The organism is Streptomyces sp. 3330 (assembly GCF_031456635.1).
Taxonomy (GTDB): Bacteria; Actinomycetota; Actinomycetes; order Streptomycetales; family Streptomycetaceae; genus Streptomyces.
Genome location: NZ_JAVDVA010000021.1, coordinates 57,672 through 161,142, shown reverse-complemented (window position 1 = coordinate 161,142; position 103,471 = coordinate 57,672). Strand labels below are relative to the sequence as shown.

Annotated in this window: 85 protein-coding genes and 1 riboswitch (1 of these 86 running past the window's edge); of the genes, 25 read left to right on the top strand and 60 right to left on the bottom strand. The window is 71.4% G+C overall.

Features of this window, described 5'->3' with window-relative positions; genetic code table 11:
* Positions 1–544 precede the first annotated feature (544 nt).
* Both J2X68_RS30135 and J2X68_RS30130 read left to right on the top strand, forming a co-directional pair.
* Entirely contained in the window at positions 545–1,213 is a 669-nt protein-coding gene (locus J2X68_RS30135) for a TrkA family potassium uptake protein (RefSeq protein ID WP_020125146.1), read from the top strand.
* Positions 1,213–1,890: a TrkA family potassium uptake protein gene (locus J2X68_RS30130; RefSeq protein ID WP_310435753.1), complete on the top strand. Its 678-nt coding sequence runs from the start codon at positions 1,213–1,215 to the stop codon at positions 1,888–1,890. Before J2X68_RS30135 ends, J2X68_RS30130 begins: the two co-directional genes overlap by 1 nt.
* 154 nt (positions 1,891–2,044) lie before the next feature.
* Here the strand turns inward: J2X68_RS30130 and J2X68_RS30125 are convergent, their stop codons facing one another.
* From J2X68_RS30125 to J2X68_RS30090, 8 genes are all read right to left on the bottom strand, one after another.
* The gene (locus J2X68_RS30125; protein WP_310435752.1) at positions 2,045–2,806 is read right to left on the bottom strand and encodes a DUF3159 domain-containing protein; all 762 of its coding nucleotides are present in this window, start codon (positions 2,804–2,806) and stop codon (positions 2,045–2,047) included.
* Positions 2,807–2,809: 3 nt separating this feature from the next.
* Positions 2,810–3,208, bottom strand: coding sequence for an OB-fold nucleic acid binding domain-containing protein (locus tag J2X68_RS30120; RefSeq protein WP_078890401.1), 399 nt, complete (start codon positions 3,206–3,208; stop codon positions 2,810–2,812).
* Between the two features lie 57 nt (positions 3,209–3,265).
* Positions 3,266–3,982, bottom strand: coding sequence for a response regulator (locus J2X68_RS30115; protein WP_310435751.1), 717 nt, complete (start codon positions 3,980–3,982; stop codon positions 3,266–3,268).
* Positions 3,976–6,534, bottom strand: coding sequence for an ATP-binding protein (locus tag J2X68_RS30110; RefSeq protein ID WP_310435750.1), 2,559 nt, complete (start codon positions 6,532–6,534; stop codon positions 3,976–3,978). Before J2X68_RS30110 ends, J2X68_RS30115 begins: the two co-directional genes overlap by 7 nt.
* A 256-nt stretch (positions 6,535–6,790) precedes the next feature.
* Entirely contained in the window at positions 6,791–7,969 is a 1,179-nt protein-coding gene (locus J2X68_RS30105; protein WP_310435749.1) for an alginate lyase family protein, read from the bottom strand.
* Between the two features lie 195 nt (positions 7,970–8,164).
* On the bottom strand, positions 8,165–8,929 hold the full coding sequence (locus J2X68_RS30100) for a DUF3710 domain-containing protein (protein ID WP_310435748.1): 765 nt from the start codon (positions 8,927–8,929) through the stop codon (positions 8,165–8,167).
* A gap of 1 nt (position 8,930) precedes the next feature.
* Positions 8,931–9,482: a dUTP diphosphatase gene (gene dut, locus J2X68_RS30095; RefSeq protein WP_054243626.1), complete on the bottom strand. Its 552-nt coding sequence runs from the start codon at positions 9,480–9,482 to the stop codon at positions 8,931–8,933.
* A complete protein-coding gene (locus tag J2X68_RS30090; protein WP_310435747.1) occupies positions 9,479–10,063 on the bottom strand; it encodes a PaaI family thioesterase in 585 nt (194 codons plus the stop codon). Before J2X68_RS30090 ends, dut begins: the two co-directional genes overlap by 4 nt.
* 58 nt (positions 10,064–10,121) lie before the next feature.
* On the opposite strand from J2X68_RS30090, the gene J2X68_RS30085 reads away from it, so the two are divergent.
* A complete protein-coding gene (locus J2X68_RS30085) occupies positions 10,122–10,586 on the top strand; it encodes a DUF3093 domain-containing protein (protein WP_310435746.1) in 465 nt (154 codons plus the stop codon).
* Positions 10,587–10,595: 9 nt separating this feature from the next.
* Here the strand turns inward: J2X68_RS30085 and J2X68_RS30080 are convergent, their stop codons facing one another.
* From J2X68_RS30080 to J2X68_RS30065, 4 genes are all read right to left on the bottom strand, one after another.
* A complete protein-coding gene (locus J2X68_RS30080; protein ID WP_310435745.1) occupies positions 10,596–11,624 on the bottom strand; it encodes a hypothetical protein in 1,029 nt (342 codons plus the stop codon).
* Positions 11,625–11,637: 13 nt separating this feature from the next.
* A complete protein-coding gene (locus J2X68_RS30075) occupies positions 11,638–11,934 on the bottom strand; it encodes a DUF4193 domain-containing protein (protein WP_003993510.1) in 297 nt (98 codons plus the stop codon).
* 396 nt (positions 11,935–12,330) lie between these two features.
* Positions 12,331–13,575 (bottom strand): HAMP domain-containing sensor histidine kinase, encoded by a 1,245-nt coding sequence (locus J2X68_RS30070; protein WP_310435744.1) that lies wholly within the window; start codon positions 13,573–13,575, stop codon positions 12,331–12,333.
* A gap of 6 nt (positions 13,576–13,581) precedes the next feature.
* The gene (locus tag J2X68_RS30065; protein WP_020125132.1) at positions 13,582–14,235 is read right to left on the bottom strand and encodes a response regulator transcription factor; all 654 of its coding nucleotides are present in this window, start codon (positions 14,233–14,235) and stop codon (positions 13,582–13,584) included.
* A 414-nt stretch (positions 14,236–14,649) separates the two neighbouring features.
* On the opposite strand from J2X68_RS30065, the gene J2X68_RS30060 reads away from it, so the two are divergent.
* Entirely contained in the window at positions 14,650–14,826 is a 177-nt protein-coding gene (locus J2X68_RS30060; RefSeq protein WP_310435743.1) for a hypothetical protein, read from the top strand.
* Positions 14,827–14,901: 75 nt separating this feature from the next.
* Here the strand turns inward: J2X68_RS30060 and J2X68_RS30055 are convergent, their stop codons facing one another.
* Both J2X68_RS30055 and J2X68_RS30050 read right to left on the bottom strand, forming a co-directional pair.
* Positions 14,902–15,717: an inositol monophosphatase family protein gene (locus J2X68_RS30055; protein WP_310435742.1), complete on the bottom strand. Its 816-nt coding sequence runs from the start codon at positions 15,715–15,717 to the stop codon at positions 14,902–14,904.
* A gap of 8 nt (positions 15,718–15,725) precedes the next feature.
* The gene (locus J2X68_RS30050; protein ID WP_310435741.1) at positions 15,726–16,853 is read right to left on the bottom strand and encodes a ferrochelatase; all 1,128 of its coding nucleotides are present in this window, start codon (positions 16,851–16,853) and stop codon (positions 15,726–15,728) included.
* Positions 16,854–17,085: 232 nt separating this feature from the next.
* Here J2X68_RS30050 and J2X68_RS30045 point away from each other — a divergent pair, with 232 nt between their 5' ends.
* Together J2X68_RS30045 and J2X68_RS30040 are read left to right on the top strand one after the other, a co-directional pair.
* Entirely contained in the window at positions 17,086–18,324 is a 1,239-nt protein-coding gene (locus tag J2X68_RS30045) for an MFS transporter (RefSeq protein WP_310435740.1), read from the top strand.
* Positions 18,284–19,612, top strand: coding sequence for a D-arabinono-1,4-lactone oxidase (locus tag J2X68_RS30040; protein ID WP_310435739.1), 1,329 nt, complete (start codon positions 18,284–18,286; stop codon positions 19,610–19,612). Before J2X68_RS30045 ends, J2X68_RS30040 begins: the two co-directional genes overlap by 41 nt.
* On the opposite strand, the gene J2X68_RS30035 is transcribed toward J2X68_RS30040, so the two are convergent.
* Positions 19,536–20,366, bottom strand: a complete 831-nt coding sequence (locus J2X68_RS30035; RefSeq protein WP_399041178.1) for a hypothetical protein — start codon at positions 20,364–20,366, stop codon at positions 19,536–19,538. The two genes, J2X68_RS30040 and J2X68_RS30035, sit on opposite strands and share 77 nt — an antisense overlap.
* A gap of 519 nt (positions 20,367–20,885) precedes the next feature.
* On the opposite strand from J2X68_RS30035, the gene sepH reads away from it, so the two are divergent.
* Complete coding sequence (sepH, locus tag J2X68_RS30030) at positions 20,886–21,923, top strand: septation protein SepH (protein WP_310435737.1); 1,038 nt, start codon at positions 20,886–20,888, stop codon at positions 21,921–21,923.
* A 124-nt stretch (positions 21,924–22,047) separates the two neighbouring features.
* Here sepH and J2X68_RS30025 read toward each other — a convergent pair whose 3' ends face one another.
* A complete protein-coding gene (locus tag J2X68_RS30025) occupies positions 22,048–22,899 on the bottom strand; it encodes a sulfurtransferase (protein ID WP_310435736.1) in 852 nt (283 codons plus the stop codon).
* Positions 22,900–23,119: 220 nt separating this feature from the next.
* Here J2X68_RS30025 and J2X68_RS30020 point away from each other — a divergent pair, with 220 nt between their 5' ends.
* Positions 23,120–23,920, top strand: a complete 801-nt coding sequence (locus J2X68_RS30020; RefSeq protein ID WP_310435735.1) for a VOC family protein — start codon at positions 23,120–23,122, stop codon at positions 23,918–23,920.
* Positions 23,921–23,946: 26 nt separating this feature from the next.
* Here J2X68_RS30020 and J2X68_RS30015 read toward each other — a convergent pair whose 3' ends face one another.
* The 4 genes from J2X68_RS30015 to J2X68_RS30000 all read right to left on the bottom strand — a co-directional run bounded on the left by J2X68_RS30015 (position 23,947) and on the right by J2X68_RS30000 (position 29,459).
* A complete protein-coding gene (locus tag J2X68_RS30015; RefSeq protein WP_310435734.1) occupies positions 23,947–24,594 on the bottom strand; it encodes a thymidine kinase in 648 nt (215 codons plus the stop codon).
* A gap of 51 nt (positions 24,595–24,645) precedes the next feature.
* Entirely contained in the window at positions 24,646–25,836 is a 1,191-nt protein-coding gene (locus J2X68_RS30010) for an alkaline phosphatase family protein (protein ID WP_310435733.1), read from the bottom strand.
* Positions 25,836–26,432 carry a DUF5998 family protein gene (locus J2X68_RS30005; RefSeq protein ID WP_310435757.1) on the bottom strand — a complete coding sequence of 199 codons (597 nt, stop codon included), beginning with the start codon at positions 26,430–26,432 and terminating at the stop codon, positions 25,836–25,838. The genes J2X68_RS30010 and J2X68_RS30005 overlap by 1 nt, the downstream gene beginning before the upstream one ends.
* A 213-nt stretch (positions 26,433–26,645) precedes the next feature.
* Positions 26,646–29,459, bottom strand: coding sequence for a GNAT family N-acetyltransferase (locus J2X68_RS30000; RefSeq protein ID WP_310435732.1), 2,814 nt, complete (start codon positions 29,457–29,459; stop codon positions 26,646–26,648).
* A gap of 177 nt (positions 29,460–29,636) precedes the next feature.
* On the opposite strand from J2X68_RS30000, the gene J2X68_RS29995 reads away from it, so the two are divergent.
* The gene (locus J2X68_RS29995) at positions 29,637–29,918 is read left to right on the top strand and encodes an HPr family phosphocarrier protein (RefSeq protein WP_020125117.1); all 282 of its coding nucleotides are present in this window, start codon (positions 29,637–29,639) and stop codon (positions 29,916–29,918) included.
* Between the two features lie 227 nt (positions 29,919–30,145).
* Here the strand turns inward: J2X68_RS29995 and J2X68_RS29990 are convergent, their stop codons facing one another.
* The 4 genes from J2X68_RS29990 to J2X68_RS29975 all read right to left on the bottom strand — a co-directional run bounded on the left by J2X68_RS29990 (position 30,146) and on the right by J2X68_RS29975 (position 34,885).
* Complete coding sequence (locus J2X68_RS29990) at positions 30,146–30,841, bottom strand: GntR family transcriptional regulator (protein ID WP_171399953.1); 696 nt, start codon at positions 30,839–30,841, stop codon at positions 30,146–30,148.
* A gap of 188 nt (positions 30,842–31,029) precedes the next feature.
* Positions 31,030–31,773 (bottom strand): M23 family metallopeptidase, encoded by a 744-nt coding sequence (locus tag J2X68_RS29985; protein ID WP_310435731.1) that lies wholly within the window; start codon positions 31,771–31,773, stop codon positions 31,030–31,032.
* Positions 31,774–31,787: 14 nt separating this feature from the next.
* Positions 31,788–31,956, bottom strand: a riboswitch (cyclic di-AMP (ydaO/yuaA leader).
* A 194-nt stretch (positions 31,957–32,150) separates the two neighbouring features.
* Positions 32,151–33,539, bottom strand: a complete 1,389-nt coding sequence (locus J2X68_RS29980; protein WP_310435730.1) for a pitrilysin family protein — start codon at positions 33,537–33,539, stop codon at positions 32,151–32,153.
* Entirely contained in the window at positions 33,536–34,885 is a 1,350-nt protein-coding gene (locus J2X68_RS29975) for a pitrilysin family protein (protein ID WP_310435729.1), read from the bottom strand. Before J2X68_RS29975 ends, J2X68_RS29980 begins: the two co-directional genes overlap by 4 nt.
* 270 nt (positions 34,886–35,155) lie before the next feature.
* On the opposite strand from J2X68_RS29975, the gene J2X68_RS29970 reads away from it, so the two are divergent.
* Positions 35,156–37,630 (top strand): DNA topoisomerase IV subunit A, encoded by a 2,475-nt coding sequence (locus J2X68_RS29970; RefSeq protein ID WP_310435728.1) that lies wholly within the window; start codon positions 35,156–35,158, stop codon positions 37,628–37,630.
* On the opposite strand, the gene J2X68_RS29965 is transcribed toward J2X68_RS29970, so the two are convergent.
* Positions 37,627–38,691, bottom strand: a complete 1,065-nt coding sequence (locus J2X68_RS29965) for a GTP-binding protein (protein WP_310435727.1) — start codon at positions 38,689–38,691, stop codon at positions 37,627–37,629. The two genes, J2X68_RS29970 and J2X68_RS29965, sit on opposite strands and share 4 nt — an antisense overlap.
* A gap of 323 nt (positions 38,692–39,014) precedes the next feature.
* Here J2X68_RS29965 and J2X68_RS29960 point away from each other — a divergent pair, with 323 nt between their 5' ends.
* Together J2X68_RS29960 and J2X68_RS29955 are read left to right on the top strand one after the other, a co-directional pair.
* A complete protein-coding gene (locus J2X68_RS29960; protein ID WP_310435726.1) occupies positions 39,015–39,572 on the top strand; it encodes a DUF6082 family protein in 558 nt (185 codons plus the stop codon).
* Between the two features lie 265 nt (positions 39,573–39,837).
* Positions 39,838–40,077 (top strand): hypothetical protein, encoded by a 240-nt coding sequence (locus J2X68_RS29955; protein ID WP_310435725.1) that lies wholly within the window; start codon positions 39,838–39,840, stop codon positions 40,075–40,077.
* Between the two features lie 80 nt (positions 40,078–40,157).
* Here J2X68_RS29955 and J2X68_RS29950 read toward each other — a convergent pair whose 3' ends face one another.
* Complete coding sequence (locus J2X68_RS29950; protein ID WP_310435724.1) at positions 40,158–41,324, bottom strand: citrate synthase/methylcitrate synthase; 1,167 nt, start codon at positions 41,322–41,324, stop codon at positions 40,158–40,160.
* A gap of 99 nt (positions 41,325–41,423) precedes the next feature.
* Here J2X68_RS29950 and J2X68_RS29945 point away from each other — a divergent pair, with 99 nt between their 5' ends.
* The 4 genes from J2X68_RS29945 to J2X68_RS29930 all read left to right on the top strand — a co-directional run bounded on the left by J2X68_RS29945 (position 41,424) and on the right by J2X68_RS29930 (position 46,253).
* Positions 41,424–42,680, top strand: coding sequence for a citrate synthase (locus tag J2X68_RS29945; RefSeq protein ID WP_310435723.1), 1,257 nt, complete (start codon positions 41,424–41,426; stop codon positions 42,678–42,680).
* A 155-nt stretch (positions 42,681–42,835) separates the two neighbouring features.
* Positions 42,836–43,777: a sucrase ferredoxin gene (locus J2X68_RS29940; RefSeq protein ID WP_310435722.1), complete on the top strand. Its 942-nt coding sequence runs from the start codon at positions 42,836–42,838 to the stop codon at positions 43,775–43,777.
* A 128-nt stretch (positions 43,778–43,905) separates the two neighbouring features.
* Positions 43,906–45,576: a sensor histidine kinase gene (locus J2X68_RS29935; protein WP_310435721.1), complete on the top strand. Its 1,671-nt coding sequence runs from the start codon at positions 43,906–43,908 to the stop codon at positions 45,574–45,576.
* A complete protein-coding gene (locus J2X68_RS29930; RefSeq protein ID WP_310435720.1) occupies positions 45,573–46,253 on the top strand; it encodes a response regulator in 681 nt (226 codons plus the stop codon). Before J2X68_RS29935 ends, J2X68_RS29930 begins: the two co-directional genes overlap by 4 nt.
* Before the next feature lie 79 nt (positions 46,254–46,332).
* Here J2X68_RS29930 and J2X68_RS29925 read toward each other — a convergent pair whose 3' ends face one another.
* The 3 genes from J2X68_RS29925 to J2X68_RS29915 form a co-directional block, all read right to left on the bottom strand.
* Positions 46,333–47,394, bottom strand: coding sequence for an ABC transporter substrate-binding protein (locus tag J2X68_RS29925; protein ID WP_310435719.1), 1,062 nt, complete (start codon positions 47,392–47,394; stop codon positions 46,333–46,335).
* A gap of 173 nt (positions 47,395–47,567) precedes the next feature.
* A complete protein-coding gene (locus J2X68_RS29920; protein ID WP_310435718.1) occupies positions 47,568–48,431 on the bottom strand; it encodes an ABC transporter permease in 864 nt (287 codons plus the stop codon).
* Entirely contained in the window at positions 48,421–49,236 is an 816-nt protein-coding gene (locus tag J2X68_RS29915) for an ABC transporter ATP-binding protein (protein WP_310435717.1), read from the bottom strand. Before J2X68_RS29915 ends, J2X68_RS29920 begins: the two co-directional genes overlap by 11 nt.
* A gap of 161 nt (positions 49,237–49,397) precedes the next feature.
* Here J2X68_RS29915 and J2X68_RS29910 point away from each other — a divergent pair, with 161 nt between their 5' ends.
* On the top strand, positions 49,398–50,090 hold the full coding sequence (locus tag J2X68_RS29910) for a response regulator (RefSeq protein WP_310435716.1): 693 nt from the start codon (positions 49,398–49,400) through the stop codon (positions 50,088–50,090).
* A gap of 44 nt (positions 50,091–50,134) precedes the next feature.
* Here J2X68_RS29910 and J2X68_RS29905 read toward each other — a convergent pair whose 3' ends face one another.
* From J2X68_RS29905 to J2X68_RS29880, 6 genes are all read right to left on the bottom strand, one after another.
* Positions 50,135–51,727, bottom strand: coding sequence for a cation acetate symporter (locus J2X68_RS29905; protein WP_310435715.1), 1,593 nt, complete (start codon positions 51,725–51,727; stop codon positions 50,135–50,137).
* Entirely contained in the window at positions 51,724–52,299 is a 576-nt protein-coding gene (locus J2X68_RS29900) for a DUF485 domain-containing protein (protein WP_310435714.1), read from the bottom strand. Before J2X68_RS29900 ends, J2X68_RS29905 begins: the two co-directional genes overlap by 4 nt.
* Before the next feature lie 80 nt (positions 52,300–52,379).
* Positions 52,380–53,063: a response regulator transcription factor gene (locus tag J2X68_RS29895; protein WP_310435713.1), complete on the bottom strand. Its 684-nt coding sequence runs from the start codon at positions 53,061–53,063 to the stop codon at positions 52,380–52,382.
* Positions 53,060–54,211: a histidine kinase gene (locus J2X68_RS29890; protein ID WP_310435712.1), complete on the bottom strand. Its 1,152-nt coding sequence runs from the start codon at positions 54,209–54,211 to the stop codon at positions 53,060–53,062. Before J2X68_RS29890 ends, J2X68_RS29895 begins: the two co-directional genes overlap by 4 nt.
* On the bottom strand, positions 54,208–54,732 hold the full coding sequence (locus J2X68_RS29885) for a DUF1453 domain-containing protein (protein ID WP_310435711.1): 525 nt from the start codon (positions 54,730–54,732) through the stop codon (positions 54,208–54,210). The genes J2X68_RS29890 and J2X68_RS29885 overlap by 4 nt, the downstream gene beginning before the upstream one ends.
* A gap of 482 nt (positions 54,733–55,214) precedes the next feature.
* Positions 55,215–57,335 carry a DNA topoisomerase IV subunit B gene (locus J2X68_RS29880; protein WP_310435710.1) on the bottom strand — a complete coding sequence of 707 codons (2,121 nt, stop codon included), beginning with the start codon at positions 57,333–57,335 and terminating at the stop codon, positions 55,215–55,217.
* Positions 57,336–57,779: 444 nt separating this feature from the next.
* Here J2X68_RS29880 and J2X68_RS29875 point away from each other — a divergent pair, with 444 nt between their 5' ends.
* Positions 57,780–58,010 (top strand): hypothetical protein, encoded by a 231-nt coding sequence (locus J2X68_RS29875; protein ID WP_020125094.1) that lies wholly within the window; start codon positions 57,780–57,782, stop codon positions 58,008–58,010.
* Positions 58,011–58,139: 129 nt separating this feature from the next.
* Here the strand turns inward: J2X68_RS29875 and J2X68_RS29870 are convergent, their stop codons facing one another.
* From J2X68_RS29870 to J2X68_RS29840, 7 genes are all read right to left on the bottom strand, one after another.
* Positions 58,140–59,006, bottom strand: a complete 867-nt coding sequence (locus J2X68_RS29870) for a serine protease (protein ID WP_310435709.1) — start codon at positions 59,004–59,006, stop codon at positions 58,140–58,142.
* A 134-nt stretch (positions 59,007–59,140) separates the two neighbouring features.
* Entirely contained in the window at positions 59,141–60,679 is a 1,539-nt protein-coding gene (locus J2X68_RS29865) for an RNA polymerase sigma factor (RefSeq protein ID WP_310435708.1), read from the bottom strand.
* Positions 60,680–61,103: 424 nt separating this feature from the next.
* On the bottom strand, positions 61,104–61,991 hold the full coding sequence (locus J2X68_RS29860) for a FadR/GntR family transcriptional regulator (RefSeq protein WP_310435707.1): 888 nt from the start codon (positions 61,989–61,991) through the stop codon (positions 61,104–61,106).
* A gap of 162 nt (positions 61,992–62,153) precedes the next feature.
* Complete coding sequence (locus tag J2X68_RS29855) at positions 62,154–64,463, bottom strand: ATP-binding cassette domain-containing protein (RefSeq protein ID WP_310435706.1); 2,310 nt, start codon at positions 64,461–64,463, stop codon at positions 62,154–62,156.
* Positions 64,464–64,591: 128 nt separating this feature from the next.
* Positions 64,592–65,350 (bottom strand): NUDIX hydrolase, encoded by a 759-nt coding sequence (locus J2X68_RS29850; protein ID WP_310435705.1) that lies wholly within the window; start codon positions 65,348–65,350, stop codon positions 64,592–64,594.
* Between the two features lie 130 nt (positions 65,351–65,480).
* The gene (locus J2X68_RS29845; protein ID WP_310435704.1) at positions 65,481–67,400 is read right to left on the bottom strand and encodes a glycogen debranching N-terminal domain-containing protein; all 1,920 of its coding nucleotides are present in this window, start codon (positions 67,398–67,400) and stop codon (positions 65,481–65,483) included.
* 744 nt (positions 67,401–68,144) lie between these two features.
* Entirely contained in the window at positions 68,145–69,977 is a 1,833-nt protein-coding gene (locus tag J2X68_RS29840) for a DUF4192 domain-containing protein (RefSeq protein WP_310435703.1), read from the bottom strand.
* Positions 69,978–70,141: 164 nt separating this feature from the next.
* Between J2X68_RS29840 and J2X68_RS29835 the strand changes: the two genes are divergently transcribed.
* On the top strand, positions 70,142–72,307 hold the full coding sequence (locus tag J2X68_RS29835; protein ID WP_310435702.1) for a RecQ family ATP-dependent DNA helicase: 2,166 nt from the start codon (positions 70,142–70,144) through the stop codon (positions 72,305–72,307).
* A 357-nt stretch (positions 72,308–72,664) separates the two neighbouring features.
* The gene (locus J2X68_RS29830) at positions 72,665–73,285 is read left to right on the top strand and encodes a hypothetical protein (RefSeq protein ID WP_062651016.1); all 621 of its coding nucleotides are present in this window, start codon (positions 72,665–72,667) and stop codon (positions 73,283–73,285) included.
* A 198-nt stretch (positions 73,286–73,483) separates the two neighbouring features.
* On the opposite strand, the gene J2X68_RS29825 is transcribed toward J2X68_RS29830, so the two are convergent.
* From J2X68_RS29825 to J2X68_RS29815, 3 genes are all read right to left on the bottom strand, one after another.
* Positions 73,484–74,122, bottom strand: coding sequence for a hypothetical protein (locus J2X68_RS29825; protein WP_310435701.1), 639 nt, complete (start codon positions 74,120–74,122; stop codon positions 73,484–73,486).
* A 68-nt stretch (positions 74,123–74,190) separates the two neighbouring features.
* Positions 74,191–74,892 carry a ribonuclease HII gene (locus J2X68_RS29820; RefSeq protein WP_310435700.1) on the bottom strand — a complete coding sequence of 234 codons (702 nt, stop codon included), beginning with the start codon at positions 74,890–74,892 and terminating at the stop codon, positions 74,191–74,193.
* Between the two features lie 93 nt (positions 74,893–74,985).
* Positions 74,986–75,609 carry a TetR/AcrR family transcriptional regulator gene (locus J2X68_RS29815; protein WP_310435699.1) on the bottom strand — a complete coding sequence of 208 codons (624 nt, stop codon included), beginning with the start codon at positions 75,607–75,609 and terminating at the stop codon, positions 74,986–74,988.
* A gap of 187 nt (positions 75,610–75,796) precedes the next feature.
* Here J2X68_RS29815 and J2X68_RS29810 point away from each other — a divergent pair, with 187 nt between their 5' ends.
* Complete coding sequence (locus tag J2X68_RS29810; protein WP_310435698.1) at positions 75,797–77,344, top strand: MFS transporter; 1,548 nt, start codon at positions 75,797–75,799, stop codon at positions 77,342–77,344.
* A 352-nt stretch (positions 77,345–77,696) separates the two neighbouring features.
* On the opposite strand, the gene J2X68_RS29805 is transcribed toward J2X68_RS29810, so the two are convergent.
* The 3 genes from J2X68_RS29805 to J2X68_RS29795 form a co-directional block, all read right to left on the bottom strand.
* On the bottom strand, positions 77,697–78,617 hold the full coding sequence (locus J2X68_RS29805; protein WP_310435697.1) for an ADP-ribosylglycohydrolase family protein: 921 nt from the start codon (positions 78,615–78,617) through the stop codon (positions 77,697–77,699).
* A 12-nt stretch (positions 78,618–78,629) separates the two neighbouring features.
* On the bottom strand, positions 78,630–79,289 hold the full coding sequence (locus J2X68_RS29800; RefSeq protein WP_310435696.1) for a phosphoglycerate mutase family protein: 660 nt from the start codon (positions 79,287–79,289) through the stop codon (positions 78,630–78,632).
* A 130-nt stretch (positions 79,290–79,419) separates the two neighbouring features.
* A complete protein-coding gene (locus J2X68_RS29795) occupies positions 79,420–80,025 on the bottom strand; it encodes a YdbC family protein (RefSeq protein ID WP_310435695.1) in 606 nt (201 codons plus the stop codon).
* A gap of 156 nt (positions 80,026–80,181) precedes the next feature.
* Between J2X68_RS29795 and J2X68_RS29790 the strand changes: the two genes are divergently transcribed.
* Positions 80,182–80,715, top strand: coding sequence for a TerD family protein (locus tag J2X68_RS29790; RefSeq protein WP_399041154.1), 534 nt, complete (start codon positions 80,182–80,184; stop codon positions 80,713–80,715).
* Between the two features lie 128 nt (positions 80,716–80,843).
* Here J2X68_RS29790 and J2X68_RS29785 read toward each other — a convergent pair whose 3' ends face one another.
* Together J2X68_RS29785 and nrdR are read right to left on the bottom strand one after the other, a co-directional pair.
* Entirely contained in the window at positions 80,844–83,744 is a 2,901-nt protein-coding gene (locus J2X68_RS29785; protein ID WP_310435693.1) for a vitamin B12-dependent ribonucleotide reductase, read from the bottom strand.
* 166 nt (positions 83,745–83,910) lie between these two features.
* Positions 83,911–84,480, bottom strand: coding sequence for a transcriptional regulator NrdR (nrdR, locus tag J2X68_RS29780; RefSeq protein ID WP_310435692.1), 570 nt, complete (start codon positions 84,478–84,480; stop codon positions 83,911–83,913).
* A gap of 584 nt (positions 84,481–85,064) precedes the next feature.
* Between nrdR and lexA the strand changes: the two genes are divergently transcribed.
* Positions 85,065–85,844, top strand: coding sequence for a transcriptional repressor LexA (gene lexA / locus J2X68_RS29775; protein ID WP_310435691.1), 780 nt, complete (start codon positions 85,065–85,067; stop codon positions 85,842–85,844).
* A 153-nt stretch (positions 85,845–85,997) separates the two neighbouring features.
* Here lexA and J2X68_RS29770 read toward each other — a convergent pair whose 3' ends face one another.
* From J2X68_RS29770 to J2X68_RS29755, 4 genes are all read right to left on the bottom strand, one after another.
* Entirely contained in the window at positions 85,998–87,974 is a 1,977-nt protein-coding gene (locus J2X68_RS29770) for an ATP-dependent DNA helicase (protein ID WP_310435690.1), read from the bottom strand.
* Positions 87,975–88,133: 159 nt separating this feature from the next.
* Positions 88,134–88,838, bottom strand: coding sequence for a GNAT family N-acetyltransferase (locus tag J2X68_RS29765; RefSeq protein ID WP_399041189.1), 705 nt, complete (start codon positions 88,836–88,838; stop codon positions 88,134–88,136).
* An 18-nt stretch (positions 88,839–88,856) separates the two neighbouring features.
* A complete protein-coding gene (locus J2X68_RS29760) occupies positions 88,857–90,845 on the bottom strand; it encodes an IucA/IucC family protein (RefSeq protein WP_399041151.1) in 1,989 nt (662 codons plus the stop codon).
* Positions 90,846–91,002: 157 nt separating this feature from the next.
* Positions 91,003–92,745 (bottom strand): diaminobutyrate--2-oxoglutarate transaminase family protein, encoded by a 1,743-nt coding sequence (locus tag J2X68_RS29755; RefSeq protein ID WP_399041148.1) that lies wholly within the window; start codon positions 92,743–92,745, stop codon positions 91,003–91,005.
* Positions 92,746–93,104: 359 nt separating this feature from the next.
* On the opposite strand from J2X68_RS29755, the gene J2X68_RS29750 reads away from it, so the two are divergent.
* The gene (locus J2X68_RS29750) at positions 93,105–94,328 is read left to right on the top strand and encodes a hypothetical protein (RefSeq protein WP_310435687.1); all 1,224 of its coding nucleotides are present in this window, start codon (positions 93,105–93,107) and stop codon (positions 94,326–94,328) included.
* Between the two features lie 226 nt (positions 94,329–94,554).
* On the top strand, positions 94,555–95,757 hold the full coding sequence (locus tag J2X68_RS29745; protein ID WP_310435686.1) for a hypothetical protein: 1,203 nt from the start codon (positions 94,555–94,557) through the stop codon (positions 95,755–95,757).
* A gap of 86 nt (positions 95,758–95,843) precedes the next feature.
* On the opposite strand, the gene hflX is transcribed toward J2X68_RS29745, so the two are convergent.
* The 6 genes from hflX to miaA form a co-directional block, all read right to left on the bottom strand.
* The gene (gene hflX / locus J2X68_RS29740; RefSeq protein WP_310435685.1) at positions 95,844–97,337 is read right to left on the bottom strand and encodes a GTPase HflX; all 1,494 of its coding nucleotides are present in this window, start codon (positions 97,335–97,337) and stop codon (positions 95,844–95,846) included.
* Positions 97,338–97,472: 135 nt separating this feature from the next.
* Positions 97,473–98,972, bottom strand: coding sequence for a M1 family metallopeptidase (locus J2X68_RS29735; protein ID WP_310435684.1), 1,500 nt, complete (start codon positions 98,970–98,972; stop codon positions 97,473–97,475).
* 191 nt (positions 98,973–99,163) lie between these two features.
* Positions 99,164–101,350: an HD domain-containing protein gene (locus J2X68_RS29730; protein ID WP_310435683.1), complete on the bottom strand. Its 2,187-nt coding sequence runs from the start codon at positions 101,348–101,350 to the stop codon at positions 99,164–99,166.
* A gap of 300 nt (positions 101,351–101,650) precedes the next feature.
* Positions 101,651–102,520 (bottom strand): diaminopimelate epimerase, encoded by an 870-nt coding sequence (gene dapF, locus J2X68_RS29725; protein ID WP_310435682.1) that lies wholly within the window; start codon positions 102,518–102,520, stop codon positions 101,651–101,653.
* Positions 102,521–102,592: 72 nt separating this feature from the next.
* Positions 102,593–103,102: a hypothetical protein gene (locus tag J2X68_RS29720; protein ID WP_310435755.1), complete on the bottom strand. Its 510-nt coding sequence runs from the start codon at positions 103,100–103,102 to the stop codon at positions 102,593–102,595.
* Between the two features lie 108 nt (positions 103,103–103,210).
* Positions 103,211–103,471, bottom strand: partial view of a tRNA (adenosine(37)-N6)-dimethylallyltransferase MiaA gene (miaA, locus tag J2X68_RS29715; RefSeq protein ID WP_310435681.1) — the end only. 678 nt of this gene lie beyond the right edge of the window; only the last 261 of its 939 coding nucleotides appear in the window; its start codon lies off the right edge, out of view; its stop codon occupies positions 103,211–103,213.

The following is a 103,471-nucleotide window of genomic DNA, read 5'->3' as shown; positions in this document are numbered from 1 at the left end:
ACGGAGGACAGCGGGTCGGAAGCGAAGACGGGCAGGGCGATGCGCTTCGGCAGGAGCGTTTCTCCGAGCCGATCACTGCGCAGTGCGCGCCCGATCAGAATCCGTTTGGGCACGTCGGTCAGTTTGGACACAACAGAGGATCGTAGGCCTTCGAACACGGGACCGCCCACCCTCCCCCGGCCTCAGCCGGGTGATGGCGTGCCGCGTCTGCCTCACGGGTGAAATCGGCCATGCCCGCGCTGCGGATTCCGTGACGGCGCCGATCCGCATGCCTATATGACAATCCCCGCCCGCTGCCGCCCCCTTGGAGGGTCCATGCACACGACCGCGGAGATCATCGGCGCCGTCGGCACCCTCGTCGGCCTCGGAATCCTTACCTTCCTCAGTCTCTGGAGCATCAGCCGGCGCTGATCGCGCAAAGCGTGCACAGGGGTGCCCCGCGCCGACCGCACGTGTGTAGCTTGGTCGACGGTCTGAGACCCTGTTCACAGCCAAGCCAGAATTTTTATTGACTTCTTGACTTCTTGACCTCGGAAGGACGGTCGTGCACATCGTCATCATGGGCTGCGGCAGGGTGGGTTCCGCCCTCGCGCAGACCCTGGAGCAACAGGGGCACACGGTCGCCGTGATCGACCAGGACCCCACCGCCTTCCGACGACTGGGCTCCGGTTTCGGTGGCCGGCGGGTCACCGGAGTCGGCTTCGACCAGGACACCCTGCGCGAGGCGGGCATCGAGGAGGCCGGCGCGTTCGCCGCCGTGTCCAGCGGCGACAACTCCAACATCATCGCCGCCCGCGTGGCCCGTGAGATGTTCGGCATCGAGAACGTCGCCGCCCGCATCTACGACCCCCGGCGCGCCGAGGTCTACCAGCGTCTCGGCATCCCCACCGTCGCCACCGTCCGCTGGACGGCCGACCAGATGCTGCGCCGGCTGCTCCCCTCGGGCGCCGAGCCGCTGTGGCGCGACCCCACCGGGGGCGTCGAGCTCGCCGAGGTGCACGCCGCGCCGTCCTGGGTCGGCCACAAGATCAGCAAGCTCCAGGAGGAGACGGGCGTCCGCGTGGCGTTCCTCACCCGCCTCGGCGAGGCGATCCTGCCGACCTCCCAGACGGTGCTCCAGGAAGGCGACCTGGTGCACGTGATGCTGCGCAGCGACGAGGTCGAGAAGGTCGAGGCCTCGTTCGCCGAGGGCCCCAAGGAGGACGGTCACTGATGAGGGTCGCCATTGCCGGAGCCGGCGCGGTCGGCCGCTCGATCGCCGCCGAACTGCTGGAGAACGGCCACGAGGTCCTGCTCGTGGACAAGGCGCCGACGGCCATCTCGGTCGAGCGCGTCCCGCAGGCGGAGTGGCTGCTGGCCGACGCCTGCGAGATCACCTCGCTCGACGAGGCGGCCCTGCAGCGCTGCAACGTCGTGATCGCCGCGACCGGCGACGACAAGGTCAACCTGGTCGTGTCGTTGCTGGCCAAGACGGAGTACGGCGTCCCGCGCGTCGTCGCCCGGGTGAACAACCCGAAGAACGAGTGGCTGTTCAACGAGTCCTGGGGCGTGGACGTGGCCGTCTCCACCCCGCGTCTGATGTCGGCCCTGGTCGAGGAGGCGGTGAGCGTCGGCGACCTGGTCCGTCTGCTCCGCTTCAGCCACGGCGACGCGAACCTCGTCGAACTGACCCTCCCCGAGGAGTCGGCCCTGGCCGGCACCCAGGTCGGCGACGTGGAGTGGCCGGAGGACACCTCGCTGGTCACCATCATCCGCGGCACCCGGGTCCTCACCCCGACCCGTGAGGACTCCCTCGAGGCGGGCGACGAGCTGCTCTTCGTGGCCGCCCAGGCGAGGGAGGAACAGCTGGAGGACCTCCTGTCGGTCCGCAAGGCGGACACCGGCAGCTGACCTTCGGTCGATACGCGTGAGGGGCGCCCGGAGATCTCCGGGCGCCCCTCACGCGTCTGTCTCTTCAACCCGTCCGGCCTTCGACGGCGCGGCCCCGTCAGGGCCGAAGCCGGTGTCCGGGGGCGCGGCCCGCGCGGACGGTCTGCACCGGGGGCTACCCGTCCCGGCGGTGCCGCCCGCCGGCCTCCGACGAGGCCGCCTCCGCCTTCGCGGCGGCGGCCTTCTCCTCCGCCTCCATCTCCGCGAACACGTCGATCGGCGCGGGAGCCTTCGCGAGGAAGACCCACGTCAGCCAGACGGCGAGCAGGAACGGCGGGATCTTCAGCGCGATCAGCACCCAGCCCAGCTGCGCGGTGTCGGCCCACCAGTACAGCGGGAAGAGGATCGCGCACTTGGCGAGCAGGATCAGTCCCCACGCCCAGCTGGCCTTGGCGTACGCCTTCTTGCGGCCCGGGTTGCGGGTCCGCCAGGAGAGGTTCTCCTTGAAGACCGGGCCCAGGATCAGGCCGATCAGCGGCACCCCGCACAGCGTCGAGATGATGTAGGCGAGGGCCAGGCCGAGCGTGTAGAGCATGCCCGGCAGATAGAAATCCTTGGCGTTGCCGGTCATCATCGCGAAGACCACGCCGAAGGCGACCCCGAAGACGCCGCTGAAGGCGTGCTTGACCGTGTCCTTCATCGCCAGGCGGACCACGACCAGGATCAGCGACACCGCGAGCGCGGCGATCGCGGACATGTGCAGATCCTTGTTGATCGTGAAGATCGTGACGAAGAGCAGGCCGGGCACCACCGTCTCGACCATGCCCCGCACCCCGCCGAACGCCTCGAACAGCGCGGCCTCGGTCACCGCCCGGGCGTCGGCCGCGGTCGTGTCGTCCGCGGTCGTGTCTTCGGTCGGCTTGTCGAGCGACGTCACCGGCTACTCCCTACCCAGGGGTCTCAGTTCGTACTTGGGGTTGAACAGCACCCGGCGGCCCCGGCTCATGGAGACCCGCCCCGATGCGATGAGCCTGCGCCCGGGCTCTATGCCCACTATGGAGCGCCTGCCCAGCCACACCACGTCCAGCGCGGCGCTGCCGTCGAACAGCTCGGCCTCCAGGGCCGGGACTCCGGCGCGTGGCCGCAGAGTGACCGTGCGCAAGGTACCAGTAACCGTGACGATCTGACGGTCCTGGCAGTCACCGATCCGCGTGCACCCGGCCGTCTCGGCGTCCTCTCGCAGCTCCTCGGACTCCAGGTCCTCCTGCGACGAGGAGAGCCGGTCGAGCATGCGCCGGAACCGGCCCACCGGCTTTTCGGAACGAGGGACAGCACTCATGTCTGAAGGGTACCGGGGCACACCCGCCGAGCCGTAGCCGCCGCCCCAGGCGTCGCACTAGCGCTCGAACCGGTAGCCCATCCCGGGTTCCGTGACGAAGTGCTTGGGGTGCGAGGGGTCCGCCTCCAGCTTGCGTCTCAGCTGCGCCATGTACACCCGCAGGTAGTTGGTCTCCGTGCCGTACGAGGGCCCCCAGACCTCCTGGAGGAGCTGTTTCTGGCTGACCAGCCGGCCGGTGTTGCGCACCAGCACCTCCAGCAGGTGCCATTCCGTGGGGGTCAGCCGTACGTCCTTCCCGGCCCGGTTGACCTTCTTCGCGGCCAGGTCGACGGTGAACTCGTCGGTCTCCACCAGGACCTCGTCCTCACCGCTCCCGGCGGGTTCCGCCCGGCGGACCGCGGCGCGCAGCCGGGCCAGCAGCTCGTCCATGCCGAACGGCTTGGTGACGTAGTCGTCGGCGCCCGCGTCCAGCGCCTCCACCTTCTCGTCCGAGGAGTGCCGGGCGGACAGCACCAGGATCGGCACCCTGGTCCAGCCGCGCAGCCCCTTGATCACCTCGACGCCGTCCATGTCGGGCAGCCCCAGGTCGAGGACGATCACGTCCGGGTGGCGGGCGGCGGCGAGCCGGAGGGCGGTGGCGCCGTCGTGCGCCGCGTCGACCTCGTACCTGCGGGCCTTGAGGTTGATCACGAGGGCGCGGACGATCTGCGGCTCGTCGTCGATCACGAGCACTCTCGTGGGGGCCTGGGGCGTCCCCTCGGCCTGGCTCAGCATGAGGCGTGCCTTTCGGGTCGTGCGGGTCGTGCGGCCGGCTGCTCGGGGTGCGGTCCCGCCGCGCGGACGGTGAGGACCATGGTGAGGCCGCCGCCGGGGGTGTCCTCGGCGTTCAGGGTGCCGCCCATGGCCTCGGCGAAGCCGCGCGCGACCGCGAGGCCCAGCCCCACCCCGGCCCCGCGCGGAGCGTCACCGTAGCGCTGGAAAGGGGCGAATATCCGCTCCTTGGCCTCGTCGGGGACGCCCGGCCCGCGGTCCACGACGCGTACCTCGACCCGGTCGGACATCGCGCTCGCCGAGACCAGCACCGGCTCGCCGCCCGGACTGTACTTGACCGCGTTCTCCACGAGGTTGGCGACCGACCGCTCCAGCAGTCCGGCGTCCACGGCGACCATGGGCAGCGACTCGGGGATGTCCAGTTCCACGCTCGCCGCCGGGTCGGGCACCCCGCCGAGCGCCATCGGCACCACCTCGTCCAGGTCGATCTCCCGGATGATCGGCGTGACCGTACCGGTCTGGAGGCGGGACATGTCGAGCAGGTTGCCCACCAGGTGGTCGAGGCGGTCCGCGCCCTCCTCGATGCCCTCCAGCAGCTCCGCCCGGTCCTCCTCGGACCAGGCCACGTCGTCGGACCTGAGGCTCGACACGGCCGCCTTGATCCCGGCCAGCGGGGTCCGCAGGTCGTGGCTGACGGCGGCCAGCAGGGCTGTGCGGATGCGGTTGCCCTCGGCCAGCGCGCGGGCCTGGTCGGCCTCCTCCTGGAGGCGTCTGCGGTCCAGCACGACGACCGCCTGCGCGGCGAACGCGGCCAGCACCCGCCGGTCCTCCGCGGGCAGCACGCGCCCGGTGAGCGCCAGCGCCAGGTGGTCGCCGACCGGCACGTCCACGTCCGCGTCCTCCGGCCGCTCCACCGGCCGTCCGAACCCGACGTGGCCCGCGCGGGTCCACGGCGCCCTGTCGTCGGCCCGCTCCAGCAGTGCCGCCGACTCCATCCCGAAGGTCTCGCGCACCCGCTCCAGCAGCGCCTCCAGGCTGGTCTCGCCCCGCAGCACGTTGCCCGCCAGATAGGAGAGGATCTCCGACTCGGCCCGCAGCCGGGCCGCCTGATGCGTGCGCCGGGCGGCCAGGTCCACCACCGAGGCCACCGACACCCCCACCCCGACGAAGATCACGATGGCGACGATGTTCTTCGGGTCGGCGACCGTCCACCGGTGCAGGGGCGGTGTGTAGAAGTAGTTCAGCAGGAGCGAGCCCACGGCGGCCGAGGCCAGGGCCGGCAGCAGCCCGCCGAGCAGCGCCGCCGCCACCGTCACCGCCAGGAAGAGCAGCATGTCGTTGGCGAGGCCGAGGTGGACGGTGTTCAGCAGCAGGGCCAGCAGCGCCGGGCCCACCACGCCGACCAGCCAGCCCCAGACGATCCGGGCCCGTCCGAGCCGGGCGCCGCGGGCCACCGGCAGCCCGCGCCCCTTGGCGACCTCGTCGTGGGTGACGATGTGCACGTCGAGGTCGGACCGCGACTCCCGGGCGACCGTCGCGCCGACCCCGGGCCCGAAGACGTACTGCCAGGCCTTGCGGCGCGAGGAGCCGAGGACGATCTGGGTGGCGTTGACCCCGCGGGCGAAGTCGAGCAGCGCTGCCGGGATGTCGTCGCCGACCACGTGGTGGAAGGTGCCGCCCAGGTCCTCGACGAGGGTGCGCTGGACCGCCAGTTCCTTGGGCGAGGCGGAGGTCAGCCCGTCACTGCGCGCGATGTACACGGCCAGCACCTCACCGCCGGCGCCCTTCTCCGCCAGCCGGGCCGCCCGCCGGATCAGCGTGCGTCCCTCCGGGCCGCCGGTCAGCCCGACCACGATCCGCTCGCGCGAGCCCCAGATCGCCGAGACCCGGTGCTCGCTGCGGTACTGCTTCAGGTACTCGTCGACCCGGTCGGCGACCCAGAGCAGGGCCAGCTCCCGCAGGGCGGTGAGGTTCCCGGGCCGGAAGTAGTTGGACAGGGCCGCGTCGACCTTGTCCGGCTTGTAGATGTTGCCGTGGGCCATCCGCCGCCGCAGCGCCTGCGGTGACATGTCCACCAGCTCGATCTGGTCGGCGCGCCGGACGAACTCGTCGGGAACCGTCTCCTGCTGGCGCACCCCGGTGATCGACTCCACGACGTCGCCGAGGGACTCCAGGTGCTGGATGTTCACCGTCGAGACCACGTCGATGCCGGCGGCGAGCAGTTCCTGCACGTCCTGCCAGCGCTTGGCGTTGCGCGAGCCCGGGACGTTGGTGTGCGCGAGTTCGTCCACCAGGGCGACCCGCGGGGCGCGGGCGAGGACCGCGTCCACGTCCATCTCGGTGAAGAGGCCGCCCCGGTACTCCAGCTCCCGGCGCGGGACCTGTTCGAGGCCGTGCAGCATCACCTCGGTGCGCTGCCGCCCGTGGTGCTCGACGAACGCCACCACGCAGTCCGTGCCGCGCTCCACCCGGCGGTGCGCCTCGGACAGCATCGCGTAGGTCTTGCCCACGCCCGGTGCCGCACCGAGGTAGATCCGAAGGTTCCCGCGTGCCATGGCCTCATTGTCTTCCCGTGACTCCTGCGTACGCAGCGTCGACCTTACGGCCCACAATTCCGATATAAGGGACGAGCTGAAGGGTGAGGGACGCCTTTGACGCAACCCTGACGCGGCGGCACGAGCACCGGCGCCCCTCACCCCTTCATCGGACGAGCCCCCCGCATCGGTTCACGGACTGCGCGTCACGGGACTGCGCGTCACGGGACTGCGCGGCTTGGACACCGGGTCACAGCCCCGGGCCTTCGACGCCGGGTCACGCCGGGTTGTCGCCGTGGGTGAGCGTCTCCCAGGCGACGAAGAGGTTGTTGCTGCCCGCCGGGCGGTTCTGCAGGGTCAGCGTCCGGGTGTTGGTCATCGCGATGCCCAGACGGTTGTGCAGCGCGTTGTAGCCGACCTCGGTGACGGGGCCGAGGTCCTGGTTCAGGGAGCCGCCGCACAGCCAGCTCGGGACGGCCGTGCCCAGCTGGTACTTGGCCTGGAAGCCGAGGGCCTGCCGCAGCCGCTCGCCGACGTCGGTGCCGTACACATCCTGCCCCTGGATCCGGCTGGTCTCGGCGACGTGCGAGATCGCGGAGATGCCGTAGCCGGTGTGGGTGAGGTCGCGGCAGGTCTCCTGGGTCAGCCCGGTGACGAAGGTGCCCTGCCCCTGCCAGTAGGCGACGATCTTGTCCCGGGTGTTGAGGTTCTGGCTCGGCACGGTCTTCGGCAGTTCCCCGTCGGAGGCCAGGTAGACATAGGCGGCCGTACGGGTGCGGAACTTCGCCATGGCCTTGTCGTACGACGCCTTGTCCTCCAGGAAGACGGAGATGCCGATCGCGGCCTCCGTCATGGACAGCTCCCAGTTGCCGTTGGAGTTGGAGCCGTTGATGACCTCGGGCAGGTAGACGTCCCGCAGCATGGTCGCGAAGCGGCCGGAGTTCGCCCAGCCGCCGGTGTACGTGTACTTGATGATCTCGGCCGCCCTCGGCCAGGACGAGCCGGCCCAGCCGGTCTGGAGGGGCGCGTTGCTGTTGGTGTGGTCCTTGACGACGGCCGACCAGGCGTCCATCAGCTCGATGGCCTTCTTCGCGTACCGATCGTCCCGCGTGATGTACCAGGCGAGGGCGTCGGTGTACGCCGCGAGGGCGTCCTCCCGCTCGTCCGTGCAGCCGTAGTTCGGGTTGGAGTAGGACCCGCACTCGACCACGGCGCGGGGCTTGGGGGTGCGGCTCAGGCTGGCGTACTTGCTCGCCAGCAGCTGGTCGAAGGCGCCCTTCCAGGGCTGGGCGGCCGAGTCGACCTTGCCCCGGACGAAGTCCAGCTGCGCCCGGGAGACGGTGACCCCGGGGTGGGCGAAGGCGGTGGGGGCGGCTTCGGCCCGGGGGGCGTTCGGGGAGGCGAGAGCGCCCACGACCAGGGCGGTGACGGTCACAAGGAATGCGGTTCGACGCACAGCAGCTCCGTTCTTGTTCTTGTATGTGAACACAGAGCGCCCTTATGAACTCAGGCGTTGAGCGGAGACCGTAGGTCCAGACCAATGGGCCGTCAAGGGCTCCCACACGAGAACGGCGCGGGAGCGCACGCGCGACGAAGGGCCGCACCCCGTGCGGGGTGCGGCCCTGTCAGCCGTGCGGTCTGCCGTCGTGGGCTAGCGGACCTCGGTGATCTCCGGTCCGCGCTGGAGCTGGCCCATGCCGCCGGAGAACCGGGAGCTGTCGTCCTGCTGCTGGACGCCCTCGGGGACCATCTGCGCGTCGTTCGGCAGCTTGAGGACGATCGGGTCGCGGGGCGCCATCGGGCCCTCGCCCCGGACCACGACGGTGTCCCGGAAGATCTGCTCGAGCAGACCGGCCGCCTGCGGCTGCACCGCGCCCTGGCCCGAGATCACACCACGCAGGAACCAACGGGGACCGTCCACGCCGACGAACCGCACGACGTGGAAGCCACCCGTGCCGTCCGGCAGCTGCACGGGCACCTGGGCCCGCAGCTCCCAGCCCAGCGGGCCTTCGACCTCGTCGACGATGCCACCCTGCTGGGTGATGCCGGAGCCGATCTCCTCGCGCACCTCGCCCCAGATGCCCTCGCGCTTGGGAGCGGCGAAGGCCTGCAGCTGGATGGCGCTGTCGCGCAGCACGACGGTCGCCGCGACGATCGCGTCGCCGGCGACCTCGACCCGCAGCTCCATGCCGTCGACGCCGGGCACGAAAATCCCGCCGAGGTCCACGCGCCCCTCGGCCGGGTCGCGTACCTCCGAGTCGTCCCAGGGCCCGTCGGGCCGCGGCTCGGGCTCGAGCCGCACCCGCTCGCGCCCGCCCTCTGCCTCGTCCGCCTCAGCGTCGACACTGTCGACGACCTGCTCGGCCTCGCCGGCCGCGTCCTCGGCGGCACCCTTCTTCTTGCGACGTCCGAACACGTCACTGTCCTTCCCGGTCGGATACGACCGAAGCGTATCGATTCCCACCCGTCGCGCCGCCCTCGGCGGCCGAGGCGCTTGTACCGCTTTCACCGCCCACGGCGGCATGGCCGCCGGTGGACCCGAAGCCCCCTGCGGCCCGCGCCGATTCGGGAAGCTCCGCCACCTCCTGGAAGCGGACCCTCTCGACCTGCTGCACGACCAGTTGGGCAATCCGGTCGAAGCGCTCGAACCGCACGGACTCGCGCGGGTCGAGATTCACCACGATCACCTTGATCTCCCCACGGTACCCGGCATCAACCGTCCCCGGGGCATTCACGAGGGCGACGCCGCACCGGGCGGCCAGCCCGGAGCGCGGGTGCACGAAGGCCGCGTACCCCTCGGGCAGGGCGATGGACACGCCGGTGGGCAGCACGGCCCGCTCCCCCGGCGCGAGTTCATGGCTGCGCGTGGTGCGCAGATCGGCCCCGGCGTCACCCGGGTGCTCGTACGTCGGAAGCGGTACGTCGGGGTCGACGCGCCGGATCAGAACGTTCAGGGGGTCGCGGCTCACGGGTTCACCTCGAAGGCGCGGGTGCGCCTGATCTGGTCCGGGTCGCTCATGGCGGCCCGGATCTCCGCCTCACGGCCGTGGCTCACGAAGTGCTCGACCGCGACCTCGACGAAGAGCGCGTCGGCACGGACGGCGAGCGGGCCGTCGGGGCCGCCGATCCGTCCGGTGGCGGTCGAGTAGATCTTGCGCCCGGCGACCGCCGTCACCTCGGCCTCCAGGTACAGCGTGGTGCCGACGGGCACGGGACGCACGAAGTCGGTCTCCAGCCGTCCGGTCACGGCGATCGTCCGCAGCAGCCAGTTCAGCGAGCCGAGCGTCTCGTCGAGGGCGGTGGCCAGGATCCCGCCGTGCGCGAGGCCGGGCGCGCCCTGGTGGGCGGGCTGCACGGTGAACTCGGCGGTGATCGTCACGCCCTCGCCGGCCCGCGCCTCCAGACGCAGTCCGTGGGTCTGCTCGCCGCCACATCCGAAACAGTGTTCGTAGTGGGCGCCGAGAAGCTCGCCGGGCGCGGGAGCGTCGGGGTGCCGGACGGGTTTCACGGCATCGGCCGGAGGCTCAAGAGCTGCGGAAGTACCACTCACAGCCGCAGACCTTACCCGCGCGTCCGCCCTGTCAGGACACCGTGCCAAGCTTGGCTGCATGCAGCTCTCGACCACCCCGTACGAAGAACGCCTCACCGCCCCCCGCTCGTGGTGGTTCGTCTCGTTCCTCGTGGGTGTCTCCATGGCCCTGATCCTGCTGCCCTTCGGCACCCTGCCGTTGCTCGGCGGCCTGGTCGGCGGCACCGCGGCCGCGGCGGTCGTGGCGAGCTCCTACGGCTCGCTCCGCATCCGGGTCGTGGGCGGCTCGCTCATCGCGGGCGAGGCGAAGATCCCGGTCGCCGCCCTCGGGGAGGCGGAGATCCTGGACGCGGACGAGGCGCGCGCCTGGCGCACGTACAAGGCCGACACCCGCGCCTTCCTGCTGCTGCGCTCCTACATCCCGACGGCGCTGCGGGTCGAGGTCACCGACCCGGACGACCCGACCCCCTACCTGTACCTGTCGACGCGGGAGCCGGAGCGGCTGGCGGAGGCGCTGAAGGCGGCGCGGGAGGCGACGGCGTAACCGGAGCCCTCAGCGCCCGGACCCCGTGGGATTCCCGGGGCCGTCGGAGTCGCCCCGTTCGACGGGTCCCGCGGGACCCGCGGGATCCGAGGGGTGCAGGGGGTGCAGGGGGTCGCTGGGGATCTCCCCGATGGCCAGGGGATCCGCGGGCTTCTCCAGCGCCGGCAGTTCCGGCAGCTCGTCCCACGGGACCTGCATCTTCCGCAGGTCGCCCCGGACCTTGGCGGCCACCCTCCTGGTGTCCCGCCGGTTCATGAGGGCGCCGACGGCGGCGCCCACCATGAAGGGCATCAGCATCGGCAGGTCGCGGACCATGCGCTTCATGATCTGCTGGCGCAGCTCGCGCTTCATCTGGCCGCCGAGCGCGGAGTTGACCGAGGACGGCTTCATGACGTTGACGCCGCGTTCGCCGGACCACGAGCGCAGATACGCGGTGCTGCGGTCCTTGAGGCTGCCCGCCGGCCGTACGCCGTAGACCTCGTGGAGTTCGGCGATCAGTTTCAGCTCGATCGCGGCGACGCCGGTGATCTCCGCGGCCAGTTCGGTCGGCATCGCGGGCGGCACGGGAAGCATCGCGGCCGCGCCGATGCCCGCGCCCACGGTGGACGTGGCGTTCGCCGCGCCCGCCACGAGCTTGTCGGCGATCTGCTCGGGCCCGAGCCCGGGGAACTGCCTGCGCAGCGTCTGGAGGTCCCGTACGGGGACCCGTGGGGCGAGATCGATGATCCGGTCGGCGAGGTGCCCCAGCCCCGCCCTGGCGCGGCTCCCGCCCTTGCGGACGCCTTCGCGGGCAAGGTCCGTCGCCTTGTCCCGGATGACCGCCGCCCGTCGCTTGGCGACGGGGGCGGCGCTCCGCGCCGGCACCGGGTGGTCAGTCCGGTCAGTCGCGGGTTCGAGCGAGGCCGATCCCGCCGGGACCGCTCCCGTACCGGATGAGCCTCGCTCGTCGTCACGCACGCCGTGGGGGCCGCGGGAGGGCCCCTTGTCCGTTCCCCGCAGGGGGAAGCGGCGCTTCCGAGGTGGGGTCGAGCCAGTCACGGCCGACCCCTCCTCAGTCGCAGTCGCGGCAGATCGGCTGGCCGTTCTTCTCCCGGGCCAGCTGGCTGCGGTGGTGCACCAGGAAGCAGCTCATGCAGGTGAACTCGTCCTGCTGCTTCGGCAGCACGCGGACGGCCAGTTCCTCGTTCGAGAGGTCTGCGCCGGGCAGTTCGAGCCCCTCCGCGGCCTCGAATTCGTCGACGTCGACGGCCGATGCGGACTTGTCGTTCCGCCTGGCCTTCAGCTCTTCGAGACTGTCTGAGTCGACATCGTCATCGGTCTTGCGTGGGGTGTCGTAATCGGTAGCCATTTCGCCTCTCCCCCTCTGGGTGTCTGCGGTGTCTCCAGCGCACGTAACGCGTGAGAGGCCGGACTTGTGCCCGCCTCGAGGCGGAGATTTTGCCTCACATCAAGGTCTGTTACTCAATCGACACCCAACCGAACTCCTCACGAGTGATCGGCTTGGATGGCGATCGGGACCGTACACGGTCCGATTGCCGCACTTCAAAGGCGTCTCACCGTGTACTTCCCGTGATCAGGACCCCTGAAAACCCGGATTTTCCGGGCTTTACGACGGCATTCATGATCACGGAGAGTAGATGGCCGGAAATTCGCCCTTGTGATCGATCACACACGGGTAAGCCAGGTCGGGGCCCAGAAAATTCCGCGCAAAGCGAACATCCCCGCGTGTGTCGGCGACATGATCTCAGACGGGGAAGGTGACCCGCATCACGAGCCCACCCCCCTCGCGCGGCTGGGCCGCGATATGGCCGCCGTGCGCCCGGGCCACGGACCGCACGATGGACAGGCCCAACCCGACCCCCTTGTCACTGCCCGTCCGCTCCGTGCGCAGGCGCCGGAAGGGCTCGAACAGATTGTCGATCTCATAGGCGGGCACGACGGGCCCGGTGTTCGACACGACGAGGACCGCCTGCCCGTGCTGGACCTCGGTGGTCACCTCGACCCAGCCGCCCTCGGACACGTTGTACCGTACGGCGTTCTGCACGAGATTCAGCGCGATCCGCTCCAACAGGACACCGTTGCCCTGGACGACGGCGGGTTTCTGCTCCCCGCGGATCACGACCCCCTTGGCCGCCGCCTCGGCGTGCACCTGATCGATGGCCTGCCCGGCGACCTCGGCGAGGTCGACCGGTTTGCGCTCGACGATCTGGTTGTCGCTGCGGGCGAGCAGCAGCAGACCCTCGACGAGCTGCTCGCTGCGCTCGTTGGTGGCCAGCAGCGTCTTGCCGAGCTGTTGCAGTTCCACCGGAGCGTCCGGGTCGGAGAGGTGCACCTCGAGCAGCGTGCGGTTGATCGCCAGCGGCGTCCTCAGCTCGTGCGAGGCGTTGCCCACGAAGCGCTGCTGGGCCGTGAAGGCCCGCTGGAGGCGCTCCAGCATGTCGTCGAAGGTGTCGGCCAGCTCCTTCAGCTCGTCGTCCGGACCGTCCAGCTCGATACGGCGGGACAGGTCCGAGCCCGCCACCGCGCGCGCGGTGCGGGTGATCCGGCCGAGCGGGGACAGCACCCGTCCGGCCATCGCGTAGCCGAAGGCGAAGGCGATCACGGCGAGGCCCAGCAGGGCCAGCAGGGAACGGCTGAGGAGGTTGTCCAGCGCCGCCTGGCGCTGGTGGTTCATGCACTGGCTGATCGCGTCGTTGAACTCACCCAGCGTCTGGCCGCTCGCGAGCCCGGGACAGTCGGTGCTGGAGACCTTCAGGTTCCCGACGTCGATGATCTTGAACAGTGGCTGGTTGCCGGTGTGCAGGGCCTGGGCGGCCAGCAGATAGATGATCGACAGGAGCAGGATGCCGGCGATCAGGAACATGCCGCCGTACAGCAGCGTGAGCCGTATGCGGATGGTCGGCCGCAGCCACGGGAAGGGCGACTGCGGGCTCCTGGGAGCCCAGGTGGGCTTCGGGGGCGCCTGGGGAGGGGCGGGTGTCGAGGCCACGGCGGATCAGATCCGGTAGCCGGAACCGGGGACCGTGACGATCACCGGAGGTTCGCCCAACTTGCGGCGGAGCGTCATGACGGTGACGCGGACCACGTTGGTGAACGGGTCGGTGTTCTCGTCCCAGGCCTTCTCCAGGAGCTGCTCCGCGGAGACGACCGCGCCCTCGCTGCGCATCAGCACCTCCAGGACGGCGAACTCCTTGGGCGCGAGCTGGACCTCCTTGCCGTCGCGGAAGACCTCGCGGCGGTTGGGGTCGAGCTTGATGCCGGCCCGCTCCAGGACGGGCGGCAACGGCAGGCTGGTGCGCCGGCCGAGGGCGCGCACGCGTGCGATCAGCTCGCTGAAGGCGAAGGGCTTGGGGAGGTAGTCGTCGGCGCCGATCTCCAGGCCCTCGACGCGGTCGCTGACGTCACCGGAGGCCGTGAGCATGAGCACGCGTGTGGGCATGCCGAGTTCGACGATCTTGCGGCAGACGTCGTCGCCGTGGACGAGGGGGAGGTCCCGGTCGAGGACGACCACGTCGTAGTCGTTGACGCCGATGCGCTCCAGGGCGGCCGCACCGTCGTACACGACGTCGACGGCCATGGCCTCCCGGCGCAGTCCGGTGGCCACCGCATCGGCGAGCAGTTGCTCGTCCTCGACGACGAGTACGCGCACGTCGCTGTCCTTCCTGTGTCCACCCGCGTAGCGCTCCGTGCGCGCCCGCGGGCAGGGGTTTCGGTGAGTGTGGCCTCCATCCTGCCCTTTTCGGTCATAAGTCGGCGGTAAGACGGGTGCGCGGAAGATGAAGGGCGGGTGTGAAGCCCGGGAATGCGAGATTTTCTCGTGAGGTTGAGGTTTCCACGGAAGGGAGCGGGGGGAGGACGGCTTTACATCCCGCGATCACGCTCTGCATGTGCCGCACCACCATGCGGTACTCCGCGGTCCGTTTGCCGCAGAGCGGGCGTGGGTGTCCGGCACCGTCGCCGCCCGGCAGGGCAGCGCTGGGCACCTGTGGCAGACGTGATCGCCCCTTCTCAACCGGCACACCCCCGTGCCACCGACCCACGACCCAGGACGAGGGGGCGCAGCATGGACGCATTCACCGCAGGACTTCTGCACCGCATAAGGACGACCGAGTCCGACCTGACGCGGGCTCGCGACGAGGGCGACGACTTCCTCGTCGAGGTGGAACAGGCCGAGCTCGACGACCTGCGCCGCCTCGCCGCCGAGCACGGTGTGGAGGTCGGCGCGACGAGCGTCGTCTGAGCAGTTCGCAGGCAGACGGAGGGGCCCCGGCGAATCCAGCGCCGGGGCCCCTTCGCGTGTCCGCTCGGGAGCGGCTCAGTCGTGCCAGGCGCCGAAGTCCTCCAGGAGTCGCTGGAGGGGTTCGAAGACGCCGGGCGAGGCCGCCACCGCCAGGTCGCGTGCGGGGCGCTCTCCGGGCCGCCCACCGGTCAGCGCGCCCGCTTCCCGGGCGATCAGGTCGCCCGCGGCGAGGTCCCACGGGTGCAGCCCGCGTTCGTAGTAGCCGTCGAGACGGCCCGCGGCCACGTCGCACAGGTCGACAGCGGCCGAGCCGCCGCGCCGGATGTCCCGCAGCAGCGGGATCAGCCGCTGCGCGACGTCGGCCTGGTGGGCGCGCACCTCGGTGACGTAGTTGAAGCCGGTGGAGACCAGGGCCTGCTCGAGAGGGGCCGCGGGACGGCAGGACAGGGCACGCTCGCCCTCCCGGGCGCCGCTCCCCCACGCCCCGCCGCCGCGCACCGCGTGGTACGTCTCGCCGCGCATCGGGATCTCCACGACCCCGACGACGGTCTCGCCGTCCTGCTCGGCGGCGATGGAGACGGCCCAGGTGGGCAGTCCGTAGAGGTAGTTGACCGTGCCGTCGAGCGGGTCGATCACCCAGCGGATGCCGCTGCTGCCCTCGCTGGAGGCGCCCTCCTCGCCGAGGAAGCCGTCGTCGGGGCGGTGTTCGGAGATGAGGCCGGTGATCAGTTTCTCGGCCGCGATGTCCATCTCGGTGACCACGTCGATCGGGCTCGACTTGGTGGCGGCGACCGCGAGATCGGCCGGGCGGCCGTCCCGCAGCAGTTCGCCGGCGCGGCGGGCGGCCTCCTTGGCGAGCTGGAGCAGTTCGGTGTGCAGGGGGTCGGTCACGCCGTTCCTCACGCGTAGGGGCTGTCGGCGCCCGCGGCGGCGGGCTTGGGGGCGCGGGCGGGGCAGCAGCCGACCGGGCACAGGTCGTGGCTCGGGCCGAGCGCCCCGAGGGCGCACGGGGTGACGTCGAGGCCGCTCTCCGCCGCGGCGCGCTCCAGGACGAGTTCACGGATCGCGGCGGCGAAGCGCGGGTCGGCGCCGACGGTGGCCGAGCGGCGCACCGGCAGGCCCAGTTCCCCGGCCCTGGCGGTGGCCTCCGTGTCGAGGTCGTAGAGGACCTCCATGTGGTCGGAGACGAAGCCGATGGGGGCCATCACGACGGCCGGGACGCCGGCCGCGTGCCGCTCCTCCAGGTGGTCGCAGATGTCGGGCTCCAGCCAGGGGATGTGCGGGGCGCCGGAGCGGGACTGGTAGACGAGCTGCCAGGGGTGGTCCACGCCGGTGCGCTCGCGGACGGCGTCGGCGATGAGCCGTGCGGTGTCCAGGTGCTGGCGCACGTAGGCCCCGCCGTCGCCGTGCCCCTCGACCGGGCCGGAGGTGTCCGCGGACGCGGTCGGGATGGAGTGGGTCGAGAAGGCGAGGTGCGCGCCGTCCCTGACCTCGTCGGGGAGGTCGGCCAGCGACCGCAGCACCCCCTCGATCATGGGTTCCAGGAAGCCGGGGTGGTTGAAGTAGTGCCGCAGCTTGTCGACCTTCGGCAGTTCGAGCCCCTCGGCCTCCAGCGCGGCCAGCGAGTCGGCGAGATTCTCGCGGTACTGGCGGCAGCCGGAGTACGAGGCGTAGGCGCTGGTGGCGAGGACGAGGATGCGGCGGCGGCCGTCGGTGACCATCTCGCGCAGGGTGTCCGTGAGGTACGGGGCCCAGTTGCGGTTGCCCCAGTAGATCGGCAGGTCCAGGCCGTGGCCGGCGAAGTCCTTGCGCAGGGCGTCCAGCAGGGCGCGGTTCTGGTCGTTGATGGGGCTGACCCCGCCGAACAGGAAGTAGTGCTGCCCGACTTCCTTGAGGCGTTCCTTGGGGATGCCGCGCCCGCGCGTCACGTTCTCCAGGAACGGGACCACGTCGTCCGGGCCTTCCGGGCCGCCGAAGGAGAGCAGGAGCAGGGCGTCGTAGGGGGTGGCATCGAGCGCGTCTCGCATGAGTCGATCCTGCCACCCGCCTCCGACAGGCGGGAAACGGCGGGGTGCCGGACGGGCGCCACCTTCGCCCGGATGCGTTAGGGTTGCCTAACTTCGTAAGCTGTACGAGCGGCGTTCACGCCTTACCGGTTCCGCCGGGCTCACCGCACGCCTTACCGAGTCCCTGCCGAACCGCCTTCCCCCACGCCGCGCCGAGCGTCACGCGCGCGTGCCCGGACCTACCGGAGACCCCGTGTCCAGCCCCTACCACGCCCTGTTCGCCGCCCCAGGCTCCAAGGGGTTCTCCGCCGCGGGTTTCGTCGGCAGGATGCCGCTGTCGATGATGGGCATCGGCGTGGTCACGATGGTCTCCCAGCTCACCGGGCGCTACGGGCTGGCGGGCGCGCTGTCGGCGACCATCGCGCTGGCGGCCGCCGCCTTCGGGCCGCAGATCTCGCGGCTGGTGGACGTGCACGGCCAGCGCCGGGTGCTGCGCCCCGCGACCCTGGTCGCCCTCACCGCCGCGGCGGGGCTGCTGCTGGCCGCGCACTTCGAGTGGCCGGACTGGGTGCTGTTCGTGTGCGCCGCCGGGATCGGTTCCGTGCCGAGCCTCGGCGCGATGATCCGGGCCCGCTGGGCGGCCCTGTACCGCGGGACGCCTCAGCTGCACACCGCGTACTCCTTCGAGTCCGTGGTGGACGAGGTGTGCTTCATCTTCGGGCCGATCGTCTCCATCGGTCTGTCCACTGCCTGGTTCCCGGAGGCGGGGCCGCTGCTGGCGGCCGGCTTCCTCGCCGTGGGCGTCTTCTGGCTGACCGCCCAGCGGGCCACCGAGCCCGCACCGCATCCGCGCGAGCAGCGCGGCGGCGGGTCGGCCCTGCGTTCGCCCGGACTCCAGGTCCTGGTGGCCACCTTCGTGGCGACCGGAACGATCTTCGGGGCGGTCGACGTGGTCACCGTCGCCTTCGCCGACGAGCAGGGTCACAAGGGCGCGGCCAGTGTGGTCCTGGCGCTGTACGCGGCCGGTTCCTGCGTGGCCGGGCTCGTGTTCGGCCTGCTGCACCTCAAGGGGGCCCCGGAACGGCGCTGGCTGCTGGGCGTGTTCATGATGGGCGTGAGTATGATCCCCCTCCTACTGGTCGGGAACTTGCCGTTTCTGGCCGTGGCGCTGTTCCTTGCGGGTCTGGCCATCGCTCCCACGATGATCACCACGATGTCCCTCATCGAAGAGCACGTACCACGCGCACAACTGACCGAGGGCATGACCTGGATCAGCACCGGGCTCGCGGTCGGCGTCGCGCTCGGCTCCTCCATCGCCGGCTGGGTCATCGACGCGGCGGGGGCACGGGCCGGGTACGGGGTTCCGGCGGTCTCCGGAGCCGTCGCGGTCGCGGTCGGTTTCCTGGGGTACCGCCGGCTGAGCAGGCCGGCGCCGGGTCGGGGAGGCACCGTTGAGCAGGACACCGAGCGGGACGAACGGCACGTGGCGTAACTGGGGCGGCAATGTCGTCGCGCGCCCCGCGCGGGAGGTCACGCCCGCCTCCGTCGACGAACTGGCCGAGGCCGTGCGCCGGGCCGCCGAGGACGGGCTGAAGGTCAAGGCCGTCGGCACGGGCCACTCCTTCACGTCGATCGCGGCGACCGACGGCGTGATGATCCGCCCTCACCTGTTGACCGGTATCCGCCACATTGATCGCGACAACATGACCGTCACGGTCGAGGCCGGCACACCGCTCAAGAGACTCAACCTCGCGCTCGCGCGCGAGGGCCTGTCGCTCACCAACATGGGCGACATCATGGAGCAGACGGTCTCCGGGGCGACCAGTACCGGCACCCACGGCACCGGCCGCGAGTCCGCCTCGATCGCCGCCCAGATCAAGGCCCTCGAACTCGTCACGGCCGACGGCTCGGTGCTCACGTGCTCGGAGAAGGGGACCGAGGAGGAGCGCGCGCTCTTCGCCGCCGCCCGCATCGGCCTGGGCGCCCTCGGCATCGTCACCGCGATCACCTTCGCCGTGGAGCCCGTCTTCCTGCTCACCGCGCGGGAGGAACCGATGCCCTTCGACAAGGTCCTCGCCGACTTCGACGAACTGTGGGCCGAGAACGAGCACTTCGAGTTCTACTGGTTCCCGCACACCGGCAGCACCAACACCAAGCGAAACAACCGCAGCGCGGGCCCCCGCAAGCCGGTGAGCCAGGTATCGAGCTGGATCGAGGACGAGCTCCTCTCCAACGGCGTCTTCCAGGTGGCCCAGTGGGTCGGCCGGGCGGTGCCCGCGACGATCCCGGCGATCGCCCAGGTGTCGAGCAAGGCCCTGTCGGCGCGTACCTACACGGACATCCCGTACAAGGTGTTCACGTCTCCGCGCCGGGTGCGCTTCACGGAGATGGAGTACGCCGTCCCGCGCGAGGCGGTGACCGAGACCCTGCGCGAGCTGAAGGCGATGATCGACCGCTCGGGTCTGCGGATCAGCTTCCCCGTGGAGGTGCGCACCGCCCCCGCCGACGACATCACCCTGTCCACCGCCTCCGGCCGGGACAGCGCCTACATCGCCGTCCACATGGTCAAGGGCACGCCGTACCAGGGGTACTTCACCGCAGCCGAGCGCATCTTCACCGCCCACGAGGGGCGGCCGCACTGGGGCAAGGTGCACACGCGGGACGCCGAGTACTTCGCCGGCGTCTATCCGCGCTTCGGCGAGTTCACGGCGCTGCGGGACCGGCTGGATCCTGATCGTCTGTTCCAGAACGACTACTTGCGGAGGGTCCTGGGGTCGTAGCCGACTCCGTGGGCCCGGGGGTCGCCGAGCCGTCGGCCCCCGCGCCGTCCTCCGTGGCGGTGGGATCGGGCGCCGTCCCGGTCGCGGCACCGCCGCCGGTGTCGCCCGCGTCCTCCCCGCTGTCGCTCTCCGGGGAGGAGGCGCCGCCCGACGGAGCCGGCTCCTCCGTCGAGGAGGAGGAAGAGGAAGACGACGGCGATGAGGGCGATGAGGGCGACGGCGAGGTGGTGCCCGAGTCCTCGTCGGAGGGACCGGACGAGGAACCGCCGCCCGAGACCGCCCCGGTGACCGTCGTCCCCTTGTCGCCGCTGAAACTGTCGCCCGACACCAGCTCGTACGTGGTGATCCCGGCCATCGCGACCCCGAAGACGAGCGCGGCGGCCACCAACGGCCTCTTCTTACGGCGTCCGATCCGGGCGCGGTGGACGGTGCCCTCGTTGAACTCGCCCGGCGCGGGCGAGGTGCGCACCGCCGGTTTCGCGGCCCCCTCCGCGACACGGATCCGTACGTCACGGACCTGTGCGTCGCGCCGGACCTGTGCGTCACGGACCTGCGAGTCGCGGAGCTGCTCGCCGGTCCGTTTGAAGAAGTGCTGGAAGAGCGAGCCGCCGCAGGTGGCGACGACACTCACCACACCGGCGCCGAGGATCGTGCCGTAGACCCCGAAGTACGAGGCGAGCTTCGCGGCCACCACCGCGGCCACGGCGCTGCCGGCGACCTGAGGCACGCTCAGGTCGATCCGCTTGCGTTCCACCTCCTCCCCGGCACTCGACTCACCAACGACTTCGGGCCTTTCACGCATACCGGGAGCTTTCCTTCCTTTCTCGCACTTGATCAATCAACTGCACGAGAAGGGGACGTACGGGCGAAACCGATAGTTCCTTTTCGGGAGATTGCGTGAACTACGCCACGTGCAAGATCGCGAAACGCCCGCAACGGAGGGTCAAGTCCCGCCTCTCCACAGAAGTTGGATGGCGCGCCAATCCACGCACGTGGCCCAAATGGAGTACTGTTGCGAGCCCTGGGCCCGGTCTCCCTCCAGGATGTCCGGGGCCTCGCTGGACCGCTTGAGGGGGACTAGTTGCACAGGGTGACGGGGTTGGTCACTTAGCGTGGCGGACAGGTAACCGTGCCATAACGGCGGCGCAGGGCCTGTGCCCGACACGCCGGGCAACTCGGCAAGGTTGTGGCAGGCTGCACCCGGGCAGGCCACACTCGACTAGCGGAAGCAGCGACGCACGTGACGTCGGCAGGCACCACCCGGGAGGTCCCCATGCCCGAACTGCGTGTCGTGGCCGTCTCGAATGACGGCACACGGCTGGTGCTGAAGGCTGCGGACAGCACGGAGTACACGCTTCCGATCGATGAGCGTCTGCGCGCCGCCGTCCGCGGCGACCGTCCCCGCCTCGGCCAGATCGAGATCGAGGTGGAGAGCCATCTCCGCCCCCGTGACATCCAGGCGCGTATACGTGCCGGTGCCACCGCTGAAGAAGTCGCCCAGATGGCCGGCATCCCCGTCGACCGGGTACGCCGTTTCGAGGGTCCCGTGCTGGCCGAGCGCGCCTTCATGGCCGAGCGTGCCCGGAAGACCCCGGTCCGCCGGCCCGGCGAGAACGCCGGACCCCAGCTCGGCGAGGCCGTCCAGGAACGGCTGTTGCTGCGCGGCGCCGACAAGGACACCGTCCAGTGGGACTCGTGGCGTCGCGACGACGGCACCTGGGAAGTCCTGCTGGTCTACCTGGTCGCGAGCGAACCGCACTCGGCGAGCTGGACGTACGACCCGCCGCGGCGGCTCGTCCAGGCCGTCGACGACGAGGCGCGCTCGCTCATCGGCGAGTCCGACGACCTGGCCGCTCCCGAGCCCAGCTTTCCGTTCGTCCCGCGTATCGCGCGGCTGCCGCGCGACCGTCCGCTGGACCGCGCGCTCGACCGGCCCAGCCTGCCGGCCCAGCCGTCCGAGCCGGCCGAGGAGAGCACCGGCGAACGGGAACGCGACTCGCTGACCAGCCTGTTGGAGGCGGTGCCGAGCTTCCGCGGCGACATGGTCGTCCCGGAGCGCCCGGCGGAGCCCGCTCCGGAGGAGCCCGACGAGCAGGAGCCCGACGCCGAGGAGCCCCCGGCGCCCGCCGCCTCCGCCGGATCCGCCTACGCGGACGTCCTCATGCCGCGTTCCGTCGGCAGCCACCGCGACCGTCTCATCGGCGCCACCGACCGTCAGGCCGAGGCCGACGGCGTCCGTCCGGGCCGCCGGGCGGCGGTGCCGAGCTGGGACGAGATCGTGTTCGGCACCCGGCGGAAGAAGCAGGAGTAACCGGCGCTCGGGCAACTCGCCCGAGGCGTCGGCCGGTTCACGCAGTCCGGTGGGCACACCAGTAGTACGTACGGGAGGGCCGCATCCGTTCGGTGCGGCCCTCCCTCATGTGTCCGCGGCGGGACTACCGGGGGTCGGGGCCCACGGCGACGGGCCGGGCCGGGTCCGAGGACCATTCCGACCAGGAGCCGACATACAGGGCCGCCGGAATGCCCGCCACCGCCAGGGCCAGCACCTCGTGGGCGCCGGAGACGCCCGAGCCGCAGTACACGCCGACCTCGGTGCCGTCGGAGGCCCCCAGCGCCTTGAAGCGGTCCCGCAGGTCCTCGGCGGGCAGGAAGCGGCCGTCCGGGCCCACATTGTCGTTCGTGGGCGCGGAGACGGCCCCCGGAATGTGCCCGCCGACCCGGTCGATCGGCTCGACCTCACCCCGGTACCGCTCCCCCGCGCGGGCGTCGAACAACACGCCGGAGCCGGCGAGAGCGGCGGCCCCGTCGGCGTCGAGGAGACCCGTGGCGCCCGGCACCGGCGCGAAGTCGCCCTCCACGCGCGCGGGGACCTCGTCCGAGAGGTCTCCCCGCCACGACGGCAACCCGCCGTCGAGGACCCGCACGTCCGGGTGACCCGTCCAGCGCAGCAGCCACCACGCGCGGGCAGCCGCCCAGCCCTGCCCGCCGTCGTACACGACCACGGGCCGGCCCGCCGAGACACCCGCCCGGCGCATCGCGGAACCGAACAGATCGAGGTCGGGCAGCGGATGCCGGCCGCGGTCCCCGGGAGCTCCCGCGAGCTCCCGGTCCAGGTCGACGTAGACCGCGCCGGGCACGTGCCCGGCCTCGTAGGCGGCGCGCCCGTCGAACGGCGGCTCACCCGCCGCCTTCGCCACGCTGAGCTGCCAGCGGACGTCGAGGACGACGGGCGGGTTCTCCCCCGCCAGGTCGCCGGCCAGTTCCGATGCGGTGATGATGGCGTTCATGGTCACCATCCTCGCGCACGGGGTGGCCCCGTCGCTCATGTCCGGCTACTCTGCTCGGCCGGACAGGCTCGATCACGCGGCGTGCGGGATCGAGCACATGCCGTACAGGCGATCGACATACGTCGACAACCACACGTAAACCCCTGAGAAACCCCCTATCAGGCATCCTCCGAGGGCGGAAGCGACACGGCCACCGCAAGGGGCTGAGGAGAGAGTGACGATGACCGAGGCAGGTGGGTCGGCCGGCCCGATCGGCGCAGCACACGCCCGGTACGCGCCCGGTACACCCTGCTGGGTGAGTCTGATGGCGCACGGGTTGACCGCGACGCAGGAGTTCTACGGCGCGCTCTTCGGCTGGGACTTCCGGCCCGGACCGGATCAGCTGGGCCCCTACGTGCGGGCGCTGCTCGACGGCCGCGAGGTGGCCGGGATCGGCCAACTGCCCCCGGACCGCCACCTCCCGGTCGCCTGGACGCCCTACTTCGCCTCGGACGACGTGGACACGACCGCCGAAACGGTACGGCTGTGCGGCGGCACGATCGGGGTCGGCCCGCTGGACGCGTCCGAGGCCGGGCGGCTGGCCATCGGCTCCGACCCCTCCGGCGCCGTCTTCGGCGTCTGGCAGGCGGCGGCCCACGTCGGCACCACCGTCACCGGCGTGCCCGGCACCCCCGCCTGGAACGAGCTGACGACCTACGAGGCCGCGAGCGTCCGCAAGTTCTACGAGACGGTCTTCGGCTACGAGGAGACGGTGGTCTCCGCCGACGTCGACCATGTGACCCTGCAGGTCGCCGGCCACCCGGTCGCCGGCATCCACGGGGTGGGCGCGGCACTGCCCCGGGACCGCGGACCGCACTGGACGACGTACTTCGAGGTGGCCGACACGGACGCGGCGCTCGGCCTCGTCGTCGATCTCGGCGGGCGGGTCCTCGAACCGGCCCAGGACAGCGAACACGGGCGCGTGGCGAGCGTGGCCGACCCCGAGGGGGCCCTTTTCTCCCTGATCCAGGGGCCTCGCTGAGGGACGGTCCCCCGGCGCCGTGGCGACTAGACCGGCTGCACCGGCAGCACGTCCGGCGACAGGGCCGCAGCCCGCGCCGACGCCGAGGTCATCCGGCGGCGGTGGTGGCGCCTGCACAGGACCTCGTAGCCGACGGTGTCCGCCTGGTCGACGTCGCCGACGACGACCTGCGCGCCCTCCACGACCATGACACCGCCCACCGTGCGGGCGTTGTGCGTGGCGCGGGCGCCGCACCAGCACAGGGCCTCGACCTGGAGGACCTCGACGCGGTCGGCGAGTTCCACGAGCCGCTGGGAGCCGGGGAACAGCTTGGAGCGGAAGTCGGTGGTGATCCCGAAGGCGTAGACGTCGATGTCCAGGTCGTCGACCACGCGCGCGAGCTGGTCGATCTGTTCCTCGGCCAGGAACTGCGCCTCGTCCGCGATCACGTAGTCCGCGCGGCCGCCCTGCGAGAGGTGGTCGACGAGGGAGGAGTAGAGGTCCTGACCGTCCTCGACCTCGACCGCGTCGGTGACCAGGCCCAGGCGCGAGGACAGCTTGCCCTCGCCCGCGCGGTCGTCCCGCGTGAAGATCATGCCCTGGAGGCCGCGCGAGGAGCGGTTGTGCTCTATCTGGAGAGCCAGCGTCGACTTCCCGCAGTCCATGGTTCCGGAGAAGAACACCAGCTCGGGCATGGGGAGTCGAGCGCCTTTCGGTAAAGGGGGGAGAGGAAATGGTTCCGGACGTCAGGAGCGTACTTCGAGCAGCGGGACCAGCTGCTCGGCAGGGGTCATCGAGCCGTGGTTGCCGACCATCGCCGACTCCTTGGGTTCCCGTTCGGAGGCGATGATCAGGACGTCGTCCCGGGCGGCCGCGACCACGTCGCCGAGGCGGGCGTACACCCGCTCGTCGACCTGCGGGCCGAACCAGCCCGCCGCGATCGCCTCGTCGCGGGAGGCGATCCAGAACTGTTCGCCGAGCACCTCGCGCCAGCAGGTCAGGACGTCGTTCTCGGCGCCCGGTACGGCGTAGACGTGCCGGGCGCGGCCCTCGCCGCCCAGCAGGGCGACCCCGGCGCGCAGCTCCCAGTCCGCGTCGAAGTCGATGCGGTGCTCCTCGTCGAAGGGGACGTCGACCATGCCGTGGTCGGCGGTGACGTAGAGCGCGCTGCGCGGCGGGAGCTGCTCGGCGAGTCGCTGGACGAGCCGGTCGACGCACATGAGCTGGCCGCGCCAGGTGTCGGAGGCGACGCCGTAGCGGTGCCCGGCGCCGTCCAGTTCCGCGTAGTACGTGTAGACGAGGGAACGGTCGCCGGCGGCGAGCTGCTCGGCGGCGAGGTCCATGCGCTCCTCGCCGGTCAGCCGCCCGTGAAACGTTCCGCCGCTGAGCGCGACCTTGGTCAGCGGGGTGTTCTGGAACGTGGGGGACGACACCTGGGCGGCGTGCACCCCCGCCGCGTCGGCGAGCTGGAAGACGGTGGGGTACGGCTGCCAGGCGCCGGGGTCCGTCCAGGGCTGCCAGCGGAGCTGGTTCATGAGGGCGTCGGTCGCCGGGTTGCGCACGGTGTAGCCGGGCAGGCCGTGCGCGCCCGGGGGCAGGCCGGTGCCGACGGAGGCGAGGGAGGTCGCGGTGGTCGCCGGGTAGCCGGCGGTGAGCGGACGTCCGGTGCCGCCGCGCGAACTGCCGAGCAGCGCGTGGAGGTAGGGCGCCTCGTCGGGGTGATCCTTGATCTGCTCCCAGCCGAGGCCGTCGATCAGGAAGACGCAGTTGCGGTCGGCGGGGGTCAGTTCCGGGATCGCCGCGGTCATTCCGGGTACGCCCATCCCCGCGGCCAGCGTGGGCAGCAGGTCGGCGAGGGAGCCGGAGCCGTACTCGGGGACGGGGGCGGAGCCGACGGCGAGCGGTTCGGGGAAGTCCCAGGGGGCGGACTGGGCCATCAGCGGGTTACGTCCGCTGTCGCCTCGGAGAGCGACTGCGCGAAGACGAGCGTCTGGCGGACCGTCTCCGGGCCGTCGCCTGCCTCGCTCACGCGCAGGCTCAGGTCGTCCGCCGTCGAGCTGCCGGTGTAGCCGTGGTCGGCGTCGCAGTTGGGGTCGCCGCAGGCGGCCGGCTCCAGGTCGATACGGGAGACGGCGCCCCAGCCGATGGTCAGCACGACCTCGCGCGGCAGGGTGCCCGGCGTGTAGGACTCCGGGTTGGCGACCACCCGGCTGAGCACGACGGACGAGATCCGGCCGAGCTTGACGGACTCCGTGGACGTCGTGGCGTACGGCGTCGGGGAGGTGGTGTCGGCGGCCTGCTCGTCGGTGTGGCTGACGATGAAGCGGTTGCCGGTGAGGACCAGCACGGTCACATGCCGGCGCACCTCGTTCTGGTCGAACGTGGTCTCCTGGTGGACCAGGTACGACCGGATCGGCTCGCCGCCCACAGCGGCCTCCACCGCCTCGGCCACGAGGGCCGGGTAGTAGCCGCTGCGCTCGATCGCCGCGCGCAGCCCCTGGGTCGTCGTACTGGTCTTGGCCATGCCCTCCATCCTACGGGGACCCACTGACTGCGAGGCACCGCTCAGGGCCCCTGCGGTACGCCGTCGGCGGCCGGGGCGCGCTCCGTCCGTGCTCCGGGGACGCCTCCGCGGGCGGGCCCCCGTCCGGGCGGCGCGTTCTCGCGCGCGTGCCGACGGCGCGCTCCCCGGCGGTGTCGTCGCGGGCGATGGGTTCCTGGGCCGTGTGCTCCCTGATCGGCGCGCTCAGTACGTCGGCAGGGTCCTCGGGCCTAGGTCGTCGCGTGCCGGCGGAGGTGCGAGGCGCACGGAGGCGCCGAGGACGCTCAGCCCGTGCGGAGCGACGACGACCGGCTCCAGCGTGACCGCGACGACCTCGGGGTGGTCGTCGACCAGCCGGGACACCCTCAGCAGCAGCTCCTCCAGGGCGGCGGTGTCGACGGGCGTCGAGCCGCGCCAGCCGAAGAGGAGCGGGGCGGTGCGGATGGACCGGATCAGCGAGGTCGCCTCGCGGTCGGTGACCGGGACCAGCCGGTGGGCCATGTCTCCGAGCAGCTGCGAGGCGGCGCCGGCCAGCCCGAAGGACAGGACGGCTCCCGCCGCCGGGTCGATGACCGCGCGGACGACCGTGTCGACGCCGCGCGGGGCCATCGCCTGGACGACCGGGCGGATCTCCTCCGGCTTCCCGAAGAGCTCGGTCAACTCGGTGTAAGACCGGCGCAGTTGCTCCTCGTCGGCCACGTCGAGGCGTACGCCGCCCAGGTCCGCGCGGTGCCGCAGGTGGGGCGCGGTGGCCTTGAGGGCGACGGGGTAGCCGAGGGCTGCGGCGGCCCGCGCGGCCTCGTCCGGGGTGGGCGCCGGGATGGCCCGGCGGGTGCGGATGCCGTAGCGGCCGAGCAGCTCGCACGTCGCGTCGGTGCCGAGGGTCAGGCCCTGCCCGCGCGCGAGGAGCCCGCCGATCAGCTCGGCGGCGCCCTTCTCGTCGATGTCCTCGTACTCCGGCACCTTGCCGGCATCGGCCGCCTCGCGCCGCCACTGGGCGTACTTCACGGCCTCCGCGAGCGCGCGGACGGCGCGTTCCGCGGCGGGGTAGGCGGGGATGAGGTGCGTCCCCTCGGGCGGCTCGACGGCGGCGGGCGCCGGCCGCGCGCCCTCCGGGACGCCGGCGGGCGCGTGCGGGGCCGTCTCCGCGCGCGGTGCGGTGCTCGTCGCGGCGGACAGCGCCATGGCGAGACCGCCCAGTTCCACGTGCACGACGAGCACCGGTTTGGCGGCGGCGGCCGCCGCGGCCGACCGCAGGGCCTCGGCGAGTTCGGCGTCCCCGGGCGACCTCTCCCCGATCGCCGGGATCGCCGTCACGACCACCGCGTCGCACGTTTCGTCGGCCAGCGCGCGGGCCAGCGCCGCGTGGAAGTCCTGGGCCGACGCCTCGGTCGTCAGATCCAGCGGCGACAGCGGACGCAGCCCCTCCGAGAGGCAGGCGTCGTACGTCAGCAGGCCCAGCGACTCGGAGTTGCCGAGAATCGCCACCCGCGGACCCGTCGGCAGCGGCTGACGGGCGAGCAGCAGACCCGCGTCGACCAGTTCGGTGATGGTGTCCACGCGGATCACGCCGGCCTGCCGGAGCAGCGCCGACACCGTCGCGTGGGGCAGGCGCGTCGCCCGTACGGCGTGTCCCTGCGGGGCGGAGCCGGCGCCCTGGACGACGACCAGGGGCTTGGCGGCCGCCGTGCGCCGCGCGAGACGCGTGAACTTGCGCGGGTTGCCGATGGATTCCAGATACATGAGGGCGACGTCGGTGTCGGGGTCGTCGTACCAGTACTGGAGGACGTCGTTGCCCGAGACGTCCGCGCGGTTGCCGGAGGAGACGAAGGTCGACACGCCGGTGACGCCGGTGACGCCTCCGCCGCGCCGGTGGAGGCGGGACAGCAGGGCGATGCCGATGGCGCCGGACTGGGCGAACAGGCCGATCCGGCCGGGCCTCGGCATCTCCGGGGCCAGCGAGGCGTTCAGCCGCACCTCCGGGGAGGTGTTGATGACGCCGAAGGCGTTGGGGCCGATGATCCGCATGCCGTACGCGCGTGCGTGCCGGACGAGTTCGCGCTGGCGCTCCCGCCCCTCGGGGCCGCTCTCGGCGTATCCGGCGGAGAGGACCACGAGTCCCTGCACGCCGTGTTCGCCGCACTCGGTGACGGCCTCCAGGACCTGCTCCGCCGGGACGGCGACGACCGCGAGGTCGACGGGCCCGGCGATGTCGCGCACCGAGCGGTGGGCGGGCACGCCGTCCAGTTCCCCGAGGTCCTCGGGGAAGGCCTTGTTCACGGCGTACAGCCGACCGGTGAAGCCCGCGTCGCGGAGGTTGCCGAGGACGCTTCGGCCGACGCCGCCGGGGCTGCGGCCGGTGCCGACGACGGCGACGGAGCCGGGGGCCAGCAGCCGCCCCACGGAGTGCGCCTCGGCGCGCTGTTCCCGCGCGCGCTGCACGGCGACGGAGCGCTCGGTGGGTTCGAGGCCGAACTCCAGGCGGACGACGCCGTCCTCGAAGCTGCGCTTCTGGGTGTAGCCGGCGTCCGTGAACACCTTGATCATCTTGTTGTTGGCGGGGAGCACCTCGGCCGCGAAGCGGCGGATGCCGCGCTCGCGCGCCACGGCCGCGATGTGCTCGAGCAGCGCGGAGGCGACGCCCCTGCCCTGGTGGGCGTCCTGGACGAGGAACGCGACCTCGGCCTCGTCGGCCGGCGCCGGGGCGGCCATGCCGTCGGGACCAATGCGGTCATAGCGTACGGTGGCGATGAACTCGCCGCCGACCGTGGCCGCGAGTCCCACCCGGTCCACGAAGTCGTGGTGCGTGAAGCGGTGGACGTCCTTGTCGGACAGGCGCGGGTAGGGCGCGAAGAAGCGGTAGTACTTCGACTCGTCCGAAACCTGCTCGTAGAAGCTGACCAGGCGCTCGGCGTCATCAACGGTGATGGGGCGGATGCGCGCGGTGCCGCCGTCGCGCAGCACCACGTCGGCTTCCCAGTGGGCGGGGTACTCGTGCCGGTCCGACGCGCTCTGCATGGGGCCCAGAGTACGGCTCGCGTACGACAACGGCGCGAGGCAGTCTGTGGAGGACGCCCGTCGGATCGAGGCCGCGATCCGACGACCACGTCGGGAGGGGTCGCACGACCCCTCCCTCACACGCTTCACGTGTGGAACACTGGTCTAGACAACCTGAACACTGAAGGGCAGCATCACATGGCTGAGCGCCGCGTCAACGTCGGCTGGGCCGAGGGCCTTCACGCCCGCCCCGCTTCCATCTTCGTCCGGGCCGCCACGGCCGCAGGCATCCCGGTGACGATCGCCAAGGCCGACGGCAACCCCGTCAACGCGGCCTCCATGCTGGCCGTCCTCGGCCTGGGCGCCCAGGGCGGCGAGGAGATCGTGCTCGCCTCCGAGGCCGACGGCGCGGACGCCGCGCTCGACCGGCTGGCGAAGCTGGTCGCCGAGGGTCTCGAGGAGCTCCCCGAGACCGTCTGAGCGCACACGGCCCGATGCGCGCCCGAGCCGGCTCCGCCGTCGCGGAGCCGGCTGCGCGCTAAACGGGTCGCAGGATTGACGGTCGCGGTGTCCGTCGCCTCTCGGGCGCCGCACCGACAACTCTGAAGGGCTCGTCCGAATTACCGGGCGAGCCCTTCGCATTTCCCGTTCACGGGCAGCAGAAATAATCCCCGAGAATTATCCCCTCTTTGTATACGGCCCTTTTGTTAATGCCGCAGACCCGTCATGTTTACGGGAGGTTGCGAAGTCCTCACACGGTCGGCGCGTTCGGGGCCGCCGGAAAAGCGCAGCCGGTGCGCGGCCGTCGCGCGCTCGGTGTGCAGCGCCGTGATCGCCCGCGCACGCTCACCGTCGCCGCGCGCCACCGCGTCCACGATCGCGCCGTGCTCAGCCCACGACTCCGCGGGGTTGGCCGGGGCCTCCACCGCGTACATCCAGGCGATCTTGTGGCGCAGCTGGGTCAGCATCGACGTCAGGGCATGGCTGCCCGAGGACTGGGCGAGCGTCTCGTGGAACCAGCCCCCCAAGGAGCGCAGATCCTCGCTGTTGCCGCGTCTGGCCCGCTCCTGGCCCAGCCGGACGAGTCCCCGCAGGACCTTCAGATGGGCCTCGGTGCGCCGCTGGGCGGCCCGCGAGGCGCCGAGCGGCTCCAGGAGCATGCGCATCTCCAGCAGGTCCGCGGCCTCCTGCTCGGTCGGCTCCGCGACGCACGCGCCCGCGTGCCGCCGCGTGACGACGAAGCCCTCGGCCTCCAGCGTGCGCAGCGCCTCGCGGACCGGGACGCGGGAGACGCCGTAGCGGCGGGCGAGGAGTTCCTCGGTGAGGCGGCTGCCGCGCTCGTAGACACCCGCGACGATGTCGTCCCGAATGGCCGTGCACACCGAGTGCGCCGGAATACGCATGACGGACCTCCGCCTTAATCCCCGTGAAACGTCGACGATTGACGTGTGTTCCGTGACTCTATTGCAATGAGCGGGAATTTCCGATGGCGGGCCGGAATCCGGGGATATTTTTTGGACAGCAGGGCCTCGAAAACGCCGAAAGCCCCGGCCGGGAGGGCCGGGGCAAGACGATCTGTCGCCGTGGGTCGTCAGACGTTCACGCCGTGGTTGCGGAGGTAGGCGACCGGGTCGATGTCCGAGCCGTACTCCGCGGTGGTGCGGGCCTCGAAGTGCAGATGCGCGCCGGTGACGTTGCCGGTGGCGCCGGACAGGGCGATCCGCTGGCCCGGGGTGACCTGCTGGCCCACCGCCACCTCGATGGACGACAGGTGACCGTACTGGGTGTACGTCCCGTCGTTCATCTTGATGACGATCTGGTTGCCGTACGCCCCGCCCCAGCCGGCCTCGACGACGGTGCCCATGCCGACCGCGTGCACGGTGGTGCCGCTCGCCGCGTGGAAGTCGATGCCGGTGTGGCTGCCGGAGGACCACAGGGAGCTGCTGGCCTGGTAGCTGGTCGACACGTAGGAGCCGGTGATCGGCGAGACGAACGTGTTGAGGCGCTTGCGCTCGGCCTCGCGGGCCGCACGCACGCGTGCCTCGCGCTCCTCCACGGCCTTCTTGGCGGCGGCCTGCCGGGCGGCCTCCTCGAAGGCCGCGTGCTTCTGCACGGCGACCTGGTCGTCGACCTGCTCCGCGACGGCCTCGGAGGCGGTGACGACGGGGATCAGCCCGGTCTGCTCGGGGCTGGGCTCGGCGGCGAGGGCCGGGGAGGCGGCGACGGTGGCCATCACGCCGGTGGTGGTGAGCGCCGCGACGCCCGCCGCGCGAGCGGTGGTCCGCTGCATCCGGCCGGGACGACGGTGCTTGCCGGGCGCGCAGGTGAACGCCATGAAGTCGGGTGTGTCCTTTCCTTCCCTCTCGCCTACCGGGTTAGCTGACGGGTTCGGAGCAGGAAGGTCTCCTACGGACCCCCTCGCGTTCACGCGCGGGCGTCCGATTCACCCCAGGGACTTCACAAGTGGGTCCCCGGCTCCCCTGGCTCGCGCCGTACGGGGACTCGGCGATGACTGTCCGGTGCCGCGGCTGCGGCGCACTGCCTGACGAACAGTCCGGATGACGCTAAGCGGCGCGGGTTTCAATCCTCAAACGGATCCCGGTTTTTGTAGCGCATCCCACAGGGCAGACGGGCAACCTCCGCATCAATTCGGACATACGGAGGCCCTGGTGACGCTCGGTCGACCAGGGCCCCGCACGCGCGTGCCGCTGCCTACTCCGCGGACACGACCTTCACCTCGCCGATGCCGAGGGCCTCGACCGGCTCCTTGATCCGGGCCGCGTCACCGACGAGGACGGTCACCAGGCGGTCCACCGGGAAGGCGTTCACGGCCGCCGCGGTGGCCTCCACCGTGCCGGTCGCGGCGAGCTGCTGGTACAGCGTGGCCTGGAAGTCGTCGGGCAGGTGCTGCTCGACCTGGTCGGCCAGCGTGCCGGCGACGGCCGCGGCGGTCTCGAACTTCAGCGGCGCCACACCGACCAGGTTCTGCACGGCGACGTCGCGCTCCGCGTCGGTCAGCCCCTCGGCGGCGAGGGTGCGCAGCACCTTCCAGAGGTCGTCCAGCGCGGGTCCGGTGTTCGGGGTGTCGACGGAGCCGCTGATGGCGAGCATCGCGGCGCCCGAGCCGTCCGGGGCGGACCGCAGGACCTGGCCGAACGCGCGGACACCGTAGGTGTAGCCCTTCTCCTCGCGCAGGACGCGGTCCAGGCGGGAGGTGAGGGTGCCACCGAGGCAGTACGTGCCGAGCACCTGCGCGGGCCACACACGGTCGTGCCGGTCGGCGCCGATCCGGCCGATCAGCAGCTGCGTCTGGACGGCGCCGGGGCGGTCCACGATGACGACCCGGCCGGCGTCGTCGGCGGTCACCGGCGGCACGGGCCGCGGCTGGGCCGAGGAGCCCGTCCAGGCGCCCAGGGTGTCGCCGAGGAGCGCCTCCAGGTCGACACCCGTGAGGTCGCCGACGACCACGGCGGTGGCCGTGGCGGGACGCACGTGCTTCTCGTAGAAGGCGCGTACGGCGGCGGAGTCGATCTTCTCGACCGTCTCCGCGGTGCCCTGGCGGGGCCGCGACATCCGCGCGGTGGCCGGGAACAGCTCCTTGGAGAGCTCCTTGGCCGCGCGCCGGGAGGGGTTGGCCAGCTCGTGCGGGATCTCGTCCAGGCGGTTGCGGACGAGGCGCTCGACCTCGCTGTCGGCGAACGCGGGGGCCCTGAGGGCGTCGGCGAGCAGACCGAGGCCCTTGGGCAGGCGCGAGGCCGGCACTTCGAGGCTCAGCCGGACGCCGGGGTGATCGGCGTGCGCGTCCAGGGTGGCGCCGCAGCGCTCCAGTTCGGCGGCGAACTCCTCGGCGGAGTGCTTGTCGGTGCCCTCGGAGAAGGCGCGCGCCATGATCGTGGCGACGCCGTCGAGGCCGGCCGGTTCGGCGTCCAGGGGCGCGTCGAGGAGGATCTCGACGGCGACGACCTGCTGGCCGGGACGGTGGCAGTGCAGCACGGTCAGGCCGTTGGCCAGCGCGGTGCGCTCGGGCGCCGGGAACGCCCACGGCTTGGCCTCGCCCGCCCGGGGCTGGGGGTGGAAGTCCATCGTGGCGAGCTCGGTCACCGGGCCGCCTCCTCGTTCTCGTCCTGGTCGGCGGGGGCTTCGGCGGCGGTCGGCTCGTAGACGAGCACCGCGCGGTTGTCGGGGCGCAGGCGGGCCTTGGCGACCTCCTGCACCTCCTCGGGCGTCACGTCCAGCACGCGCTGGACGGCGGTGAGCGCGAGCTGCGGGTCGCCGAACAGGACGGCGTAGCGGCACAGTTCGTCGGCGCGTCCGGCGACCGTGCCGAGCCGGTCGAGCCACTCGCGTTCCAACTGCGCCTGGGCCCGCTCCATTTCCTCGGCCGTCGGGCCCTCTTCGGCGAACCGGGCGAGCTCCTCGTCGATGGCGGCCTCGATGACGGGCACCTCGACGTCGCCGGACGTCTTCACGTCCAGCCAGCCCAGCGAGGGCGCTCCGGCGAGCCGCAGCAGGCCGAAGCCGGCCGCGACGGCCGTACGGTCGCGGCGCACCAGCCGGTTGTACAGGCGCGAGGACTCGCCGCCGCCGAGGACGGTGAGCGCCAGGTCGACGGCGTCGCACGCGCGCGTGCCGTCCTCGGGCAGCCGGTAGGCGGCCATCAGCGCACGGGCCGGCACCTCCTCCTCGACGATCTCGCGCAGCTGCTCGCCGATGACGTCGGGCAGCGCGCCGTCACGGGGCGCGGGCTTGCCGTCGTGGCCGGGGATGGAGCCGAAGTACTTCTCGACCCAGGCGAGGGTCTGCTCCGGGTCGATGTCACCGACCACGGAGAGCACCGCGTTGTTGGGCGCGTAGTACGTGCGGAAGAACGCGCGCGCGTCCTCCAGGGTCGCCGCGTCCAGGTCGGCCATCGAGCCGATCGGCGTGTGGTGGTAGGGGTGGCCGTCCGGGTAGGCGAGAGCGGTCAGCTTCTCGAAGGCCGTGCCGTAGGGGACGTTGTCGTAGCGCTGGCGGCGCTCGTTCTTGACGACGTCGCGCTGGTTCTCCATGGACTCGTCGTCCAGCGCGGTGAGCAGCGAGCCCATGCGGTCGGCCTCCAGCCAGAGGGCGAGCTCCAGCTGGTGGGTGGGCATGGTCTCGAAGTAGTTCGTGCGCTCGAAGCTGGTCGTGCCGTTGAGCGAGCCGCCGGCCCCCTGGACCAGCTCGAAGTGTCCGTTGCCCTTGACCTGGCCCGAGCCCTGGAACATCAGGTGCTCGAAAAGGTGAGCCAGGCCCGTACGCCCCTTGACTTCGTGGCGTGAGCCGACGTCGTACCAGAGGCACACCGCCGCGACGGGGGTCAGGTGGTCTTCCGAGAGCACCACGCGCAGGCCGTTGGCCAGACGGTGCTCGGTCGCTGTCAGGCCCCCGGAGCCTGCCTGGGCTGTGGCCGTGTGACCCATGGGCATGTACGTCCCTTCCGATCGCGGACGCGGTCGTCGAAACCGCGGATTTCCTGCCGGTCCTGCCACTGTATGCAAGCGTGCGCACGGTCCGCGAAGTTCCCGGGCGACATACGCCGAGAGCGAGATCGCGTAGCCTGCGGGCAGCCGTGGAGGAGATGCCTCTGCGTTCGGGCCGGACGGCCGACGCCGGGTCCTCGCCCGCGCTGTCAGTGCCACGGTCCACAATGGTCCGCGTCAGATCCCGTATCACGCCCCAGCAAGGAGCCGGCAGCGATGGCCCGCCGCAGCACGAAGACCCCGCCGCCCGACGACTCGTACGAGGAGCGGATCCTCGACATCGACGTCGTCGACGAGATGCAGGGCTCCTTCCTCGAGTACGCGTACTCGGTCATCTACTCCCGCGCCCTGCCGGACGCCCGTGACGGCCTCAAGCCGGTGCACCGCCGCATCGTCTACCAGATGAACGAGATGGGCCTGCGCCCGGAGCGCGGCTATGTGAAGTGCGCCCGGGTCGTCGGTGAGGTCATGGGCAAGCTGCACCCGCACGGCGACGCGTCGATCTACGACGCGCTGGTGCGGATGGCCCAGCCCTTCTCCATGCGGCTGCCGCTGGTCGACGGTCACGGCAACTTCGGCTCGCTGGGCAACGACGACCCGCCGGCCGCCATGCGGTACACCGAGTGCCGCCAGGCCGCGGCGACGAGTCTGATGACGGAGTCGATCGACGAGGACACGGTCGACTTCGCCCCCAACTACGACGGCCAGGAGCAGGAGCCCGTCGCCCTGCCGGCCGCCTTCCCGAACCTCCTGGTCAACGGCGCGTCCGGAATCGCGGTCGGCATGGCCACGAACATGCCGCCGCACAACCTGGGCGAGGTCATCGCGGCCGCCCGCCATCTGATCCGCTACCCGGGCGCGGACCTGGACGCCCTGATGAAGTACGTCCCGGGCCCCGACCTGCCCACCGGCGGCCGGATCGTCGGCCTCTCCGGCATCCGGGACGCCTACGAGAACGGCCGCGGCACGTTCAAGATCCGCGCCACGGTGTCGGTGGAGACCGTCACGGCCCGCCGCAAGGGCCTGGTCATCACCGAACTGCCCTTCACCGTCGGTCCCGAGAAGGTCATCGCGAAGATCAAGGACCTGGTCGGAGCGAAGAAGATCCAGGGCATCGCCGACGTCAAGGACCTCACCGACCGCGCGCACGGCCTGCGCCTGGTCATCGAGATCAAGAACGGCTTCGTGCCGGAGGCCGTCCTGGAGCAGCTGTACAAGCTGACCCCGATGGAGGAGTCCTTCGGCATCAACAACGTGGCGCTGGTCGACGGCCAGCCGCTGACGCTGGGCCTCAAGGAGCTCCTGGAGGTCTACCTCGACCACCGCTTCACCGTGGTGCGCCGGCGCAGCGAGTTCCGCCGTACCAAGCGCCGTGACCGGCTGCACCTGGTGGAGGGCCTGCTGACGGCGCTCGTCGACATCGACGAGGTCATCCGCCTGATCCGCTCCAGCGACAACAGCGCCCAGGCGAAGGAACGTCTGATGGAGCGCTTCTCGCTGTCGGAGATCCAGACGCAGTACATCCTGGACACCCCGCTGCGCCGGCTCACCAGGTACGACCGCATCGAGCTGGACGCGGAGAAGGAGAGGCTCAACGAGGAGATCGCCGAGCTGACCCGGATCCTGGACTCGGACGCGGAGCTGCGCAAGCTGGTCTCGGCCGAACTGGCCTCGGTGGCGAAGAAGTTCGGCACCGAGCGCCGTACGGTCCTGCTGGAGTCGTCGGGCACCACGGCCGCGGCCGTGCCCCTCCAGGTCGCGGACGACCCGTGCCGTGTCCTGCTGTCCTCCACGGGGCTGCTGGCCCGCACGGCGAACGCCGAGCCCTTCACGGAGAACGCCGAGGACGCGGAGGACGGGGGCGGCAAGCGCACCAAGCACGATGTGATCGTCTCGGCCGTGTCGGCCACCGCGCGCGGGGAGATCGGCGCGGTCACCTCCTCGGGCCGTCTGCTGCGGATCAACGTCGTCGACCTGCCGCAGCTCCCGGACACGGCCTCGGCACCGAACCTCTCGGGCGGTGCCCCGCTGGCCGAGTTCGTCTCCCTGGAGGGCGACGAGACGGTGGTCTGTCTGACCACCCTCGACGAGTCGTCCGCGGGCCTGGCGCTCGGCACGGAACAGGGCGTCGTCAAGCGGGTCGTGCCCGACTACCCGACGAACAAGGACGAGCTGGAGGTCATCACCCTCCGGGACGGCGACCGGATCGTCGGCGCCGTCGAGCTGCGCACCGGCGACGAGGATCTCGTCTTCATCGCCGACGACGCCCAGCTGCTGCGCTACCAGGCCGCGCAGGTGCGTCCGCAGGGGCGCGCGGCGGGTGGCATGGCGGGCATCAAGCTCACCGAGGGCGCGAAGGTCATCTCGTTCACGGCCGTGGACCCCGCGGCGGACGCGGTGGTGTTCACGATCGCGGGCTCGCGCGGAACCCTGGACGACTCCGTCCAGACGACCGCCAAGCTCACCCCGTTCGACCAGTACCCGCGCAAGGGGCGGGCCACGGGCGGTGTGCGCTGCCAGCGGTTCCTGAAGGGCGAGGACTGCCTGTCGCTGGCCTGGGCGGGTCCCCTCCCGGCCAAGGCGGCGCAGAAGAACGGCCTGCCGGCCGACCTGCCGGAGATGGACCCGCGCCGCGACGGTTCGGGCGTGTCGCTGACGAAGACGATCTCGGTGGTGGCGGGGCCGGTCTAGAGCTCGGCCTCCTGGAAGGCCTCGTCGTCGGGGGCCCGCACGTAGCGCAGGACGCCCCACATGCCGTGCTCGTCGGCGTGTGGGGCGTCGTCCTTGCACGCCTCGAGTTCCTTGCCGAGGGCGGCGGCGTCGAGGCCGGAGCCGATGAGGACGAGCTGGGTCAGGCGGGCGTCGGTGGCCGGCCAGGGCTCCGGGTAGAAGCGGAGAAAGCGACCGACGGCGTGCACGGCGTACCGGTTGGCCGGGTCGTGCGGACCGAAGTCGACGTACCCCTTGATGCGGTACAGCCCCTCGGGCCGGCTGTCGAGGAACTCCATCAGCCGGCGCGGGCCGAGCGGCGCCTCGGAGGTGAAGGAGAGGCTGTCGTAGGAGGTGTGGAGGTGGTCGGCGTGACCGTCGTCCGCCCCGTGGTCGTGCAGGTCGTCGAAGGAGAGCTGCCCGACGCGCTCCTCGCCCGGTCGGCAGTCGAAGAGGAACTCGGGGTCGACACGGCCGTAGGTGGCGGGGACGACGGCGGCGCGGTCGGTGAGGGAGCGGACGAGCCCGAGGACGCGGTCGGCGTCGGGCGCGCGGTCGAGTTTGTTCACCACGACGAGGTCGGCGAGGGCGAGGTGCCGGTCGATCCCGGGGTGCTTCGCCCGGGTCTCGTCGAACTCGGCGGCGTCGACGACCTCGACGAGCCCGCCGTAGACGATGCCGGGATGCTCGCTGGCCAGCACCATCCGCACGAGTTCCTCGGGCTCGGCGAGACCGCTGGCCTCGATGACGATGACATCGATGCCGGCGGCCGGCCCGGCGAGCCGTTCGAGGTACACGTCGAGTTCGCCGGCGTCGACGGCGCAGCACAGACAGCCGTTGCCGAGGGAGACGGTGGAGTCGCCGAGCGCGCCGGCCACGGCCATGGCGTCGATCTCGATCGCGCCGAAGTCGTTCACGATCGCCCCGATGCGGCTGCCTCCGCTGCGATGCAGGAGATGGTTGAGCAGGGTCGTCTTTCCGGAGCCGAGGAATCCGGCGAGGACGACGACCGGGATCTGCTGCGGACTGCGGCTCTGCGACACGTGCGACCTTTCCGAAACTACGCGTGCACCGGCGCGCGGCCCGGGCGCGCGTACGGGGACTGAATGCCGCCCCAGGATACGAGCCGTGCCGATCGCCGCTAAGTGAACGATTGTTCGCAGCACCGGCGGAGCAGACGTTGGGCAAGGCGCCCTGGCGTGCGACCCTCGCTTCCCTCCGTGCGCCTCCCCTCCGCCTCCCCCGCCGATCAGAGCCGCTCGGCACTCTGGGAGACGGCAAGCGCCGCCCACCGCTCGCCGGTCCCCGTCACGTCCACCCGCACCCCGACGACCGGCGCACGGCCGCCCGATCGGGGGTTTTTGACATGGCCACACAGAGGTTTGGGGTCCGCGGACTCGGTGCAGTCGCCGCGGCGGCGGCCGGCATGGCCGCGGGCGCCCTCATCACCATGGCGGCACAGCGCCATGCGCTGGAGACATTGCGGGTACGGCTGGAACACCTGGAACGGACCGCTCACACGCAGCAGCACACCAATCTGGCCAACCAGCAGCGTCTGCACTGGGAATTGCTCAGCAAAGCCATCGACGACCCCGAACTGGCGGAAGTGCTGGACCTCTTCGAGGCACCCGTTTCCACCAAGCAACGGCGCCAGTTCCTCTACGCCAATGCCCTCTACACGAACGCACTGTTCTACTACCGGATAGGGAACATCTCTCGCGAGGAGTTCTTCGGATACATTCGGGGCATTCTCCAGAACCCTGTGGTACGGGAGTACTGGTATGCGACGAGACACCAGCGGGCGACCATTGCCGACGGTTCGGACGAAGCGGAACTCGGCCGTATGGTGGACGAACTCCTGACGCAACTGGAGGAGTCGGACGCCGACGAATGGTGGGTGGTGGGCGAGCCCCCGAGCGCGTGAACTCCCCCCGGTCCTCGGCGCACTCCGGCAGCCGACGGCTCACGCTCCGGGGCTCGCACCCCCTTGCGCGGAATCACACCCTCGGCCCATTACGAAAAGGTCAAGTCGGCAGTTAGGTGAGGCGTCAGGGAGTTGACTCGCGCTTGATCGCGTAGAGGACCCCACCAGATCGTCGCCTACGCCGCCGGATGACGAGCGACCCCACAGGGCCCGTCTTGCACCGCGCAGTCGTCGTGCGCAAACCAACGGACCCAAGGAAGCAACAGTGAGTCAGATCATCCGTCGGATCGGTGCATCTCCGCGCGCTCGGGGAAGCGTGAGCGGAGCCAATTGCCCCGATATTTTCGAACTCGCCGATGGTAATTTCGCCGTTATCGGCACGGATGCCACGGATTCACTGGACCCGGCTCTTCCCAGCGATGCATCCCGGGGCGACCACGAGAGAATCGTGGTCATCACCCGCGAGACACTGATTCGCGCGAAGGCCGATATTCCGGACCTTTAGGCTCCTTCGAGAGGACGGCCCGGCCGGCGGAAAGCGCGCCGTGCCGGGCCTTCCTCGCATCCGGGCGCTCAGGGGCTCGTTCAAGCCACCGTCGGCACCTCGACCGGGGCCCTCGGCCCCACATACCGGGCGACCGGACGGATTATCTTGGAGTCCTCCGCCTGCTCCAGGATGTTGGCGCTCCAGCCCACCACCCGCGCGGCCGCGAACGTCGGGGTGAACATCTCGCGGGGCAGCCCGCAGAGCTCCATGACCACGCCCGCGTAGAACTCCACGTTCGTGTGCAGCTCCCGGCCCGGCTTCAGCTCGGCGAGGATCGCCTCGACGCGCCGCTCCACCTCGACGGCGAACCCGACCCGCGGGCCTCCGAATCTCCGGGCGATCTCGCGGAGCATGCGCGAACGCGGGTCCTCCGTGCGGTAGACGGCGTGGCCGAAGCCCATGACGCGCTCACCGGCGAGGACACGCTCACGGATCCAGGGATCGACGCGGTCCGGGGTGCCGATCGCGTCCAGGGTGTCGAGGGCCCGGCTGGGCGCGCCGCCGTGCAGCGGCCCCGACAGCGCTCCCACCGCCCCCACGAGGCACGCGGCGACATCCGCTCCGGTCGAGGCGATGACCCGGGCCGTGAAGGTTGACGCATTGAAGCCGTGATCACTGGTGGAGATCAGGTACTGCTCGATCGCGCGGGCCCGCTCCGCATCGGGCTCGGCACCGGTCACCATGTAGAGATAGTTCGCCGCGTAAGGCAGGTCCTCGCGCGGCTCGACGGGAGCGAGGCCGCGCCCCAGCCGGTACAGGGCGGTGAGCAGCGTGGGCACCGCCGCGGCCGCGACGACCGTGTCCTCGCGCCGCCGGTCCGCGTCGATGTCGTACACCGGCCGGAACCCCTTCGCCGTGCCCAGCAGCGAGAGCGCCGTCCGCATCCCGGCCAGCGGATTCGCGTCCGCGCCGGCCGCCGCCAGGGCGGGCAGGGCCGCGGCCACCTCCTCGGGGAGGCGCCGCAGTGCCGCGGTCTCGGCGACGAAGGCCGCGCTCCGTCGGCTGTCCGGCAGTTCACCGTGGACCAGGAGGTGCCAGACGTCCTCGAAGCGGCGGGTGCGCGCGAGGTCCACGGCGGAGTACTGGCGGTAGTGGTAGAAGCCCTCACGCCCTCGGACGTCGCCTACCTCCGTGTCGGCCACGACGAGACCCGCGAGTCCCCGCGGCACGTCCATGGTCGAGGGTGCTGACAGGTTGACGGACATTTTTTCCTCCCTGAACTTGATCCGACTGTCCATGCTTGACTCAATCCCTGTCAATATTGATTGAATCAATGTCCGAGTCTTGTGGATACGGTGACCCCCATGCGCGATCAGGAACCCGGCCCAGGCCACCCCGAACGACGGCTGAGCACCAAGGAGGCCGCCGAGCTGCTCGGTGTGAAGCCCGAGACCGTGTACGCGTACGTCAGCCGTGGCCAGCTGGGCAGCCGGCGCACGCCGGGCGGCCGGGGCAGCACCTTCGACGCCAAGGAGGTCGAGGCGCTCGCGCGACGCAACAGGCGGGAGAGCAGCGGGGGTCCGGGCTCCGGGGCGGAGCTGTCCGTCCGCACGCGCGTCACCTTCATCGACCAGGACCGCTACTACTTCCGGGGCGTCGACGCGGTCGAACTGGCCTCCCGGCACTCCTACGAAGAGGTCGCGGAGTGGCTGTGGACCGGTCGGCTGCGGCCCGGCGTGACCTTCACCGCGCCCCAGGAATCCGTCGAAGCCGCCCGGCGGGTCGTCGAGGCGCTGCCCGAACACACCGGCCCCACCGACCGGTTGCGGGTCGCCGCCGTCGCCGCGGCGGCCGCGGACCCGCTGCGGTTCGACCTGTCCGAGGGCGCCGTGCTCGGCACCGCCCGCGTCCTGATCCCCACCCTCGTCGCCGCCCTGCCTCCCAAGGTGCCCACGCACCGCGACGAAGGCCCGCTCGCCCAGCGCCTGTGGGGCCGGCTCAGCGGACGGTCCGCCGAGACGGCGCAGCTGCAGGTGCTCGACACAGCGCTCGGCCTGCTCGTCGACCACGATCTGGCCGCCTCGACGCTGGCGGTGCGCGTCGCGGCCTCGGCCCGGGCGCACGCCTACGCGGCCGTCTCCGCCGGGCTCGGTGTGCTCGAGGGACCGCTGCACGGCGCGGCCGGGGGGCTGGCCCACCGCATGCTGCTCGACGTGCTCGACCTCGGCAGCGCCGCTCCGGTGATCGCCGAGGAGCTGCGCGCGGGCCGCCGGGTTCCGGGCCTCGGTCACCGGCTCTACCCCGGCGAGGACCCGCGCGCGCGTGCCCTGTTCGCCCTCCTGGACGAGATCCCCGCCGCCGCGCCGGCCCTCGCCGCGGCCCGGGACATCGTGGCCACGGCCGCGCGCCACGCGCCGTTGCACGCCAACGTGGACCTGGCGCTCGCCGTCCTCACCGCGTCCTGCGGCATGGAGTCCTCGGCCAGCGAGACGATCTTCGCCGTCGCCCGCACGGCGGGTTGGATCGCCCACGCCCTGGAGGAGTACGGCGAGCGGCCCCTGCGGATGCGTCCGAGCGGACACTACGTGGGGCCGAAGCCGCCCCAGCCCCTGCCGAGGTAGGAGGGCGGAGGAAGCCGTCGTGCGCCGCCACCAGGCGTGACGACGGGCGGTCCAGGCGCCCCCGCCCCTCGCCGCTCGCGCACGCGTACCCGCACGGCCGAGCACGCGCCCGGGCCGGAGGCCGCGCTCCGGCGAGTCAGGTTAGGCTCACCTCTGTGAGTACGTGCGCGACCGTCTCGCGGGATCTCGGCGAGCCCATTTCCGGAACCGCGGCCACGGCGACGACCTGGCTCCTCCTGGAGCAGCCCGGCCCCTGGGGTGCCGACGCGCTGGTCTCGAGCCACCTCGACCCGGCCCTGGGCCGCGCCCTGCACGCCGCCGCGCGGGACACCGGCGTACGCGTCGCGCTCATCCGCCGTCCCGGGCGCCACGCGGACTTCGGCGCACCGCCCCTGCGGCAGGTGTTCGCGGCCCACACCGTTCCCGGACGGGCCTGGCTGCGCAGCGCCACCACCCACGACCCTCGGCAGCTGCTGGACGTCGACTTCGCCGCGCTCGGCGGCGGCGACCACCGCACCTTCGACAGCGCGCTGCACGGCGGGCCCCACACGGGCGACCCGCTCGCCCTCGTCTGCACCAACGGCAAGCGCGACCGCTGCTGCGCCCTCCTCGGCCGTCCACTGGCCGCCGCGCTCGCCGCGTCGGGGGTGCGGGGCGCCTGGGAGGTCACCCATCTGGGGGGTCATCGCTTCTCCCCCACCCTGCTCGTCCTGCCGTACGGGTACGCCTACGGCCGCGCCGAGGCCCAGGCCGTCAAGGAGGTCCTGCACGGCGTGCGGGAGGGGCGGATCGTGGTGGACGGGTGCCGCGGGTGCTCGGCCTGGGATCGGCCCGGCCAGGCGGCGGAGCTGGCGGTGCGCTCGGCGACCGGGGAGGACGCTGCGGAGGCACTGAGCGTCGTACGGACTACGGGCGGTGCGCCGCGCTGGGAGGTGACCGTCGCACACCGGGACGGACGCCACTGGCAGGTCGTCGTCGAGCAGGGCACCTCCCTGCCGCCCCGGCCGGAAAGCTGCGGCGCGTCGGTCCTCGGTTCACCTGCACGGATGGACGTGGTGGCGGTACGTGAGCTTGCGGGCACGGCCCGGATGGGCTGACAGCCCCCGGTCCCGGCACGGCATCGCACCGCGCGAGCAGCGCGGAATCGATTCCTCTTGACCCCGTCAAGAGATCCACACCACCCGACCCTACGGCTGCGCCGGTCCACCCACGTACCGTCTTGGGTATGAGCCCCACTCCCCCCGCCCGCCGCCTGCGCCTCGGAATGCCGCGACGCATGTTCTCGCAGCTCCTGCTCATGCAGCTGGCGATCGCCGCGGGCGTCGTGGTGCTCGCGACCGGGCTGTTCCTCGCTCCGCTCAGCGACCAGCTGGACGACCAGGCGATGCGCCGCGCCCTCGCCATCGCGCAGACGACAGCGGCTGTGCCGCAGATCGCCGAGGACCTCCGAAGCACCCGGCCGTCGGTCGACGGGCCGGTGCAGCGGGAGGCGGAGCGGATCCGCAGGGCCAGCGGCGCGGAGTACGTCGTCGTGATGGACCTGCACGGCACCCGCTGGTCGCACACCGATCCCCGGCAGGTCGGCGGCCATGTGTCGACGGACCCGAGCCAGGCCTTGGCGGGCAAGGACGTCATGGAGATCGACAGCGGCACCCTGGGCCGCTCGGCCCGCGGCAAGGTCCCTCTGCGGGACGGCGACGACAAGATCATCGGGGCCGTCTCGGTCGGCATCGAGTACGACAGCGTCCGCGCCCGCCTGATCCACGCGATCCCCGGACTGTTCGCCTACGCGGGCGGCGCCCTCGCCGTGGGCGCGCTGGCGGCCTGGCTGATCTCCCGGCGCGTCCAGCGGCAGACCCGCGACCTGGCCTTCTCCGACATCTCGGCGCTGCTCGCCGAGCGCGAGGCGATGCTGCACGGCATCCGCGAAGGCGTCGTCGCCCTGGACCGCGCCGGCCGCGTGCGGCTGCTCAACGACGAGGCCCAGCGCCTCCTCGGCATCGGGGAGGAGGTGGTGGGCGCTTCACCCGACGAGGCGTTCGGCGCGGGACGCACGGCCGATGTCCTGGCGGGCCGGGTGACGGGCACCGACCTGATCGCCGTCCGCGGACAGCGCGTCCTGGTCGTCAACCGCATGCCCACCGACGACGGCGGCGCCGTCGCCACCCTGCGCGACCGCACCGAGCTGGAGCAGCTCGGGCGCGAACTCGACTCGACGCACGGCCTCATCGACGCGCTGCGCGCCCAGGACCACGAGCACGCCAACCGCATGCACACGCTGCTGGGGCTGCTCGAACTGGAGATGTACGACGACGCGGTGGACTTCGTCGGGGAGGTGGTCGGCGATCACCGGGCGACCGCGGAGCAGGTGACCGAGAAGATCGAGGACCCGTTGCTCGCCGCCCTGCTGGTCGGCAAGGCGACCGTCGCGGCCGAGCGCGGTGTCGCGCTGTGGGTCTCCGACCGGACCCGGCTGCCCGACCGCCTGATCGACCCGCGCGGGCTGGTCACCGTCGTCGGCAACCTGGTGGACAATGCGCTCGACGCCGTCGCGGGCACGCCGCACGCGCGCGTGGAGGTCGAACTGCGCGCGGAGGGCCGTACCGCGGTCCTTCGGGTGCGGGACACGGGCCCCGGCATCCCGGCCGAGCAGCGCGAGTTGGTCTTCACCGAGGGCTGGTCCACGAAGAAGCCGCCGGCGCACGGCAAACGCGGCATCGGGCTCTCGCTGGTACGCAGGCTCGCCGAGCGGCAGGGGGGCCGTGCCACGGTGGACGAAGCGAGCGGCGGAGGCGCAGAGTTCACCGTCGTCCTGCCCGAGGCGCTCACCGGGCCCGGCCTGGAACCCGCGCTGGCGGCACCGGCGGACAGCACGGCCGAGGAGGAGTCGCGATGATCGAGGTCCTGGTCGTGGACGACGACACCCGGGTCGCCCAGGTCAACGCCGCCTACGTCGAGAAGGTGCCGGGCTTCCACGTCGCGGGCGAGGCCCACAGCGCGGCCGAGGCACTCCGTCAGCTGGAGCTGCTGCCCGGCCTGGATCTCGTCCTGCTGGACCACTATCTGCCCGACGAGACAGGTCTCGAGGTCGTCCAGGAGATGCGTCGGCGCGGCCACCAGACGGACGTGATCATGGTGACGGCCGCCCGGGACGTCACGACGGTGCAGGCGGCGATGCGCCAGGGCGCCCTCCAGTACCTGGTGAAACCGTTCGCCTTCGCAGGCCTGCGCGCCAAGCTGGAGGCGTACGCCGAGCTGCGCCGCACGCTCGACGGCGGCGGGGAGGCCGAACAGGCCGACGTCGACCGCATCTTCGGCGCCCTGTCCGCCTCCTCGGAGCCCGGCCTGCCCAAAGGCCACTCCCCCACCACCGCCGAGCTCGTGCGCCAGGCCCTGATGAACGCCGAAGGGCCCCTGTCGGCCCAGGAGATCGCCGACCGGACCGGGGTGAGCCGCCAGACCGCCCAGCGCTATCTGAAACTCCTGGAGCGCACGGGGAGAGCCCGGCTCACCCTGAAGTACGGCGACGCGGGCCGCCCGGAACACCGTTACGTGTGGGCGACCCGCGCCTGAAGGGCACGGTCCTCGGTGGCGGGTAAGAAGCCGTGCCCCTCCAGGGATTACGGCTCCCGGTCCGCCGCCGGTTCGACCGTCAGCCCGCGGCCTTCTCGACGAACTCGGTCGTGAAGGTCCTGCTCAGGTCCACATCCGCGTTCTGGATGGTGGGGTTGAAGGCCTTGAGGACCTTCTCGACGGTCTCGGGGCCGTTCTCAGGCATCACGCCGTCCTCGGTGAACATCGGCAGCGTGTTCTCGATGGCCACCGCGTACAGCAGCTTGTTCCCCTGGGAGTAGTCCGTCGGCATCTTCTCGGCGATCTCGGCCGCGCTGTGGGTGGACATCCACTTGAGCGTCTTGACGAATGCATTGGCCAACTTCTGGACGGTGTCCTTGTGACTGTTGACCCAGTCCGTCTGCATGTACAGGCTCGACGAGGGATACGGTCCGCCGAGCGCTTCCTCCGAGCCCTGCGGGGTGCGCATGTCGAGCAGCACCTTGCCGGCCTTCTTGTCCAGGACGGTCGCCACGGTCGGGTCGGTCGTCATGCCGCCGTCGATGGCGCCCTGCTGGAGCGCTGCGATGAAGGTCGGCCCCGCGCCCACGGCGACCGGCGTGAACTCGCTGACCTTCACGCCGTTCTTGACCGCGAGGTACTTGGTGAGGAAGTCGGTCGAGGAACCCAGGCCCGTGACACCGAGTTTCTTGCCCTTGAAGTCCTTGGGCGAGGTGATGTCGCCTTCGGCCTCGGTCGAGACGATCTCCACCTCGCCCGGCGCGTGTGAGAACTGCACCACGGACTCGACCTCCTTGCCCTTCACCTGGAGGTCGAGGGTGTGGTCGTAGAAGCCGACGGCGCCCTGCACCTGGCCGGAGACCAGCGCCGTCTCGGCCTGGACGCCGGCCGGCTCGCTCAGCATCTCGACGTCGAGCCCCTCGGCGTCGAAGTAGCCCAGGCGCTGGGTGAGCATGGCGGGCAGGTAGATGACCTTGTCCAGGCCACCCACCATGATCTTGACCTTGGTTCCCTTGCCGTCCCCCTTGCTGCCGGAGCCCGTGGCCGCGGTGCTCGACGCGTCGTCGGCACAGGCGGTGAGCGAGGAGAGGGCGAGCAGACCGGCGGCGGCGAGGGCCGTGTATCTGGCGGTTGTGCGCATGGCGAATTCACGTCCTTGAGAGGGCGGTGCGGGGATGGAGCACAGGTGAGTGAGGGGAAGGCGGGGCGAGCGAGGAAGGGGCGGCGACGGCGGAGAGCGATCCGTGGAGGGTCTCGAGGGGCCCTTCGCGGGAACGGCTGCCCGGGGTGCCCGGGGGATCGTTCGACGAAGGGTCAGTTCTCGGAGCCCGACGGCTTCCACCGGAAGATGCGCCGTTCGGCGAAGGTCAGCAGCCCCTCCGCGACGAGCGCGACGACGGCGAGGATGACCATCGCGGCGTACACGCCCGCCGCGTTGAACGTGCCCTGCGACTGCGCGACGAGCAGCCCGATCCCCTTGGTGGCGCCGATGTACTCACCGACGATGGCGCCGATCAGGGCGAAGCCGAAGCTCACATGGAGGCTCGTGAAGATCCAGGAGGTGGCGGACGGGACGACCACCTGGAGCGTCACCCTGCGGTCGCTCGCGCCGAGGATGCGGGCGTTGGCGACGAGGTTGCGGTCCACCTCGCGGGCGCCCTGGAAGGCGTTGAAGAAGACGGGGAAGAAGACCAGGACCACGGCCGAGGCGACCTTGGAGGCGGGGCCGAGGCCGAACCAGATCACGAAGATCGGGGCCAGCACGATCCTGGGTATCGAGTTGAGCACCTTGATGTATGGACCAAGGATGTCGGCGAGGAAGGTGATCCGCCCCAGGGCGATACCGCACACGACGCCGGCGACCACGCCGATGACCCAGCCGAGCAGGGCCTCGTAGAGCGTGTACCAGATCTGCTCGCCGAGTGAACCGAGCGCGGTCCCGTGCGTCACCCAGGTCCAGATCTGGTCCCAGATCCTGGAGGGCATCGAGAAGTTGAAGGGGTCGATGGCCTCGGCCCGGGAGAGCGCTTCCCACAGGGCGAGCACGGCGACCAGGAGCAGCACACGCGATGCCGTCACCACGGCCTTGCGTCTGCGAGCGGCACGCGCGCGTGAGTGGGCGCGATCGGGCCTCATGGCCGTGTCGACGACCGGTGTGCTCAGCACGTCAGGCGACACGGGCGGCACCTCTCTCGCGGGTGATGCGGACCTCTTCGCCGAGGGACTCCCAGATCTCGCGGTAGATCTCGATGAACCGCGGCTCCAGACGCACCGACTCGACCTTGCGCGGCCTCGGCAGGTCGATGTCGAAGACCTGCTTCACGGTGGCCGGGCCGGCGGTCATCACGACGACCTTGTCGGCCAGCGCGATGGACTCCTCCAGGTCGTGGGTGACGAAGACGACCGACGCGCCCGTGCCCTCCCACAGCTCGAGGAGCTCGTCCGACATCAGGGCCCTGGTCTGCACGTCGAGCGCCGAGAACGGCTCGTCCATGAGGAGGATCTCGGGGTCGTTCACGAAGGTCGCGGCGAGGGCCACCCGTTTGCGCTGACCGCCGGAGAGCTGGTGCGGATAGCGGTCCTCGAAGGCGGTCAGCCCGACTCGGGCCAGCCACTCACGCGCTCTGCGCTTCGCCTCCGCCTTGGGCACACCGCGGAAGCGGGGCCCGGCCATCACGTTGGACAGGACCGTACGCCAGGGAAAGGTGGCGTCCTGCTGGAAGACGAAGCCGACCTTGTCGCCGACCCCGCGCACGGGCTGCCCGGCGACCGTCACCTCGCCCTGGGTGGGCTCCTCCAGACCGCTGACCAGGGTCAACGTGGTCGACTTGCCGCAGCCGGTCGGGCCGACGACGGCCACGAACTCGCCACGCCCGACGGTGAGGTCGAGTTCCCGCACGGCGGTGTGCGGAGCCCCCGACGGGGTCCTGAAAACCTTGCTGGCGCCCCGCAGCTCGATGGCGGGGCTGGTGTGTGCGCTCATGGCCGGGGACGGTAGAGGGCACCCGCGAGGCGGCATCAGCCTTCTGGGCGCATGCGCTTCTTTTGCCTGCAGTAGCCTGTTGTGCTCGTTTTGCTCGCGCTAGAACAGCGAAGCCGAAACACGGGCTGAACGCCCGCCTGGCCTTGACGGAGAGAGGCCCGATGATTGACGTCCTGGTGGTGGACGACGACTTCCGTGTCGCCGAGATCAACGCCAAGTACGTGGGAAAGGTTCCCGGTTTCCGGGTGGCCGCCCGCGCGCACAGTGCCGCCCAGGCGCTGGGAACCATCGAGCGCGGAACCATCGACCTGGTACTGCTCGACCATTACCTGCCCGATCAGACCGGCCTCCAGCTCATCCACCGGATGCGCGAGCAGGGCCATGGCACCGACGTCATCATGATCACGGCAGCCGGTGACGTCTCGACGGTCCAGACGGCGATGCGCCTGGGCGCCCTGCACTACCTGGTCAAACCCTTCACCTTCGCCGCCCTGCGCACCCGCCTCGACTCGTACGCCGCACTGCGCCGCACGGTGGACCGGGTCGGCGGACAGGGCGTCGCGGGCCAGGAACAGGTCGACCGGATCTTCGGGGCCCTGCGCACCGGGCCCGCGCCGTCCTCGCCCGGCCTGCCGAGCGGCCACTCGGAACCGACCACGGACCTGATCTGCGATGTTCTGCATCGCGCCGACCAGCCGCTGTCGGCTCACGAGGTCGCCGCGGAGACCGGCCTGAGCCGCTCCACCGCCCAGCGCTACCTCCGCCATCTGGAACAGGCCGGACGCCTGCACCTCTCCCTCAAGTACGGCGACACGGGCCGTCCCGAGCACCGGTACGCCTGGGTGGCGCCGTAGCGGTGCGCCACCCCCGATGCGGTACGACGGTGAAAAGTCGTCCGTTACGCCGCTCCCGCCCCGGTCAGTGACCGCACCTCGGTCTCCGCGTGCTTGGCCTCGTCCGCGACCTCGGCCGAGGTGACCGTGCCGAGCCAGCCCGCCACGAAGCCCAGCGGAATCGAGACCAGGCCGGGGTTCTGCAGCGGGAAGTACTGGAAGTCCACGTCGGGGAAGAGCGACTCGGGGCTGCCGGAGACCACCGGCGAGAGCACGACGAGCACCAGGGCCGGGACCAGCCCGCCATAGACCGACCACACGGCGCCGCGCGTGGTGAAGCCCCGCCAGAACAGCGAGTACATCAGGACCGGCAGATTCGCGGACGCCGCGACGGCGAAGGCGAGCCCGACGAGGAAGGCGACATTGAGATCGCGGGCCAGCAGGCCGAGCGCGATCGCGACCACGCCGACGCCCACCGCGGCGACCCGCGCCACAGCGACCTCGCTGCGGGGCTTGGCCTGCCGTCGGCGCAGCGAGGCGTACAGGTCGTGCGCCACCGACGCCGAGGACGCGAGCGTGATCCCGGCGACGACCGCGAGGATCGTGGCGAAGGCGATGGCCCCCACGACGGCGAACAGCACTGTTCCGCCGGTGGAGTCGGCGCCACCGCCCAGGTCGAGTGCGAGAAGTGGAACCGCCGTGTTCCCGCCCGCGTTCGAGCCGCGCACCGCCTCGGGGCCGACGATCGCCGCCGCGCCGAAGCCGAGGACGATCGTCATCAGGTAGAAGCCGCCGATCAGCCCGATCGACCAGACGACCGAGCGTCGGGCGGCCTGCGCGGTGGGCACGGTGTAGAAGCGGGACAGGATGTGCGGCAGTCCCGCCGTGCCCAGCACCAGTGCGAGCCCCAGGCTCATGAAGTCGAACCGCGCGGTCCAGTCCCCGCCGTACTTCAGCCCCGGTGCCAGGAACGCGTCACCGTGCCCGCTGCGCTCGGCCGCCGTGCGGAGCAACTGGTCGAAGTCACCGTGGAAGCGCACCAGGACGAGCACGGTGAGCGCGATGGTGCCGGCCAGCAGCAGAACCGCCTTGACGATCTGGATCCAGGTGGTCGCCCGCATTCCTCCCATCGACACATAGATCACCATGAGCGCGCCCACCCCGATGACGGCCCAGGACCGGGCTGCCGCGCCGGTGTTCCCGAGAAGCAGCGCGACCAGGCTGCCAGCGCCCACCATCTGGGCCACCAGATAGAGAACGGACACGGTGACCGAGGAGGTTCCCGCCGCGATCCGCACCGGCCGCTCGCTCATCCGCGCGGCGACCACGTCGGCGAGCGTGAACCGCCCGCAGTTGCGGACCAGTTCGGCGACCAGGAACAACACCACCAGCCACGCCACCAGGAAGCCGACCACATACAGCAGCCCGTCGTACCCGAACAGCGCGATGAGCCCGGTGACACCCAGGAAGGAGGCGGCGGACATGTAGTCGCCCGCGATGGCAAAACCATTTTCCATCGGGGAGAACAGACGCCCGCCGACGTAGAACTCCTCCTCCGACCCCTGGCGGTTGCGGCTCACCCAGGTGGTGATCCCCAACGTGACCGCGACGAAGACGCTGAACAGCAGCAACGCCAGTGCCTGATGGTTGCCGGTCACGCCGCACCCCCCTTTGCTCCCCGGGTCAGCTCCTGTGTGTCCCAGCGCAGTTCGAGCGCGGCGCGGTCCCGGCGCAGCCGCGCGTGCCGGGCGTAGGCCCAGGTGAGCAGGAACGTGCTGAGGAACTGCCCCAGCCCGGCGACCAGTGCCACGTTCACCGCGCCCACCACCGGCCGTGCCATCAGTCCGGGCGCGGTCGTCGCGGTCACCACGTACGCCACGTACCAGAGGAAGAACCCGGTGAAGGCAGGCACCACGAACCGCCGGTACCGGCTGCGCACCTCCTGGAAGGCCGCGCTGTTCTGCACCTCGAGGTAGATCTGAGCCGCCGCCCCGCTTCCGGCCTCCCTCCGACGGGCCGCGGGAACCTCGGACCCGGGCGTGCTCATCAGGGGCGACTCGCCCCAGCCCGAGGCGAGCGCGTCGTACCACGGGTCCTCGTAGCGCACGTCCCCTGGCGCTTCGGCGTACGCCCGGCCCAGGCCTTGATGATGTTCGAGCGTGTGTGGTGTGGGGGCACCGCTATCGGGACCGTCCCCGTCGGCGCGGGCACGGCCGTTGCTTGACTGCATGCCCAAGGATGGACAGAACGGGAAGATCCCCGACTATTGTTCCCCGAACACTTCACCCCATCAGGTGACCATCATGCCGTTCATCCCGCAGGCGGCCGGACCAGGCCCTTCCCGTACGCGTAACGCACCGCCTGGGCACGGTCCTTGAGCCCCGTCTTGGAGAACATGTTGTTGATGTGTGTCTTCACCGTCGCGGTGGACACGCTCAGCCTGCGCGCGATCTCCTGGTTGCTGAGCCCCTCCGCGATCAGCACCAGCACCTCCGCCTCACGTGTCGTGAGCCCGTCGGGAACGGCAGCCGGCGCGGCAGGCTCCGGTTCGGGCGCCGACAGCCGCTCCAGCAGCCTTCGCTGGACACTCGGCGACAGCCCGGCGTCCCCGGACAGCACACTGTGCACGGCGCGTACGATCTCGTCCCCGCCCGCGTCCTTGGTGAGGTACCCCCGCGCACCCGCCTTCAGCGCCGGGAAGAGGGATTCGTCGTCCGCGTAGGTCGTGAGGACCACGACCTGTGTCCCGGGGTGTTCGGACCGGATGCGCCGGGTCGCCTCCACTCCGTCACAGCGAGGCATGCGCAGGTCCATCAGCACCACGTCGGGGGCCAGTTCGGCGACGAGCCGCACGGCCTCTTCCCCGTCTCCTGCGGCGCCCACGACCTCGACTCCCGGCAGCAGCCCGAGCAGCATCACGATGCCTTCCCGGACGACTGTCTGGTCGTCCGCGACCACCACCCTGGCGGGCTTGCTCCCCGTCTCCTCCGTCACACCGGCACCTTCAGCGTCACCACGAAGCCTTCCTCGTCCGGCCCGGCGGCGAGCGACCCGCCCAGCAGCTCGGCGCGCTCCCGCATACCCAGCAGACCGTACCCGCCGCCCGCCTCGGCGAGTTCGCCCGGCGGGCCGCCCGAGTCCCGCACGTCCAGCGTCACTTCATGCCGACCGTACTCCAGCCGGACCCGGACCTTGGCGCCCGGCGCGTGCTTGCGAGCGTTCGTCAACGCTTCCTGAGCGACCCGGCGCACGGCCTGCGACGCCTCGACCGACAGCGGTCTGCGGTCACCTCCCACAGTGACCTCGGCGCCGTCGGACGCGCGGACGAGATCGGTCAGGAAGTCCTCCAACGGCGTCAGTTCACCGCGCAGCGCGGAGAGCGACTGCCTGGTCTCCTCGAGACCGTCACGGGCCATCCCGCGTGCCGCCACCACACGGTCGAGAATCTGCTCGCGGTCCGCGCCCCGCTCGATCAGCAGCCGAGCCGCCTCCAGGTGCACGAGCTGCGCCGAGAGACTGTGGGCCAGGACATCGTGGATCTCCCGGGCGATGCGGGCCCGCTCCGCGAGTGCGGCCGACTCGGCCTCGGCCGCGCGCGCGGCCCGCTCCTGGGTGAGCAGCCGCTGTGCGGCGCCTCTGGCTTCGGCGTCCAGACGCAGTGCGTAGCCGGCGAGCCCCATGCCCGCGATGACGATGGCCGAGGTCGCCGCCGCGTCGTCGTTGGCCACGGCGAAGGCGGCGAATCCGACCGATGCCGCCGGCAGCGCCGCGCCCAGAGGGAGTCGCTCGAGTGCCGCGATGGCGCATCCGCACCACAGGACCGCGGCCGGTGAGTGGAAGCCCGCTGCCTCGACCCCGGCCGCCACCCCCAGCAGCATGAGGAGCAGCGCCAAGGACGGCCACAGCCGGTGCTCGAAGGTGGTCCGGAAGAGGGCCCATGCCAGGCCGCCCGCCACCACGGCACCGGCGACTCCGGCGATCGCGGCCCAGCCCTGGATGCGGCTGTCGTGGAGGGCGCTCCACCCGAGCACACCCAGGACCAGCAGCCTTACGGCCCAGGCCAGCAGCCGCCTGGGACGCGACACCCCTCTGGGGCCGAGCGCCTCCCGTGAGGGCCAGCGTGTCCAGACGTTCTCCGTCACACGCGCTCCTTCCGCGGGAACCGGGGCACGGGGGCACCGTACGCCGTGGCGTGGGCGGGAGCCTGGTGCAGAGATTGCGCGCGCCGGACCAGGAGCCCGGAGCGGACGAGCAGCGTGGCCGCGAGTCCCAGCATCAGCGCCGCGCTGCTCTGGCCGACGCCCAGTAGCGCGCCGACCCCGAAGAGGCCCGCCCGCAGACCGATCCCGACCCCCCAGACCGCCGCGCTCGCCGTGGTGCTCTTGCTCCACACCGCGCCGTCCGGCTCCACCCAGATACGGGTGGTCCAGGCCCAGGCCGCTCCCATGGCCAGCGCGACGATCAGTTCGGCGCCGAGCACCAGGGCCGACTCGTTGGGGTGACGGGCGCCGAGCAGATCGGGTTCGCGCAGCGCTATGACGGCCAGGATTCCCGGGAGGAGCCACCAGCGCCGGTCCGTGTCGATGCGGCTCGCGCGGAACTGCCGCGTGATCACGAGCGCGGCCACAGCCACGATCACCAGTGCGTTGACGAGCCCGGACATCACAGCCTCCGTGAGCGGGAAGGGGAGGCCGGCAGCGAGCGCTGCCGACGCCTTCGACGCTACGGAATCGGGCCGGTCCGCAGATCGGAGCGGAGGTGGATCATGGGTGGATCTCCGGAAGCCGAGGTCTCCACCCATGGGTGGAGAAACCCCCAGCCGGACCGGTCTGAGAACAGTCTGGCCCGGTACGCGCCCGAGCCAAGCCCGTCCGGGTCCGAGCCAGGCCTGAACGGACCCGAGCCAGGCCTGCATGCGTCCGAGCAGCCTGCATGCGTCCGAGCCAGGCGTCTACGGGACGAAGCCAGACCGCCGCCACGCGCCCCGGCCCCCTCACCCGACCCCGTCGGAGCCACGGGACCCGGCCGGATCGATCCAGTAGGACCAGTCGGATCCCGTACCGCCAGGCCGGGTGCACATGCGGACCGGCCGGATCCACAGGAGATCCGGCCGGTCCGAGGCAACGCCTACAGGTCGGGCAGCGCCTACGCGTCGATACGCGACCGGTCGAGCGTCGCCGCCGAGCTGGAGATGAACTCCTTGCGCGGTGCCACGTCATTGCCCATGAGCAGATCGAAGACCTGCTCGGCCGCCTCCAGGTCGGAGAGGTTGATGCGCCGCAAGGTGCGGTGGCGCGGGTCCATCGTCGTCTCGGCCAGCTGGTCGGCGTCCATCTCACCGAGACCCTTGTAGCGCTGGATGGAGTCCTTGTACCGGACGCCCTTGCTCTGGAACTCCATCAGCTTGTCCCGCAGCTCACGGTCCGAGTACGTGTACACGTACTTGTCCTGGCCCTTCTTGGGCTGGACGAGCTCGATGCGGTGCAGGGGCGGGACCGCGGCGAACACCCGCCCGGCCTCGACCATGGGCCGCATGTAGCGGTGGAACAGCGTGAGGAGCAGCGTCCGGATGTGGGAGCCGTCCACATCGGCGTCGGTCATCATGATGATCTTGCCGTAGCGAGCCGCGTCGATGTCGAAGGTGCGTCCCGAGCCCGCTCCTATGACCTGGATGATCGCGCCGCACTCGGCGTTCTTGAGCATGTCGGTGACGGACGACTTCTGGACGTTGAGGATCTTGCCCCGGATCGGCAGCAGCGCCTGGAACTCGGAGTTCCGGGCGAGCTTGGCCGTGCCGAGCGCGGAGTCTCCCTCGACGATGAACAGCTCGCTGCGCTCGACGTCGTCGCTGCGGCAGTCGGCGAGCTTGGCGGGCAGGGACGAGGACTCCAGAGCCGTCTTGCGGCGCTGCGCGTCCTTGTGCTGCCGCGCCGCGATGCGCGTCCGCGCGGCGGCCACCGCCTTCTCCATGACGACCCGGGCCTGAGCTGCGGCATCGCGCTTGGCGGAGGTCAGGAACGCCTTGAGCTCCCTGGCGATCACCGTGTTCACGATGCGCCGGGCGGCCGAGGTACCGAGGACCTCCTTGGTCTGGCCCTCGAACTGGGGCTCGGCCAGACGCACCGTGACGACGGCTGTCAGGCCCTCCAGGGCGTCGTCCTTCACGATGTCGTCCTCTGCGACGCGCAGCATCTTCTTGGCGCGCAGCACTTCGTTCATCGTCTTGGCGACCGCCTGCTCGAAGCCGGCGACGTGGGTGCCGCCCTTCGGCGTGGCGATGATGTTGACGAACGACTTGAGGTTCGTGTCGTAGCCGGTGCCCCAGCGCATCGCCACGTCGACGCCGAGCTCGCGGGTGACCTCCGTCGGGGTCATCTGCCCGTGGTCGTCCAGGACCGGGACGGTCTCCTTGAAGGTGCCCTGTCCGGTGAAGCGGAGGACGTCGCAGACGGGCTTGTCGGTGGCCAGGTACTCGCAGAACTCGCTGATGCCGCCGTCGAAGCGGAAGGACTCCTCGCCCTTGCTGCCGCCCTCGCCGAGGCCGTACTCGTCACGGACGACGATGGTCAGGCCGGGCACCAGGAAGGCGGTTTGGCGGGCGCGCTGGTGGAGGTTCTCCAGGGAGAGCTTGGCGTCCTTGAGGAAGATCTGGCGGTCGGCCCAGTAGCGCACGCGCGTGCCGGTCCGGTTCTTGGCGACGCGCTTGACCTTCCGCAGGCCGCCCGTCTCGAACTTGGAGTCGGGTCCGTCCGCGGCGAAGGCGCCCGGGACGCCCCGCCGGAAGCTGATCGCGTGCGTGTGGCCGCCCCGGTCCACCTCGACGTCGAGGCGTGCGGACAGGGCGTTGACGACGGAGGCGCCGACGCCGTGCAGACCGCCGGAGGCGGCGTAGGAGCCGCCGCCGAACTTGCCGCCGGCGTGCAGCTTGGTCATGACGACCTCGACACCGGACAGCCCCGTCTTGGGCTCGACGTCGACCGGGATGCCACGGCCGTTGTCCCGGACCTCGACCGAGGCGTCGTCGTGGAGGATGACCTCGATGTGGTCGCAGTAGCCGCCCAGGGCCTCGTCGACGGAGTTGTCGATGATTTCCCACAGGCAGTGCATGAGGCCACGGCTGTCGGTCGAGCCGATGTACATACCCGGGCGCTTCCGCACGGCCTCGAGCCCCTCGAGGACGAGCAGGTGCCGCGCGGTGTAATTGGAACCGTCCCGGTCTGCTCCTGCCAGCAGCGCTGTGGACGGCACGGACGTTTCGGCGGTCACGCGGTTCGCTCCTCGCTGAATTTCACTTGGGGCCCTTGTGGGTAAGGGCGCGGCTTGGGTTGCCGCCAAGAGGGTACCGAGGCCTGGTAGAGCCGTTGTAACGCCACCCTCGTCTGAACTCAGACTAGTCCAGCGTCGCATACGTGTTCGATCCCTCGATGGAGTGAAGTACATATCACGTTCCCTTCGGGGCATGAACCATTTAGGCTCCGGGCACGTCCTCATGAACAAACCGGCAACCCAGCCGGGAGGATGGAACCATGACCGACAGAGCGAAACCGTAAGCACCACAGACCACGCAATACGGCACATTCGCCGCCAAACCGGCAGCAGACGGCCACCTCGGAAAAGATTTTTCGAGGACAAGCCACGAGCGGGAACGTTTTGGGGCTGGTTGGATGTTGACCCTGGTACGACAGCTCGTCGAGCTAGAGAAGAGGCGACGTGACTACTGTTCTGACCCCCGCGAGCCCGCTGACGGCCGCTGACCGCTGCGACCGCTGCGGCGCCCAGGCGTACGTACGCGTCGTGCTGCTCAGCGGCGGAGAACTGCTCTTCTGCGCCCACCACGGCCGCAAGTTCGAGCCGGAACTCAAGAAGATCGCCGCTGAGATACAGGACGAGACAGAGCGGCTGACGACCGTTCCGGCCTCCACCCCGGAAGAAGAGCGCTGATCTGCGCGTCCACGACGAGCCAGAACCGGCACAGGCCGGTACACGGGCGGCCTCCCCTGCTCCCAGGGGCGGCCGCCCGCTCTCGTGATCCGAGATCGATCCTGCGGCCGTCGAGGCCGCAGGATCCGCTCAGACGCCCTCAGGAACCCCCTGGGGACCTCCGAGCGCCCGCGTCCAGCCGAGCGTCTTCACGGCGTCCGACACGCGCGTGTAGACACCGGGGCTCCCCGGCTGCCCGCAGCCGCTGCCCCACGACACCAGCCCTATGAGCCGGCCCTGGGCGACGAGCGGTCCGCCGCTGTCCCCCTGGCAGGCGTCGCGACCACCCCGCTCCTCTCCGGCGCACACCATGCTCCGCGCGTCGTAGGCGCCGTCGGAGGTGCCCGGATAGGCCCGCTCGCAGGACGCGTCGGGCAGCACGTGCACGCGAGCCGCTCGCAGACTGTGGGCGTACGCACCGAACCCGGTGCTGTCTCCCCAGCCGTAGACGACGGCCTCGGTGCCGGCCTCGTAGGCCGGATCGCCTTCGGCGGCCATCCCGATGACCGCCGCCGCCGGGAGCGGCTGGGCGAGCGTGAGTACGGCGAAGTCCCCGGCGTTGCTCGCGCTGTCGTAGCCGGGGTTCACCCAGACACTGCGCACGGAGACCTCCTGCCCGGTGTCCCTGTGGAGGTCCGTACGGCCCGCCACGACCTTCAGGTCGGCCAGCTGCCCCGGCGGGGCTCCCAGGACGTCCTCACCCATGCAGTGGGCCGCGGTGAGCACGGTGGAGGGACCGACCGCCACGCCTCCGCAGAACTGCCCGGAGCGCATACCCCCGAACCGGTCACGACTGGACAGTGCGACCGTCCACGGGCTCTGCGAGACATCCACCGGGAAGCCCCCCACGACGACGTCGTCGGAGGCCGCCGGCGCGGCGAAGCCGATGGGTATGGCCACCGCCGCGGCCGCCAGGATCAACGGCCGGGCCAGGGCCCGGACAAGGGGACGACGCATGCGCGCTCCTCACTCTGAAGTGATCGATGAACACCCAGAGTGATCCAGCGCGCGGCGGCCCGCATGCGCGCGCCCAGGCCGAAGGCCCGGCTCCCTGACGGGAGACCGGGCCTTCGGCTTCGTACGGCTACGACCTAGTCGAGGTAGTCGCGCAGCACCTGCGAACGGGACGGGTGGCGCAGCTTGGACATGGTCTTGGACTCGATCTGGCGGATGCGCTCGCGCGTCACGCCGTACACCTTGCCGATCTCGTCGAGGGTCTTCGGCTGACCGTCGGTGAGACCGAATCGCATGGAGACGACGCCCGCCTCGCGCTCGGACAGGGTGTCGAGGACGGAGTGCAGCTGCTCCTGGAGGAGCGTGAAGCTGACCGCGTCGGCCGGGACCACGGCCTCGGAGTCCTCGATGAGGTCACCGAACTCGCTGTCACCGTCCTCGCCCAGCGGGGTGTGCAGCGAGATGGGCTCACGGCCGTACTTCTGGACCTCGATGACCTTCTCCGGGGTCATGTCGAGTTCCTTGGCCAGCTCCTCCGGGGTGGGCTCGCGGCCCAGGTCCTGGAGCATCTGGCGCTGCACGCGCGCGAGCTTGTTGATGACCTCGACCATGTGCACCGGGATACGGATGGTGCGGGCCTGGTCGGCCATGGCGCGGGTGATCGCCTGACGGATCCACCAGGTGGCGTACGTGGAGAACTTGTAGCCCTTGGTGTAGTCGAACTTCTCCACCGCGCGGATCAGACCGAGGTTGCCCTCCTGGATGAGGTCCAGGAAGAGCATGCCGCGGCCGGTGTAACGCTTGGCCAGGGAGACCACCAGACGGAGGTTGGCCTCCAGGAGGTGGTTCTTGGCGCGTCGGCCGTCCTCTGCGATGATCTCCAGCTCGCGCTTGAGCTTCGGGGCGAGCTTGTCGGCGTTGGCCAGCTTGTCCTCGGCGAACAGACCGGCCTCGATGCGCTTGGCGAGCTCGACCTCCTGCTCGGCGTTGAGCAGCGGGACCTTGCCGATCTGCTTGAGGTAGTCCTTCACCGGGTCGGCGGTGGCACCGGCCACGGCGACCTGCTGGGCGGGCGCGTCGTCCTCGTCGTCGTCGGAGAGGACGAAACCCTTGTTCTCGGTTCCCTCCTCTTCCTCTTCTCCGGGCTTGGCGTCCTCGAGGACCTCGTCCTCGGCGACCTCGGCGTCGTCCTTGCCCGAGGTCTTCTTGGCCGCCGTCTTCTTGGCGACGGTCTTCTTCGCGACAGCCTTCTTGGCGGTCGTCTTCTTCGCAGCCGCCTTCTTGGCGGGGGCGGCCTCGTCTGCGGGATCGTCCACAGCAGGAGCGGCCGGGGTGGCCGGGGCGGCCGTGGCAGTGGCCTTCCGCGTGGTCACCGCCTTCGCCGCGACCGTCTTGGTGGCGGTGCGCTTGGCCGGACTCTTCGCTGCGACGCTCTTTCGGGTGCGCTTGGGCTCCGCGGCACTGACCATCAGCGTCACACCCTCTTCCTCGAGGATCTGGTTGAGGCTGCGCAGTACGTTCTTCCACTGAGTGGCCGGAATCTGGTCAGCTTCGAAGGCCCGACGCACATCGTCGCCGGCGATCTGCCCCTCAGCCTTTCCCCGCTCAATGAGCGCCATGACAGAGACGGACTCGGCGATCTCCGGCGGGAGCGTACGGGATGTGCTGGCCGACACGAACAACCTCTCGGAACGTTGGAAAACGGCTTCCGGCCCCGTCCGGACGGACAGGAGCCGACCACCGGCCTGGGGGTGGGCCGACGGCGCGGGCGGGGGCCGGGAGGATTCACAGCGCCTTGAACGGCGTCCGTATTCCCTCCGCGGCTGTCACCTCTTAGGTCATCGCGTGGTTTCCACAAGCGTTACGCCCAATCTTCGTGGCCCGAGTCACACCCCATAAGCGGTCAAAAACGGTCAGACGCGGGCAGAGGCGGTCACCCGTCGAGCCTACCGGTACCGCCAGGACCGGTTGCGCCCCCTCGACCGTCGGACCCCGCAGGCCCCGTGACGGGTTCTGCGGGGTCCGACGGGAGTGCGGAAGAAACGGCCGAGGACGACACGGGAGGGGGAGAGCCCCCCGACCGTCCCCCGCGCGGTGCGGTCAGTGCTCTCGCGGCGCCGGCACGACGCGCTCCACCTCGGGATGCACGGTGAGCAGCTGCCGCATGGCCGTCTCGGCGGCGGTGCCGTCGCCCGCCGCGAGGGCGTCGACGATCCGGCCGTGATGTCCCAGCGACGCGTCGTTCGGCCGGTCACACCCCGTGACCGGGCCACCGGAGACCTGGAGGGCGGACGAAACGATCCCGGAAAGGTGTTCCAGCATGCGGTTGCCCGCGACCTGGATGAGCAGCGAGTGGAACTCGGCGTCGGCCCGGGAGTAGGTGAGCGCGTCACCCTGCCCCATGGCGTGCGCCATGATCTCGACCATGTCGGACATCCGCTGCTGGACGTCGGCGCGCCCGTGCCCGGCGGCGAGGCGCGCGGCGAGCGGCTCGATCGTCCAGCGCAGCTCATTGAGCTCGCGCCGCTGATCATCGCGCTGGGGGCCGAACGCCCGCCACTCGATGATGTCCGGGTCGAGAAGGTTCCAGTCGCTCACGGGACGCACGCGCGTGCCGACGTTCGGCCGGGCGCTGACCAGGCCCTTGGCCTCGAGGACGCGCAGCGACTCGCGGACGACGGTGCGGGACACCTCGAACCGCTGACCGATCTCCTCGGGCACAAGGGGCCGGTCGGCACCCAGGTCGCCCGAAACGATCATCTGACCGAGCTGCTGGACAAGTTGGCCGTGCAGTCCGCGTCCACGGCTGCCCGCGGTACGGCGGCCCACGCGGCCCAGCTCAGGCTCCGCGGACTCCCAGACGGGGGCTCCGACACGTTCGGCCACCGGGGCCTCACCGAAGGGATAGCGGTCGAGTTCGCCCGGGCCGGCCAGACCGGAGTCGGCGGAGCGGGCGGCGGTCATCATGGTGTGCGCAAGGGTACTCACGGATCCTTTGTCGGCGCTGCTCCCAACTCCCTTGAGGTCTTTGGTGAAAAGCACACGAAAGGGTGATCGCTCACCCCGTCGCAATTGACGCCTTATCGGAAAGAAATGGGCTTTCTGTGGGGAGTTGCGCACACGCCGGGACCGCTTCGGCCCGGACGGTCGTCATCGGGCCTTGCTGCGCAGGGTCGTGAGCAGGTACGCGCACAACAGCGCCGTCAGCGACAACGTCATTGCGCCGCCGACCGGTTGGGCGATCACGCGCGCCGCGGCAGCCACATATCGGTCGCCGCCGAAGGGCCACTGCACCAGGAGCAGCTCGCGCAACCGCACCGAGAATCCGGCCGCCGTTCGCACGGACGCGCTCTCCACGGCCTTCTGTACGAGGGGCAGGACGACGACGGGCATGGCGACCACCGCGGCCAGCCCGGCCGTGGTGGACCGGAAGACACCGGCGGCCAGCACACCGGTCCAGGCGCAGCCGACCACGAGGCCGAACCAACTCGCGCTCATCGAAAGCCAGTCCGCGGGAACCTGTGCGACCTCCCGTCCGTAGACGAGATAGAGCGCCTCGGCGTCGCAGCCCACCGTGAGGAAGGCGAGCATCAGTGCGGTGAGAGCGGCGACGAGGAGCTTGGCGGTGAGCACGCCCAGCCTTCGGGGCACAGTGCCGCGGTCCGCGGCCAGGGCGGGGTGGCGGAACTCGTCTCCGAAGGCCAGCGCACCGAGCAGTCCCGCGCCGAGCGCCGCGGGCGGCAGCGGAAGCTCCGTGGGCCACGCGGCCAGCAGCCGTGCCTGCGCGGTGTGGCCCGCGCGGGCCAGGAGCAGGGCGGTGAGGGCGGACACGATCAGCACGGCGGCGCCGGTGGTGAAACCGGTGCCGACCCCGGTGGCCCGACGGAGTTCGTAGCGGAGCGGGCGCAGCGGGCCGGGGGCCGAGCGGACGGAGATGGGAGGGGGCAGGTCGGGCAGGGTGTGGACATCGCGGGACGCGAAGCGGCGGGTGGGGCGCCGCCCTCCACCGGACACGGCAGGCGCGGCTGGGGCCCCGGAGGCGGCTGAGCGGGCGCCTGAAGTGGTGCCGTCGGCGGAGTGGGCTCCTGAGGTGGCGCCGTCGACGGAGTCGACACGTGAGGTGACGCCGTCGGAGGTACCGGCTTCTCCGGGCTGCCGGAGTGCGTCGGCGATCGCGTCGGCGATGGCGGTCGGCCCGCTGCCGGGGTTCCTGTCGAGGGCGGTCGAGGACGCCGTCACGTCCAGGGTTTCCGGAGTCCGGCAGGCGGTGGCCGGTGGCACGCCCCCGGCCGGCGAGTCCGCCTCGGACGCCAGGATGCCGTCACGCGGCGCCGCGTCGGCCGGCCGGTACGGCATGGGAGACGGCGACGGTGCGTCGTCGAGGCCGCAGGGCGCTTCCGTGGCGCCTGCGGTCCGGGGTTCGCTCGCCGGCCCTGCGTCGTCGGGGACCTTCGCGCCTTCGGCGCCCCGCCCGGGGCCCGCGACAGCGGCCGATCCCTCACCCCAGGGGGCCGGGCCGGCTTTCGCCGAGGAGGTCGGATCTGTCTCGGGATGCGCCCGCCGCTGATCCTCCGCTCCCGCTCCCGGCCCCATGTCGCCTGTCTCGTCGGCGAGTTGGTGGATCAGGATGTCATGCCGGAACGCCGTCTCGCCGACCTGGGCGCAGCTACTGCCGTACACGGAAAGCCGGTTGCCGTCCTCCTGCACGACCTCGACCGAGCGTTGCGCGGTTCGTGCCTCCTTGGCGAGCAGGGCGGCCAGGCGAACGGCGTGCGGGCTGCGGACGGCCACCCGGGGGCGCAGCCGGGTGCGCGCGAAGTCGGTGGCCTCCTGGTCGGCGACCAGTGCGCCCCGGTCCAGGGTGAGGACCCGGTCGGCGGTGCGGGCGGCCTCCTTGGGATCGGTCGTGGTCGTCAGGACCGTACCGCCCTGGTCCGCGTGGGCGCGCAGCATGCCGTACAGCCAGCGGCTCTCGCGGCCGGAGAGCCCGTCGGCCGGATTGTCGAGGACGAGGGTGTGCGGGTCCGCGAGCAGCGCGCAGGCCAGGCCCAGCCGCCGGTCCATGCCGCGGGACAACGTGCCGAGGCGTTCGTCGCGCAGGCTGACCAGGCCGACCACCTCGAGGACTTCGTCGGCCCGCCGTGCCGGAACCCCGGCGGCCGCGCACAGCATGCGCACGTGGCCCCGGACCGAGCGGGCGGGGTGCCCCGGCACATCGCCGAGGAGGACCCCGACCTCGCGCGAGGGGTGGGCGATGCGGTGCAGCGGACGCCCTCTGAAGTAGGCCAGTCCGCGGCCCTGTTGAAGTTCGAGCAGGAGCCTCAGCGTCGTGGTCTTGCCCGCGCCCGGCGCTCCGAGCAGCACGGTGACGCGGCCCGCGCGCGCCTCGAAGGAGACATCGTCGACGGCGGGCGGAAGCGCCTTGCGGGAGTTGCTGGTCAGTCCGAAGGCCTGGATCACCCGTAGCAAGATAGCGCGGTATATCCCTTTTTTCCGTTCACCGCACGGTGGCGGCCTGCGGACGGTGTACGGCCTCGGCCGACCGCTTCACGGCCGCTCGCGCCGGTCGGCGGAACCGGCGGGTCACGTCACACCTCGGGCCGCAGCATCGGCGGGTTGAGCAAGGTGGCGCCGCCCGCGCGGAACAGCTGGGCGGGGCGGCCGCCCTGCCGGGTCGTGGTGCCGCCGGTGGGCACCAGGAAGCCGGGGGTGCCTGTCACCTTGCGGTGGAAGTTGCGCGGGTCGAGCGCCACACCCCACACCGCTTCGTAGACCCGGCGGAGCTCGCCGACCGTGAACTCGGTGGGGCAGAACGCGGTCGCCAGCGACGAGTACTCGATCTTGGAACGGGCCCGCTCCACGCCGTCCGCGAGGATCTGGGCGTGGTCGAAGGCGAGCGGGGCGTCCGGTTCCCCGTCCCGCCCGTAGCCGCCGTGCTGCAGCAGTTCCTCGACCGGCGCCCACCGCGCGTTGCTGGCGTCTCCGCCCGCTCGCGGCGCCGGCAGGTCCGGTGCGAGCGCCAGGTGCGCGACGCTGACGACGCGCATCCTGGGGTCGCGCTTGGGGTCGCCGTACGTGGCGAGCTGCTCCAGGTGGGCGCCGTTGTCGTAGGCCGGGGCCGACGGGTCGTGGGCCCGGAGCCCGGTCTCCTCGGCCAGCTCGCGCGCCGCGGCCTGGGTGAGGTCCTCGTCGGCCCGCACGAAGCCGCCCGGGAGGGCCCACCGCCCCTGGAACGGCGCCTCGCCCCTGCGCACCGCCAGCGCGCACAGGGCATGGCGGCGCACGGTCAGCACGACCAGGTCCACGGTGACGGCGAAGGGCGGAAAGGCTGACGGGTCGTAGGGCATGCCGCGATCATAGTCGTCTTCCTGACGATAAACACTCCCTTCGTCGGCCGCTTCCCTGGCTGATCCACTTCGGTGGCGCACGGCCTTCGGCGTCTCCCCGAGCAGGCGTCCCGAGCTGCGTCGTACGAGGTCACACTCCCAATTGCAGGCCGTCGGCCGCTTCCTCGACCATGGCCAGACCGAGCCGACTGACCCGTACGGAGAAGGGGGCGCCGGCGACCCGCAGTCCGGTCAGGCCGATCTCCCCCAGGGGCGCACCGCGCAGGGGGCGCAGGGTGACGGTTCCGGCCGGAGCGTCGGGGCGGACGCCGGTCAGGGTGGTCAGCAGCAGGACACCGGCCGCCGCCGAGGTGGCCGCGGGGCGGCAGGCGGCCGGATGGGGAAGCGGGGCCTTCCCGTCGCCGCGTTGCTCCCCCGCGTACATCTCCGGGAGTCGGTGTCCGAAGGCCTCGGCCGCCGTCAGCACGCCTCGCAGGAGCGCGGCGCTCTCCTTCTCGTAACCCGCGGCGGCGAGGCCCGCGACGGCGATCGTTGTTTCGTGGACCCGGACGGCGCCGCTGCGGTGGCCGAAGGGGTTGTAGCCGACCTCCTTGGCGCCGAGGCCGCGCAGTCCCCAGCCCGTGTCCATGACGGGGCTGCCGAGCAGCCGGGCCAGTTGTCCGGTCTGCACCCGGTCCAGCAGTCCGGGAGCGTGCGCGCCGCCGCCCAGCAACCCGGTGTCGAGCAAGTGGACGGGCGTCGCGCAGAGGTGGGGCAGCTGCCGCCCGTCCGGCGTACGGGCGGCAGCGGGCCGGCCGCCTCCGGGGTCGTCGATCCAGAAGTCCCGCCGGAAGGTGGCGCGCAGCTTGCGGGCCCACTCCCGCAGCCCGTCGCCGCCCGGTCTGCCGCACTCGTCGAGCAGATCGGCGCCGAGCAGTGCGGCCCGGTGGGCGTGGGCCTGCGTCTCGCAGCGCACGGGACCACCGGGCTGGGGATCGCTCAGGTAGGGCCCTTCGCCGACCGTCGTGCGGAGCCAGGCCAGGCAGCGCTCGGCGGCCGGGACCAGTTCCTCCGTCTCCTGGTCGGGCAGACCCCATCGGCGGGCCTCCGCGAGGAGCACCGGGAAGAGCAGCGTGGCCTCGGTGGCGGTGCAGCCCGGCGGGAGGTGCGCGCCCGCGTCCCGACGTGGGCCGGGGATCATGCCGCACCGTGGCCCCGGAGCCGTGAGCTGGGTGCGGGCCAGGGTGCGCAGCGTCCCGGCGGCGAGGCGGGTGCCCAGAGGCAGTGCCATGCGGGCCGCGGCGAGCGCGTCCGCCGGCGCCAGGCCGCAGCGCCACGGCGCCCCCGCCGCGAGGTGGGTGTCGGCGGGGTGCGCGGGGTCTCGCACCAACAGGGCCTGGAGGTCCGCGACGCTCGTCGCCAGCAGCGCCCCGACCCGCGGATCGTCACCCGTCGCCTGAGCCGCGGCCAACGGGCTCGTGGCCGCCCGCCCCGCGGCTCGGACCGGTCCCGCACCCTCCAGGCGGACCCTCAGCTCCACCCGGACCGTGCCGCCGGGAGGCACGTCGAAGTCCCAGCGGAGCAGCCCCGCGGAGGCGATCGCGTCGGTCGGGGACGGATCCGCCGTCACGCTCGAGGCCCCGGCGGCACAGGACCATCGCAGACCGCCATCGTGGACGCTGGCGGCCAGCTCGGGCCCCACGGTGCCGGACGCGATCGCCCCCAGGTCGGCCAGATCGGTGCCGAGCGCCACCTCGACCGGGAGGCGCAACGGCCGGGCGGCGGCACTGTGCAGCACGATCACCTCGGCGCCGTCCGCGGAGCGGGTCCGCTCGACGACGACGTCCGGGTCCGGTCCGCCATGCGGTGTGACACGGAGCGTGCCGACGAAACGGGCCCGGTCGGCCGAGGTCATCCGGGCCTGGACCGCCAGCGGCTCGCGTCCCGCCACCCGCACCTGGCATCGGGACAGAATGCGCCGACCGGCCCGGTAGAACCCCTCCAGCCCGTGTCCCGTCAATTGGCCCTGTTCCGTGGAGATGGCGAGGCCCGGCAGGGCGACGCAGATCATCGACGTGTGGGCCGGGGGCAGACCGACCGACCGAGGCTGCGCAGGCGCCCCGGGCTGAGGTCCGACGCCTCGGGAAGCGGCCGACGGGCGACGCGCCGTGCCGGACGATGCCCCCGTCGACGCGCCACGGATGCCCGGCCCGGCGGACAGGCGCGGGCCTTCCTCCGGCCCGATGAGTGGAGCGGGGAGCGAGGAGTGCCTGCCCGCTCCGGGGAGGCGGGCCCCTTGCGGAGCGGGCCGGTCCACGGGCAGTGGGTCGGTTCCCGTGCCGGGGACCGGCGTCGAGGTCTCGTGAGCGGTGCGCTCGTCGGCTGCGGCGGAGGGCGGAGTCGGCTGATGCATGCGTGACTTCTTCTGCTCTCTGTGCGCCTCGGGCGTGGGCGAGGCCGGGTGGACGGCTCCGGCAGGGCAGTGCGCTGAGGCGGTACGACCGTGCGGACGTACCGCCACTCAGGTGAACGGGGTGGGAGTCCCCCAGGTCACGCCCCCGGGCCGCAGGCCCCACCGAATGGCCGCCGGATCCGGCCGGGCCGGGCCTGTTTCGGGGCGCGTCGTGCGGACGTCGAGGCTGCGTCAGGCGGCCTTCCGGGGCGGGGTGTACGGCCGCGGGTGGGCACCGGGAAGGCGCCGGCCAGACACTGCATCGGCCCGGCCCGGCCCGGCCCGGCTCGGCCCGGCGCGGCCTCGGCCACGGTCTCCGCGCATGATCGGCACCCGTCCTTCAGCCCGGCAGAGCAGCGGGCGTCATCCCTTCTCCGTGATGTCGTCGCTGTCGGATCGCAGACCTTCCCGGCAGTCGTCGCGGCGCCCCGGGGAGGCCTTTCGCGCAGGTCGCGTCCGGGCTCCCCCTCGGCCCGGCGTGGCAGGGCGCGTGACGTGTGGCCTCGTCGGGTGAGCGAGAAGCTCACTGGCTCCCCGCGCGCGGGCTTCCGGTTCCTGGCTTTCCTCCGCTCCGGCCGCGGCTCGGGCGCGGCTCCCTCCCACACCGGCTGAGCGGACCCGGCGACGCCTGCGGAGCCCCGTGGGGGCGGTCGGCTGTCCGGTTTCCGATGCGCAGCCGCCCGCACTGTGCGGCAGTGCGCGCGAGGGAGAGCCCTCGTCTTCACCAGGCCGGTCCTCGTGCTCGGCGTCACCAGGCCGGTCCTCGTGCTCGGCGTCACCGGGTCCGTTCGCGTGCTCGGCGCAGACGGGGCGACCCTCGTGCTTGGCCTCGGGTCCGCACGGGCCTGCGCGAAACTCCGCCCCGCCCGGGTCCCGTGGGCTCTCGGAGTCTCGCGAGCCCTCGAAGTCCTCGACCGCGGTCGCCGTCGTGTCAGGCCGCTCCGGTGCCGTGGGCCGCCCGCGTCCCTCGCGCTCGGCGCGCAGGCAGCGTCGCACCGACTCGGGGTCGAGGCCCTCGTTGCAGGCCTGGTGCAGGAGCCGGGCGAACAGGTACTCCGGGTCCGCGCCCAGGGCCATGGCGAGAGCCTCCCTCGCCTCGAGTTCGTCGCCCATGGACCAGGCGACCCAGCCGGCGAGAGTGAGGGGCGCCGCCGCGTGTTCGCCGTAGGGGCCGACGCAGCGTCGTGCCAGTGCCCGCCAGAGGCGCAGGGCGGGGGCCGCGTCCTCTCCCTCCATCCAGCCGGCCGCGCGGTCGCGCGTCACCCGGTCCTGCAGGCCGAGAATCAAGGCCGCGGCTTCGTCGCATCCGAGCAGGTCGTCGTCACGGCTGTCCGCCGGCAGGGCGCCCACCACGACCGGCGCCTCGGCGAGCCGGCGCATGACCCGTCCGGCCAGGCCCAGCGTCTCCTCGGCCACCGCCGCGCGGCTCGCCTCGTCCAGGATCCTCGGAAGGAGCGCCATCCCGGCGGCGTCCAGGGCGACCTCTTGTTGCAGCGCGGCACCGGTCTCCAGGGGCAGCAGTCGGGCACGCAACTCGCGCAGGGTGCCCCGGACCTGGATCCCGGCGTAGGTCGCGGCCGCGGCCAGCACGGAGGTGCCGGGCAGTCCCATCGCCGCCCCTTCGACCGGGCAGCAGCCCTTGCCCGCGCAGCAGTACGACCAGAAACGGCCGTCGGCGATGCAGAGCGCCTCGATCACGGGGACATCGAGTCGTCCGCACTCGAGACGCAGCCGGTGGGCCAGCGGCTCGAGCCGCTCCATGACCTGACGGCCGGTCTCCCCCTTCCCCGGCTCCTGGCAGAGATAGGCGACCATGCTCGCGGGGCGGGTCCCCCGGCGCTCGCTGCCCTTCACGAGGCCTTGCGCCAACTGCTGGGCGACGGCTTCCCAGTCGTCCGGGTTCGCGGGAATGCCGAGCCTGGCCCGTCCGCCGAACCGCCCCCGTCCGCCGCGGTCGTGCAGGGCGACCAGGACGATGCTGTCCTCCGGCCGGTACCCGAGCAGGTAGGGCAGGGCGTCGGCCAGCTCCGCCGGAGTGCGCAGGGTGACCTGGTGGTCGGCTGGACCTGTGCCGTAGCCGACATCTCCGTCGTACGTCGTGTGGCTGCCCCAGGCCGGGTGCTCCCGTCCGCTCTGGTCCCGGCCGGTGATGTCGCCGTTTTCGGAGGATCCGGTGGTTTCGCTGTGATTCGTCATGCGCCGACGATCTCGCGGATCACAAGATTCCGCTTGGCCTGTGGATAAGTCCGATCAGGAGCACGTCAGAAGCCCGGTGTGGAAGGGGCCCCGGCGCCGTCGGCAAGGCCCCGCTCCCTTCCGTCACCGACCGGATTGTCAGCGCCGTCCTGTTGTATGGGGGCATGGAGCACACGAACAACGCGGATCTCCGGGCCGACGCCGACGCCGTCCTCGCCCGTCTCGTCGGCGACGCCACGGGCGAGGCCAGACTGCGCGAGGACCAGTGGCGGGCGATCGAGGCGCTGGTCGCGGACCGGCGCCGGGCGCTGGTGGTGCAGCGGACGGGGTGGGGCAAGTCCGCCGTCTATTTCGTGGCGACCTCTCTGCTCCGGGCCCGCGGCTCCGGGCCCACGGTGATCGTCTCCCCGCTGCTCGCCCTGATGCGCAACCAGGTCGAGGCCGCGGCGCGGGCCGGTATCCACGCACGGACCATCAACTCCTCGAACACCGAGGAGTGGGCGACCGTGCAGGACGAGATCGCCGCCGGCGAGGTCGACGTCCTGCTGGTCAGCCCGGAGCGGCTCAACAACCCGGACTTCCGTGACGAGGTGCTGCCCGCCCTGGCGGCCGCGACCGGCCTGCTCGTGGTCGACGAGGCCCACTGCATCTCCGACTGGGGCCACGACTTCCGCCCGGACTACCGACGGCTGCGGACCATGCTCACCGATCTCCCGGCGGGCGTTCCGGTGCTCGCGACGACCGCGACCGCCAACGCGCGCGTGACCTCGGACGTCGCCGAACAGCTCGGCACCGGCGGTACCTCGGACGCCTTGGTGCTGCGCGGCCCGCTCGACCGCGAGAGCCTCAGCCTGAACGTGCTGCGGCTGCCCGACGCCGCGCACCGGATGGCGTGGCTCGCCGATCACTTCGACGAGCTGCCCGGCTCCGGCATCGTCTACACACTCACCGTCGCCGCCGCGGAGGAGGTGACCGCCTTCCTCAGGCAGCGCGGCCACATCGTCGCCTCGTACACCGGGCGCACCGAGAACGCGGACCGGCAGCAGGCCGAGGAGGACCTGCTGGCCAACAAGGTCAAGGCGCTGGTCGCCACCTCCGCGCTCGGCATGGGCTTCGACAAGCCCGACCTCGGATTCGTCGTGCACCTGGGCTCGCCCTCCTCCCCCATCGCGTACTACCAGCAGGTGGGCCGCGCCGGTCGCGGTGTGGAGCACGCGGAGGTGCTCCTGCTGCCGGGGAAGGAGGACGAGGCGATCTGGGAGTACTTCGCGTCGCTCGCCTTCCCGCCGGAGGAGCTGGTGCGCCGCACCCTGGATGTCCTCGCGCGCGCGGAGCGGCCTGTGTCGCTGCCCGCCCTGGAGCCCTTGGTGGAACTGCGCCGCTCCCGCCTGGAGACCATGCTCAAGGTCCTCGACGTGGACGGGGCGGTCAAGCGCGTCAAGGGCGGCTGGCTCGCGACCGGACAGCCCTGGACGTACGAGACCGAGCGGTACGCGTGGGTCGCGCGGCAGCGCAAGGCCGAGCAGGAGGCGATGCGGCAGTACGCGTCGACGACGGAATGCCGGATGGAGTTCCTTCAGCGTCAGCTCGACGACGAGGGCGCCAAGCCCTGCGGACGCTGCGACAACTGCGCGGGTCCGCGCTATACCGCCGAGACGTCCACGAGCGCTCTGGACGCCGCGCGAGTGGACCTGGGCCGCGCGGGCGTCGAGGTCGAGCCCCGCCGGATGTGGCCGACCGGCCTCCCGGCGATCGGCGTGGAGCTCAAGGGACGCATCCCGGCCGGTGAACAGGCTTCGACCGGGCGGGCGTTGGGGCGTCTGTCCGACATCGGCTGGGGCAACCGGCTGCGCCCGATGTTCACCGCCCAGGCCGCCGACGAGCCGGTGCCCGACGATGTGGCGAGGGCCGTGGTGGGCGTACTGGCCGACTGGGCGAAGGGGCCCGGTGGTTGGGCCTCCGCGGTGGCCGACGCCTCGCCGCGCCCGGTCGGCGTGGTCACCATCGCCTCCCGCACCCGACCGCGGCTGATCCACTCCCTGGGCGCGCGTATCGCCGAAGTCGGCCGACTGCCGCTCCTGGGCTCGGTGGAGTACACCGCCGACGCCTCGCCGATCTCGCGGAGCAACAGCGCCCAGCGCCTCAAGGCGCTCCACGGCATGCTGGAGGTGCCGCCCGCCCTCGCCGCCGCGCTCTCCGAGGCTCCGGGGCCCGTTCTCCTCGTGGACGACTACACCGAGACGGGCTGGACTCTCGCGGTCGCGTCCCGGATGCTGCGTCGGGCAGGCGCACAGGGGGTGTTGCCCCTGGTACTGGCCGTGCAAGGCTGACCACGGGTTGCTACCGGCGAAGCCCGTCCCGAGCGCCCCCCGACCGTCCGCCGGCGGCGCCTCGGCGTCGGTGTTCCGAGGTGGCCGCCTGTCGAATGGGCCGCCACGGAAGCACTCACAGGGCGTGAGCTGTCGGCTCACGTGTCCTTCCGAGAATCAGTGGGTAAGGATATAAGTCACTCATCGTCACATAACGGTCGGTGGCCCCAATTGCTCGTTGCCGCATCCCAGTTCGCCAGGAAGAATTGAGTTCCGCTCCCCGCACGGCTCGCCCGTAGTCCGGTAGGGCTCTGCTGCGGCGTGCGCTCCCCCGAATCCGACCCGCCCGCTGTGTGGGCCGTAGCCGAAGGGAGGATCGTGACCTTCGGATTCGCTCCGTCATCGGCGGCATCGCTGTCGACGTCCACGTCCGCCACCTCCGCCACCCGCTTGCTCGAACCCGCCGAGTGGGCAGCGGCCGGCATCCCACTGCTGCGCAACCCACGGGAAGTCGTCAGCGGACTGCACTCGCGGCACCGGCCGCGGCCTGCCACCGCGATCGTGGCTGTGCTCGACCCGGACGAACGGGTGCGGGCCAGTGCCTCGTTCACCCGGCGCCAGGCATCGACCGACGGCTGGATGTTCCGCAACGCCCTGCTCGCCCAGCTGCGCCGGGTCATCCCGCACGACCTTCGGCTGCGCACGCCGGTGCGTACCGCCGTGCTGCTCTACTGCCGGGACGGCGACGCGCGCTGGACGGAGGAGGACGGGGCGTGGATGTGGGGCCTGCGCGACGCCTGCACGTTGCACGGGCTGCGCTGTGGGGCGTACATCACGCTCACCCGGGACGGCTGGCAGGTCCTCGGTGAGGGGCGCGGGGGGCGTCGGCCGCACGCGGATTCGACTCCGGAGCCCTTCGCCCTGTCCGAGGCCCCGCCGCCGCTGCCCCGGACCGGCGGCGCCGCCTCGGAGGTACTGCGTCGCGCGGCAGCCCGCTGAGCGGCGGCCGGGCGGCAAAGGAGCCTGCAAGAACGTCGGCCTCCGGGAGGCGCGAACCTCCCGGGGGCCGACGAACGTCGTCGCGCGCCGAGATCCGGCCGTCGTACGTGCACGCGCGGGTTCGGCACCGCCGGGCACGCCGGAGAGGCGCCGCAGCAGCGACGCCTCCGTGTCCCGGGCCCCTGCCGGCCTACCGGCTCAGACGCCCGCGCCCAGCGCCGCGTTGATCTGCTGCGGGTCGCCGCAGACGATCAGCAGGCCGGTGGCCCGAGCGCGGGCGAGCGGCAGAGCGGTGGCGGCCACGGCGTCGGATCCGCCGTTGACGGCCACCACGACGACGGGACGCGCGCCCGCCCGCTGCAGCGCCGTGGCATCGGCGTAGAAGACGTCGTCCCCCGCGTCGTGCTGGGCCCAGTAGGGCGCCTCGCCGAACGACAGCTCATGGGTGGCCCAGGGGTGCTGCTCGCCGGTGGTGACCACCAGCACGTCCCCCGGAGTGCGGCCGGAGTCCAGGAGGAGGTCCACTGCCTCCTCGGCGGCGTCCAGCGCACCTCCGGCCGAGGCCGGGATCAACTGGACCTGGGGAGTCGCCGAGGCGGGCGCGGCGACGGCAGGGGCGGCCGGGGCCGACGGCCCGGGCTTGGCGGCCGTGTCACGCGGCGCGCGTTGCGCCGGTGGCGTGGGCCGGACGGGTCCGGGACGACCGGGACGCGACGGAGCCGCGGGACGGGGTCCGGGTACAGGTCGAGGGGTCGGCGCTGTGCGGCCGCTGGCCGGAGTGGCGCGGGGACCCTGGGCACTCTCGTGAATCTGAGGCTCCTGGGGAATGAGAGGCATGAGCTGTTATTTATCAAACGTTGGTGCGGCAAGCGCCAACGGGTGGCACATCAGTGCGACCGGAATCGTCAGAAGTCGAAGCCGAGTTGCCCTTCGACTCCCGGAACGCTCCCGTTCGCCCAGGTACGGGCCTTCTTGAGGTGCCGCCACCGGGGCAGCGCATCAAGATACGCCCACGACAACCGGTGGAACGGAGTGGGTCCCCGCTCCTCCAGTGCGGCCTTGTGCACGGGTGACGGATACCCGGCATTGTCCGCAAAACCGAAGTCTGCATGGTCGATACCCAGTTCGGCCATCATTTTGTCGCGCTGGACCTTGGCGATCACCGAGGCCGCCGCGACGGCAACACAGGACTGGTCGCCCTTGATCACCGTGCGGACCCGCCACGGGGCGCCGAGGTAGTCGTGCTTCCCGTCGAGGATCACCGCGTCCGGACGGACCGGGAGGGCCTCCAGGGCCCGCCCGGCGGCGAGCCGGAGCGCGGCGGTCATCCCCAGGTCGTCGATCTCCTCCGGGGAGGCGTGCCCCAGGGCGTGCGACGTCACCCACGTCAACAGCTCCTGGGAGAGCTCGTTGCGACGCTTGACGGTGAGCAGCTTGGAGTCGGTGAGGCCCGCGGGGGGCCGACGGAGTCCGGTGACGGCCGCGCAGACGGTGACGGGTCCCGCCCAGGCGCCGCGACCCACCTCGTCGACGCCGGCGATGACCTTCGCTCCGGTCGTGGCGCGGAGGGAGCGCTCGACGGTGTGAGTGGGTGGTTCGTACGGCATGGCGCCCTTAGATTACGCCGCCGGGATCCCGTCGCGACACCCCGGTCGGCGCCAGGCCCTCGCCCGCCGTGCTTCAGGGCACCCGATCCGGACTCAGGGCGTGTCCGGTCGCAGCAGCGGCAGCATCAGCCCGTCGATCATCTCGTCGAGCTCTCGATCATTCCATTCGCACCCGCACATCTTCGATCGGTACATCATCATGGCCGGGATGGCATCGAGCACATAGCTGTTCGCCGCGTCGGACCGCACCTCACCTCTCTCTATTCCGCGGTTGACGACCTCCTTCAGCAGCTTGACAGTCGGCTCTACCACGCCCTCGACGATCAGGGCGTGGAAGCGTTCGACCTGGACTGGGTCGCATTCGTGAATGATCGAACGCAGCGCGAAACCCGGGCGCGAGAACATCGCGTCACGCGCGTCACGGCAGAGCACCACCAGGTCCTCACGCACGCTGCCGCGATCGGGCACGGCATCCAGCCGGGGCAGCCCGGACCGCAGGGCGTCCGTGACGAGGGCCTCCTTGGAGGGCCAGCGGCGGTAGACGGCGGCCTTGCCGGTCTGGGCGCCGGCCGCCACCCCTTCCATCGTGAGGCCGTTCCAGCCGACGGTGCCCAACTGCTCGAGCGTGGCGTCGAGAATCGCACGTTCGAGCACGGCGCCGCGCCGGCGGGGAGAGGACGCCCGAGCGGGGGCGGCCGTCCAGCGCGAAGTAACCATCCGAGTGTCTCCAGCGAGCAGAGGAAGCGGGGATCAGGGGGTGGAGCGGGGATCTGCGCGACCGCGACGGGGGACACGCCGAGAGGCGACGCCGCGAGTGAACGCTTGCGTTCACTACGAACAACTCACTACCGTTGACGGGCCAGTGAACGGCACCGTTCACTAATGCTCTTGTGGGGGACTCATAGTGACAACCTCTCAGCTGACTCAGAACCAGAAACCCGGGGCGGCCCGCCGGGAGGGGCATCCCGGCATCGCACTCACCGTGATCGCGGCCTGCCAGCTCATGGTGGTACTCGACGCGACGATTGTGAACATCGCGCTTCCGCACATTCAAGACGCGCTGCGGTTCAGCACCACCGATCTCACCTGGGTGGTCAGCGCCTACACGCTCACCTTCGGCGGCCTGCTGCTGCTCGGCGCCCGGGCCGGGGACATCCTCGGCCGGCGACGCGTGTTCATGGCCGGCATCCTGCTCTTCACCTTCGCCTCGCTGCTGGGCGGAATCGCGCAGGAACCCTGGCAGTTGCTCGCCGCACGCGCGCTCCAGGGCGTCGGAGGCGCGATCGCCTCGCCCACTTCGCTGGCGCTCATCACCACCACGTTCCCCGAGGGGCCCGAGCGGAACCGGGCCTTCGGCGTCTTCGCCGCGGTCTCCGCGGGCGGTGGCGCCATCGGTCTGCTCGCGGGCGGCATGCTCACCGAGTGGCTCGACTGGCGCTGGGTGCTGTTCGTCAACGTGCCCATCGGCGTCCTCATCGCCGTCGTCACGCCGCTCTACATCAGCGAGTCCGAACGCCACCCCGGACGCTTCGACATAGCCGGCGCGCTGACCTCGACGCTCGGCATGGCCTCCCTGGTCTACGCGTTCATCCGGGCGGCCGAGGAAGGCTGGCGGGACGGCCTGACCGTCGGCGCCTTCGCGGTCGCCCTGGTCCTGCTGGTCGCCTTCGTGTTCACGGAGGCGCGGGCCAAGGAGCCGATCACTCCGCTGAAGATGTTCGCCGACCGCAACCGCTCCGGCACGTACGTGATCATGCTGAGCCTCGCCGCGGCCATGTTCGGCATGTTCTTCTACATCGTGCTCTTCGTGCAGAACGTGCTGGGTTACAGCCCGATCAAGTCGGGTCTCGCCTTCCTGCCCGTCACGGTCGCCATCGCGGTGGGCGCGGGGCTGTCGCAGCGCTTCCTGCCCACCCTCGGCCCCAAGCCCTTCATGCTCGTCGGCTCCGCGCTGGTGGCCCTCGGCCTCACCTGGCAGGCCTTCATCAGCCCCGACAGCTCCTACCTCGGCGGAGTGCTCGGCCCCATGGTGGTCTTCGGCTTCGGCATGGGACTGAACTTCGTCACGGTGACGGTCACCGCCGTCTCGGGCGTCGCCCCGCACGAAGCCGGCGCCGCGTCCGGTCTGCTCAACGCCACTCAGCAGGTGGGCGGTTCGCTCGGCCTGTCCATCCTGACGACCGTCTTCGGCACGGCCAGCAAGGACGAGGCGGAGAAGCAGCTGCCGAAGTTCCTCGCGGACGGAACTGCGGAACAGAAGGCGGAGTTCGCCAAGACGGGTCAGCTGCCCGCCCCCTGGGGCCATGACGTGCTCGCCCACGGCATCTCGACGGCCTTCGTCCCGGCCGCCGCGATGGCTGTGCTCGCCCTGGTGACGGCGTGGTTCGTCATCCGTGTCCGGAAGAGCGACCTGGAGGCACTGTCCGGCACGGGCGCCCCCACAGTGGTCTGACGCGACGGCGCCACGGGCCGACCGGGGAGTGCCACCGCCTGTCACGACGCAGGCGCGTCCGCCGCTTCCGGGTCGGCCCGCGCGGCTTCCCGCCACCGTCACCGTCATGATCGCCGACAGGTCGAACCGCACGCGCACCCCCTCCGTCGTCCCACGCCCACCCGCACGCACAGGTCGCCATGCGGATACCGGAACAACGCACGGACGGTCACGCAGAGTTCCCATCGGACACCGAGAGTTCCCGGCGGCCGACGCGCGGCCCCGCCCCGGGTGCCGACGCAGGCCCATCCACGCCGAGGCGCCGCCCGCTCACCACGAACCCCGTCCGCAAGGGGTCAGGCGCCTGTCCCGTTCAGGCGTCCGGCACCTCGTGACGCGCGGGCATCCACGCCGGCAGCGCCTCCGCCTGCCGGGACCACGCCTGCGGAGGGCTCCCTGCCTTGCCGGCCGCCAGGATCCCGCCCACGATGGCGCAGGTCGTGTCCACATCCCCGCCGACCTGGGCGGTCGTCCAGAACGCCGCCTCGTAGTCACCGAGAGCCCGCGCCGCCGACCAGACCGCGAACGGCACGGTGTCGTGCGCCGACGTGCGCCTCCCACAGCCCAGCACCGCCGCGACGGTGGCGGCGTCGGCGTAGTCGAGCATGTCCCTGGCGCGCCGCAGGCCGGCGCCGACCGCGCTCTTCGGGACGAGGGCGACCACGCCGTCCAGCAGCGCCTCGGCACTGGGCGGGCCCTCCGGGGCGCCGACCAGGGCGGCGGCCGCGGCGACGGCCATGGCCCCGACCACGGCCTCCCGGTGCTGGTGCGTGGGGTAGGCGGAGATCTCGGCCTGGTGGGTCGCCTGCTCGGGGTCGTCCGCGTACCAGGCTCCCAGCGGGGCGACGCGCATCGCGGCGCCGTTGCCCCAGGACCCCTGTCCGTTGAACAGGGCCGCCGACAGCTCACGCCAGTCGGCCCCCTCCCTGACCAGCCTCAGCAGCCGGTTGACCGCGGGACCGTACCCGCGGTCGAAGTCGTGGTGCCGCGCGAAGGACTGGGCCAGTGCGTCCTGATCGATGCGGTGGTGGTCGGCCAGGACGGCCACGACGGAGCAGGCCATCTCGGTGTCGTCGGTCCACTGCCAGGGGCCGGCCGGCAGCTCGCGTCGCTGGAGCAGCGGGTAGTTCACCGGCACGAAGAACTGGGAGCCCAGCGCGTCACCCACGGCGAGGCCGCGCAGGCTGGCCAGCGCGCGCTCCAGGCGACGGTCGGGAGAGAAGTCGGAGGTCATCGCTCTGCCACTCTATCCGCTGATCCCGTACGGCTCCGGATCGCGCCAGCGGGTGAAGGGCCGGTCGAGGGTGTACTTGTCATCGTCCCCGAGAACGAGCATCCGCATCTCGGCGTTCCCCGGATTCGCGAGGGACTCGAATTCCGCGACCGTCCAGTGGAACCAGCGCATGCAGAACAGCCGCATCGCGAGGCCATGGGTCACGATGAGTACGTTCGGCGGGTGGTCGGGAGCCTCGAAGCTGCGGAAGAGGCTCTCCAGGAAGCCGCCGACCCGGTCGTAGACATCGGCGCCGCTCTCGCCCTGGGCGAAGCGGTAGAAGAAGTGCCCGTAGGCGTCCCGATAGGTCTTCTGCAGCCGTACGTCGTCGCGGTCCTGCCAGTTCCCCCAGTCCTGCTCGCGCAGCCTGGGCTCCTCGCGTACCCGTATCAGCTCGGGGTTCAGATGGAAGGCCCGGAGCGTCTCGTGGGTACGCCGGTAGGGCGAGACGTACACGCTGACCCGCTCGCGGCCGAACACCTCCCGCAGGGTCTTTCCCGTCTCCTCGGCCTGCTGCCACCCTCGCTCGGTGAGGGCCAGTGCATGGTCGGGTTCACGCTCGTAGACGGTGTCATCAACATTGCCCGTTGACTCCCCGTGCCGGACAAGGACGATGCGCCGTGGTCGTGCCATGCCAAAACCCTAGATCGGGTGACGGCCGACTGAGCACTCGTACGGCCTCCATACAGCGTAGGTCACACAAATCCCGCAGGAGAAAGCGCATACAGCACACGATCGACGCGTCCGGCAGTGAATCCGGTTCTCAAACCGTCCAGGTCGACTCGAGTTCGACGATGTCACCGGTGAGGGCGGATATGTCCGCTTCCGTCTGGGCGCGCAGCGCGAGCCGCTCCACGCGTTCGGTCCGGTACTTTCCATGTTCGGCCTCCGAGCGCCACATGGAGAGCACCATGAACTCGTGCCCGGGCGCCTCGGCGAACATCCCCCGGATCATGCCGGGCGAGCCGGCCATGGCGGGGTTCCACACCTTCTCCTGCATGAGGGTGAAGTGCTCGGCGCGTTCCTCGTGGACGCGGCAGAGCGCGACCCGCAGCAGGTCGGAGTCGGTGAAGCGGGGCTCGAAGCCCGTCTTCACGTCGAAGCGGTAGTCGAAGAGCCGCACCTGGGCGTCCTTGAACGTGCCCGACTGAGCCGCCGCGAGCCGATCATGGGAACGCGCCATGAAGGAGTCGTAGAAGGCGCGGCTCTCCCAGAACGCGAAGACATGCGCGACGGAGGGCCGCCCCCTGCTCCAGCCCCCGCCCTGCCCCCGGAACCCCGGCTCCCCCAGAAGCCCCGCCCACTTTCGCTGTCCCCGTTCGAAACCGCGGCGGTCCACCACGGTGCAGCGAATCCACTTGACCAGCACCGCGCCATCGTACGGCCAGTGGGCGTGGCGTTGGTCACCCTCGTTCGCAGAGCGACGCTGCGAGGGCGCACACGCGCGTGGCAGGATGGGCAACCGGCCCTGGAAGCAGGCGGGTTCGGTGCGTTGTCAGACGGGGAAACGGGGAGGGTAATTCCGGTGAGCGGCCTCAACAAGGGAATCCGCAAGGTCGAGATGGCGCTGAAGTGGGACCCGAGTCCCACCGGTCAGCCACCCACCGACCTGGACATCGTGGCCGCCACGTACCTGGAGAGCGATCCGCACGGCGCCCCTGACTACGTGGTCCACTTCGACAGCCGCTCCCCCGACGGGACGATCTATCTCAACCGGGACAGCAAGGACGGCAAGGGCTTCGGCTGGGACGAGGTGATGACGCTGGAGCTCGACCGCCTGGACGCACGGTACGCGCGCGTCGTCGTCGGTGTCGTCATCCAGCAGAACCCGGAGCCCCGGACGTTCGTCGGTGTGCTCAACCCCGCCTTCCGGATACGGGAGGGCTACACCGTCCTGGACGAGGACGACTTCGCCGGCGTCCTCGGAGCGACCGCGGCGACGGTCGGGGAGTTCCTGCGCGAGTCGTCCGACGGATGGTCGTTCCACCCCGGCGTCCAGGGCTTCGAGGACGACCCGGCGACGTTCACGAGGACCATGGGCCAGGTGCGCCACTCCTGAAGGCACGGAGGACGCCACCGACGCCTCGCGGACGGGGAACCTGCCGAGAGACACCGAGGGCGGTGGAGCCGGGACCCGGCTCCACCGCCCTTTGTCAGGTCATCGCGACCTGACCGGCGCGACGGCGATCAGCTGCAGCCGCTCGTCGAGCCGCAGCCCTCGCAGATGTAGCAGGAACCGGCCCGCTGCATCTTCGTGCCGCAGGAGAAGCACAGCGGGGCGTCGGCCTGGATGCCCAACTGCATCTCCACCAGCTCGGCGCTGGTGTGGGCCTGCTTCGGGGCGGGCACCGCCACCTCGGCCTCGGCCTTGGGAGTGGCGACGGCCTTCAGGTCCGTCTGACGCGGAGCGGACTGCGCGAGCCCCTCGACGTCCACGTTCTCCTCCTCGAAGGTCGGCTCGTAGGAACCGGTCTCCAGGTGGCGCTGACGCTCCTCGGCGGAGTGGATGCCGAGCGCGGAACGCGTCTCGAACGGCAGGAAGTCGAGCGCCAGGCGACGGAAGATGTAGTCGACGATCGACTGCGCCATCCGCACGTCCGGGTCGTCGGTCATGCCGGCCGGCTCGAAGCGCATGTTGGTGAACTTCGAGACGTACGTCTCCAGCGGGACGCCGTACTGGAGACCCACGGAGACCGCGATGGAGAAGGCGTCCATCATCCCGGCGAGGGTCGAACCCTGCTTGGACATCTTCAGGAAGACCTCGCCGAGACCGTCGTCCGGGTAGGAGTTGGCGGTCATGTAGCCCTCGGCGCCACCGACCGTGAAGGAGGTCGTGATGCCGGGCCGGCCCTTGGGCAGACGCTTGCGGACCGGGCGGTACTCGATGACCTTCTCGACCGCGGTGCGGATCGTCTCCTCGGCCTTCTCGGTGATCTCGGTCTTCTCCTTCTCCTTGGTCTTCGCGGAGAGGGGCTGGCCGACCTTGCAGTTGTCGCGGTAGATCGCGAGCGCCTTGACGCCGAGCTTCCAGGCCTCGAAGTAGATCTCCTCGACCTCCTCGACGGTCGCCGTCTCCGGCATGTTGACCGTCTTGGAGATGGCACCGGAGATCCAGGGCTGGATCGCGGCCATCATGCGGACGTGGCCCATCGGGGAGATGGCGCGCTCGCCCATGGCGCAGTCGAAGACCTCGTAGTGCTCCGGCTTGAGGCTGGGGGCGTCGATCACATTGCCGTGCTCGGCGATGTGGGCGACGATCGCCTCGATCTGCTCCTCCTGGTAGCCCAGGCGGCGCAGGGCCTGCGGGACGGTGCCGTTGACGATCTGCATCGAGCCGCCGCCGACCAGCTTCTTGAACTTGACCAGGGCGAGGTCGGGCTCGACGCCGGTGGTGTCGCAGGACATCGCCAGACCGATGGTGCCGGTCGGGGCGAGCACGGACGCCTGGGAGTTACGGAAACCGTTCTTCTCGCCGAGCCGCAGGACGTCCTGCCACGCCTCCGTGGCGGCGGCCCAGACCGGGGAGTCGAGGTCGTCCATGCGGACGGCCGCCCCGTTGGCGTCGGAGTGCTGCTTCATGACGCGGTTGTGGGCGTCGGCGTTGCGGGCGTAGCCGTCGTAGGTGCCGACGACGGAGGCCAGTTCGGCGGAGCGGCGGTAGGCCGTGCCCGTCATGAGGGAGGTGATGGCGCCGGCCAGCGAGCGGCCGCCGTCGGAGTCGTAGGCGTGGCCGGTCGCCATCAGCAGGGCGCCGAGGTTGGCGTAGCCGATGCCGAGCTGGCGGAACGCGCGCGTGTTCTCGCCGATCTTCTGGGTCGGGAAGTCCGCGAAGCAGATGGAGATGTCCATCGCGGTGATGACGAGTTCGACGACCCTCTGGAAGCGGTCGGCCTCGAAGGACTGGTTGCCCTTGCTGTCGTCCTTGAGGAACTTCATCAGGTTCAGCGAGGCGAGGTTGCAGGACGTGTTGTCCAGGTGCATGTACTCGCTGCACGGGTTCGACGCGGTGATCCGGCCGGACTCGGGGCAGGTGTGCCAGTTGTTGATCACACCGTCGTACTGGATGCCCGGGTCGGCGCAGGCCCACGCGGCCTCGGCGAGCTTGCGGAACAGCGCCTTGGCGTCGACCTTCTCGATGATCTCGCCGGTCATACGGGCGCGCAGGCCGAACTCGGTGCCGTTCTCGACGGCCGTCATGAACTCGTCGTTCACACGGACGCTGTTGTTGGCGTTCTGGTACTGGACGGACGTGATGTCGTCCCCGCCCAGGTCCATGTCGAAGCCCGCGTCGCGCAGGGCGCGGATCTTCTCCTCCTCCTTCACCTTGGTGGCGATGAAGTCCTCGACGTCCGGGTGGTCCACGTCGAGGACGACCATCTTGGCCGCACGACGGGTGGCGCCACCGGACTTGATGGTCCCGGCGGAGGCGTCGGCGCCACGCATGAACGAGACGGGGCCGGAGGCGTTGCCGCCGGAGGAGAGGAGCTCCTTGGAGGAGCGGATACGGGAGAGGTTCAGGCCGGCGCCGGAGCCGCCCTTGAAGATCATGCCCTCTTCCTTGTACCAGTCGAGGATCGACTCCATGGAGTCGTCGACGGCCAGGATGAAGCAGGCCGAGACCTGCTGGGGCTGCGGCGTACCGACGTTGAACCAGACCGGGCTGTTGAAGCTGAAGATCTGGTGCAGGAGGGCGTACGCCAGCTCGTGCTCGAAGATCTCGGCGTCGGCGGGCGAGGCGAAGTACTTGTGGTCCTCGCCGGCCTTCCGGTACGTCTTCACGATGCGGTCGATCAGCTGCCTGAGGCCGGTCTCGCGCTGCGGGGTGCCGACGGCACCACGGAAGTACTTGCTGGTGACGATGTTGACCGCGTTCACCGACCAGAAGTCGGGGAACTCGACGCCACGCTGCTCGAAATTGACCGAGCCGTCGCGCCAGTTGGTCATGACGACGTCACGACGCTCCCAGGCCACCTCGTCATAGGGGTGCACGCCGGGGGTCGTGTGGATGCGCTCGATGCGCAGGCCCTTGGTGGTCTTGGTGCCCTTGGCTCGGGAACCTCGTGCCGGACCGCTCGCCGTCTCTGTCATGCCGCCTCCCTCTACGGGCGATAAACGCCCTAAAATGCCACGTTTGTTCCCGTGACACGGTGTTCTGTCTTGTGCTGTGGGCACCCACGCGCGATCACCCACAGCAGGTCTTGGTCCGCCGCCGCCCGACCGTCCCCGGACTCGAAACCCCGGTTCCGGCCTTCGGTCAGTCGGCGGCGTGGGCGGGCTCGGGGACCTGCACGGTCCCTCCGGGCCCGCCTTCGTCTTCCCGGCTCCCCACGACATGAACTGCATCGCCCTCGCGGTCGTCGTCGTCCGCGGCGGGGCTTGCCGTCTGGTCCCTGAGTTCCGCGATGGCGGCCTCGAAGTCCTCGAGCGAGTCGAACGCCCGGTAGACGGAGGCGAATCGCAGATAGGCGACGAGGTCGAGTTCCTGCAGCGGGCCGAGTATGGCCAGCCCCACGTCATGGGTGGTCAGCTCGGCGCTCCCGGTGGCCCGCACCGCCTCCTCGACCCGCTGGCCGAGCTGGGCCAGCGCGTCCTCGGTGACAGGCCGCCCCTGGCATGCCTTGCGCACGCCGTTGATGACCTTGGTACGGCTGAAGGGCTCGGTGACTCCGGACCGCTTCACCACCATGAGCGAGCACGTCTCCACGGTCGTGAAACGACGGGAGCAGTCAGGGCACTGGCGGCGCCTGCGGATCGACGTGCCGTCATCCGTCGTACGGCTGTCGACGACGCGGCTGTCGGGGTGCCTGCAGAAGGGACAGTGCATGGAACTCCAACCCTCCTCACAGCAGACTCAATGGCCTCGCCGGACCTCACGGGCCCCTCGAAGCAGCCCCAAGCATAGGGGATCCATGAGCGTCCGAAGACACTGGGGACCACAACTTCTGGGCTGCTGGTGCAATCCAACCACTACATATGGGGTCGTGGCCCATACATCCAGGCTGCATCGCGTGTCGCGCCCGACGCCTTCACCCCCCGCGATCCCGCCGTCACGCCCAGCACCCGAAAACCACCCGCACACGCGCGCGTGCGGCCGTATCGGCACACCGGATACGGCGATAACGTGGGCGCCGCAGGGAGGAGAGGTGGGACTCTCGCGCAGAGCGGGGGCAATTCCCGGTCCACGGGGCGCCGGATGGCAGACTGAGGCCACACCTCGCAAGGTCATCCGTCCCGGCGGTGAAGAGTACAACAATGAGCCCTTTTGTCCGCCGGGCGGAATGTTAGCCATACACCCAGACACATGATCAAGTCAGGCTATCCACGCTTTTTCACTCGAACGTGTGTTTGGCGCAACCTTTCGAAAGCAACTACCGTTGTCCAGCAGGGAGACAATCGAGAGGGGCCGACGTGACCACCACCGCAGACAGTGCCACCATCACTGCCCAGGACCGCTCCCAGGGCCGACTCGAGCCGGTGCATGCGATGAACGAAGCCATGAATCCCGAGACGCACAAGCGCTCTCTGCCTGGACGACCTCCAGGCATCCGCGCCGACAGCTCGGGACTCACCGACCGGCAGCGCCGAGTGATCGAGGTCATCAGGGACTCCGTACAGCGGCGCGGCTACCCGCCGTCCATGCGGGAAATCGGTCAGGCGGTCGGCCTGTCCAGCACGTCCTCGGTCGCCCACCAGCTGATGGCACTGGAGCGGAAGGGCTTCCTGCGCCGCGACCCGCACCGGCCGCGCGCCTACGAGGTACGAGGTTCCGACCAGGCCAGCTCCGTGCAGCCCACGGACACCGCCGGCAAGCCCGCCGCGTCGTACGTCCCGCTGGTCGGCCGCATCGCCGCCGGTGGCCCGATCCTCGCCGAGGAGTCGGTCGAGGACGTCTTCCCCCTCCCGCGCCAGCTGGTGGGTGACGGTGAGCTGTTCGTCCTGAAGGTCGTCGGTGACTCGATGATCGAGGCCGCGATCTGTGACGGCGACTGGGTCACCGTCCGCCGCCAGCCCGTGGCCGAGAACGGCGACATCGTCGCGGCGATGCTGGACGGCGAAGCCACCGTCAAGCGCTTCAAGCGCGAGGACGGCCATGTCTGGCTCCTCCCGCACAACGCGGCCTACGAGCCGATCCCGGGCGACGACGCGACCATCCTCGGCAAGGTGGTGGCCGTACTCCGCCGCATCTGAATGCGGCGGAGGGCGGGCTCCTCCGTCCGCCCCTGAAACTGGGCCCCGGGATCCCTGCGCCGGTTCCGGGGCCCTGTGCTGTGCCCGTTCGGCCAGGAAGGAGGGGGCCGCCACGGTCCCGGCGCGGCCCCCTCCTTCACCGCGCCTGCGCCCTCACTGCGCTTCCGCCTGCTTGGCGAGCGCGTCGATGGCCGCGAGGGACTTGCGGACCTGGTTGCGGTCGGTGGTGTACCAGAAGTCCGGCAGGGACGCCTTGAGATAGCTCCCGTAGCGGGCCGTCGCCAGCCGCTGGTCCAGTACGGCGACCACACCGCGGTCCCCCGACGCGCGGACCAGCCGTCCCGCGCCCTGGGCCATCAGCAGCGCCGCATGGGTGGCCGCGACGGCCATGAAGCCGTTGCCACCGGCGTCCTCCACCGCTTTCTGGCGGGCGCTCATCAGCGGGTCGTCCGGGCGCGGGAACGGGATCTTGTCCATGACGACGAGCTGGCAGCTGGGACCGGGCACGTCGACGCCCTGCCAGAGCGACAGCGTGCCGAAGAGGCACGTCTGCGGGTCCGCCGCGAAGTTCTTGATCAGCTCGCCGAGCGTCTCCTCACCCTGGAGGAGGATCGGGAACTCGGGAACGCGCGTGCGCAGTTCCTCGGCGGCGAGCTGAGCGGCCCGCATCGAGGAGAACAGACCGAGCGTGCGCCCGCCGGCCGCCTGGATCAGCTCGGTCAGTTCGTCCAGCATGTCGCCGCGGTCGCCGTCCCGCGCGGGACGGGCCAGGTGCTTGGCCACGTAGAGGATGCCCTGCTTGGGGTAGTCGAAGGGCGACCCCACGTCGATGCCCTTCCACTGCGGGACGTCCTCGCCCTCGGTGCCCTCAGGGGCCAGCCCCATCGAGGCGCCCACGCCGTTGAAGTCCCCGCCCAGCTTCAGGGTCGCCGAGGCCAGGGTCACGGAGCGGTCGGCGAAGAGCTTCTCCCGCAGCAGGCCCGACACGGACATGGGCGCGACGCGCAAGGAGGCGCCGAAGCGGTCGTGCCGCTCGTACCAGACGACGTCCCACTCGGAACCGTTGACGATCCGCTCCGCCACGTCGTGCACGGACTCCACGGAGGCGAGGGCCTGCTTGCGGACCGCGTCCTCGTCCTGGACGGACTTGTCGCGGGTCGCGCCGATGGCCGAGATGACGGTCCGCGCGGCGTCGCGCAGGGCCATGAGGGCATATCCGAGGTCCTCCGGGACCTCCTCCAGGCGGCCGGGCAGCGCCAGCTCCATGAGCCGCTCGAAGCCCTCGGCGGCGGTCTGGAGCTGGTCGGCGGCCTTTTCGTTGACCAGCTTCGCCGCCCGGCGCACGGCCCGGTTGACCTGGCCGGGAGTGAGCTCGCCGGTGGCCACGCCGGTGACGCGCGAGACCAGCTCGTGCGCCTCGTCGACGATCAGCACCTCGTGCTGCGGAAGGACCGGCGCCCCCTCGATGGCGTCGATGGCGAGCAGCGCGTGGTTGGTGACGACGACCTCGGCGAGCTTGGCACGCTCACGGGCCATCTCCGCGAAGCACTCGGCGCCGTAGGCGCACTTCGTGGCTCCCAGGCATTCGCGGGAGGACACCGACACCTGCGCCCAGGCGCGGTCGGAGACACCGGGCGTGAGGTCGTCCCGGTCACCGGTCTCGGTCTCGTCCGACCAGTCCCGCAGCCGGAGCAGGTCCTGGCCCAGCCTGCTGGTGGGCGCGGCCGCCTCGAACTGGTCGAAGAGGCCCTCCTCCTCGTCCTGCGGGACGCCTTCGTGGAGGCGGTGCAGACACAGGTAGTTCGACCTGCCCTTGAGCATCGCGAACTCCGGACGGCGGCGCAGCAGCGGGTGCAGCGCGTCGACCGTGCGCGGCAGGTCCCGCTCCACGAGCTGGCGCTGGAGGGCCAGCGTGGCGGTCGCGACCACGACGCGCTCCCCGTGCGCGAGTGCGGGCACGAGGTAGCCGAGCGACTTACCGGTGCCGGTGCCGGCCTGGACCAGCAGATGGGATCCGTCGTCGATCGCCTCGGCGACGGCTTCGGCCATGGTCACCTGGCCGGGGCGCTCCGTGCCGCCGACAGCGGTGACGGCAGCGTGCAGGAGTTCGGGGAGTGAGGGCTTCGTCATAGCGCGACCACCCTACGGCGCGGCACTGACAAACGTGTGGTCAAGGCGGACGGGAGGGAACGGATCAAGACTCTGCGTCTCTCGATGAGGGCGGGGAAGCCGGGCGGCGGGAGCGGGAACCGACGCGTCACGACACGCGTTCCACCTGTGACGGATTGATCACTCAGCGTCACGACAGATCACAGGGACCCGGTCCCGCACCATGAGCGCGGCCCGCTTGGTGGGCAGGTCGATCTCTGCGAGGAACCGGAAACCCGCGCCGAGGAAGGTGGCGATGGACGGAATGTTGCGAAGGTCGGGTTCGGCGAGGACGCGGGTACAGGCCGGCCTCCTGTCGAGGATCAGGTCGGCGACGGCCGTGAGCAGGCGACCGCCCAGGCCTCGCCCGCGGTCGGCGTCACCGCCGATGAGGAGGTGGACGCCGGTGTCGTGCGGTCGGGCCGGATAGTGGCACGCCAGCGGGTCGAGGTCCGCCCGGTAGATCTCCCAGTAGCTCATGGGCCGCCCCTCCAGCACCCCGAGGCAGGGGACGCTGCGCCCGTCCGCGCGTTGCCGGCGCAGATGTCGCGCCGTCCTGGATTCGGGGCCCGCCAGCTCCCAGAAGGCCGCGACGACGGGGTCGTTCATCCACCGGCAGACGAGCGGGAGGTCCCTCTCGACCTGGACTGGTACGAGGTGGAAAACACCTGCCGGGGTGGCGGTCGGACCCCAGCAGCCGACGCGGTCGAGCAGATCGGAGGCGACAGGAGGGGTACGGCTGTCGGGGGCCGTCTCTACGGGAGCCACGGCAGCTCCTCTCAGCAGGTCGGGCGGGACGTGTTCCCCGTCGGGCGGGACGTGTCCCTGGGAATGGCATGGTCCGATCGCCGGTGGGGCGACGGCTCAGGAGTACAGGGGGTTGGCGATGGTGACGTAGACGGACTGGGTGTCCACGGGACCGACGAGTTCGTCGAGGCCGTGCAACCGGGTCAGCAGATTGGCCTTGCAGCGCAGGCGGGGCGAGTCGAGCAGCCGGGCGGCCAGCGAACCGCGCAGCCGCCGGGGCCCGGTGGCGGCGGCGGTGAGGAAGCGCCGGAAGGCGGCGAGCAGCAGGCGCTCGTCGGCGAGCCGCTGGGAGCCGAACGCTCCGACGAGTCCGAGCACGTTGTTGATGCCCAGGTAGTAGGCGAAGCGCTCGTCGGTGACGTCGTCGGACACGAAGGTGTCGCTGCGTACCCCGATGCCGGGCAGCCGGGCCTCGAGTTCCGCGCGGCGGGACTCACGGAAGTAGTAGCCCTGGTTGTCGCGGTAGCGGCCGCCGGCGGGCCAGCCCTCGGGGTCCAGGAGGAGGAGCGTGTTCTGCTGATGCGCCTCCAGGGCGATCCCCGCCTCGCCGTCGAGCCACAGGACAGGGCGGACGACCTGCTCCAGGTAGCGCAGGAACCACTCGGCGGCGACAGCCGGCACCGGCCTGCCCGTCCGTTCGGCGAGACGCCCGACGATCGCGGCCAGCCGGGAGCGGGGAGAGACCGAGTCGGGCCGGGGTGCTACGAGACCGGCGACGCAGGAGACGTCGTCCTCCGGGGCGAACGGGTTGTGGCGGATCATCACGTCGAGGCCCGTCAGCGGGAGGCCGTCAGGACCGTCGACCGCGAGCCAGGCCGGGTCGCGGACGATGTCGAAGTCCGGGTGGGCCGCCTGCCACTCCTCGGCCAGGCCCGCGCGCAGGAGGCGGTGCACCTCGACACCGCGGTGGAGTTCTTTGCGGAGGTTCTCACGACGGGAGTTGGTGATGCGCAGGCCGAGCGACAGTTTGAGCATCGCGGGGGTTCCGGGCCGATGAACGGTGCGCACCGAGGAGGTCGGGTACCAGGAGGGGCCATGGGCGCCGAGGTCCTGGAGGAGTCCGGCGTCGAACAGGGCCTCGGCCTCGGGGCGGTGGCGGACGTCGCGCAGTTGCCACGGGTGCACCGGCAGGGCGGCGAACCCGGTCGGCAACGGCAGCCCGGCGCCGCCGAGTCGGGCCGTCAACCGCTCGGCGGGGACGGGGCGGCCGCCCTCGGTCCAGGCGGAGTCCGCGGCGACCGCAGAGGGAGCGACAGCGAGCCAGCGCAGGGGGAAGGAGCCGCACGACTCGGGTGAGTAGCGCCGCGCCTCGCCGTCCGAGAGGCCTTCCCGGCTCTTGGGCGTCGGGTGCAGCGGATGCCCGAGCACCAGTGCCTGTTCGGCGTTCAGGAAGAGGTCGGCCCGGTCGTCGGGGCGTTCCCGGCGGTCGCGGATGAACACCGCCGTGCGGCGGACCGAGTCGGCCACGCGTGCGACGAGGTCGGTGCCTTCGCCGCCGCTGGTGTCCGTGAGCGCGGGACGCGGCGTCGTTTCGGCTGCCGTGGCCCGCGCCACCGGGACGACACCCTCGGGAGCCGCCAAGGCATCGGCGGTCGCAACGAACGCATCGGATCCGCCGGACGCACCGGGCGCACCGGGCGCACCAGAAGCGCCGGACAGGTCGGCGGCCCGGAGCGTCTCGCGCACCATCAGCGCCGCGACCGTGACGGCGTTCGCGGGCGGGGACTGCTCGGGTGCGCCGGCGAAGCGCGGGAGGCCGAAGCGGTGCCAGCCGGTCGGGGACCAGTGGTGGACGGGGACGAGCAGGGCGATGCCGCTGGCGGGCAGCGGCACGCGCAGAACGCCGTCCCGGGGTGCGGACAGGCCCGTCTCACGCACCCAGCAACGCAGCAGGTTCTCCACGGCAGCCGCGTCGGCCGCCGTGTGCGGATCGGGGTGGTCCAGGAGATCGGCGGCGTGGCTCAGCGGCTCGGCGTGAGCGGCGTCCCCCTGCTGGTGGGGGACGGGCGCCGCCAGGGAGGCGGACTGACGGAAGGAGGTGGTCAAGGTCGTTCCTCGTGAAGTGGTGGGGTCGGCGGCGAGCCGGCGGTGGCGCGGAGCTCGCTCATGCGCGGGTCGCGCGGGCGTCGCACCCCGATGGAGGGGTCGACGCCGGTACGTCCGGCGTCCGCGGTCGCGGGGGTGCGCCTGCGGTCGCCCTTGGCTACTCCGCCCACTCGGCCCGGCCGTCCCGGAGCCGGTCCGACCGGCTCCGGCCCTGGTCCTGCCGGCTCTCCTGCTGTTGCCGGTGCTGGGGCTGGTGCTCGGGACAAGGCTGCTGCCTCAGCTGATCGGGCACTTCGCGGCCCGCGCCGCGGAGATGGCGGCGCGACACCGCCGCCATCGCGTCCGCCAGTCGGTCGAGCACCGCGGCGGCCTGCTCGTCGGTGATCGTCAAGGGCGGAAGCAGCCGTACGACGCCGGCGTGACGTCCGCCGAGCTCGACGATGAGGCCCCGCCGCAGACACTCCCGGCGGACGGCGGCGGCCAGCGCGGGAGCGGCGGGAGGCGCCGGGCGGGACCCGAAGTCAGGGTCCTGGACACCGTAGGCCGACGAGCCGGGCGCTCCATGGTTTCGCGCCACGCCGTGCGCCGCATCCCGCGGGGCGCCGACGGCGCCGGAGCCGCTCTCGCCGTCGGGATCCACCATCTCGACCCCGATCATCAGCCCCCGCCCCCGTACGTCTCCCATGCACGGGAAATCCTCGGCGAGCCGGCGGAGTTGGCCGAGCATGCGGTCTCCCAGGACGGCCGCTCGTTCGGCGAGACGGTTCTCGCGGACGTAGGCGAGGGTGGCCGTACCGGCGGCCATGGCGAGCTGGTTGCCGCGAAACGTGCCCGCGTGCGCACCGGGTCGCCAGACGTCCAGGGCGTCACGGTAGACGACGACGGCGAGCGGCAGGCTGCCCCCGATGGCCTTGGACAGGACCATCACGTCGGGGACGACCCCGCTGTGCTCCACCGCCCAGAAGGCGCCGGTCCGGCCCACCCCCGTCTGGACCTCGTCGGCGATCAGCGGGATCGAGCGCTCGGCCGTGATCTGCCGCATGCGCCGCATCCACCCGTCCGGCGCGGGAATCACCCCGCCCTCGCCCTGGACCGGTTCGAGGATCATCCCGGCGGGTTGCCGCACCCCCGACTTGGGATCGTCGAGGACGGACTCGGTCCAGCGGGCGGCTAGTTCGGCGCCCCGCTCCCCGCCGACACCGAAAGGACAGCGGTAGTCCTGCGGATAGGGCAGCCGCGCCACCCGCACGTCGTAGGCGCCCCCGGAGACTTCGAGGGATCCGGCGGTCATGCCGTGATACGCGCCGGTGAAGGCCAGGACGCCGGTGCGGCCGGTGGCGGCCCGGACCAGCTTGAGGGCGGCCTCCACGGCGTCCGTACCGGCCGGCCCGCAGAACTGCACGCGCGCGTGGTCCGCGAGACCGGGCGGCAGGGTCCGGAAGAGTTCGGTGGTGAAGGCGTCCTTGACCGGGGTGGCGAGGTCGAGGACGTGCAGGGGCGCACCCGAGTCGAGGACCTTGCGGATGGCCTCCAGCACGACGGGATGGTTGTGGCCGAGCGCGAGTGTTCCGGCGCCCGAGAGACAGTCGAGGTAACGGCGGCCGTCCGCCCCCTCGATGGTCAGCCCGCGTGCCCGTACCGGCACGATCGGGAGGGCACGGGCATAGGTGCGCGCCGCGGACTCCCGGGCCGACTGGCGCCGCAGGATCCCCTCGTGCGCGGGCCGTCCACCCGTCCGCCTCCCGGCGTGCTCCCTGCCGGCGACGACGTCTCCTGCGGCGGGAGTTCCGCCGACGGGGGAGCCGGCGACAGGCGATCCGGCGTCAGGGGCTCCGCCGGGGCGGGTTCCGGTGACATGCCCCGAGGGGGCCTCCTCGGGTACTGGCTCGGTCACGGCCACGCCTCCCCCTGTCCTGCCGCGGGTCCCAGGGCGAGCAGACACATCAGCCCTCATCGCTACCAACACCGGACGGCCCTGCTGGTTACGGGTCGTGCCGAGAATGACCGTGCCCGTCCGGACGGGCCACCCCGGACCGCCCGCCGCGGTGCCGCTCCTGGACGCTCCTGGCCGGTTCTGTCTGCGGTCTGTGGCGGAACAGTTGCCATTCGGTCGGGAGTCGCCCGCGGCGACCGCATATCGTGTGGTGGCATCACACATGGCCGTGAGACCCGCTTGAACTCGGTGTGAGATCACCATGAGTTCCACTCGGCGGGGGCGGCCGGTACTTCAAGTTCGTTGACAGCAGGGGGAGTCAGATCATGCGATCCATACGGCCGTCGTTCACCGCTCGGCGGGGGAGGAACGCGCGCCGCAGAACCTCCCCCGTACTGGGCGCCTTGGCCCTGGCCTCGGTGCTCGCGCTCACCGCGACCGCCTGTGACTCGGGCGACACCCAGGCGGACGACCAGGCCGCCGCGACGGCGTCCACCGGCGCCGACGGCAAGATCACGATCCCGGACGACATCAAGGACAGGCTGAAAGAGCACGGGATCGATCTCGACAAGTGGAAGAACGGCGCCTGGAAGAACTGGGACAGGGACGACTGGCTGCGTGAGGCGCAGGACTACATCAACCCGATCATCCAGGGGCTGTGGGACCCGGACCGGATGCGCGAGGCCGAGGACCCGGACCGGAGCGTCGACGAGAACGACCTCTCCGGCGACCAGGGCGTGACGGACCCGACGCCGGAGGCGGTGGACGCGAAGGCCGTTCCGCCCTCGTACCACGAGAACGCCGCCGAGGCGGGCAAGGTGTTCTTCGACTCCCCCGAGGGCACCATGGTCTGCTCGGCCACGGTCGTGGAGGACCCGGCTCACCCCGGCAAGTCCAACCTGGTGTGGACGGCCGGGCACTGTGTGCACGCGGGCAAGGGCGGCGGCTGGTACCGCAACATCGCGTTCGTGCCGTCGTACAACGACTCGGGCATGTCGGCCGAGCAGTTGGAGACGGCCACCACGGAGCAGGCGGCTCCCTACGGCGTCTGGTGGGGCGACTGGACGAAGACGTCCGACCAGTGGATCGCGCAGGGCGGCCAGACCGGCGGTGACGGCGCCTCGTACGACTACGCCGTCATCCATGTGACGCCGGAGAAGGGCGGTACGGGCAAGTCCCTGGAGGAGACGGTCGGTTCGGCGCTCCCGGTGGACTTCAACGCCCCCGCGGTGCCGAAGGTGAGCGGCATCACCGCGACCGGCTACCCGGCGGCGGCGCCGTACGACGGTCAGAAGCTCTATCAGTGCCAGGACAAGCCGGGGCGGTTCTCGCTGAGTTCCTCGGACCCGACGATGTACCGCATCGGCTGCACGATGACCGGCGGTTCGTCCGGCGGCGGCTGGGTCGCGACGGGATCGGACGGGAAGCCCGCGCTGGTGTCCAACACCTCGATCGGCCCCGTGAACGCGGGGTGGCTCGCGGGGCCGCGGCTGGGTGACGTGGCCAAGGGCGTGTACGACTCGGTGAGCGACAAGTTCGCCGGTCAGTAGCTTGACCGGCGGTGGGACGCCTGACGGGAACCTTCACCGTCCCACCGCCGTTCGTCCCGAATTCCACGGGCATCATGGGGTGTTGTCCGTGGGCGGACGCCGCGTCGACCCGGCGCTGCGCCTGTCAGGCCCATGACACTACGGTGCGGCCTCGGGCGCCCGAGGATTTACGCGCCTCACCTGCACACGCTTCACCGACACACGCATCAACGGGGGACATCGCACCATGCGTTCCACACGCACACCCGGCGCGCGGCCACACGGCCGACGGCGCACCCTGCTCGCGGCCGGTCTCGTCACCGCCCTGATCCTGACGGCGACCGCGTGCGACGGCTCCGACGACACCGAGGACGGCGCCGCGCACGCCACCGCCACGGCCACCGGCTCCTCCGGTGGCAAGGTCGAGGTCCCGGCCGACATCGCCGACAAGCTCGAGAAGCACGGCGTCGACATCGACAAGTGGGCCGACGGCGGCTGGCAGGACTGGGACAAGGACAAGTGGCTCAGCGCCGCCGAGGACTTCGCCAATCCGGTGATCGAGGGGCTCTGGAAGCCCGAGCGGATGCGGTCCGCGAAGGAGGCCGACAAGACCGTCACCACGAAGGACGCCGCCGCCGACCAGGGCGTCAGCGACCCTGATCCGGCGGCCGTGAAGGCGCAGGCCGAGAAGACGCCGTACCACGAGAACGCGGCCCCCGTCGGCAAGGTCTTCTTCGACTCGCCCGAGGGGGCGATGGTCTGCTCCGGCACGGTCGTCAAGGACGTGAACCACCCGGGCAAGTCCAACCTCGTGTGGACAGCCGGGCACTGTGTGCACGCCGGGGGCGACGGCGGCTGGTACCGCAACCTCGTCTTCGTCCCGGCCTACAACGACCTCGGCAAGTCGGAGGCCCGGCTCGGCGACGCCACGGCGTCGGAGATCGCCCCCTACGGCAACTGGTGGGCCGACTGGGCGTCCACGTCGAACGAGTGGATCGCCGGCGGCTCGGAGACGGGCGGTGCGGGGGCGGCGTACGACTACTCCGTCCTGCACGTGACGCCGGAGCAGGGCTCCGAGTCGCTGGAGGAGACGGTCGGCGCGGCGCTGGACGTGGACTTCTCCGCGCCGTCCGCGACCGAGGTGGCCTCGATGGGCGCCTGGGGCTACCCGGCGGCGCCGCCCTACAACGGGCTGAAGATGTTCAAGTGCCTCGACCGGCCCGGGCGGTTCTCCCTCGACCCGTCGCTGCCGACGATGTACCGCATCGGCTGCTCGATGACCGGCGGTTCGTCCGGCGGCGGCTGGTTCCGGGTGGTCGACGGCAGAACCGCGCTGGTCTCCAACACCTCGATCGGCCCGGCCGACAACAGCTGGCTGGCGGGTCCCCAGCTCGGCCGGGAGGCCGAGGCCCTCTACGAGAACATGAGCAAGACGTACGGCGGCAGGTGAGCCGGCGCACCAGCGCCGCACGCACCGAAGGCCCGGCCCCGCGTGACGCGGGGCCGGGCCTTCGGGCGCGGAACGGGGTGGACGGCTCAGGCGAGCGGAGCCGGCACGTACGGCGCGAGGTCCGCCGCCAGCTCCTCGTGCACCCGCACCTTCAGCAGGGTGCCCTCCGCCGTGTGCTCCTCGGAGATCACCTCGCCCTCGGTGTGAGCACGGGCGACCAGACCACCGTGGGTGTACGGCACGAGCGCCTCCACCTCGACCGACGGCCTCGGCAGCTCGTTGTCGATCAGCGCGAGCAGCTCGTCGATGCCCTGGCCGGTGCGGGCCGAGACGGCGATGGAGCGCTTCTCGATCCGCATGAGCCGCTGGAGCGTCAGCGGGTCGGCCGCGTCCGCCTTGTTGATCACGACGATCTCGGGCACGCCGGTGGCGCCGACGTCCCGGACCACCTCGCGCACGGCGGCCAGCTGCTCCTCCGGGTCCGGGTGCGAGCCGTCCACCACGTGCAGGATCAGGTCGGACTCGCCGACCTCCTCCATGGTGGAACGGAACGCCTCGACCAGGTGGTGCGGCAGGTGCCGGACGAAGCCGACCGTGTCCGCCAGCGTGTACAGGCGGCCGCTCGGCGTCTCCGCCCGGCGCACGGTCGGGTCCAGGGTCGCGAACAGGGAGTTCTCGACCAGGACGCCCGCGCCGGTGAGGCGGTTGAGCAGGGACGACTTGCCTGCGTTGGTGTAGCCCGCGATGGCGACGGACGGCACCTTGTGGCGCTTGCGCTCCTGGCGCTTGATCTCGCGGCCGGTCTTCATCTCCGCGATCTCCCGGCGCATCTTCGCCATCTTCTCGCGGATCCGGCGCCGGTCCGTCTCGATCTTGGTCTCACCGGGGCCACGGGTGGCGAGGCCGCCGCCCTTGCCGCCGCCCATCTGGCGGGACAGCGACTGACCCCAGCCGCGCAGCCTCGGCAGCATGTACTGCATCTGCGCGAGCGCCACCTGCGCCTTGCCCTCTCGGGACTTGGCGTGCTGGGCGAAGATGTCCAGGATCAGGGCCGTCCGGTCGATGACCTTGACCTTGACGACGTCCTCGAGGTGGATCAGCTGGCCCGGGCTCAGCTCACCGTCGCAGATGACGGTGTCCGCGCCCGTCTCGAGCACGATGTCGCGCAGCTCCTGGGCCTTGCCCGAGCCGATGTAGGTGGCCGCGTCGGGCTTGTCACGGCGCTGGATGACGCCGTCGAGCACCAGAGCGCCCGCCGTCTCCGCGAGGGCGGCCAGCTCCGCGAGGGAGTTGTCCGCGTCCTGCGCGGTTCCCGTGGTCCAGACGCCGACGAGCACGACCCGCTCCAGGCGGAGCTGGCGGTACTCGACCTCGGTGACGTCCTCGAGTTCGGTGGAGAGACCCGCCACGCGGCGCAGGGCCGCGCGCTCGGAGCGGTCGAACTGGTCGCCGTCCCGGTCTCCGTCGATCTCGTGGCTCCAGGCGACGTCCTCTTCCATCAGGGCATCGGCCCGGAGACCTTCGGGGTAGGCGTGCGCAACGCGCTGGGTGTCCTGGGAAGGGGAAGAAGAGGAGGTCATTGGGTCCTTACGTCGTTGGATGCCGGTACGGCTGCCTTCATGGTGGACAACGCGTGAGGGCCCCGGGAGATTCCCGCGTCCCGCGCTGCACCGACCTCACGATGGTCGCACGGTACGGCCCGTCTCGTCACGGCCTTATTTCGCGGCCCGCGCGACCGGTGGGGCGACCTTCGGCTCGCCCTTGGCGACCGGCGCCGCCGGCTTCCAGTCGGGGTGGCCGGGCATCGGCGGCGTCTTCTCGCCGTACAGCCAGTCCTTGAAGAACCGGGCCAGATCCCGTCCGGAGATCTCCTGGGCGAGGCGCTCGAAGTCGGCCGTGGTCGCGGTGGAGTCCCGGTGGTTGTGCACCCAGGCGCGCTCCAGGTGCTCGAACGCGGCCCGGCCGATCTCCTGACGCAGGGCGTACAGGACGAGGGCGGCGCCGTCGTAGACGTTGGGCCGGAAGATGCTGATCTTCTGGCCGGGGTTGGGGGCCTTGGGCTGCGCCGGCGGGCCGCCCGTGGAGCGCCAGCGGTCGGAGGCGCCGTACGCCGCCTTCATCCGCGCTTCCAGGGTGCGCCCCGCCTTCTCCTCGGCGTACAGCGCCTCGTACCAGGTGGCGTGTCCCTCGTTGAGCCACAGGTCGGACCAGGTGCGCGGGCTGACGCTGTCGCCGAACCACTGGTGGGACAGCTCGTGCACCATGATCGACTCGATGTACCACTGGGGGTAGCCGGGCTCCGTGAAGAGGTCCCGCTCGAAGAGGGAGAGGGTCTGCGTCTCGAGTTCGAAGCCGGTGGAGGCCTCCGCCATGAGCAGCCCGTAGGTCTCGAAGGGGTACGGGCCGACCTTGCCCTCCATCCAGGCGATCTGGTCGGGGGTCTTCTTCAGCCACGGTTCGAGGAGTTCGCGGTCCTTGGTGGGTACGACGTCCCGTACCGGCAGTGCGTGCGGCCCCTCGCGGTGCACGACCGTGGAGCGGCCGATGGACACCTGGGCGAGCTCGGTGGCCATGGGGTGCTGGGTGCGATAGGTCCAGGTGGTGGCCTTGCCGACCCGCTCGACACCGGTCGGCAGCCCGCCCGCGACGGCCGTGTAGCCGTTGGGGGCCGTGATCCGGACGGTGAACATCGCCTTGTCGGACGGGTGGTCGTTGCACGGGAAGACCAGGTGCGCGGCGTCCGCCTGGTTGGCCATGGCGAGGCCGTCGGCGGTCCGCACCCAGCCGCCGTCCCGGCCGCCGGTGCTCACCGGATCGCTGGTGTGCCGCACGGTGATCCGCGTCCAGCTGCCGGCGGGCAGCGCGTCCTCCGGGGTGACCACGAGATCGTCGCCGGCGCTGGTGAAGGTGGCGGGGTCGCCGTCGACCTCGACCGATTCGACCTTGCCCTGGGCGAAGTCGAGGTTGATGCGGTCCAGGGCCGTGGTGGTCCAGGCGTCGATGGTGGTGACCGCCTGGAGGGGCTTGGTGTTGGTGCCGGGATAGACGAAGGCGAGGTCGTACGAGGCGACGTCGTAGCCGGGGTTGCCCAGGAACGGGAAGAGGCGGTCGCCGACGCCGAGCGGGACCTCCGGGGCACTCGCGGCGACGAGGCAGACGGATACGGCCGAGGCGAGGAGCGCGGATTTCAGCCGGGCGCGAGGGGTGAGCAGCATGTCCCACCGCTACCAGCGCGCACGTCCGCGGCGGCGGCGACGCGCACCCGGCGCACTCGAACGGGTTACGCGCGCGTGCTTGATGATGCGGGGCCGGCACCGCGGCGCGTCTGCGCTCCACGCGCGCGGGATCCACCGGATCGGCCGTGCGCCTCACGCGCGTGGGGAGACGGTTGCGCCTCTTCCGGGGTCTACGCCTCTTCCGGGGAGGCGGGCGCGTGGTGCTGCGCGCGGCCCACGTCGTAGACGCCGGGCACGTTCCGCATGGCGCGCATGAGGGTGGGCAGGTGGCCGGCGTCCGGGAGTTGCACCGTGTACGTGTGGCGCACCCGCTGCTGGCTCGGGGGTTCGACGGTCGCGGAGACGATCTCGGCGCCCTCCAGCGCCATCGCCTCGGTGAGGTCGGCGAGCAGATGGGGGCGGCCGAACGATTCGGCGACCAGGGTGACCCGGCAACCGCTGGTGTCGCTCCAGTGCACCTCGACCTCCTCGCGCCCCGCGCCGGCCATCCGCGCCACGGCGGAGCACTCGGCACGGTGCACGGTCACCACTCCCCCGCGCACGGCGAAGCCGGTGACCTCGTCGAAGGGCACGGGCGTGCAGCATCCGGCGAGCCGTACGCTCGCGCCGGGCCGCCCGACGACGGTGATCGCGGCGCCGGGCCGCGAGACGGGGGCGTCCGGCGCGGCCGGGTCGGCCGCGGACCGGGCGGTCGCCTCGGCGGCCTTCGCGGCCCCGGGGTCGGCCGCCGTCTCCGCTCCCTCGGGCTCGGCCGGGGCCGGGTGCGTCGCCAGCCACCGCTGGATGGCGATGCGGGCGGCGGGGGTGTGGGCGTGCTCCAGCCACTCCCTGGAGGGCTCCGAGGCGGGGTCCTGGCCCATGAGGAGCTGGACGGTGTCGCCGTCCCGCAGCACGGTGCTGAGGGTCGCCAGGCGGCCGTTCACCCGGGCGCCGATGCAGGCGTGGGCGTCCTCGCCGTACTGCGCGTAGGCGGCGTCGACGCAGGTGGCTCCCTCGGGCAGGCCGAGCGTGCCGCCGTCGGGGCGGAAGACGGTGATCTCGCGGTCCTGGGCGAGGTCCTCGCGCAGGGTGGACCAGAAGGTGTCGGGGTCGGGCGCGGCCTCCTGCCAGTCCAGGAGGCGGGAGAGCCAGCCGGGCCTGGTCGGGTCGACGCGTTCCTCGTCGGCCGGGACCTTCCCCCGGCTCTGCTCCTCGGCGGGAGCCGTGTACGGGTTGCCGAGGGCGATGACGCCGGCCTCGGCGACCTTGTGCATCTGGTGGGTGCGGATGAGGACTTCGGCGACCTGGCCGTCCTCGCGGGCGACGGCGGTGTGCAGCGACTGGTAGAGGTTGAACTTGGGAACCGCGATGAAGTCCTTGAACTCCGAGACCACCGGCGTCATACAGGTGTGCAGTTCACCCAGGACGGCGTAGCAGTCGGCGTCCTCGTTCACCAGCACCAGCAGCCGGCCGAAGTCGGCGCCGCGCATGCGGCCGCGCTTGCGGGACGCGCGGTGCACGGAGACGAAGTGCCGTGGCCGGATGAGGACTTCGGCCTGGATGTCGGCGTCGCGCAGGACCGTGCGCATCGCCTCGGCGAACTCCGCGAGGGGGTCGTCCGCGCGGGAGGCGTTCTCGACGATCAGCTCGCGGGTGTGCCGGTACTCCTCGGGATGCAGGATCGCGAAGACGAGATCTTCCAGCTCGGTCTTGAGGGCCTGGACCCCGAGCCGCTCGGCGAGCGGGATGAGGACGTCACGGGTGACCTTGGCGATGCGTTCCTGCTTCTCGGGGCGCATCACGCCGAGGGTGCGCATGTTGTGCAGCCGGTCGGCGAGTTTGATCGACATCACGCGGACGTCGTTGCCGGTGGCGACGAGCATCTTGCGGAAGGTCTCGGGCTCGGCGGCGGCGCCGTAGTCGACCTTCTCCAGCTTCGTGACGCCGTCGACGAGATAGCGCACCTCGGCGCCGAACTGCTCGCCGACCTGATCGAGCGTCACATCGGTGTCCTCGACGGTGTCGTGGAGCAGCGACGCGGTCAGGGCGGTGGTCTCCGCGCCGAGTTCGGCGAGGATCAGGGTCACGGCGAGCGGGTGGGTGATGTAGGGCTCGCCGCTCTTGCGCATCTGGCCGCGGTGCGAGGACTCGGCGAGCACGTAGGCGCGGTGCAGCGGTTCCAGGTCGGCGTCGGGGTGGTGGGCGCGATGGGCCTCGACCACGTGGCCGATCGCGTCGGGCAGCCGGCCGCGGGAGGCCGGGCCGAGCAGCGCGGCCCGGCCGAGGCGACGCAGGTCGATCCGGGGGCGACTGCGCCTGCGGGGCGCTGAAGGCACTACCGGGCCTGGGGTCGCGGGATTCGTGGCCTCCGCACTCATGGGCACCTCCGGCTGCGTGGACCGGCGGACGGGGTGTCCCAGGGCGGACACGGCTCAGGGGACTGGCGAACGGTCCCCCGTCCGGGCCGGTGCTTGATGCTACCGAGCCCATCACGTGCGACCGACCGCCTCTCGCCGAGCGTGAAACGGATCACCCATTCGAGCGAAGGCCCCGAGGTTTATGGTTTTGCGCCACCCGGCCTGATCTCGATCGTGGATTCGAGGCCACGGCCGGGCACCCGGAGGCGGCCCTCCGGGCTCACGGGCCGCTCCCGCCTCCGATGCCAAACCGCGACGGAATCAGCGGGCGACTGATTCCAGCCACGCCGGATCGATCTCGCCTGTGGCGACGATCACTGCGGGCCCGGTCATCTCGATCTCGCCGTCGGGCCGCTCGGTGATCACCAGACGTCCACCGGGGACGTCGACGATGTACGTCGCGGGCACGCCGGTGGCCGCCGGGTCGGCGCCGTCCCGCCTCGCGGCCGCCACGGCGACGGCGCACGCGCCCGTGCCGCACGAGCGGGTCTCGCCGGCCCCGCGCTCGTGCACGCGCAGGGCGACGTGCCGCGGACCGCGGTCCACGACGAACTCGACGTTGACCCCGTCCGGGTAGGCCGAGGCGGGGCTGAACGGCGGTGGGGCCAGCAGGTCGCCCGCGTGCGCGAGGTCCGCCACGAAGGCGACGGCGTGCGGGTTGCCCATGTTCACGTTGCGCGCGGGCCAGCTGCGCTCGCCGACGCTCACCGTGACGTCCCCCTCGGGGAGGCGGGCCCGGCCCATGCCGACGGTGACGTCGCCCTCCTTGTCGAGGTGCGCGCGCTTCACACCCGCGCGCGTGGCGACCGCGAGATCGCCCTCGGTGACGAGCCCGGCGTGCTGGAGGTAGCGCGCGAACACCCGGACGCCGTTGCCGCACATCTCCGCGATGGAGCCGTCGCCGTTGCGGTAGTCCATGAACCACTCCGCCTCGGCCGCCATGTCCTTCGCCTCGGGGTGCGCGGCGGACCGCACGACGTGCAGCAGCCCGTCACCCCCGATGCCCGCGCGGCGGTCGCACAGGGCGGCGACGGCTGCCGGGGGGAGGTCGACGGCGTTCTCGGGGTCCGGGACGATCACGAAGTCGTTCTCGGTGCCGTGCCCCTTGAGGAAGGCGATCCGCGTGCTCATTCCTCGATCGTACGGGCTGGCGGGGACACCCCGTCCCCGGGCGGCCGCGCCGGCGGCACGCGCGCGTGGAGCTCAGCGCAGCCGGGCGACCCGCCCGACGGCCAGCGCCACCACCGCGGCGACCAGCACGACGTACGCGAGGACGACCCGCCAGTCGGGACGCCGCCCGGAACCGCGCGCGGGCAGCCCGGGCCACGTGTGACCCACGCGGCGCGCGGCCGTCATTCCCCAGCCCGCGGCACAGGAGCAGATCAGCAGCCCGAGCATGGCGATCATGGCGCCGCTGTCGCCGAAGTCGAAGGCGAGCGGGAAGGCGAACATGAGGGAGCCGACCGCGGCCAGCGTCACGATGGGCGCGAGCTGCCAGATCCGGAGCCGACGCTGCGGGCGCAGTTCGACCTCGACCTCGGGCCCGCCCGTGAACATCTCCTCGGGTTCGGGACCGTCGTCGCTCACACCGTCCCGGGTGTCGTCCTCGTCCGGCCCGTCGGGGCTCAGACGGCCTTCCTCGGGCTCCGGTTCACCACGCTCGGTGGTGAGGTGCTCGGTGCCTTTTGCGGTGTCGCGAGGGCCGGCCTCCATCGCCACGCGCCCTCCCAACTCGGACTCCACTTGGTCGATCGAAGCTCGATGATGGCACGGCGCCGGAGGCCCGGATGACGGCCTGGGCGTCCCGATGCCATGACGTGATCAGGCTGTGACCGGTCGCTCCACCAACGCCAACGCGAGCTCCGGAAGTTCTGTGAGGTCAGCCGCGGCCCCACTCAACCAGTGCACCCGCGGATCGCGCCTGAACCACGAATCCTGACGGCGCGCGAAGCGCTTGGTGGCACGGACCGTCTCGGCGCGCGCCTCGTCCTGCGTGCACCCGCCGGCCAGGGCGGTGAGGACCTGCTGGTAGCCGAGCGCGCGCGACGCCGTGCGCCCCGTACGCAGGCCCCGCGCCTCCAG

What these genes read in the sequence shown, in the direction of transcription:
- J2X68_RS29930 (WP_310435720.1), top strand. Translation starts at nt 45,573, where the DNA reads ATGATCGAGGTCCTGGTCGTGGACGACGACACCCGGGTCGCCCAGGTC.
- J2X68_RS29815 (WP_310435699.1), bottom strand. Translation starts at nt 75,609, where the DNA reads ATGGTTACTTCGCGCTGGACGGCCGCCCCCGCTCGGGCGTCCTCTCCC.
- J2X68_RS29885 (WP_310435711.1), bottom strand. Translation starts at nt 54,732, where the DNA reads ATGTCCGGGCTCGTCAACGCACTGGTGATCGTGGCTGTGGCCGCGCTC.
- J2X68_RS29745 (WP_310435686.1), top strand. Translation starts at nt 94,555, where the DNA reads ATGCGTTCCACACGCACACCCGGCGCGCGGCCACACGGCCGACGGCGC.
- J2X68_RS29735 (WP_310435684.1), bottom strand. Translation starts at nt 98,972, where the DNA reads ATGCTGCTCACCCCTCGCGCCCGGCTGAAATCCGCGCTCCTCGCCTCG.
- J2X68_RS29800 (WP_310435696.1), bottom strand. Translation starts at nt 79,289, where the DNA reads ATGGCACGACCACGGCGCATCGTCCTTGTCCGGCACGGGGAGTCAACG.
- J2X68_RS30015 (WP_310435734.1), bottom strand. Translation starts at nt 24,594, where the DNA reads ATGCCCGAGCTGGTGTTCTTCTCCGGAACCATGGACTGCGGGAAGTCG.
- hflX (WP_310435685.1), bottom strand. Translation starts at nt 97,337, where the DNA reads ATGACCTCCTCTTCTTCCCCTTCCCAGGACACCCAGCGCGTTGCGCAC.
- J2X68_RS29850 (WP_310435705.1), bottom strand. Translation starts at nt 65,350, where the DNA reads ATGCCCTACGACCCGTCAGCCTTTCCGCCCTTCGCCGTCACCGTGGAC.
- J2X68_RS29990 (WP_171399953.1), bottom strand. Translation starts at nt 30,841, where the DNA reads ATGCGTATTCCGGCGCACTCGGTGTGCACGGCCATTCGGGACGACATC.
- J2X68_RS30050 (WP_310435741.1), bottom strand. Translation starts at nt 16,853, where the DNA reads ATGCGAGACGCGCTCGATGCCACCCCCTACGACGCCCTGCTCCTGCTC.
- J2X68_RS30120 (WP_078890401.1), bottom strand. Translation starts at nt 3,208, where the DNA reads ATGAGTGCTGTCCCTCGTTCCGAAAAGCCGGTGGGCCGGTTCCGGCGC.
- J2X68_RS29915 (WP_310435717.1), bottom strand. Translation starts at nt 49,236, where the DNA reads ATGAGCGCACACACCAGCCCCGCCATCGAGCTGCGGGGCGCCAGCAAG.
- J2X68_RS29845 (WP_310435704.1), bottom strand. Translation starts at nt 67,400, where the DNA reads ATGATCTGCGTCGCCCTGCCGGGCCTCGCCATCTCCACGGAACAGGGC.
- J2X68_RS30110 (WP_310435750.1), bottom strand. Translation starts at nt 6,534, where the DNA reads ATGGCACGCGGGAACCTTCGGATCTACCTCGGTGCGGCACCGGGCGTG.
- J2X68_RS29935 (WP_310435721.1), top strand. Translation starts at nt 43,906, where the DNA reads ATGAGCCCCACTCCCCCCGCCCGCCGCCTGCGCCTCGGAATGCCGCGA.
- J2X68_RS29925 (WP_310435719.1), bottom strand. Translation starts at nt 47,394, where the DNA reads ATGCGCACAACCGCCAGATACACGGCCCTCGCCGCCGCCGGTCTGCTC.
- J2X68_RS29960 (WP_310435726.1), top strand. Translation starts at nt 39,015, where the DNA reads ATGGCCACACAGAGGTTTGGGGTCCGCGGACTCGGTGCAGTCGCCGCG.
- nrdR (WP_310435692.1), bottom strand. Translation starts at nt 84,480, where the DNA reads ATGCACTGTCCCTTCTGCAGGCACCCCGACAGCCGCGTCGTCGACAGC.
- J2X68_RS29870 (WP_310435709.1), bottom strand. Translation starts at nt 59,006, where the DNA reads ATGCGTCGTCCCCTTGTCCGGGCCCTGGCCCGGCCGTTGATCCTGGCG.
- J2X68_RS30075 (WP_003993510.1), bottom strand. Translation starts at nt 11,934, where the DNA reads ATGGCTACCGATTACGACACCCCACGCAAGACCGATGACGATGTCGAC.
- J2X68_RS29805 (WP_310435697.1), bottom strand. Translation starts at nt 78,617, where the DNA reads ATGACCTCCGACTTCTCTCCCGACCGTCGCCTGGAGCGCGCGCTGGCC.
- J2X68_RS29835 (WP_310435702.1), top strand. Translation starts at nt 70,142, where the DNA reads ATGGAGCACACGAACAACGCGGATCTCCGGGCCGACGCCGACGCCGTC.
- sepH (WP_310435737.1), top strand. Translation starts at nt 20,886, where the DNA reads ATGCCCGAACTGCGTGTCGTGGCCGTCTCGAATGACGGCACACGGCTG.
- J2X68_RS29995 (WP_020125117.1), top strand. Translation starts at nt 29,637, where the DNA reads ATGGCTGAGCGCCGCGTCAACGTCGGCTGGGCCGAGGGCCTTCACGCC.
- J2X68_RS30130 (WP_310435753.1), top strand. Translation starts at nt 1,213, where the DNA reads ATGAGGGTCGCCATTGCCGGAGCCGGCGCGGTCGGCCGCTCGATCGCC.
- J2X68_RS30060 (WP_310435743.1), top strand. Translation starts at nt 14,650, where the DNA reads ATGGACGCATTCACCGCAGGACTTCTGCACCGCATAAGGACGACCGAG.
- J2X68_RS30010 (WP_310435733.1), bottom strand. Translation starts at nt 25,836, where the DNA reads ATGGCCCAGTCCGCCCCCTGGGACTTCCCCGAACCGCTCGCCGTCGGC.
- J2X68_RS29750 (WP_310435687.1), top strand. Translation starts at nt 93,105, where the DNA reads ATGCGATCCATACGGCCGTCGTTCACCGCTCGGCGGGGGAGGAACGCG.
- J2X68_RS30085 (WP_310435746.1), top strand. Translation starts at nt 10,122, where the DNA reads ATGCAGCTCTCGACCACCCCGTACGAAGAACGCCTCACCGCCCCCCGC.
- J2X68_RS29840 (WP_310435703.1), bottom strand. Translation starts at nt 69,977, where the DNA reads ATGACGAATCACAGCGAAACCACCGGATCCTCCGAAAACGGCGACATC.
- J2X68_RS29825 (WP_310435701.1), bottom strand. Translation starts at nt 74,122, where the DNA reads ATGCCTCTCATTCCCCAGGAGCCTCAGATTCACGAGAGTGCCCAGGGT.
- J2X68_RS29730 (WP_310435683.1), bottom strand. Translation starts at nt 101,350, where the DNA reads ATGAGTGCGGAGGCCACGAATCCCGCGACCCCAGGCCCGGTAGTGCCT.
- J2X68_RS30115 (WP_310435751.1), bottom strand. Translation starts at nt 3,982, where the DNA reads ATGCTGAGCCAGGCCGAGGGGACGCCCCAGGCCCCCACGAGAGTGCTC.
- J2X68_RS29945 (WP_310435723.1), top strand. Translation starts at nt 41,424, where the DNA reads ATGCGCGATCAGGAACCCGGCCCAGGCCACCCCGAACGACGGCTGAGC.
- J2X68_RS29900 (WP_310435714.1), bottom strand. Translation starts at nt 52,299, where the DNA reads ATGCAGTCAAGCAACGGCCGTGCCCGCGCCGACGGGGACGGTCCCGAT.
- J2X68_RS30000 (WP_310435732.1), bottom strand. Translation starts at nt 29,459, where the DNA reads ATGCAGAGCGCGTCGGACCGGCACGAGTACCCCGCCCACTGGGAAGCC.
- J2X68_RS29975 (WP_310435729.1), bottom strand. Translation starts at nt 34,885, where the DNA reads ATGCCCATGGGTCACACGGCCACAGCCCAGGCAGGCTCCGGGGGCCTG.
- J2X68_RS30025 (WP_310435736.1), bottom strand. Translation starts at nt 22,899, where the DNA reads ATGAACGCCATCATCACCGCATCGGAACTGGCCGGCGACCTGGCGGGG.
- J2X68_RS29770 (WP_310435690.1), bottom strand. Translation starts at nt 87,974, where the DNA reads ATGACGAAGCCCTCACTCCCCGAACTCCTGCACGCTGCCGTCACCGCT.
- dapF (WP_310435682.1), bottom strand. Translation starts at nt 102,520, where the DNA reads ATGAGCACGCGGATCGCCTTCCTCAAGGGGCACGGCACCGAGAACGAC.
- J2X68_RS29910 (WP_310435716.1), top strand. Translation starts at nt 49,398, where the DNA reads ATGATTGACGTCCTGGTGGTGGACGACGACTTCCGTGTCGCCGAGATC.
- J2X68_RS29785 (WP_310435693.1), bottom strand. Translation starts at nt 83,744, where the DNA reads ATGACAGAGACGGCGAGCGGTCCGGCACGAGGTTCCCGAGCCAAGGGC.
- J2X68_RS29985 (WP_310435731.1), bottom strand. Translation starts at nt 31,773, where the DNA reads ATGGCGTTCACCTGCGCGCCCGGCAAGCACCGTCGTCCCGGCCGGATG.
- J2X68_RS29970 (WP_310435728.1), top strand. Translation starts at nt 35,156, where the DNA reads ATGGCCCGCCGCAGCACGAAGACCCCGCCGCCCGACGACTCGTACGAG.
- J2X68_RS29950 (WP_310435724.1), bottom strand. Translation starts at nt 41,324, where the DNA reads ATGTCCGTCAACCTGTCAGCACCCTCGACCATGGACGTGCCGCGGGGA.
- J2X68_RS29820 (WP_310435700.1), bottom strand. Translation starts at nt 74,892, where the DNA reads ATGCCGTACGAACCACCCACTCACACCGTCGAGCGCTCCCTCCGCGCC.
- J2X68_RS30020 (WP_310435735.1), top strand. Translation starts at nt 23,120, where the DNA reads ATGACCGAGGCAGGTGGGTCGGCCGGCCCGATCGGCGCAGCACACGCC.
- J2X68_RS30005 (WP_310435757.1), bottom strand. Translation starts at nt 26,432, where the DNA reads ATGGAGGGCATGGCCAAGACCAGTACGACGACCCAGGGGCTGCGCGCG.
- J2X68_RS29720 (WP_310435755.1), bottom strand. Translation starts at nt 103,102, where the DNA reads ATGGAGGCCGGCCCTCGCGACACCGCAAAAGGCACCGAGCACCTCACC.